The organism is Kitasatospora gansuensis, from assembly GCF_014203705.1.
Classification (GTDB): Bacteria; Actinomycetota; Actinomycetes; order Streptomycetales; family Streptomycetaceae; genus Kitasatospora; species Kitasatospora gansuensis.
The window spans coordinates 1,648,387-1,763,729 of record NZ_JACHJR010000001.1; the positions used below are offsets into that span (position 1 = coordinate 1,648,387).

87 protein-coding genes and 2 pseudogenes (1 of these 89 running past the window's edge) are annotated in these 115,343 nt (G+C 71.1%); 47 read left to right on the plus strand and 42 right to left on the minus strand.

Annotation, left to right across the window (positions count from 1 at the left end):
- Positions 1-20: 20 nt before the first annotated feature.
- From F4556_RS07545 to F4556_RS07555, 3 genes are all read right to left on the minus strand, one after another.
- A complete protein-coding gene (locus tag F4556_RS07545; protein WP_246512047.1) occupies positions 21-911 on the minus strand; it encodes a peptidoglycan-binding protein in 891 nt (296 codons plus the stop codon).
- A gap of 256 nt (positions 912-1,167) precedes the next feature.
- On the minus strand, positions 1,168-1,602 hold the full coding sequence (locus F4556_RS07550) for a hypothetical protein (protein ID WP_184912741.1): 435 nt from the start codon (positions 1,600-1,602) through the stop codon (positions 1,168-1,170).
- Positions 1,603-1,887: 285 nt separating this feature from the next.
- Complete coding sequence (locus F4556_RS07555; RefSeq protein WP_184912742.1) at positions 1,888-2,157, minus strand: hypothetical protein; 270 nt, start codon at positions 2,155-2,157, stop codon at positions 1,888-1,890.
- Positions 2,158-3,015: 858 nt separating this feature from the next.
- Here F4556_RS07555 and F4556_RS07560 point away from each other — a divergent pair.
- The 5 genes from F4556_RS07560 (at position 3,016) to F4556_RS07580 (ending at position 7,252) form a co-directional block, all read left to right on the plus strand.
- Positions 3,016-3,990, plus strand: a complete 975-nt coding sequence (locus F4556_RS07560; RefSeq protein ID WP_184912744.1) for a helix-turn-helix domain-containing protein — start codon at positions 3,016-3,018, stop codon at positions 3,988-3,990.
- Positions 3,991-4,212: 222 nt separating this feature from the next.
- Complete coding sequence (locus F4556_RS07565) at positions 4,213-4,674, plus strand: hypothetical protein (protein ID WP_184912746.1); 462 nt, start codon at positions 4,213-4,215, stop codon at positions 4,672-4,674.
- Positions 4,675-5,276: 602 nt separating this feature from the next.
- A complete protein-coding gene (locus tag F4556_RS07570; RefSeq protein WP_184912748.1) occupies positions 5,277-5,693 on the plus strand; it encodes a spore-associated protein A in 417 nt (138 codons plus the stop codon).
- Positions 5,694-5,789: 96 nt separating this feature from the next.
- Positions 5,790-6,233 (plus strand): peptidase inhibitor family I36 protein, encoded by a 444-nt coding sequence (locus tag F4556_RS07575; protein WP_184912750.1) that lies wholly within the window; start codon positions 5,790-5,792, stop codon positions 6,231-6,233.
- Between the two features lie 266 nt (positions 6,234-6,499).
- Positions 6,500-7,252: a hypothetical protein gene (locus tag F4556_RS07580; protein WP_184912751.1), complete on the plus strand. Its 753-nt coding sequence runs from the start codon at positions 6,500-6,502 to the stop codon at positions 7,250-7,252.
- Between the two features lie 38 nt (positions 7,253-7,290).
- Here F4556_RS07580 and F4556_RS07585 read toward each other — a convergent pair whose 3' ends face one another.
- The 3 genes from F4556_RS07585 to F4556_RS07595 all read right to left on the minus strand — a co-directional run bounded on the left by F4556_RS07585 (position 7,291) and on the right by F4556_RS07595 (position 9,966).
- Complete coding sequence (locus tag F4556_RS07585; RefSeq protein WP_184912753.1) at positions 7,291-8,256, minus strand: hypothetical protein; 966 nt, start codon at positions 8,254-8,256, stop codon at positions 7,291-7,293.
- 121 nt (positions 8,257-8,377) lie between these two features.
- The gene (locus F4556_RS07590; RefSeq protein ID WP_221503549.1) at positions 8,378-8,794 is read right to left on the minus strand and encodes a hypothetical protein; all 417 of its coding nucleotides are present in this window, start codon (positions 8,792-8,794) and stop codon (positions 8,378-8,380) included.
- 86 nt (positions 8,795-8,880) lie between these two features.
- On the minus strand, positions 8,881-9,966 hold the full coding sequence (locus F4556_RS07595) for a polyprenyl synthetase family protein (protein ID WP_184912755.1): 1,086 nt from the start codon (positions 9,964-9,966) through the stop codon (positions 8,881-8,883).
- A 220-nt stretch (positions 9,967-10,186) separates the two neighbouring features.
- On the opposite strand from F4556_RS07595, the gene F4556_RS07600 reads away from it, so the two are divergent.
- From F4556_RS07600 to F4556_RS07610, 3 genes are all read left to right on the plus strand, one after another.
- Positions 10,187-10,693, plus strand: a complete 507-nt coding sequence (locus tag F4556_RS07600) for a hypothetical protein (RefSeq protein WP_184912757.1) — start codon at positions 10,187-10,189, stop codon at positions 10,691-10,693.
- A gap of 273 nt (positions 10,694-10,966) precedes the next feature.
- Positions 10,967-12,223: a helix-turn-helix domain-containing protein gene (locus tag F4556_RS07605; protein WP_184912759.1), complete on the plus strand. Its 1,257-nt coding sequence runs from the start codon at positions 10,967-10,969 to the stop codon at positions 12,221-12,223.
- Between the two features lie 216 nt (positions 12,224-12,439).
- Positions 12,440-14,389, plus strand: coding sequence for an AfsR/SARP family transcriptional regulator (locus F4556_RS07610; protein WP_184912761.1), 1,950 nt, complete (start codon positions 12,440-12,442; stop codon positions 14,387-14,389).
- Positions 14,390-14,401: 12 nt separating this feature from the next.
- Here the strand turns inward: F4556_RS07610 and F4556_RS07615 are convergent, their stop codons facing one another.
- From F4556_RS07615 to F4556_RS07625, 3 genes are all read right to left on the minus strand, one after another.
- Positions 14,402-14,890 carry a hypothetical protein gene (locus F4556_RS07615; RefSeq protein WP_184912763.1) on the minus strand — a complete coding sequence of 163 codons (489 nt, stop codon included), beginning with the start codon at positions 14,888-14,890 and terminating at the stop codon, positions 14,402-14,404.
- Between the two features lie 75 nt (positions 14,891-14,965).
- The gene (locus F4556_RS07620; protein WP_184912765.1) at positions 14,966-15,355 is read right to left on the minus strand and encodes a peptidase inhibitor family I36 protein; all 390 of its coding nucleotides are present in this window, start codon (positions 15,353-15,355) and stop codon (positions 14,966-14,968) included.
- 108 nt (positions 15,356-15,463) lie between these two features.
- Entirely contained in the window at positions 15,464-16,168 is a 705-nt protein-coding gene (locus F4556_RS07625; protein ID WP_184912767.1) for a hypothetical protein, read from the minus strand.
- Between the two features lie 497 nt (positions 16,169-16,665).
- Between F4556_RS07625 and F4556_RS07630 the strand changes: the two genes are divergently transcribed.
- Complete coding sequence (locus F4556_RS07630) at positions 16,666-17,619, plus strand: DUF5133 domain-containing protein (protein WP_184912769.1); 954 nt, start codon at positions 16,666-16,668, stop codon at positions 17,617-17,619.
- Positions 17,620-17,644: 25 nt separating this feature from the next.
- On the opposite strand, the gene F4556_RS07635 is transcribed toward F4556_RS07630, so the two are convergent.
- Positions 17,645-19,798: a bifunctional polysaccharide deacetylase/glycosyltransferase family 2 protein gene (locus F4556_RS07635; protein WP_184912770.1), complete on the minus strand. Its 2,154-nt coding sequence runs from the start codon at positions 19,796-19,798 to the stop codon at positions 17,645-17,647.
- A gap of 31 nt (positions 19,799-19,829) precedes the next feature.
- Positions 19,830-20,219 (minus strand): hypothetical protein, encoded by a 390-nt coding sequence (locus tag F4556_RS07640; RefSeq protein WP_184912772.1) that lies wholly within the window; start codon positions 20,217-20,219, stop codon positions 19,830-19,832.
- A gap of 357 nt (positions 20,220-20,576) precedes the next feature.
- On the opposite strand from F4556_RS07640, the gene F4556_RS07645 reads away from it, so the two are divergent.
- A complete protein-coding gene (locus tag F4556_RS07645; protein ID WP_184912774.1) occupies positions 20,577-21,551 on the plus strand; it encodes a glycoside hydrolase family 16 protein in 975 nt (324 codons plus the stop codon).
- 16 nt (positions 21,552-21,567) lie between these two features.
- On the opposite strand, the gene F4556_RS07650 is transcribed toward F4556_RS07645, so the two are convergent.
- Positions 21,568-22,461 carry a carbon-nitrogen hydrolase family protein gene (locus F4556_RS07650; protein ID WP_184912776.1) on the minus strand — a complete coding sequence of 298 codons (894 nt, stop codon included), beginning with the start codon at positions 22,459-22,461 and terminating at the stop codon, positions 21,568-21,570.
- Between the two features lie 102 nt (positions 22,462-22,563).
- Between F4556_RS07650 and F4556_RS07655 the strand changes: the two genes are divergently transcribed.
- The 11 genes and pseudogenes from F4556_RS07655 (at position 22,564) to F4556_RS07700 (ending at position 32,136) form a co-directional block, all read left to right on the plus strand.
- Positions 22,564-23,178 carry a TetR/AcrR family transcriptional regulator gene (locus F4556_RS07655; RefSeq protein WP_221503550.1) on the plus strand — a complete coding sequence of 205 codons (615 nt, stop codon included), beginning with the start codon at positions 22,564-22,566 and terminating at the stop codon, positions 23,176-23,178.
- Between the two features lies 1 nt (position 23,179).
- On the plus strand, positions 23,180-23,623 hold the full coding sequence (locus tag F4556_RS39390; RefSeq protein ID WP_184912778.1) for a hypothetical protein: 444 nt from the start codon (positions 23,180-23,182) through the stop codon (positions 23,621-23,623).
- Entirely contained in the window at positions 23,620-23,934 is a 315-nt protein-coding gene (locus F4556_RS39395; protein WP_184912779.1) for a hypothetical protein, read from the plus strand. The genes F4556_RS39390 and F4556_RS39395 overlap by 4 nt, the downstream gene beginning before the upstream one ends.
- 168 nt (positions 23,935-24,102) lie before the next feature.
- Positions 24,103-25,673, plus strand: a pseudogene (locus tag F4556_RS07670) (circularly permuted type 2 ATP-grasp protein).
- 14 nt (positions 25,674-25,687) lie between these two features.
- Positions 25,688-25,981, plus strand: a pseudogene (locus F4556_RS39000) (alpha-E domain-containing protein); the annotation flags it as partial.
- Between the two features lie 127 nt (positions 25,982-26,108).
- Positions 26,109-26,633 (plus strand): alpha-E domain-containing protein, encoded by a 525-nt coding sequence (locus tag F4556_RS39005; RefSeq protein ID WP_281403722.1) that lies wholly within the window; start codon positions 26,109-26,111, stop codon positions 26,631-26,633.
- Positions 26,634-26,638: 5 nt separating this feature from the next.
- Positions 26,639-27,481 carry a transglutaminase family protein gene (locus F4556_RS07680; RefSeq protein ID WP_184912781.1) on the plus strand — a complete coding sequence of 281 codons (843 nt, stop codon included), beginning with the start codon at positions 26,639-26,641 and terminating at the stop codon, positions 27,479-27,481.
- Between the two features lie 216 nt (positions 27,482-27,697).
- Complete coding sequence (locus tag F4556_RS07685) at positions 27,698-28,792, plus strand: sugar ABC transporter substrate-binding protein (protein ID WP_184912783.1); 1,095 nt, start codon at positions 27,698-27,700, stop codon at positions 28,790-28,792.
- 93 nt (positions 28,793-28,885) lie between these two features.
- Positions 28,886-29,665 (plus strand): ATP-binding cassette domain-containing protein, encoded by a 780-nt coding sequence (locus F4556_RS07690; RefSeq protein WP_184912784.1) that lies wholly within the window; start codon positions 28,886-28,888, stop codon positions 29,663-29,665.
- On the plus strand, positions 29,662-30,921 hold the full coding sequence (locus F4556_RS07695) for a sugar ABC transporter permease (protein WP_184912786.1): 1,260 nt from the start codon (positions 29,662-29,664) through the stop codon (positions 30,919-30,921). The genes F4556_RS07690 and F4556_RS07695 overlap by 4 nt, the downstream gene beginning before the upstream one ends.
- A 12-nt stretch (positions 30,922-30,933) precedes the next feature.
- A complete protein-coding gene (locus tag F4556_RS07700) occupies positions 30,934-32,136 on the plus strand; it encodes an ROK family transcriptional regulator (protein WP_184912788.1) in 1,203 nt (400 codons plus the stop codon).
- 56 nt (positions 32,137-32,192) lie between these two features.
- Here the strand turns inward: F4556_RS07700 and F4556_RS07705 are convergent, their stop codons facing one another.
- Both F4556_RS07705 and F4556_RS07710 read right to left on the minus strand, forming a co-directional pair.
- Positions 32,193-34,604 carry a ricin-type beta-trefoil lectin domain protein gene (locus F4556_RS07705; protein ID WP_184912789.1) on the minus strand — a complete coding sequence of 804 codons (2,412 nt, stop codon included), beginning with the start codon at positions 34,602-34,604 and terminating at the stop codon, positions 32,193-32,195.
- 521 nt (positions 34,605-35,125) lie between these two features.
- Positions 35,126-35,452 carry a rhodanese-like domain-containing protein gene (locus F4556_RS07710; RefSeq protein ID WP_184912791.1) on the minus strand — a complete coding sequence of 109 codons (327 nt, stop codon included), beginning with the start codon at positions 35,450-35,452 and terminating at the stop codon, positions 35,126-35,128.
- 37 nt (positions 35,453-35,489) lie between these two features.
- Between F4556_RS07710 and F4556_RS07715 the strand changes: the two genes are divergently transcribed.
- Positions 35,490-36,104: a TetR/AcrR family transcriptional regulator gene (locus F4556_RS07715; RefSeq protein ID WP_184912793.1), complete on the plus strand. Its 615-nt coding sequence runs from the start codon at positions 35,490-35,492 to the stop codon at positions 36,102-36,104.
- 14 nt (positions 36,105-36,118) lie between these two features.
- Here F4556_RS07715 and F4556_RS07720 read toward each other — a convergent pair whose 3' ends face one another.
- The 3 genes from F4556_RS07720 to F4556_RS07730 all read right to left on the minus strand — a co-directional run bounded on the left by F4556_RS07720 (position 36,119) and on the right by F4556_RS07730 (position 42,785).
- Complete coding sequence (locus F4556_RS07720) at positions 36,119-37,078, minus strand: phosphatase PAP2 family protein (RefSeq protein ID WP_184912795.1); 960 nt, start codon at positions 37,076-37,078, stop codon at positions 36,119-36,121.
- Positions 37,079-37,245: 167 nt separating this feature from the next.
- The gene (locus tag F4556_RS07725) at positions 37,246-40,101 is read right to left on the minus strand and encodes a glycosyl hydrolase family 95 catalytic domain-containing protein (RefSeq protein WP_221503551.1); all 2,856 of its coding nucleotides are present in this window, start codon (positions 40,099-40,101) and stop codon (positions 37,246-37,248) included.
- Between the two features lie 215 nt (positions 40,102-40,316).
- Positions 40,317-42,785, minus strand: a complete 2,469-nt coding sequence (locus F4556_RS07730) for an RICIN domain-containing protein (protein ID WP_184912797.1) — start codon at positions 42,783-42,785, stop codon at positions 40,317-40,319.
- 342 nt (positions 42,786-43,127) lie between these two features.
- Here F4556_RS07730 and F4556_RS07735 point away from each other — a divergent pair, with 342 nt between their 5' ends.
- Positions 43,128-43,850: an LURP-one-related family protein gene (locus F4556_RS07735; protein ID WP_184912798.1), complete on the plus strand. Its 723-nt coding sequence runs from the start codon at positions 43,128-43,130 to the stop codon at positions 43,848-43,850.
- Positions 43,851-43,997: 147 nt separating this feature from the next.
- Positions 43,998-44,831 (plus strand): PIG-L family deacetylase, encoded by an 834-nt coding sequence (locus F4556_RS07740; RefSeq protein WP_184912800.1) that lies wholly within the window; start codon positions 43,998-44,000, stop codon positions 44,829-44,831.
- Positions 44,832-44,861: 30 nt separating this feature from the next.
- Here the strand turns inward: F4556_RS07740 and F4556_RS07745 are convergent, their stop codons facing one another.
- The 5 genes from F4556_RS07745 to F4556_RS07765 all read right to left on the minus strand — a co-directional run bounded on the left by F4556_RS07745 (position 44,862) and on the right by F4556_RS07765 (position 62,094).
- Entirely contained in the window at positions 44,862-46,514 is a 1,653-nt protein-coding gene (locus F4556_RS07745) for a serine/threonine-protein kinase (protein ID WP_184912802.1), read from the minus strand.
- A gap of 86 nt (positions 46,515-46,600) precedes the next feature.
- Positions 46,601-47,797: a L,D-transpeptidase gene (locus F4556_RS07750; protein ID WP_184912804.1), complete on the minus strand. Its 1,197-nt coding sequence runs from the start codon at positions 47,795-47,797 to the stop codon at positions 46,601-46,603.
- Between the two features lie 53 nt (positions 47,798-47,850).
- Positions 47,851-49,101 (minus strand): MFS transporter, encoded by a 1,251-nt coding sequence (locus F4556_RS07755; protein ID WP_221503552.1) that lies wholly within the window; start codon positions 49,099-49,101, stop codon positions 47,851-47,853.
- 17 nt (positions 49,102-49,118) lie between these two features.
- Positions 49,119-49,658, minus strand: a complete 540-nt coding sequence (locus F4556_RS07760) for an ArsR/SmtB family transcription factor (RefSeq protein ID WP_184912808.1) — start codon at positions 49,656-49,658, stop codon at positions 49,119-49,121.
- 235 nt (positions 49,659-49,893) lie between these two features.
- Complete coding sequence (locus tag F4556_RS07765; protein WP_184912809.1) at positions 49,894-62,094, minus strand: isopeptide-forming domain-containing fimbrial protein; 12,201 nt, start codon at positions 62,092-62,094, stop codon at positions 49,894-49,896.
- 176 nt (positions 62,095-62,270) lie between these two features.
- Here F4556_RS07765 and F4556_RS07770 point away from each other — a divergent pair, with 176 nt between their 5' ends.
- On the plus strand, positions 62,271-62,900 hold the full coding sequence (locus F4556_RS07770) for a DUF11 domain-containing protein (RefSeq protein WP_184912811.1): 630 nt from the start codon (positions 62,271-62,273) through the stop codon (positions 62,898-62,900).
- Between the two features lie 47 nt (positions 62,901-62,947).
- Here F4556_RS07770 and F4556_RS07775 read toward each other — a convergent pair whose 3' ends face one another.
- Positions 62,948-64,399, minus strand: a complete 1,452-nt coding sequence (locus tag F4556_RS07775) for an amidase (RefSeq protein WP_184924381.1) — start codon at positions 64,397-64,399, stop codon at positions 62,948-62,950.
- Positions 64,400-64,572: 173 nt separating this feature from the next.
- Between F4556_RS07775 and F4556_RS07780 the strand changes: the two genes are divergently transcribed.
- Complete coding sequence (locus F4556_RS07780; protein WP_184912814.1) at positions 64,573-64,782, plus strand: hypothetical protein; 210 nt, start codon at positions 64,573-64,575, stop codon at positions 64,780-64,782.
- Here F4556_RS07780 and F4556_RS07785 read toward each other — a convergent pair.
- Positions 64,760-65,728 (minus strand): poly-gamma-glutamate hydrolase family protein, encoded by a 969-nt coding sequence (locus F4556_RS07785; RefSeq protein ID WP_313068202.1) that lies wholly within the window; start codon positions 65,726-65,728, stop codon positions 64,760-64,762. The genes F4556_RS07780 and F4556_RS07785 overlap by 23 nt on opposite strands.
- Positions 65,729-65,888: 160 nt before the next feature.
- Here F4556_RS07785 and F4556_RS07790 point away from each other — a divergent pair, with 160 nt between their 5' ends.
- The 9 genes from F4556_RS07790 (at position 65,889) to F4556_RS07830 (ending at position 77,595) form a co-directional block, all read left to right on the plus strand.
- On the plus strand, positions 65,889-66,713 hold the full coding sequence (locus tag F4556_RS07790) for an FAD binding domain-containing protein (protein WP_184912816.1): 825 nt from the start codon (positions 65,889-65,891) through the stop codon (positions 66,711-66,713).
- The gene (locus F4556_RS07795) at positions 66,710-69,460 is read left to right on the plus strand and encodes a molybdopterin-dependent oxidoreductase (protein WP_184912818.1); all 2,751 of its coding nucleotides are present in this window, start codon (positions 66,710-66,712) and stop codon (positions 69,458-69,460) included. Before F4556_RS07790 ends, F4556_RS07795 begins: the two co-directional genes overlap by 4 nt.
- Before the next feature lie 165 nt (positions 69,461-69,625).
- Positions 69,626-71,098 (plus strand): PucR family transcriptional regulator, encoded by a 1,473-nt coding sequence (locus tag F4556_RS07800; protein ID WP_184912819.1) that lies wholly within the window; start codon positions 69,626-69,628, stop codon positions 71,096-71,098.
- Between the two features lie 155 nt (positions 71,099-71,253).
- On the plus strand, positions 71,254-72,333 hold the full coding sequence (locus F4556_RS07805) for a hypothetical protein (protein WP_184912821.1): 1,080 nt from the start codon (positions 71,254-71,256) through the stop codon (positions 72,331-72,333).
- Between the two features lie 81 nt (positions 72,334-72,414).
- Positions 72,415-74,076 carry an Ig-like domain-containing protein gene (locus tag F4556_RS07810; protein ID WP_184912822.1) on the plus strand — a complete coding sequence of 554 codons (1,662 nt, stop codon included), beginning with the start codon at positions 72,415-72,417 and terminating at the stop codon, positions 74,074-74,076.
- A gap of 104 nt (positions 74,077-74,180) precedes the next feature.
- Positions 74,181-74,480, plus strand: a complete 300-nt coding sequence (locus F4556_RS07815) for a hypothetical protein (RefSeq protein ID WP_184912824.1) — start codon at positions 74,181-74,183, stop codon at positions 74,478-74,480.
- A 125-nt stretch (positions 74,481-74,605) separates the two neighbouring features.
- A complete protein-coding gene (locus F4556_RS07820) occupies positions 74,606-75,757 on the plus strand; it encodes an acyl-CoA dehydrogenase family protein (protein WP_184912826.1) in 1,152 nt (383 codons plus the stop codon).
- Between the two features lie 39 nt (positions 75,758-75,796).
- Positions 75,797-76,582 (plus strand): electron transfer flavoprotein subunit beta/FixA family protein, encoded by a 786-nt coding sequence (locus F4556_RS07825; protein ID WP_184912828.1) that lies wholly within the window; start codon positions 75,797-75,799, stop codon positions 76,580-76,582.
- Between the two features lie 47 nt (positions 76,583-76,629).
- Positions 76,630-77,595: an electron transfer flavoprotein subunit alpha/FixB family protein gene (locus tag F4556_RS07830; protein ID WP_184912830.1), complete on the plus strand. Its 966-nt coding sequence runs from the start codon at positions 76,630-76,632 to the stop codon at positions 77,593-77,595.
- A 63-nt stretch (positions 77,596-77,658) separates the two neighbouring features.
- Here the strand turns inward: F4556_RS07830 and F4556_RS07835 are convergent, their stop codons facing one another.
- The 11 genes from F4556_RS07835 to F4556_RS07885 form a co-directional block, all read right to left on the minus strand.
- Positions 77,659-78,387 carry a TetR family transcriptional regulator gene (locus F4556_RS07835; RefSeq protein ID WP_376775668.1) on the minus strand — a complete coding sequence of 243 codons (729 nt, stop codon included), beginning with the start codon at positions 78,385-78,387 and terminating at the stop codon, positions 77,659-77,661.
- Positions 78,388-78,607: 220 nt separating this feature from the next.
- Positions 78,608-78,856 (minus strand): hypothetical protein, encoded by a 249-nt coding sequence (locus tag F4556_RS07840; RefSeq protein ID WP_184912831.1) that lies wholly within the window; start codon positions 78,854-78,856, stop codon positions 78,608-78,610.
- 202 nt (positions 78,857-79,058) lie between these two features.
- Complete coding sequence (locus F4556_RS07845) at positions 79,059-79,271, minus strand: SigE family RNA polymerase sigma factor (RefSeq protein WP_184912834.1); 213 nt, start codon at positions 79,269-79,271, stop codon at positions 79,059-79,061.
- Positions 79,272-79,362: 91 nt separating this feature from the next.
- Positions 79,363-79,527 (minus strand): hypothetical protein, encoded by a 165-nt coding sequence (locus F4556_RS07850; RefSeq protein ID WP_184912835.1) that lies wholly within the window; start codon positions 79,525-79,527, stop codon positions 79,363-79,365.
- Entirely contained in the window at positions 79,524-82,058 is a 2,535-nt protein-coding gene (locus F4556_RS07855) for an ATP-binding protein (protein WP_184912838.1), read from the minus strand. Before F4556_RS07855 ends, F4556_RS07850 begins: the two co-directional genes overlap by 4 nt.
- Before the next feature lie 89 nt (positions 82,059-82,147).
- Positions 82,148-82,777: a potassium-transporting ATPase subunit KdpC gene (kdpC, locus tag F4556_RS07860; RefSeq protein WP_184912840.1), complete on the minus strand. Its 630-nt coding sequence runs from the start codon at positions 82,775-82,777 to the stop codon at positions 82,148-82,150.
- Between the two features lie 16 nt (positions 82,778-82,793).
- On the minus strand, positions 82,794-84,914 hold the full coding sequence (gene kdpB, locus F4556_RS07865; RefSeq protein ID WP_184912842.1) for a potassium-transporting ATPase subunit KdpB: 2,121 nt from the start codon (positions 84,912-84,914) through the stop codon (positions 82,794-82,796).
- The gene (gene kdpA, locus F4556_RS07870) at positions 84,914-86,575 is read right to left on the minus strand and encodes a potassium-transporting ATPase subunit KdpA (RefSeq protein WP_184912844.1); all 1,662 of its coding nucleotides are present in this window, start codon (positions 86,573-86,575) and stop codon (positions 84,914-84,916) included. The genes kdpB and kdpA overlap by 1 nt, the downstream gene beginning before the upstream one ends.
- A gap of 2 nt (positions 86,576-86,577) precedes the next feature.
- Entirely contained in the window at positions 86,578-86,667 is a 90-nt protein-coding gene (kdpF, locus tag F4556_RS39010) for a K(+)-transporting ATPase subunit F (protein WP_141633550.1), read from the minus strand.
- A 323-nt stretch (positions 86,668-86,990) separates the two neighbouring features.
- On the minus strand, positions 86,991-88,964 hold the full coding sequence (locus F4556_RS07880) for an APC family permease (RefSeq protein WP_184924387.1): 1,974 nt from the start codon (positions 88,962-88,964) through the stop codon (positions 86,991-86,993).
- A gap of 225 nt (positions 88,965-89,189) precedes the next feature.
- Positions 89,190-91,055, minus strand: coding sequence for an APC family permease (locus F4556_RS07885; protein WP_184912846.1), 1,866 nt, complete (start codon positions 91,053-91,055; stop codon positions 89,190-89,192).
- 195 nt (positions 91,056-91,250) lie between these two features.
- On the opposite strand from F4556_RS07885, the gene F4556_RS07890 reads away from it, so the two are divergent.
- On the plus strand, positions 91,251-92,066 hold the full coding sequence (locus F4556_RS07890; RefSeq protein ID WP_184912848.1) for an alpha/beta fold hydrolase: 816 nt from the start codon (positions 91,251-91,253) through the stop codon (positions 92,064-92,066).
- Positions 92,067-92,100: 34 nt separating this feature from the next.
- Here the strand turns inward: F4556_RS07890 and F4556_RS07895 are convergent, their stop codons facing one another.
- A complete protein-coding gene (locus tag F4556_RS07895; RefSeq protein ID WP_184912849.1) occupies positions 92,101-93,696 on the minus strand; it encodes a DUF4153 domain-containing protein in 1,596 nt (531 codons plus the stop codon).
- A 329-nt stretch (positions 93,697-94,025) separates the two neighbouring features.
- Here F4556_RS07895 and F4556_RS07900 point away from each other — a divergent pair, with 329 nt between their 5' ends.
- Positions 94,026-95,495: an FAD-binding oxidoreductase gene (locus F4556_RS07900; RefSeq protein ID WP_246510981.1), complete on the plus strand. Its 1,470-nt coding sequence runs from the start codon at positions 94,026-94,028 to the stop codon at positions 95,493-95,495.
- Positions 95,496-95,724: 229 nt separating this feature from the next.
- Positions 95,725-96,909, plus strand: a complete 1,185-nt coding sequence (locus tag F4556_RS07905; RefSeq protein ID WP_184912853.1) for an acyl-CoA dehydrogenase family protein — start codon at positions 95,725-95,727, stop codon at positions 96,907-96,909.
- A 62-nt stretch (positions 96,910-96,971) separates the two neighbouring features.
- On the opposite strand, the gene F4556_RS07910 is transcribed toward F4556_RS07905, so the two are convergent.
- Positions 96,972-98,138 (minus strand): epoxide hydrolase family protein, encoded by a 1,167-nt coding sequence (locus tag F4556_RS07910; protein ID WP_184912855.1) that lies wholly within the window; start codon positions 98,136-98,138, stop codon positions 96,972-96,974.
- A 370-nt stretch (positions 98,139-98,508) separates the two neighbouring features.
- Here F4556_RS07910 and F4556_RS07915 point away from each other — a divergent pair, with 370 nt between their 5' ends.
- Positions 98,509-98,925 carry a DUF3052 domain-containing protein gene (locus F4556_RS07915; protein WP_184912857.1) on the plus strand — a complete coding sequence of 139 codons (417 nt, stop codon included), beginning with the start codon at positions 98,509-98,511 and terminating at the stop codon, positions 98,923-98,925.
- A gap of 99 nt (positions 98,926-99,024) precedes the next feature.
- Here F4556_RS07915 and F4556_RS07920 read toward each other — a convergent pair whose 3' ends face one another.
- Positions 99,025-99,660, minus strand: coding sequence for a TetR/AcrR family transcriptional regulator (locus tag F4556_RS07920; protein WP_184912859.1), 636 nt, complete (start codon positions 99,658-99,660; stop codon positions 99,025-99,027).
- A gap of 140 nt (positions 99,661-99,800) precedes the next feature.
- On the opposite strand from F4556_RS07920, the gene F4556_RS07925 reads away from it, so the two are divergent.
- Entirely contained in the window at positions 99,801-101,093 is a 1,293-nt protein-coding gene (locus F4556_RS07925; protein WP_221503555.1) for a YncE family protein, read from the plus strand.
- A gap of 28 nt (positions 101,094-101,121) precedes the next feature.
- Here F4556_RS07925 and F4556_RS07930 read toward each other — a convergent pair whose 3' ends face one another.
- Positions 101,122-102,051 carry an NAD-dependent epimerase/dehydratase family protein gene (locus F4556_RS07930; protein ID WP_184912861.1) on the minus strand — a complete coding sequence of 310 codons (930 nt, stop codon included), beginning with the start codon at positions 102,049-102,051 and terminating at the stop codon, positions 101,122-101,124.
- 105 nt (positions 102,052-102,156) lie between these two features.
- Here F4556_RS07930 and F4556_RS07935 point away from each other — a divergent pair, with 105 nt between their 5' ends.
- Entirely contained in the window at positions 102,157-103,272 is a 1,116-nt protein-coding gene (locus F4556_RS07935) for a GlxA family transcriptional regulator (RefSeq protein WP_184912863.1), read from the plus strand.
- Here F4556_RS07935 and F4556_RS07940 read toward each other — a convergent pair.
- Both F4556_RS07940 and F4556_RS07945 read right to left on the minus strand, forming a co-directional pair.
- Entirely contained in the window at positions 103,167-104,165 is a 999-nt protein-coding gene (locus F4556_RS07940) for a hypothetical protein (RefSeq protein WP_184912865.1), read from the minus strand. The genes F4556_RS07935 and F4556_RS07940 overlap by 106 nt on opposite strands.
- Positions 104,162-104,509, minus strand: a complete 348-nt coding sequence (locus F4556_RS07945) for a PadR family transcriptional regulator (RefSeq protein WP_184912867.1) — start codon at positions 104,507-104,509, stop codon at positions 104,162-104,164. The genes F4556_RS07940 and F4556_RS07945 overlap by 4 nt, the downstream gene beginning before the upstream one ends.
- Positions 104,510-104,644: 135 nt before the next feature.
- Between F4556_RS07945 and F4556_RS07950 the strand changes: the two genes are divergently transcribed.
- Together F4556_RS07950 and F4556_RS07955 are read left to right on the plus strand one after the other, a co-directional pair.
- Entirely contained in the window at positions 104,645-105,469 is an 825-nt protein-coding gene (locus F4556_RS07950; protein WP_313068203.1) for an ATP-binding cassette domain-containing protein, read from the plus strand.
- A complete protein-coding gene (locus tag F4556_RS07955; RefSeq protein ID WP_184912869.1) occupies positions 105,466-106,122 on the plus strand; it encodes a hypothetical protein in 657 nt (218 codons plus the stop codon). The genes F4556_RS07950 and F4556_RS07955 overlap by 4 nt, the downstream gene beginning before the upstream one ends.
- Here F4556_RS07955 and F4556_RS07960 read toward each other — a convergent pair.
- Positions 106,091-107,509 carry an MFS transporter gene (locus tag F4556_RS07960; protein ID WP_184912871.1) on the minus strand — a complete coding sequence of 473 codons (1,419 nt, stop codon included), beginning with the start codon at positions 107,507-107,509 and terminating at the stop codon, positions 106,091-106,093. The two genes, F4556_RS07955 and F4556_RS07960, sit on opposite strands and share 32 nt — an antisense overlap.
- 171 nt (positions 107,510-107,680) lie before the next feature.
- On the opposite strand from F4556_RS07960, the gene F4556_RS07965 reads away from it, so the two are divergent.
- The 4 genes from F4556_RS07965 to F4556_RS07980 all read left to right on the plus strand — a co-directional run.
- Positions 107,681-110,179, plus strand: coding sequence for a helix-turn-helix transcriptional regulator (locus F4556_RS07965; protein WP_184912872.1), 2,499 nt, complete (start codon positions 107,681-107,683; stop codon positions 110,177-110,179).
- A gap of 253 nt (positions 110,180-110,432) precedes the next feature.
- Positions 110,433-111,416: an AfsA-related hotdog domain-containing protein gene (locus F4556_RS07970; protein ID WP_184912874.1), complete on the plus strand. Its 984-nt coding sequence runs from the start codon at positions 110,433-110,435 to the stop codon at positions 111,414-111,416.
- Positions 111,417-111,588: 172 nt separating this feature from the next.
- The gene (locus tag F4556_RS07975) at positions 111,589-114,246 is read left to right on the plus strand and encodes an AfsR/SARP family transcriptional regulator (RefSeq protein WP_184912876.1); all 2,658 of its coding nucleotides are present in this window, start codon (positions 111,589-111,591) and stop codon (positions 114,244-114,246) included.
- 68 nt (positions 114,247-114,314) lie between these two features.
- Positions 114,315-115,343, plus strand: partial view of an ATP-binding protein gene (locus tag F4556_RS07980; RefSeq protein WP_246510982.1) — the 5' portion only. It continues 1,200 nt past the right edge of the window; 1,029 of the gene's 2,229 nt are visible here — the first part of the coding sequence; its start codon is at positions 114,315-114,317; its stop codon lies beyond the right edge, outside the window.

Genomic DNA, 115,343 nt, shown 5'->3' on the forward strand with positions numbered 1-115,343 from the left:
CGAGGTGGAGCCGAGCGCGGTCAGTGGGTGCGCTGGTACTCCTCCCAGGTCTGGATGGGGATGCGCGGGCCGTCGTCGGCGCCGTGGTTGGCCAGGCCGTTGAAGCCGAGGTAGTAGTCACCGGTCTGGTTCTGGGCCTGGGTGGCCAGGTCGGTGTCGCTGATCGCTGCGGCGTGGATGTGCCACGGCCAGTTGCCCTGGGTGGGGCTGCGGACCCAGGCGGCGAATCCGACCTGGCGCAGTGCCTTGGCGACGGCGGTGCGGGTGGTGCTGGACATGCCGTCGACGTTGATGTCCACGACGCCACCGCCGTCGTGGGTGCCGGCCGAGGTGGGGTCGCCGCCCGGGTTGTACGAGCCCTGGTCCAGGGTCAGGTGGATGCCGGCGAGGCGTTCGGCCTCGGTGAGCATGTTCTGGGTGCGGGTGTCGACGGTGTATCCGTCGCGCTGCACCTTGGCGCCGGCTCCGATCGTGCGGGTGAGGGTGAACCGGCCCTGCCCGAGTGCGGTGAGGGAGGTGACACCGGGCAGTCCGTTGGCGTCCAGGCCGGTGTAGCCGAGGGAGCGCTGGAAGGCGGCGTAGGCGGTGACGGTGGTGGTGCCGAAGTACCCGTCCACCCGGCTGGCGTCGAGGAGGCCGCGGGCCTGCAGGGCCTGCTCGACGGCCAGGACCGAGTCATGGGCCCCCGGGGTCTGCGTGCTGTCGGCGCGGCGGGGATCGATCTGGGCGGCCAGGACGGTGGCTTCCATGTTCACCACGGGCAGCGCGGTGGCGACGGCCGCCGGCGCCTCGGCGGGGAGCGGCGAGGTCGCCGCCTGGGCCTGTGCGGCGCTCAGCACCAGGCCGCTCAGGACGGCGACAGCCGTGAGCAGTCGGGTGGCGGTGGTGCGGGTCTTGATGGCGGATGCCATGGGGTGGTTCCTTACTGGTTCGGTGGAGGATCGGCCCTGACCTGGTCCCGGTGTCGGGCACTGGCGGGCGAGAGGTCTGGTGGAGGCGCCCGGCTGGGCAGCGCTCAGCGGCACCGCTGGTGGGTGCGGCCGTGGGTGACGTGGTTGCCGCGTTGCCGCGGAGAAGGCGGCGTCCGCGCAGGCGCACTTGTCGCTGACGAGTCGTCAACTGCCCTTGCGGGAAACGGTGTTACGGCGTTCTACGTGGGATGAAGGGTCAGCAGCGGACGTCGGTCTTGACGGCGACCTCGCCGGAGTACGGAATGGGGCCGGTCCCGTTCCAACCCAGGGCCTGGGTGCACTCCGAGAGGGTGTCGGCGCCGAAGGACCAGATCTCCACGTCGTTGTGACCGCACCGGGGGTCCTGAACGTGCGAGCCACCGGTGACGATGGCCGCGCACACGTCCCAACTGCTGTGGGCGGAGCGGTAACCCTGCCACACGTACACGTAGGAGTAGTTCTTGCCGCAGCCCTTGTACTGCTTCACCGACGCCATCGTCTCCCCGCCGACGTTGAGGTAGGCGGTGCTGCCGATCTGCGTGACGCTGGAACAACCGGAGGGCGTGGCGGCGGCCTGGGCGGTACCGGGAACCGCGATGAGCGCCGGAACGGCAAGGGCAGCGACGGCGGCGATCTTGGTCAGGATACGCATGGCGGAACAACCTTCTTTCAGGGAAAGGGATTTGAGGAGATGCCTTCGGGCCGCCGAACGCAGCCGGCCAGGGACCTCAGGGCGCGCGGACAGCGGCGGATGAGGCGGAAGAATGTGTGGTGACGCCCGCTGCGCCGGCGGTCTCAGGCGCGTTGATTTCTGAGCGGGCGTCAGATACCCGGCCGACCCTGGGTGTTCGGGCGGAGGCGGGCAAGTGGTTCTCAAGTTCCCGGTGCGGCTGTGCTCATGTGGCCGGGAGAGCCGTGGGCTCGGTTCGTGGAGGTCCTACGTCGGGACGAGGCGCCAGCCGCGCAGGGCCGGCGTGTGCCGCAGGGCGCGTTCGCAGACGCGGCGCAGGTTCGCGATTGCCGCATCCGGAGTGGCTGCGATGATCGCGGCGGCGATGTGAAAGCGATTGAGGTCGACGCGGGAGCGGATGTGTTCCACCCGGTCTTCAGGTTGGCTGTGGAGCCAGATCAGATCGGTGACCGCTTCGGCCGTCAGCTGCGATGGCGCCGGATCGGGACAGATGAGCGTCACCGCGACCAACTGCACGGAAGCCGGTCAACTCTGTGCGGGTGGTGCGGGGCGAGGGCTGTCCCAGTCGAAACCCGAGGCGGTGACGGTGCCTTGGCCGGCCGAGCGATCTGCGACGACGTCGCTTACGACGGTGACACCCAGGCCGACGGTGAACGCCACGACCATGGCAGCGCATACAACGCGTATCGAGTGACCCACGACTGTTCTCCCCTGTTTCGTAACCAACTGCTGTGCAAGTGAATGGTTCGCGGAACTCGCCCCGGTTTCTTGTGGCGCTTTCCGCTGCTGAGAAAGATCTTGCCGTCCACGCAGGGCGGTGTCACGACTACAGGGCTGGCACCAAGTCGCCTGGCAACTAGGTGCAAGATCATTTAGAGGCCGTCTCCTTCGGCGCGCCGAGTGAGTGGACGGCGTATCCGGCACGACCTGGGCCCAACTACCGTCCCGCTTCGGCCAGTTGGACCACATCGCACACCGGCGGGCCACCGAGTGGGGCAAGGCCAGGGACGACGCCGGCCGGGCAGGCTCCACGGCGTCGAGGTCTACGACCATCGCTTCATCCGCACCATCCTGAGACGGCGTCAGATCCCGGCCCGCATCGCCCGCTGCCGCATCGACTCCTCCCACCGCCTCGGTCGGCACCGCCGGGTGATCGAGCGCACCGCCGCCCAACCGGACCGCCACCGTCGCCCAACCGGACCGCTACCGCCGGCTCAACCACCGCCGCGAACGCAAAGCCGACCACTTCGCCGCAATCCTCATCTGCACCCGCAAAACCCCCAAATGCGATGAATTCTCAGTCCACAGAAAAGCATTGCGTCTCCGGCCACCATGCATCGATGATGATCATCATCGACATCGAGAGGGGGCGCGGTGCTGCAAGCACTCGGGCTGAGCGCACTGACGGAGAACGTCTACCGGACCCTGCTGGCCGAGCCGGACTGGGGGGTCGACCGGATCGCCACCCACCTGCACCTGTCGGAAGCAGAGACACGTGAAGCACTCGACGAACTGCTGGAACTGACGCTGCTTCGGCCCGCGACCGACTCCCATGCACTGCGGACCGTCAGCCCGGAGGTCGGACTGACCAGGCTGCTCGCCCAGAACCAGAACCAACTGCTCCTTCGCCAGCAGCAACTGGAGAGCACCCGGACCGCGATCGCCGCCCTGTCCGCCGAGCACATCGACCGACGACCCGATGACGAGATGGTCGTGCGGCTGGACTCCCTCGACGCCGTCCGTGACCGCCTCGAGGAACTCGCGGCGACCGCTACCCAGGAATGCCTGTCCCTGATGCGAGGGGGAGCCGTTCGCCCCGATTCCATCCAAGCCGGCAAACACCCCAACCAGCTGGCGCTGGAGCGCGGAGTGGTCATCCGCAGCATCTTCCAGGACAGCTTCCGCAACGACCCCGAAACCCTCCGCTATGCCCGGTGGTTGGCCGATCTGGGCGGTTTGACGCGCACCGTGCCGTTACTGCCGATACGACTGGTCATCGTCGACCGCAGCATCGCCCTGGTCCCGACCGACCCCAGTGACGGCCGCCGCGGCGCACTGGAACTGCACGGCGAGGCCCTCATCCAGCCCCTGTGCGCACTCTTCGATGAACTGTGGCGCAGCGGAGCCGACTTCGGTCAGCCCGCCCCCCGTGACGATCAGGACCTCACCGGGTCCGAGCGCGCTCTGCTGCAGCTGCTGGGCCATGGCCACACGGACCAGTCCGCCAGCCGCAAGCTGGGCCTGTCCCTGCGGACAGTGCGTCGGATGATGCAAGACCTGATGAACCGTCTGGGCGCCGAAAGCCGCTTCCAGGCAGGGGCCGAAGCCGCGCGGAAGGACTGGCTGTGACCCCGAAGCACCGACACCGAGGGGCACGTCGAGGGCTTGCCGCCTCCGTCGACCGACGGCGAGCTTGCGCCCCCTGACCCCGCTCGCCGTGTGCGGGTCTTGTGACCATGCGTCAAAAGGCCATGGTTCGAGACGGTTTAGCCGATTGCCATGTGCACGCAAGCATCGGTACGTTCACCCAGCATCAAGATCGACATTGCCGAACGATCCTGGGAGACAGTCATGCGCAAGGCCATATCCGTACTCACCGCCGCACTCGCCCTGATCATCAGCGGCTTCACCTTTGCCCCCGCGGCCAGCGCCGGCACCTACGGCTGCGGAGGCAGCCTCGTCGACACCTACGACGTCCGGACCAGCGGCGGCACCAAGTACGGCCAGGTGAACCTCTACTACAGCACCGCCGACGGCGGCACCAACTGCGCTGTCACCATCGACACTTACTTCGGCTCCGGCGTCTCCAAGGACATGAATGTCGTCGTCGTCAAGTGCGTCGCGGGCAGCGCCCAGGGGTCCATGTGCGACGTTGGCGACAGCCGCATCGACCGCGGGTACTACAGCTGGTACGCCGGCCCCGTCGCGGTGACGGGCACCGCCTCTCGCTGCGTCCGCGTCCTCGGATACATCGCGAACCCGTCCGACTCGTCGGCGTACGCCAGTGTGGCCACCAGCGCGGCTCACTGCTGACAGCACCTCGCCCCATCCGGTCGTGCCCCCGCCTGAACTCGGCGGGGGCACGACTCGTTTGCGGGGACGGTACTCACCTTTCGAAGCCTGCGTGAAGTCCGCCGCCCGGATCCCGAGTTGCTGTTCTCGGCCATGCGAGGAAGTGGCGCGCCGGCACATTGTCAGCCTGTGCGGTCGCGCGCGAAGTGCCTGGCCAGGGGCTGGATGGCCGGGGACACAACGGGCCGATTCAAGCCGCCCGGTCGTGTCGATTTCCCGCCATTCGGGGACGGCGTCGCAATGCCGTTTGACCTGAATGCCGGAATCACGGCACCAAGGGGCGAACACCAGCCGCCCGTCCGACAGTGATCCACATCATGCTTGAGGTCGAAGTGACCGAGGGGCAGGGCCTTTTCCCATTCCCCAGCAGCAGTCGGTGCGAGATCCGACTGTTTTCCACATGCTCTCTACACATGCGAGTCAAATGCCTCGACCGCTTGTGCAATTGGCGAAAAAGCGCCGCCATGGACCCGCCGAGCTCTCATACGATCATGATCATGAAACACAGGGTCGACAGGTCCACCGAAACCGGTCGGCAATCGACCCGACTACGCGGAGGAATCATGAAGGAGAGCTTCAAGCGAGTCGCCACTCGCGCCGGGGCGATGGCCGCAGCTGTGGCCGTCACCACCCTGGCCGTGCCGACAGCAGCTCACGCCGCGTCCTACAACGGCAAATGCGGAGCCGGCTACAACGTGATCGACTCGATGTCGATCACGACCCTCGGCACCGTGTATCTGACGTACAACAGCGCGACCACTCAGAACTGTGTGGTGACCATACGCAACAATCCGGGCACCTACATGTACATGAACGCCGCGGTGCAACTGACCGGGCTGGACTGGACCCGACAGTACGACCCGGGTCAGTACAGCACCTTCGCCGGTCCCGTGTACCTGTACGCGTCGGGCAAGTGCATCGACTGGGGCGGCGAGATCGGGAGCGTGTACGCCCAGCAGATCAACGTCCACTGCGGCTGACCGGCGACGGTACGCCTGGGCCACCCGAAAATAATCAAGAACATGAGGGATTCAATGCTCTTTGCCCGTAAGGCACTTGTCACTGCGTCGATAGCGATGTCAGCCGTTGTCGGCGCCCTCGCCACCGCCTCTCCGGCGAGCGCGTCGATCTCGACCGGCTCGTACGGCGTCGAGGACTGTGACGCCCAGTGCGTGGTCCTCTACTTCAACACCGGCTACGGCGGCTCGCACACGGTGATTCACTCCGACACCCCCACCGGCGGCGAGGGCATCCGCGACCTGGCCGGTTACACCTTCCAGAGCGGCGGCGCCGGGCAGGGGCAGAGCCTGAAGAACAACGCGGCCTCGGCGAAGGCCCGGGTCTGGGGTATCGACGCCAGCGTGACGGTTTACTTCAACAGCGGCTACGCCGGCCCCTGCGACAAGTTCCACCACACCGAGTACCCGTCCGCCTGGCAGCTCTCGAACACGTACAACGAGAACGCCTCGGTGTACTTCCGGAACGTTCCGATCAACCAGGGCTGCGTCAACTTCGGTTGAGTTGAGTCGTGAATTCGTGGCGGCCGCGTTCCCACGCGGCCGCCATATTCCTTGTGGAGAGGTGGATGACTGTGGGAAGACAGGGATTGCCGACCGGGGCATCACGCGCTCTTGTGATGGTCGCGGCCGCGCTCATGGCGACGGCCTCCTGTTCGGCAAGCGACGGGGGCCGCACCGGCGGTGAGCCCGGCAGTCAGGGCGCGGACGTTCGCACCTCGGCAGCGCATTCGCCAGCACCTTCGGCAGCGCCCTCGGGCCGGGTTTCCATGCCCATCGAGAGGTTCGCTCTCACCGCCGAGGAATCCCGCGCGGTTGATCGGGCCAAGGTCCTCCTGGCCAACGAGTGCCTGGGAGGGTTCGGTCTCGACTACCGCATTCCGGAGCACCCGCCGCTGGCTGCCGAATCCTCCAGGCGCTACGGAATATCGGACCGCGAGGTCGCCCGCGACCACGGGTACCACCTCCCTCCCCCGGCCGGCGGGACAGACGTCCCCAAGCGGCCCACCGAGGCGCAGGAAGCGATCCTGTTCGGAGCGACTCGTGCGGGAGACCCGCAGTCGACGAGTCCCGACGGCCGCCCGATTCCACCCGGCGGCTGCTACGGGGCTGCCGAGGCCAGGCTGGACGGCGGACCTCGCCCTGAGTCCGACATCGCCGCCGCGTCGGTCATCGACACGGAGAGCTTCAAGCGCTCCCTGGAGGACACGACGCTCGGACAGGTCTTCCGCGCGTGGTCGACCTGCATGGAACGCCACGGCTACCGGTACCAGAACCCCCTTGCCTCCGTGGGCGATCGGGCGTTCGACACCCCCGAGCCGACGCAGCAGGAGAAGGCCGTGGCTCTGACGGACATGGACTGCAAGACCGAGACGGATCTGCTGAAGACCTGGGGTGCGGTCGAGGCGGAGATCCAGACGCGCATGATCGAGGAGAAGTCCGCAGCCCTGAACAGGCTGAGCTCCTTCCAGAAGCGCAAGGTCGGCCTCACCCATGAGGTGATCGAACGTCTCGGCCACTGATCAGGTGGCGGGCCGAGGGCCGCGGGTCGCCCGGGCCGTCACGCGATCAACACCCGCTTCGCCGCGGCCACTTGAGCCTCGACGCTCGCCTTCGCCTTCGCCATGGCCGCGGCGTTGTCCTTGATCGCCTGCTCCTGGTAGGCGAAGTCGACCGCGTACCAGACACCCACCACGTTGTGCTTCGTCCGGCACGCCGCGTCCGCCGTCGCCACCTGCAGCTCCCGCTGCGAGGGCAGCGGCGCGTTCCGCCACTCCGGGTCGCCGATCGCCGCCAGCGGATCCGGGTAGTCGTGGCCGCTGTCCTTCATGCACTGCGACCACTTGGCGAACACCGACCTGGTCCGCTCGTCCTCCTGGGACTTGCGCAACGTCGTGAACTTGATGTCGATGGCGATCTGCGCATCGCCCATCCAGCCGTCCACCGCGCCGGTCAACTGCTTCCTCACCTCGCCGATGCAGCCGTGCTCCGGCACCGTCCGGCCGTTGACGACCTGCCCGCCGGGACCGAATCTCTGCTTCGGGTCGGAGGTACCCCGCTCGACGACGACCATCTCCGGTGAGGTCGGCCGGCCGCCTGCGGCCGACCCGGCCGCAGGTGCCGGGAGGCCACCCTCCGAGTGGTAGCCCCACTTCGCCATCAACACGGCGCTCTGGCTCCCGTAGCGGCCGTCCACCCGGGTGGTGGGGGCATCGCTGTCCCGGTGGGGTTCGGACGAGGCCGGCGGTGCGTAGATCAGCCCGAAGCCCTGCATGCAGCGGGACATGAGCTCCTGTTGCGCCCTGGTGGACGTGGACACCTGATCCGGGTTCAGCAGATAGGCGTCGAGCGGCAGCGGCTGGTCGTTCGCCGACTCGAGCGTCGGTATCGCGGACACCGGCGGCGGCGCCTCCGGCCCGCCCCGCCGGTCGCTGCCGGAGCTCGGGGCCGCGGTGCCCGCACAGCCGGCCAGGAGAAGCGGCAGGACGATCAGAAAGGCGGCAGAGCGGCGCGGGAGACTGGGCACGGGGATGTCTTCTTCTGGATCGGCGGGACGGGCTGGACGAGCAGGTGAACCGCGTCGGTCTCCGTCCGGGTGCCAGGACGGAGACCGACGCGAACGCTTGGGCGGCGTCAGCTCAGGGTCATCACGCCGAGCCCGACGCGTTGTTGTTCTTCAGCGACGCGTTCAGGTCCACGGTGGTGTACGGAGCGATGGTCTGGCACGCGACGCGGCAGTCGTAGTTGCTGTTGTAGTAGACGACGAAGTAGAGGTCCATCCAACTGTCCACCGCCGCCGCGTGGTTCTTCACCTCGACGCCGGCGCCGCTGCTGCCGTTCTTGCCGGCCTTGAAGTAGGAACCCGTGTAGTTCCCGATCGGCGATTCCTGCATGAAGTAGGCGCCGTACCCGTAGCTGCTGGAGTTGTAGTACAGGCACACCTGGCCGGTGGTGCAGTCGTAGGCCGGGGCGGGTGCGGCCGACGCGGGTGCGCCCGTGGCCAGACCGGTGGCCAGGACGCTGCCGGCCACCGCGGCCGCCGCTATGAGCTTCTTGACGCGCATGACGTTCCTTCCTTCGACGCCGGAAATGTTTCATGATCACTGTTCATGACCGCCGTATCACCGCCGTAACGCCTCCACGGCGGGAGTCAGTGGTCGCGGGCCGCGGTCCAGGCCGGCATGTGCTCGAAGAAGGTCACGGCGTCCGCGCGCCAGCGGGTACGCCAGGCGCCTGCGACGGTGGACGCCTCACGCGCGTAGCGGTCGGCGTCGGCCTGCACCGAGCGGTCGACGCCGTGCCGCCGCGCGATGGCGCGCACGCGGTCGAGCGTGTCGTCGTCGCACTGCGGGTCGCCCAGGGCCGCGTCCAGGACCTTGCGCTCGGACCCGTCGGTGTCGGCGGCCAGCAAGGCGCGGACGGCGTAGCTGCGGCGGCCGGAACGGAGGTCGGAGCCGAGGGACTTGCCGACCACGGCAGGGTCGCCGAACAGGTCGAGCCAGTCGTCGCGGAGCATGTTGGCGATCCCCAACGCGGTGGCGTAGCGGCGCAGTTCGCGGTCGTACGGTGCCGGGTCGACGTCCGCGGCGAGCAGCCCGAGGCGCAGCGGGGCCAGGATGGAGTAGCGGGTGGTCTTGAACTCGGTGACCGCGTGCAGGAAGTCGAGGTCGGGGACAGGGCCGAAGTCGCGTTCCAGGTCGAGGAACTGGCCGATGACGGTGGTGGCGCCGACGTCGGCCTGCTCGGCGGCCATGGCCGCGGCGCGGCCGGGTGGCAGGTCGGAGGTGAGCAGGACCCGCAGCGACAGGAAGGCGGCCAGGTCACCCGCGAGGACGGCCAGGCCCAGGGCGGTGTCGGGCCGGTCCGGGTACTCGTCGCGGTAGGCGTACGGCACTGACGGTGCGCCACGGCGCACGGCCGAGCCGTCGATGATGTCGTCGTGGATCAGGCCGTGGGTCTGCAGCAGTTCGATGCTGATGGCGGCTTCCTCCAGACCCGGCACCGGTTGGTCGGTGACCAGCGCGGCGGCCTCGTGGAGGACCGTGACGCGGAGGCGCTTGCCGCCGCGCAGCGACATGTCGCGCAGCAGGTCGAGCGCACGCGCGGGAAACCTTCCGTGCTGCGGCCCGTCGAGGGCTCCGCCCGCAGGGTCGGTCAGGGTGTCGAAGTACGCCGCGAAGCGGGCGTCGAACCGGCGCTGGTGCTCGGCCGCGCGCCGCAGGGCGGCAGTGATCATGTGGTCCACCGGCCCAGACTTCCACCCACCCCGCCACGAGCGCCAACTCCCGGGCCACCTGCGCCGGACGAAGCCCTGCCGGGCCCCGTGGTGGTGTGACAGCGGGGTTATCCGGCTGATACGCGCCCTTCCTAGGGTGCTCCCGAAGTGGACCGGTCCTGCCGGTTCCGTACCTCCGCCGCGCCGCATCGTCGCGCGGCCGCCTTTCGGAAGGACCCTCGTGATCACCAGCAAGTCCGGTCGCTCCACGGCCCGCAGGCGCCTCCTGCGCACCGCCATCGTCGGCACGGCGATCGCCGGCGCGATCGGTCTGACCGCCACCACCGCGTCGGCCACCGCGTACGTCGCGAGCTTCACCCTCGCCCAGGCCGACTGGACCGCCGGTGACAGCGTGGGGGCGGACAACGGCATGTCGCAGTTGGTGCTCCAGTCCGACGGCAACCTGGTGCTCTACAAGTTCACCGGAGCGGACAGCTACCCGGTCTGGGCTTCGGGGACCAGGGGCGACGGCGTCGTGCGGGTCGACTGGTCGCGGTCCGGATACGTCAAGCTCCTCAACTCCTCCGGTGGCATCGTCTGCACCATGGGCGCGCTCAACCCGGCGCCCGGCGGCCACGCCGAGCTCCGGAACGACGGCAACCTCGTCTTCCTCAACAGCAGCGGCAATGCCACCTGGAGCACCGGCACCTCCAGCGGGACCGGCAACCTCAACTACTGCTGGACCTGATCGGCCTGTTCGCCGGACACCTCCGCGACACGCACAGGGCGCTGCCCCGGGACCCCTCCGGTCCCGGGGCAGCGCCCTGTGCGTCCCCGGTCAAGTGCGCCCGCCCCCTGTGCAACAATCTGATGATCAGTCATCTGGGTGCGCATATTGCCGCAGGTCAGCAGTAGGGCCGGCGGGTTCGTGGCAGCTTGACCGGTCACGGGCTGACGGCAACAGAACTGAGGGGGAGTCCGGGGATGTCCGAACCGACCGTGGGCGGCGAAGGGGTGTCCGTTGGCCCGTAGGCCGAGACCGCTCGACCCCGATGGCGGCCCACTGCAGGCGTTCGCCTACGAGCTGCGGTGCCTGCGGCAAGCTGCCGGGAACCCGACCTACCGGGCACTCGCAGCGACCGCGGGCTTCAGCGCCACCACCCTGAGCGATGCCGCCGGCGGCGTGCGCAGGCCCACCCTGGACGTGACGCTGGCGTACGTCGGCGCCTGCGGTGGCGATGCCAAGCTCTGGGAGAAGCGCTGGTACGCGCTCGACCGCCGGCTCGCCGGCAGCACCGGAGCCGACGCGCGGGTCCGGCCGGCGAGTGTCCAGGCCGCACTGACCGTCTCGGAGGTGATCGAGCCGACGGAGGCGGACGCCGAGCACGGCACCCCAGTGGTGGACGCGTTGCCGAAGCAGAGCTTCGAGCCCGAGCCGGTCGACGGCGAGGGTCCGGGGGCACCGCATCGGCGCCGGTGGCGGTCGCAGGCGTGGCTACCCGCCACGGCGGTCGTCCTGGTGCTGCTGCTGACCGGCCTGGTCGTGGACCTCAAGCGCGGGTCCGACGATACGCACCCGGTCTCCGGATCCGGCTGTCCGGTCGGCCCGGCCGGCAAGGGGCTCTTCCAGGGCACGACCTACGCCGGGAGCACCCGGGTCCGCAGCAGCGCCAGCCGCAGCGCACCGGCGATCGCCCAGATCCCGCCCGGGTGCGTGCTCCAGTTCGTCGGCTTCTGCATCGGTGACGCCGAGCAGGACCTGACGGCCGAAACACCCGATGTGCGCTGGTTCAAGCTGAGCGGCGGCGGGCTGGTCTCGTCGGCCGTGGTGCACGGCAACCCGCCGTGGAGGTCGAAGCCGGACCGCTGCCCGGGTGAGTTCCCGGCTCCCTCGTCGATCTCCTTGGCGGTCTCGCCGCGGCCCGCCGAACCCGGAACCGTGGACCTGCGCGCCAGCGGTACCTACCTCGGCGTCGTGGGGTTCGCCGGGTACTTCTCCGACAGCGGCCAGGCGGTACCGGTGCCGCGCTGGCACCAGCTCGGCCTGATCGGCGTCGGCGCCGACGGATTCGTGCTCCCCTGGCGGATCGCCAAGCCGACGGCCGATCAGGGCCCGGTCCAGCTGGTCGCGGTGGCCTGCCTGGGTGGGGACGGCCCCACCGACGTACTGGACGCGCTGACCCTGCCCCCTGCGGCTCCCGCCCAGGCGCAGCCGCTGTCACTGAGCGCGGAGGACCGGAACGCGGCCGCACGGGCCGCCTGCCACTACCCCGGGTAGGGGCTGACCTCACGTCGGTTGTCCGGTTGTCCAACGGTCCGTCAGGACGTTGTCAGGACGGCGGAACGCCGTGCGCTTGTCCGGGATTGACCGTCCATCACCGGTTCGACGGTCCCTGACAACCAACCGTCGCGTTGGATCTTGTCCGTCAGCACGGTGCGCCCGGGAAACCCGCGCGCACCGTTCGGAACACCGACGGCGCAGGAGAACTGGCGAGTGGAATTCGGAATCCTGGGGCCCCTTGTGGTCTGTGACGGAGTGCAGACCCGCACCGTCCCCGGCGGCAGGCAGCGGGCGCTGCTCGCGGCGCTCCTGGTCCGGCACGGGCAACCGACGTCGGCGCAGTTCCTGGCGGAGGCCATCTGGGACGGGCACCCGCCCAGGAGTGCCTCCGCCGCCCTGCGCAACTACGTGATGCGGCTGCGCAAGGCGCTCGGCGCGGCGGGTGAGCGGATCGAGACCACCACCGGTGGCTACCGGATCAACGTCGACGCGCAGGAGTTCGACCTCCGGAGGTTCACCGTCCTGCGCGACGAGGGCGTCGCCGCGCTGCGCCGACAGGACTTCGCACGTGCTGCCACCCGGCTGGACTCCGCCCTCCAGCTGTGGCGCGGGCCCGCGCTGGCCGACATCCCCTCGGACGCGCTGCTCCGCAAGGAGGCCGGGTGGCTGGCCGAAGCCCGCCTGGACGCCGTGGAGGCGAGGCTGGAGGCACAGCTGCGGCTTGGCGCCGACGTCCGGGCACTCACCGCCGAGCTGCAGGCACTCACCACCGAGCACCCGGAGCGGGAGCTGCTCTGGGCCCAGCTCATGACGGTGCTGTACCGCGGCGGGCGCCAGTGCGAGGCACTGGCCGTCTACCAGCGGGTGCGGCAGACGTTGATCGAGGAGATCGGCGTCGAGCCCGGCAGTGAACTGCGCGAGGTCCACCAGCGTGTCCTGCGCGGTGACCCCGACCTCGACGGGCCGACCCGGCCCCGCCCCGAGCCGGTCGGCATCGACTCCCCGAGCGCGGGAGCAGCAGCAGGCGCCGCGGCGGCCGGGCAGCCGGCACCCGACGGCACCGCACACGGTCGGCCGGCCTTCGCCGTGACGCCGTGTCAGCTCCCTTCGGCCCTGCCCGACTTCACCGGCCGGACGTGGGAGATGTCCCTGCTCGCCGGCCGGCTGACCGCCGTGGACCGCACGGCACCGTTCACCGCCGTGGTCTCGGGCCAGCCCGGCGTCGGCAAGAGCGCGCTGGTCGGCCAGGTCGCGCACGCCACCCGGGCCGCGTTCCCGGACGGCACGCTGTACGCCGAACTCCGCGGGACGGACGGCAGCCCGACCCCTCCCGCCGCCGTGCTCCGGACCTTCCTGATCGCGCTCGGCGTTCCCGCCGACCTGGTGCCGGCCGGACCGGAGGACCGGCTCTCGCTCTACCGCTCGCTGCTGACCGGCCGTCGCGTCCTGGTGGTGCTGGACGATGCCCGGGACAGCGCCCAGGTCCGCTCGCTGCTGCCCACCGACCCCGGCTGCGCGGCGCTGGTCACCAGCCGCCACCGACTCGCGGACCTGGTCGGGGCGTTGCCGCTCGCGCTGGACGTGCTGTCAGCGGCGGAGGCCGAGCTGCTCCTGCGACGGCTGGTCGGAACCGCACGGGTGGTGGCCGATCCGCAGGCAGCCGCCCAGGTGGCCACCGCCTGCGGGCGGCTTCCGCTGGCGCTGCGGATCTGCGCCGCCCGGCTGGCCGCGCGGCCCGGCTGGAGCATGCGGCACCTCGCGGACCGGCTGGCCGACCAACTGCTGCTGCTGAACGAACTGCGGGTGGGCAGCCTGGACGTCAGGGCCAGCGTCACGCCCAGCTACCTGGCACTCGACCCCGCCACCGCCCGGGCCTTCCGGCTGCTCGCCACGGCCACCGAGGGCTCCCTCTCGACCCTGCAGGCCGCCCGGGCACTGGACCTCGCGCTGCCGTCCGCAGAGCACCTGCTCGAACGGCTCGTCGACGCACACCTGTTGGTCACCGACCTGCCCGGCCGGTACCGCTACCCGGTCCTGTTGCGGGCCTTCGCCCGCGAGCAGGGCGGCCTGCGGCCCGGGACGGTACCGGCCCAGCAGGACCGGCGTGCCGCCACCGAGCGGCCGGTCGCGCTCACCGGCCCCTGGTGCGCGATCGGCCACTGACGTCCGCTCGGCTCAGCAGTGGAACATCGGGCTGCGGTACTCGGCCCTGGTGCCGTCGGTGTCGTAGGTGATGCCGGTCACCATGATGCAGTGCCCCGAGCCGTTCACGGAGACCGGACCGGCGTAGGAGCTGTAGTAGATGTCGGACCGGGACGGATCCATCGGGTACTCGATGGCCGTGCACTGGCTGGCACTGCCACCCACCGGGCCGTCCTGGCGACAGGCGAGCAGCGCGATCTGGGTCAGGGTCGGCGTGCCGGAGAGGCGGCCGGCCTTGACGTTGACGGCACAGTTCCGCCCCGTGGAGCCGTTCCAGTAGAGGTGCACGTAGCTGTACACGTCACCGTCGCCGGTGGTCACGGCGTACGGCGAGTCGCTCACCTCGGTTCCCGAGCAGCCCCAGCCGGCCGCACTGGCGGGAGCGGCGGGGAGGGTGATGCCACCGGCCACCGAGAGCACCATCGCTGCTCCGACGGCGAGTCGGCGCGCTGTTCCACGCATGGTTCGGATCCTTTCAGGAGGGGGCCGGGAGATTCCCGGCCCCGGCTTAAGTCCAGAACTGAAGGTGGGTCAGGCTCAGCAGTCGTGAGCGAACTTCACCGAGGCGTTCTCGTTGTACGTCTCGATCAGGTTCTCCTCGTTGCGGTAGTTGAACATGTCGTACGGGCCGGCGTAGTTCGAGTTGAAGTGCACCCAGACCGTCACGCACGTGTTGGAGACAACCGATGCGGCGTTGTTCTTGACGCGCTGCCCCTGGCCGCGGCCGGGGCTGGTGAAGGTGTATCCGGCGAGGTCGGGAATGCTCGTCGGCACCACCATGTGGGAGCCCTGCTGGTCCGAGTTGTAGAAGAGGCAGAATTCGCCGTCCCGGCAGTCGCTGGCGTCGGCCTGCGCGGTGCTGGCGAGGGCGGGAACGAGCAGGGCAGCGCCCAGGGCGACTGCGGCGAGCTTGAGGGTACGCTTCATTTTTTTGGGTCCTCTGTTCGTGGATGTTCCAGGCGTGTGTGCAATCCCCTTGCTCTGCCTGGGGATTGGTGGGCGCGCCCGGACGTGAAAAGGTGTCAGCCCACTACTTCACTGATCGCGCAGCACGGCGTCGGCCTTGGCGAGTTGCTCGGTCTTCGCCGCGAGGGCCGCCGTGAAATCGGCTTGCTGCCGTGCGATCAATTCCTTCTGCAAGGAAGTCTCGACCGCGAACCAGGTGTCGATCAGGTTCACTTGCTGTTTGCAGGTCACGTCGGCCGTCGCCACCTGGAGCTCCGGCGGCGTGGGCGAGTCCCCCAGGAAGCGGCTGTCGCCGATGGCGTCCATCGGATTGGGGTAGGAGTAGCCCTTGTCCTTCATGCAGCCGGACCACGCTTCGAATGCCTGGGTGACCTGCGGCACCGACAGACTGGCCTTGAAGGTCTGGAAGTTGGCCTGCCGGGCCACGGCGCTCGAGCCCAGCTCCCCCGGGCCGGCCAAGGCCCGCTTCGCCTCGTCGTAGCAGCCCCCGAGTGGTACCGGAACACCGTTGACCTGGAGCGCGCTGTCGTCCGCACCGGTCTTTCCCGGGAGACGTCCGGTGAGCACTTGCTGCTGCTCGGCGGAGAACTGCGGCGGGTGGACCGGGTGGGTGCGCGGGTCGCGGTCGCCGAGGTGGTAGCCGTTGGCCGCCGCCTCGGCCTGGTCCGTCAAGCCGTACCGGCGATCCAGGAACGTGCGCGGTCCGGTCGGCGGGTCCGCGGGCCTGATGGCGTAGTCGAGGCCGAACCGCTGCAGACACTTCTTGCGCAGCACGGCCCCCGCCCTGGTCAGCTTCTCCGTGTCCGCCTCGGAGAAGAGGTACGCCTCCACTGGCAGATGCGGATCGGCACTCGCCGGGAGCGCGGACGGAGACCGCGTGCCCGGCACCGCCTCGGCGGCCGGCCGCCCGGACGACGAACAACCGGCCAGGGCAAGGCACATGAGCCCGGCCAGCCCTATCCCCGCACTTCTGATCCGCATCTCGTCCTACGTCCTCTTCCGGCCGTCGGCAGTGGGCCGCCGGATGAGCCCCCGCTCTGGACGCCATCGTGGTGCGCGGGCGTATCGCGGTGGTCTCATCCCCGTAATGCCCGGAGAGGCGCTGTGGATCGTGCAGCGTAAGAGGCTTTCGGTGTAGGCGAGTTGGTGAACGTGGCCGAGGACGTCCTCAGGGCGCGGCGGGCGTCGCCGAGGCCGTGCCGTCAGGCCCCCGCGCCACTCCCGTGGGCGGGTTCCGCCTCGCACGGGGCCGCGACCACTACCGTGAGCGAATGAACGGTGACACCACGCTGCCGGCCTGCGGTCCCTCGCACCCGCTGGTCAACCTCGGCGTGCTGCGCAACCTGCTGCGCGAGTACGAGATCCTGTCCCGCACGGGCGGCGCCGACACCCGACAACGTCTCACCGATCTCGCCTACACCCTCGGTGTCTACACCGGCTGCTCCGAACCCGACGAGGCGCTCCGCCGGGCCCGCGGACTCCTCGCCGACCGGCCCGGCCGTACCGCCGCCGCCCTCACCGGGAAGGACGAGGGCATCTCCACCACCACGCTGCGCGACCTGCTGGCCGGACTGGTCCACACCGCCACCGCCGAGGTCCGGGTCGAACGCGGCGTCGAGGAGGTGCTGGCCACCGCCAACGCGACCATCCCGCACTGCGTCGGCACCGGCAGCATCCACTGGCGCCCGGACGGCACCGTGATCAGCGCCGCCGCGAGCACCCGGACCGCCCTGCTGCTCGACCGGACCCAGATCCGCTTCCAGGAAGGCCCCTGCCCCGCCCTCACCGGAGCCGCTCCGCAGCGCCACTCCCCCAACCTCTGCCGCGAACCCGACTGGCCCGAACTCGCCTCCCGCGCAGCCACCCTGGCCGTCACCGGAGCCCTCGCGGTCGCCCTGCCCGCCCTGCCGGGCAGCACGGCCGCCTTCACCGCCTACCTCACCGGCACCGAGCCGCCCACCCCCGAGACCCTGCGCATCGCGGCGGTCCACGCCGCCCAGACCGCGACCGCGCTCGCCGCCGCCCACCTCGCCGCCGCCCTCGCCGCCGTGCTGGACCGCCGCCAGACGGTCGGCTGCGCGACCGGCATGCTCATGGAGCACTACGGCCTGACGCCCCGTCAGTCCTTCGACGTCCTGTCCCGCGCGGCCCGCGCGCTCGACAGCACCCTGGACCGCCTCGCCGGCCACCTGGCACGGCACGGGCTCCCCGGGGCCCGGCGGTAGCCGCGAGGACGGACAGCCGGCGCGGTCAGGCCTCCACCGGTACGGAGACCTCGCCGGTGCGCCGGAGCTTCTGCCAGCGCAGTCGGCCACCGGTCAGCGCGGTGATCGCGGACTGCAGCAGGACGATGTACATCAGCTGACGGTAGACCAGCTGCTGGGTCGGCAGACTGATCAGGTGCCAGGGCTTCTCGTGGTCGAGCCGGAAGGCGTACCAGGACAGCACGGCCTGGATCGCCAGGAAGCCACCGAAGCTGGTGAGGGTCAGCCCGGCATCCGCGAACAGCACGCCGTAGATCAGGAAGACGTCGACCAGCGGCGCCAGCAGCGGGGCGATCACGCCGAACAGTACGACGAGCGGCAGCCCCCGGCGGCCGAAGCGCCCGGCCGGGCCGCTGGCGAAGACGGCGCGGCGGTGCTTCCACATCGCCTGCATCGAGCCGTAGCTCCAGCGGTACCGCTGGGACCAGAGCTGCTGGAGGCTGGCGGGGGCCTCCGTCCAGGCGCGGGCGCGCTCGGCGTAGACGATCCGCCAGCCTTCGCAGAGCACCGCCATGGTGATGTCGGTGTCCTCGGCGAGGGTGTCGTCGCTCATCCCGCCGACCGCGTCCAGGGCCTCCTTGCGGAAGGCGCCGACCGCGCCGGGGATGGTCGGGATGATGCCGAGCATGTCGTACATCCGGCGGTCCAGGTTGTGGCCGAGGACGTACTCGATGTGCTGCCAGGCCCCGATCAGGGTGTCGCGGTTGCCGACCTTGGCGTTGCCCGAGACCGCGCCGATCCCGGGGTCGCCGAAGGGCTGGACCAGTTCACGCACGGTGGACGGCTCGAAGACGGTGTCGCCGTCCATCATCACGACGATGTCGTGCGAGGCGGCCGCGATACCGGCGTTGAGGGCGCTGGACTTGCCGCCGTTGACCTTGCGGATCAGCCGGACGAACGGCAGATCCATCTCCTCGACGATGTCCGCGGTGCCGTCCGAGGAGCCGTCGTCGATGACGATGACCTCGATCGGATAGTCACTGGCGGCCAGCGAGTTGAGAGTGTTGGCGATGCACTCGCGCTCGTTGTAGGCCGGCACGAGCACGGTGACCGGCTCGGTGACCGGCTCGCCCCAGGCGTCCTGCCGCCTGGCGCGGCGGGCGTGGATCGGCGCGAGGACCAGCATCAGCGCGAACCGGCCGAAGTTCAGGAAGCCGACCACGGCCAGCAGCCCGATCAGCACCGGCAGGGTGTGCAGGGCCAGCTGGGTGGCCCAGATGTAGCCCTTGCCCGCCCACAGCCGGAAGCCGTGCACCGGCGTGGTGGCGCTGCCGGCGCCGAGTGCCTCGGAGATGGTGGTGAAGCGGTAGCCGTCGGCCTGCAGCTTGTCGATCAGCACGCCGAGCGCCTCGACGGTCTGGGAACGGTCGCCACCGGCGTCGTGCAGCAGGATCAGCTCACCCGCGCCGGGGGTGGTCGGCAACGCCTCCTGGACGATGGCTTCCACGCCCGGACGCTTCCAGTCGTCGGTGTCGTGGTCGATGAAGGCGGTGACGTAGCCGCGGGCACCCAGGTACTTGATCACCGGGTAGCTCCAGTCGTCCAGGGCGGCCGCGTTGGAGGAGTACGGCGGGCGGAACAGCGAGCTGTGCACCCCCGCGACGCCGGCCAGCGCCAGCTGGGTCTGGGCCATCTCCCAGCTGATCCGGGCGTGCGACTGGAAGGCCAGGTCGGGGTGGGTGAAGCTGTGCAGGCCGATCTCGTGGCCGTCCGCCACGATCCGCCGGATCAGGTCAGGGTTGCGGGCGGTCGAGGCGCCGGTCACGAAGAAGTCCGCGCGGACCTTGCGGGCCTCGAGGATCTCCAGGATCTTCGGGGTCCACTCCGCCGAGGGGCCGTCGTCGAAGCTCAGGACCACGGTCTTGTCCGGGATGCGGTAGCTCACCGGATCGTCGTTCTTTTCGCCGCGCGCGTCGATGACCGGGCCGCCCGTGAGCAGGTTCTCCGGCACGGTCGTCTTGTCGGCCGAGTCGGCGATCTGGGTGTCGTGGAACACCTCGTTGGTGGCCAGGCCGCGCAGGACCATGAGCGCGAGCAGGCACGCCAGCAGCGACAGCGGCATGAAGAAGCGCAACGGCGGCGCGGCCAGTCGGCGCGGCCTGCGCGGGGACTGCCGGCGGCGCGGGTGGCGGCGGGACATCGGTGCTCCTGGAGATGGGTGGTGCGGCGGTTCAGGGCTGCTTGGTCGGCTGACCCGAGGACTTCGCGCCACGCGGTGTGGTCGTCGTCGGCTTCGGCGTGGTCTTCGTCGAGGGGGTCGCGGAGCGCGAAGGCGTCCCGTGCGACGACGGCGACGGCGACGCGGTGGGCGACGGGGTCGGTGCCGGGGTGGGTGACGGCGGCGTCACGGGTGTGGGCGGCTGGGCGGACGGCTGCACGGGTATCCCCATCGCCGGAGCGTCCGCCTGCATGCCGACCAGGCTGCTGGCCATGACGACCGCCAGGAGCGCGCCGACCACCGAGACCGGCCAGCCGAAGCCCCGCAGCAGCCGGCCGCGCCGACCGGACTCGGAGACGAACACCGGTGCGGGAGCGGCCTCTTCAAGATTTGATTCGTACACGTCAAACTGTGGCGGGTGGGCTGATCCGCGTTCAGTGGAGGTGGTGACTGGGCGCACCTTGCGAAGCCTTTCAGTGCAGGGTACGTAGACCGCGGGAGCGTAGAGCGAACGCTAGTGCACCGCCTGAATCGAATTGGCTTCGATGGGTGGATTTGGCCCGATCCGGCGAGGGGTTGTAATCGGATCGGAATACCGGTCGGCTTGTACCGGAAAGTAGACATGCTCACGCCGTTGACCTCGGACTCCATCCTTCCGGATCCGAACGGACGCGCACCGGAGGGGCCTTCGGGCCCCGTTAGGATGACCCTCTCATCCGATCAGCACGCACGTGCGATCGGTACGCCCCAAGGAGCCCGCGTGAGTCAGCCCCGCCGCACCCGTCCTCACCGCGCGTGGACCGTGCTCACCCTCCCGGTCCTGTTGGGCGTGCTCACCGCCTGTTCGAGCGGTCCGGCGGCCGGTGGCGGCGAGGGCGCCGCCACCACGGCGGCAGCGAAGGGCGGGTCCGCGACCAGCGCCTCGCCGTCTCCGACCGGCCCGCCGGGGACCCTCTTCGACAGCTTCCACTACACCGGTCCCACCGACCCCGCGCTCACCGCCCACGGCTGGGAGATCCGCACCGGCGAGGGCGGCCCCGGGATCAAGGACACCTGGTCCGACACCAGCGCGAGCTTCCCCGCCGACACCACCGCCCAGGGCGGCCGGACCCTTCAGCTGCAGGCGTCCACCGACGGCACCCAGAAGGGCACCAAGCAGGTCGAGATCCAGACCACCGGCACCAAGCTCCTCAACGGCACCTTCGCCGCCCGGGTCTACCTCAGCGACAAGCCGGCCGCCGGCAAGAACGGCGACCACGTCGTCCAGTCCTACTTCCCGATCTCCCCCTCGGACGATTCGGCGAACTACAGCGAGCTCGACTACGAGTACATGCCGAACGGCGGTTGGGGCACGCCCGGTCCGCAGCTCGACACCACCAGCTGGTTCAAGGCCGACCCGGCGGACCGGGTCACCAAGCCGCACAAGCAGCGCTTCGAGGGCTGGCACATCATGATGGTCACCGCCGTGGACGGGAAGGCCACCTACTCCATGGACGGCAAGGAGCTGTTCACCAGCACCGGCAAGTACGTGCCGCGCGAGAAGATGAACGTCCACTTCAGCAACTGGTTCATCGACCTGCTGCCGTCCCTCGGCGGACAGCGCAGCTGGAACATGAAGATCAACTGGTTCTACTACAAGGACGCCGCGGCCGTCTCCTACGCGGACGTCCAGAAGACGGTGGACGGCTTCTACGGCGCCGGCACCGACTTCGTGGACACCCTGCCGAAGTCCTGACCCCGGCCGCCGCTTCCTAGCAGTCCCCGCGTACGGACCCGGTCTCCTCGATCCAGTCGGGGGTGCGGAACGTGCCGCCGTAGGCGGGGAGTTCGATGGTCGAGCCGTAGCGGGCGAGCTGCGCCCAGGGGCGGTTGATGCCCGCCGAGCCGTAGCGGCGGACCCGGGTGACGGTGTCCAGGTCGAGGACGTCGACCAGGATCTCCTGGCCGGGGCCGGCCTGCTGGCGGACGATGCCTTCGGGGTCGACGATCGCGCTCTGGCCGACGCCGGCCGGGTCGGCGGCGTTGACGTTGACGACGTAGACCTGGTTGGTCCAGGCGTTGGCGCGGGCGCAGACCAGTTCCATCTCGCGGTCCCGGGTGGTGGTCAGGGTCGGCTGGATGATCACCTCGGCTCCGAGCCAGGCGAGTTGGCGCGCGGTCTCGGGGAACGATCCGTCGTAGCAGATGGCCAGGCCCACCCGGCCGACGTCCGGGATCTCGAAGACGGTGAAGCCGGTGCCCGGCGTGGCCTCCTCGTAGGGCTGCCAGGGGAAGACCTTGCGGTAGCGGGCGGCGATCTCGCCCTCCGGTGAGATCGCCAGCGCGGTGTTGTGGATCGTGCCGTCGGCGGTGCGCTCGAAGACGCTGCCGGGGACCAGCCACAGGCCGGTCTCCCGGGCGAGGGCGCAGAGCCGGTCGGTGAGCGGTCCGGGGACGGGGACGGCGGCCTGCTCCATCCAGTTCTCCGGCCGCTCACCGAACAGCGGGCCCTCGGCGGCCAGGAAGAGTTCGGGCACGACGACCAGCTGCACGTGCGGGAAGAGCGCGCGGACGGTGTGCACCTGGTCGGCGAAGCGCAGCCAGCTGGCTTCCGGGTCGTACGGCACGGGGGCGGTCTGCACGGCGGCGATCGCAAGGGTACGCATGGGTGGGTGCCAGCTCTCGTGGTCGGTGCCATTTCTTAAATAGAGATTTAAGAACTAGCCATCTCGTGCGTCAAGAGCTGGCTGGATACGATTGAACTCACTATGAGTGAAGGGTGGGGCACGGTGGCCGGGAAGAAGGGCAAGGAGGCCCGCAGGGCGGAGCTGAGCGCTGCGGTGGAGCGGGCGCTGCTGGTCCGCGGCCTGGAGGGGCTGCGACTGCGGGACATCGCCGACGAGGTCGGGGTGACTCCTGCGGCCGTGCTCTACTACGGCGACCTCGACGCCCTCGTCTACGAGACCTACCACCGGGCCATCGAGCGCTACAGCCAGGAGCGGGAGCAGGCGGCCGAGCAGCACTCCGACGCCCGTGACCAACTCCGCGCCTGCATCGACGGCGGCCCGGCCACCGGGCCGGACGACGCGCTGACCCGGCTGCTCTACGAGTACTGGCCGCGCTGCCTGCGCGACCCCAAGGCCGCCGCCCTCGACAGTGCGCTGACCGAGCGTCAGATCGCGGTCTACCACGGCGTGTTGGTGCTGGGTCAGGCGCAGGGGCACTTCGTCCTCCAGGACCCGGCCAGGCTCCTCGCGGCGAACTTCGTCGCCATGGAGGACGGCTACCAGATGGAGATCCTCGCCGGGCGCCGCACTCGCACCGACGTCATCACCGCTCTGCGGTCTTACGCCCGCGCAGTCACCGGCCACGACCTGGGCTGACGTGCGCCGGCCGGCGCCGTCGCTCCCGCCGCGGCGGCCCCCGGGACAGCCCTCGCGCACCCCGGGCTGCCGCACAGTCAGGCGGACCTGGACCGGATCGCCGCGAAGGTCAGCGCCGGCGCCCAGCCGTACCTGGCCGGCTGGCAGCGGCGGGCCGCAGAACATCGCGACCCTCTTCAACGACGTCCACGCCGCCTACCAGAACGCCCTGCGCTGGCGGATCAGCGGCGACCGGGCCCACGGCGACGCCGCCCGGGACATCCTCAACGCCTGGGCGGGGACGCTGAAGGAGGTCACCGGCAGCGCCGACCGGTTCCTGGCCGCCGGCCTCCAGGGCTACCAGTTCGCCAACGCGGCCGAACTGATGCGGGGTTACCCCGGGTTCGACCTCGACCGGTTCAAGACCATGATGCTGCAGGTCATCTGCGGCCGATCTGGGCGATGATCCAGAACCACTACGTCAACCGCCGTGGCCTGGCCGCCCCGTACAGCAGCGCCATGGCGGCGAAGCTCGGGGCCGAGGGCGGCGGTGGCGACTACGGACCCAACAGCGGCGGCTTCGACCAACTCGGCTTCGGCACCCTGGCGTTCACCCGCGAGAAGGCCGCCACTCCCGTGCCGCCGCCCGCGCCGGCGGCCGGCGGCGGCACCTCCGCGCAGGCTTCGGCGAGCCCGGCCGGGGATCTCGCCGCCACCGGCGGTGGTGTGCTGGCCCTCCGCGCCCGGGGCCGCCGCAAGGGCGCGCACCGCGCGTGATCCGGCACCCCGGGCCGGACCGACGGGCCGTCAACTCCCCTGTGGCACCGCACGCCACCAGCTCCTGACGGCCCGTCTGACCGGGCCCGGCCGGCCTGAGCTGGGATGTGCTGCCATCGGTAGTACAGCCGCCACACGACCGAAATCGAGCAGCCATAGCGTCTCGTCATGGCCGACATTTTCGACTCGTACACGACAGCGGAGGCATGGGACGAGATGTTCGAGCGTCCCGGGGTGGTGCGACCGGCCTACGAAGCCGTGTTCGCCGCCTTGAACCCGCTGGACTCCCTCGAACTCCGGTACCGCACCGACCAGATGGCCCGTGCCTTCACGGACCGCGGTGTGACCTACTCCTACGGTGGCGAGGAACGTCCCTTCCCGCTCGACCTGGTGCCGCGCCTGCTCGACGCCGTCGAATGGGACCGGCTGAGCCGGGGTGTCCGGCAACGGGTGCTCGCCCTGGAGGCCTTTCTCGCCGACGTCTACGGCAGACAGCGGGTCTTCAAGGACGGCGTGGTGCCCTACCGACTGCTGTACTCCTCACCGCACTTCCACCGGGCGGCGCACGGGATAGAACCGCCGAACGGGGTCCGCATCCACGTCTCCGGGATCGACCTGGTCCGGGACGAGGAGGGCCGGTTCCGGGTGCTGGAGGACAACGTCCGGGTGCCGTCCGGCGTTTCGTACGTGATCGAGAACCGCCGGGTGATGACCCGGACCTTCCCGGCCCTCTTCGCCGAGCAGCCGGTGCGCCCGGTGGACGAGTACCCGCAGCGCCTGCTGGCCGCTCTCCGGGCCTGCGCCCCCGAGGGCGTGACCGACCCGGTCGTGACCGTCCTCACGCCGGGTGTGGCCAACGCCGCGTACTTCGAACACGCCCTGCTGGCACGGCTGATGGGCGTTCAGCTGGTCGAGGGCCGCGACCTGGTCTGCTCCGGCAACCGGGTCCGGATGCGCACCACCCGGGGGAGACCCCGGTCCACGTGATCTACCGGCGGCTCGACGACGACTTCCTCGACCCGCTGCACTTCCGCCCGGACTCGCTGATCGGCGTGCCGGGCCTGATGGCCGCCGCGCACGCCGGAAACGTCACGCTGGCCAACGCGGTGGGCAACGGCATCGCCGACGACAAGCTGCTCTACACCTACGTCCCCGACCTGATCCGCTACTACCTGGCGGAGGAGCCGCTGCTGCCGAACGTGGAGACCATCCGGCCGGAGGAACCGGGCCGGCTGGCGGAGGTGCTGGACCAGCTGGACCGGCTGGTGCTGAAGCCGGTCGACGGCGCCGGGGGCAAGGGCATCGTGATCGGCCCACGGGCGGAGCGGGACGTACTGGACCGCCTCGCCAAGGAGGTGGCGGCGGACCCGCGCGGCTGGATCGCCCAGCGTCCGGTGGCGCTGTCCACCTCGCCGACCCTGAGCCACCGTGCCGACGGCCAGGACGGTCTGGCGCCCCGTCACATCGACCTGCGGCCGTTCGCCGTCCACGACGGCGAGGACGTGTGGCTGCTCCCGGGCGGGCTGACCCGGGTGGCCCTCGGCGAGGGCAACCTGATCGTCAACTCCAGCCAGGGCGGCGGCTCCAAGGACACCTGGGTGCTGGCTCCCAGCGCCCCGTCGAACCCACCGGTCGGTGAACACTCCACCGCCGTCAGCGAAGTGATCCCGCGTCAGTTCGGCCCCGGCACCGGGAGCACGCCCGGCGGCCCGGCCCAGGAGGAGGGACACCAGCAGTGATCACCACCGACACCATGCTCTCCCGGATCGCCGAATCCCTGTTCTGGGTCGGCCGTTACGTGGAGCGCGCCGACGACACCGCCCGCATCCTGGACGCCTATCTGCACCGGCTGCTCGAGGACCCGTGGAGCGACGAGGACGCCGCCTGCCGCTCGCTGCACGCCATCCTCGGCGTGGCCGTCCCGACCGAGCAGCACTGCGACATGGACTCGGTCCTGTCCCGGCTCGCCTTCGACGCGGTCAGCCCCGGCTCCATCGAGGGCGCGCTCCGGGCGGCCCGGCAGAACGCGCTGACCGCACGCGACGTGGTCTCCACCGAGATGTGGGAGACCCTCAACTCCACCTGGCACCAGCTCGCCGAGCAGCGCCGCGCGCCGCACCGGACCGCACGCCTACCTCGAACTCGTCCGCCGCCGCGCCGCCCTCTTCTTCGGGCTGGCCGACTCCACTATGAGCCGGGACGACGGCTGGCGCTTCGTCGTCCTCGGGCGGAGCCTGGAGCGGGTCGACATGATCGCCCGGCTGCTCGCCGTCCGGGTGCTGGCGGCCGTCCACGCACCCGACTGGCCCACGCTGCTCAGCGCGAGCGGCGCCGAGGAGGCGTTCGTCCGGGCCCGTGGCGCCGGCAGCGACCCGGGCGAGGTGGCGGCCTTCCTGCTGCTCGACCGGGGATTCCCGCGCTCGGTCCTGCACGCGCTGAGCACCGCCGAGGAGTGCCTGGCCCAACTCGGCGGCGGCACACCGGCCTTGCGGCCGCCCGAACCCGCGCGGCTGGCCGTCGGCCGGATGCGCACCAGGCTGGAGTACCTCGACTCCGCCGAGCTGGAGCAGCTGCCCGCGCTGCTCAGCGAACTCCAACTGGCCTGCGGTGCGGCCACCCGGGCCGTGGCCGAACGCTATTTCCCGTACGACGGACCGATCGAGTGGTCCCACCAGTCCGTGACGCGAGAGGGAGTGTGATCGGGATGGCCGGCCGACTGCGGATCCGCCACGAGACCCGGGTGGGCTACCCGAGCCCGGCCGGTTCCTCGTACAACGAGGTACGGATGAGCCCGCTCACCCTGCCGACCCAGACCGTCCTGGACGCGCGGGTGGCCGTCGCCCCGGCCACCTCGCTGTGGACGTACTGGGACTACTGGGGCACCCAGGTCACCGTGTTCGACCTGGCCGAGTCGCACACCAGCCTCTCGCTGACGGCGACCAGCCTGGTCGAGACCGCCCCGCCGACCCCGCTGCCCACACCGCTCGGCCGGACCGAGATCGCCGCCCGGGCGGCCGACTCCCGACTGACGGAGTATCTGGCCGCGACCTCACGCACCGCGGTGAGCCCGGACCTTGCCGCCCGGGCCCGGGCGGTCGCCGCCGGCCTGGACGCCCACCAGGCCGCGGCGGCGCTCACCGACCTGGTCAGGGAGCGGGTCGCCTACACCCAGGGGACCACCGGCGTGCACAGCGGCGCGCAGGACGCCTGGGACCAACAGGCGGGCGTCTGCCAGGACTTCGCCCACCTCACCGCGGCCCTGCTGCGCGCGGCCGGTCTGCCGGCCCGGTACGTGTCCGGCTATCTGCACCCCTCCCCCGACGCCGAGCTGGAGCGTCCGGTGGCCGGCGAGAGCCATGCCTGGGTCGAGTACTGGGCGGGCGAGTGGGTCGGCCACGACCCGACCAACGGCACCCATCCCGGCGAGTCCCACGTGATCGTCGCGCGCGGGCGGGAGTACGGCGACGTGCCCCCGCACAAGGGGGTCTACCGCGGTGCGCCGGGCGAACTGCCCCAGGTGAGGGTGGAGTTCACCCGGCTCGCCTGAGACCGGCCGGCCGTTGACGGGCGGCGTCGCGGTAACTCGATCGTTACCCACGCGGGTTGGTGCAAAGGCTTGGCGGGGCACAGCACAGGCCATATGTTGTCGCAGGCAACAAACAGGGGGCCAGCCGCGCCCCCTCCTCGTGCTCGTGCGTCCCCACCCCCCGTCAGCCCATGCACGTCCGGCACAGGTCGGACACGCCTCGAAAGGACCCTGCCCATGCGCAAGGGATTCCTGTTCGCCACCGCTGCCCTGTCAGCGGCCCTGCTCTCCACGGTCACCGCCTGCTCCTCCTCGGGCTCCGGTACCGGCTCGGGGAGCGCCAAGAAGCCGAAGATCGGCGTGATCCTGCCGGACAGCAAGTCGTCCGTCCGCTGGGAGACCGCGGACCGGCCGTACCTCGCGGCGGCCTTCAAGGCCGCCGGTGTGGACTACGACATCCAGAACGCCGAGGGCGACAAGCAGACGTTCCAGACCATCGCCGACCAGATGATCACCAGCGGCGTGAACGTGCTGATCATCGTCAACCTCGACAGCGGCACCGGCAAGGCCGTCCTCGACAAGGCCAAGTCCCAGGGCGTGGCCACCATCGACTACGACCGGCTCACCCTCGGCGGCTCCGCCCAGTACTACGTCAGCTTCGACAACACCCAGGTCGGCAAGCTCCAGGGACAGGGCCTGACGAAGTGTCTGGGCGAGATGGGCGCCAAGAACCCCGTCGTCGCCGAGCTGAACGGATCCCCCACTGACAACAACGCCACCTTGTTCGCCAACGGCTACAACAGCGTGCTGGACCCGCTGTACGCCTCCGGGGAGCTGACCAAGGGCCCCAACCAGTCGGTGCCCGACTGGGACAACGCCCAGGCGCAGACCATCTTCGAGCAGATGTACACCAGCCAGCCGAACATCGCCGGGGTGCTCGCGGCCAACGACGGCCTGGCCAACTCGGCCATCGCCGTGCTGCGCAAGAACCACCGCAACGGGCAGGTGCCGATCACCGGTCAGGACGCCACCGTGCAGGGCCTGCAGAGCATCCTGGCGGGCGACCAGTGCATGACCGTCTACAAGGCCGTGAAGAAGGAGGCCGACGCGGCGTCGGCCCTCGCGGTATCCCTGGCCAACGGCAAGAAGGGCGACACCAGCGCCACCGTCCACGACCCGACGGGCAACCGTGACGTCCCGTCGGCGCTGCTGACTCCCCAGGCCATCTTCAAGAGCAACGTCCAGGACGTCGTCACCGACGGCTACGTGACCAAGGCGCAGCTGTGCACCGCCGAGTACGAGGCGCTGTGCACCAAGGCCGGCATCAAGTAGCGCTCGCCCGGCCGTACCAGTGGGCCCCGGCCGCCGGTGGCGCGGGGCCCACTCCGCCAAGGAGACAGCCCCCAATTCCCAGGAGCCCCACCCATGACAGAGACACCGACTCTCGAGTTGCGAGGGATCGACAAGAGTTTCGGGGCCGTCCAGGTCCTGCACGACGTCGCGCTCAGCGCCTACGCGGGAGAGGTCACCGCACTCGTCGGTGACAACGGCGCGGGCAAGTCGACACTGGTCAAGTGCATCGGCGGCATCCACTCCAGCGACGCCGGTGACTACCTCTTCGACGGCCGGCCGGTCCAGGTGCACAGCCCGCGCGACGCCGCCGAGCTCGGTGTGGAGATCGTCTACCAGGACCTCGCGCTGTGCGACAACCTCGACATCGTGCAGAACATGTTCCTGGGGCGGGAGAAGCGCCGCGGGCTGGTGCTCGACGACTCGACCATGGAGGAGATGGCCGCCGCGACGCTCCGGGGACTCTCGGTGCGTACGGTCAAGTCCCTTCGCCAGAAGGTCTCCAGCCTCTCCGGCGGCCAGCGCCAGACCGTCGCCATCGCCAAGGCCGTGCTGTGGAACAGCAAGCTCGTGGTCCTCGACGAGCCCACCGCGGCCCTCGGCGTCGCGCAGACCGCGCAGGTCCTGGAACTGGTGCGCCGGCTGGCCGACAACGGCCTGGCCGTCGTGCTCATCTCGCACAACATGAACGACGTCTTCGCGGTCTCCGACCGGATCGCCGCGCTCTACCTCGGGCGGATGGCCGCCCAGGTCAAGGCCTCCGACGTGACGCACGCTCAGGTCGTCGAACTGATCACCTCGGGCCGCAGCGGCAACCTGGGCCCGCAGACCACCCCCAACGGAGCCGCCGTATGACCGCCGCCGTCGCCCCCCAGAAGCCCGAGCGGCCCACCGACTCCGCAGCAGGCTCCCCCGGCCTGGCGGACGTCGGCCGCGGCTACCTCGAGAAGGTGCGCGCGGGCGAGCTCGGCGCCCTTCCCGCCGTCGCCGGCCTGGTCGTCCTGTGCGTGTTCTTCGCCCTGCTGCGCCCGGTCTTCCTGTCCAACCTGAACTTCGCCAACCTGCTCACCCAGAGCGCCGGCAGCATCGCCATCGCCATGGGCCTGGTCTTCGTCCTGCTGCTCGGCGAGATCGACCTGTCGGCCGGCTACGCCAGCGGGGTCTGCGCCGCGGTGCTGGCCATCCTGCTGACCGACCACGGCTGGCCCTGGTACGCCGCGGTGGCCGCCGCCATGCTGACCGGCGCGGTCATCGGCCTGCTCCTCGGCACGCTCGTCGCGAAAGTCGGCATCCCCTCCTTCGTGGTGACGCTGGCCGCGTTCCTCGGCTTCCAGGGCGTCGTGCTGATCCTGCTGAAGGAGGGCACGAACGTCTCGGTCAAGGACCCGACCATCCTGGCCGTCGCGAACGACAACCTCAGCCCCGTCCTCGGCTGGGTCCTGCTGGCCGGCTGCGTGGTCGGCTACGCCGCCCTGCAACTGCGCCGCAGCCGCGACCGGCTCGGCCGGGGCCTGGCCGGAACTCCGGTGGCACTGCTCGCCCTTCGGACCGGCGCCGTCGTCCTGCTCGGCGGCGCGGCCGTGTACCTGCTCAACCAGGAGCGCAGCCGCAACGTCATCGTCAGCTCGCTCAAGGGCGTGCCGATCGTGGTGCCGGTGATCGGGGCGCTGCTCCTGCTCGGGACGTTCGCCCTGCAGCGGACCGGTTTCGGCCTGCACATCTACGCCGTGGGCGGCAGCGCCGAAGCCGCCCGCCGGGCCGGGATCAACGTCGCCTTCATCCGCACCGCCGCCTTCGTGATCTGCTCCTGCCTGGCAGCCGTCGGCGGCATCATCGCCGCCTCCCGGGGCAACTCCGTGGACCCCAACACCGGTGGCAGCAACGTCCTGCTGCTCGCCGTGGGCAGCGCCGTCATCGGCGGCACGAGCCTGTTCGGCGGTCGCGGCCGGGAGGTCGACGCCGTGCTGGGCGGCCTGGTCGTCGCGGTGATCCAGAACGGCATGGGACTGATGGGCTACTCATCGGGTGTCAAGTACGCTGTCACGGGATCGGTACTGCTGGTGGCCGCCGGCGTGGACGCCATGTCCCGCCGCCGCTCAGCCCAACGATGAGGGTCGCCAGCCATGAAAGCCGGTCCTTCCCAGGACGAGGTCCGCCAGCAGAACCTGGGTGCCCTGCTGCGCCACGTCCACTTCGACGGGCCCACCTCACGAGCCGTCCTGGCCACCCGGCTCGGTCTCAACCGCAGCACCATCCTGGGCCTGGTCGGCGATCTGACGGCCGCGGGCCTGGTCCGCGAGGAGTTGCCGCAGGAGACCGGCCGGGCCGGGCGGCCCTCACTGGTCGTCAGACCGGAGTCCACCCGCGTGCACGTCCTGGCGGTGGACCTGGGCGTGGAGCGCCTGGCGACCGCCCTGATCGGACTCGGCGGCGTGTTCCTGGACCGGCGCGAGTGCCCCTGGCCCGACGGCCACCCGCAGGATCCCGCCCAAGTGGCCGCCATCCTGGCGGGGTTCGCCCAGGAGATGCTGGCCCGCGCACCGGACGGCAGCTCGTGCGTCGGTGTCGCCGTGGCGGTCCGCGGCATCGTCCGCCACCCCGACGGGCTGGTCAGCCTGACCCCCAACATGGGCTGGAAGGGCGTCGACTTCGCCGGTGCGTTCGCCGCCCGGCTCCCCCTCGACGTCCCGGTCCTGGTCGCGAACGAGGCCAACCTCGGCGCGCTCGCCGAACACCGGCGCGGCATCGGCCGCGGCAGCCAGAACCTGGTCTACCTGCACGGCGAGATCGGGATCGGCGCCGGAGTAATCACCGATGGTGAACTCCTGCGCGGCGAACGCGGATACGCCGGCGAGATCGGCCACATGAACGTCAACCCGTACCAGGGACGGCCGTGCGGCTGCGGCGCCCACGGCTGCCTGGAGGCTGAGGCGGGTGAGCGCGCCCTGCTGGAAGCCGCCGGCCGGGACGGCCGCCTCACCGGGGCCGACGCCGTGCGGTCGGTGGTCACCGCCGCCGACCGCGGAGACGTCAGCGCGCGGGCGGCTCTGCACCGCGTCGGGGACTGGCTCGGCATCGGTATCGCGAACCTCGTCAACCTCTTCGATCCGGACCTGGTCATCCTCGGTGGCACCCTCCGGGACGTCTTCCTCGGCTCCGCCGCGCAGGTGCGCAGCCGGATCAACACCAACGCGCTGGCCGCGGTGCGGGAGCACCTGCGGTTGCGGGTCAGCGAACTCGGCGACGACACCGTCCTGATCGGCGCCGCCGAGCTGGCGTTCTCCGAGCTGCTCACCCGGCCGCTGGAGACGCTCACCCGGTCCTGAGGACGAGGCGTCGGCGCACCGGGACAAAGCCCCGGTGCGCCGACGGAGTTCACCCCTCAGGAGAGGTACCACTGCTGGTTGGACTGGCCGCTGCAGCCCCACAGTTGGACCAGCGCGCCGTTGTTGGTCGCGACACCGGTCACGTCCAGGCAGAGTCCGGACTGGACTCCGGTGATGCTGCCGTTGGAGTTGAAGGTCCACTGCTGGTTGCTCTGGCCGTTGCAGGTCCAGACGGCGACCTTGGTGCCGTTGCTGGTGCCCTTGGCGAAGGCGTCCAGGCAGAGCCGGTTGGTGCCGTCGTAGACCGTCAACTCACCGGCCGGGGTGCGGGTGAAGGTCTGGTTGGCCGCGCCGTTGCAGTCCCAGATCTGGGTCTGGGTGCCGAGGGTGGTCGACGCGTTCGGTACGTCCAGGCACCTGGCCGCGCCCACGGCGTGCACCGCTCCGGTGCTGCCGCCGCCGGCCCGTACGCCCGCCTGGGCGATCACCTGCTGCGCCTCGGACGGCCAGTTGGTGCCGCTGACCTGGACGTTGCCGGTGAGCACGTTGTTGTGCGGAGCACCGGTGGCGACCTGGGTGACACCCGCGTTGTACCAGTTGCCGGCGAAGGTGCTGTCGTTGGTGTTGTTGCTGCCGCCCGCGTTGGTGAAGGCCCACACACCCGAGTCCTGGACCACGTTGTTGCTCAGGGTCTCGTAGCGGGAGCCCTCGTCGAGGTAGAGGCCGACGGTGTTCCTGTTGTCGTAGACGTGGTTGTGGTCGATGCTCGTGCCGGGGTTGGCCGACAGCGAGTAGATGCTGCCGCCGTCGTGGAACACCTTCTTGGTGCCGTGCACCTTGTTGTAGCTGACGACGGTGTTCTTCAGGGTCGTCGCCGTGGTGTAGACGGGCTGGTAGTTGTAGAGGCCGCGGTTCCGGTAGTCCTGGCTGCCGCCGGCGTCGTTGGCCCCCCAGCCCCAGCCGACGTCGATGCCGTCGTAGGCGAGGTTCGAGACCTCGTTGTGGGTGATGACGGCGTGCGTGACGTAGGTCGAGAGGATCCCGGCCATGTCCTTGTAGTCCTTGGCGACATCACTGATCCGGTTGTCCTGGATGGTGATGTTCTGGTTCGTCATCGCGGCGTTGGACGGGTGGTGGGCGTCGGGCCGCACACCGCCGACCACGATGCCCGCCCCGGAATCGTCGGTGAACGTGTTGCCCGAGACCATGATGTCCGAGGCGCCCAGGCCGACGCCGGAGGCGTGGGCGTTGGCGTCGTTGCCGATGCCGAGGGCCACCTGACCCAGGTGGGAGAACGAGTTCCCGGAGAAGGTGAGGGAGGCGGCCGCCGAGACCTGGACCGCCGCCGGCACCTGGTTCCAGCTGTTGCGGGCCCCCTCGAACAGCTGGCATCCCGACTGACAGGACGTCATGAAGTCCCCGGGCTGGGCGAAGGTGCCGGTCAGGAACGCCCCGCTCTGCTGGGCGGCGTAGCCCGCGCTGGTGCCGGGCTGCAGCCAGGTGGTGTGCTGGAAGCCGATGCCCTGGAAGGTGAGGTCGTGCACGGGGTTGGTGTAGCTGCCGCTGATCTGCAACAGGGAGGTCAGCCGGGGCAGTTCGATGTCGTGGGCGGTGGCCTGCCAGCCCGCCGGGGCCTTGTAGTACAGCTGGCCCGCCTGCGGGTCCAGGTACCACTGCCCGGTGGACTTCAGGAACGCGTAGGAGTTCTGCAGCTGCAGCGCCCCGCCGGCGAAGGGCTTGGCCAGGGTGTCGTAGCCCCAGTTGTTGTTGTTCCAGGCCGGCTGCTGCATGGTGACGGTGTTTCCGCTGATGGACTGCACCGGGGCGAAGCGGTCGGTGAAGGAGTTCTGGCTCTCCAGCTCGATCCGGTTCTGCTGCGGCAGTGAAGCCAGGTAGTTCAGCGCCGAGTTGACGATGGTCATCCCGGTGGCGGTGATGTTCACGTCGCTGCGCGAGATCGGGATCGACGCCCGCGGCGCCAGTGTCCCGTCGACGAACAGCTGCCGCGAGTCGACACCGGTCGGGACCGACGCCGCGTAGATGTTGTTCGCGGAGTCCTTCAGGGTCCAGCCGGTCACCTGCTGCCCACCCGACAGCACCGGACTCGCGCCTGGGGCGGCCTGCCAGATCACCTTGTGGCCGTTGTTGCCCGAGTCCGCGCTGCCGAGCGTCAGCGGCGCGGTCAACCGGTAGGTACCGCCCGCGAGTTGCACCGCGATGTCACCGGTCATGCTCCCATTGACGGCCTGCACGGAGGTCTTCGCCTGGGTCAGGGAACAGGGGGCGGCGGCAGAACAGGCGGTTCCGCTGCCGGTCGGCGAGACGTACAGGGTGGTCATCGTCGCCGCGTGCGAGACCGTGGCGGGCGCGACCACGACGGAGCCGAGGGCCAGGGCCGCGACCAGGGCCCCTCGCGTGCGGCTTCTCGGGTGGCTGGATGCCGGGAGTCGGGGGTGGGTGGGCTTCATCGGATTGCTCTCTCCTCGCAGGGTGGTGGACCGGGAGGGGGCGGTGGGAACACCGCCCTCATGGAGCCGTCCCCGGCCGGTGCCGGCCGGGGACGCGTTCGGGTGGGGCGCGAGATCGGGATTGGTACGACACTCTCGGAGCAATGGATCGGTCTCATCCGCGGGCGATGACCGCTTCGCACGGCACCCGGAGGTCTCACGATGGGATGCGGCGACGGCCGCGCGTACCCCGACCGGCAGGATGGAGCGGTCATTCGGCCAGCTCGGAGCCGTTCCCTGGATTACAGGGCGCTCTCGAGCGGAGAAGCGGCAGCTCCATCACTGTGAGCGCTCACAATGAGTGCTGTCGTTTGAAACACCCGGTTGCGGCGAAATGAGACTGACACATATGGCGCTGGTACTTCAAGAGCTGTGCAACACAATCCACCGGCGCCCCACGGGAGTTCGATCACCGGCCAGACGCCGAGAGCCGCCCGCACCGGGCTTACCGGTGCGGGCGGCTCTCCGACTGCGGAGCGCGGTCAGGCGGTCTCGGTGGGGAGGCCCGCCTCGACCCAGTCCTGGATGCCCTCACGGTACTTGCGGACGTCGGTGTAGCCGATCGCAGTGAGCCGGTCGGCGACCTGTCCGCTGTTGGGGCACGCCGGATTGGAGCAGTAGGTGACGATGGGCGCGTCGCGGTCGGGGAGCACAGTGGCTGCCTGGGCGTCGACGTCGGCAAGCACCAGCGCCAGGGCGCCGGACAGGTGCTGCCGGGCGTAGTACTCGCCGCCGAGCGCGTCGACGACGGTCACCGCGCCGGCCTCGATCGCGGCCGCCAGTTCGTCGCGGGTGATGAGTGTGGTCATGCCGGTGCCTCCCAGAGAATCGGACTACAGTCCTGTTATGGCTCACGACAATAACGGACTGCGGTCCGGTTCGGCAATGCCGTTGGAACTCCTGCGGACACCGCCGCCCAAGGAACGCGCGGACGCGGCCCGCAACCGGGCCGCGGTGCTGGAGGCGGCCGCCAGGCTGTTCGCCGAGCACGGCGTCGAGGCGGTGTCGATGGATCAGGTGGCGGCGGCGGCCGGCGTCGGCAAGGGCACCCTGTTCCGCCGGTTCGGCGACAAGTCGGGGCTGGCCGTCGCACTGCTGGACGCCCGCGAGCGGGTGCTGCAGGAGGCGGTCCTGCACGGGCCGCCCCCGCTCGGCCCCGGTGCTCCGGCCGGCGAGCGCCTGGCCGCGTTCCTCGACGCCTACTTCGACTACCTGCTGGAGCACCTGGCGCTGGTCCGGATGTCCGAGACCGCCACCCCCGGCGCCCGGTACCGGATCGGGGCCTACCGGTTCTGGCACCGCCACGTGGCGATCCTGCTGACCACCGCCCCCGACCCGGACCACACCGCCCACGCCCTGCTCGCCGCCCTGGCCGCCGACCACGTCGCCGCACTCCTGCCGGAGCTCGGCGAACAGCGGATGCGCAGCGGCCTGCGCCACCTCGCCCAGGCCGCGATGTGACGGTCCCTCACCCCTCAGCGCGCTGCCGCGGCCGCCCGACGCTCGACGAAGCGGGTGACCAGGCGGACGATGACGAAGGCGTAGGCCCAGCCGACCAGGATGTCGATGACGAAGTGCTCCGCGCCGTACACCAGGGTGAAGGCCATCGCGGCCGGGTACGCGGCCAGCAGCACGCGGACCCGGCGGGTGGCGGTCGGCCAGAAGAACAGCGCGATGAGCATCGGGTAGGCGGCGTGCAGCGAGGGCATCGCGGCGACGTCGTTGGCGAACCGGCTGCCGTCCTCGAACACGGACGCGGCACGGGGCAGTTCGACCTGGCCCAGCACGTCGGCGACGATCCTGGTCACGGCGGGGGTGGCGCCCCGCTCCCCCGCCATCCACGGCGGCACCGCCGGATAGAGCACGTAGGTGAGGAACCCCGCGTAGGTCAGACCGACGTAGCAGCCGAGCAGATGCCGGAACCGCGCGTGGTTGCGCCGCCAGAGCACCGCGAGCAGCACGAAGACGACGAAGAAGTGCGACATGTAGACCGTCACGGCGGCGTAGTCGTACCAGTGCGCCGTGCCGGGGGTGTAGAGCGCGTGCTGCAGGCGGACCGACCACGTCTCGCCGAAGCCGAGCGCCGTGTCGAACGCCAACTGCGGGCGCAGGTGCGGCGCCCAGGGGGTGTGCGCGCCGTAGCCGCGCAGCAGTGAGTACGTCCACACCACCGCCATCACCGGGACCCAGTCCCGCAGCACCGACAGGGTCCGGCGCCACCCCTCGCCGCCGTGGACGGCGGCCGCCAGCAGGGCGCCGATCAGCCAGAGGAACACCAGGTCGTCCGTGTAGGGCAGGCCGTTCACGTACGTCCACCGGGCCAGCAGGACGAAGTAGAGCGGCCAGGCCGCCCAGCGGACGAGGCGCCAACGGTGCGGGGAGGCGGACGGCGCGGGGGCGGCGGCTGGTGCTGCGGCCTGGTGCAGATCGGTCACAGGCGCGTCTCCTCGGGTCACGGACGAGCGTGGGGCGCGCTCGCGCCGAGGAAGCCTGTCATGCACGGATGAGCCGAACCTGGGAGTTTGCTGATGATCGGTTAAGGCCATCGGACGTACAAGGACAGACCCGGCGCCCGCTCGGGCAGGGGCGCCGGGTCGTCCGGTCAGCTCACCTGGCCGAACCGCCACTTCTGGTTGGCAGCGGTGGCACTGCAGGTCCACTGGATCAGCTGGACGTCATCGGCCGTCGAGGCACCAGGGACGTCGAGGCACTTGCCGCTCGCCACCGACACCAGCCGGTAGAGGTCCGTCCCGGCGGGCTCGAGCCGCCACTTCTGGTTGGCGGCGGCGCTCCCGCACCCCCACTGCTGGATCGGCGCACCCTCGGTTCCGATCTTGGCGCTCGGTACTTCCAGGCACTTGCCGCTGTGCGCGGCGGTCAGCGTGAACGTACCGCTCCCGGCGTCGGCCGGCCGCCACTGCTGGTTGCCACCGGTGCCCGGCGCGTACTGGATCACCGCCGCGCCGTCGGCGGTGGAGCCGCCCCGCACGTCGGCCCGCTTGCCGCTGGACAGGCTGGTCAGCGTGTACGTCCGGCCGCTCTGCGGGCCCGTTGCGAGGGCGCCGGTGGCCCGGTAGGTGTGGCCGGCCACCCCGGCGAAGGTGATCCGGTCTCCACTGAGGGCGGCCGTCACCGGCTGCCCGGTGGTGGTGTCCAGCAGACCGTACGCACCGGTGAACATCGGGCTGCGGACGGCGAGTTGGCCGTCGTTGCGCGGGGTCAGGGTGAAGGTCGCGGTGTGATCGGCCTGCCAGTCGGCGCCGACGGTCACATCGCCCCGGGCCTTCAGGCCGCTGACCGACCCGGTGGACCAGGTGGCGGGCAGTGCGGGCAGCATCCGGATGTCCCCGGTCTGACTCTGCACCAGCATCTCGGTGATCCCGGAGGTGGCACCGAAGTTGCCGTCGATCTGGAACGGCGCGTGGGTGTCGAACAGGTTGGGCAGCGTGCTGCTCCTGAGCTGCTCGGTGAGCATCTTCTCCGCGTGGTCGCCGTCCAGCAGCCGGGCCCAGAAGTTGATCTTCCAGGCCTTCGACCAGCCGGTGCCACCGTCACCCCGGGCGTTCAGCGAGACCTTGGCCGCCTCGGTGAACTGCGGGGCGGTGTCGGGCGAGATCTGGTGGCCGGGGTGCAGCGCGTACAGGTGCGAGACGTGCCGGTGGTCGTCGGTCCGGCTGTCCAAGTCAGCTTTCCACTCCTGGAGTTGGCCCCAGGAGCCGACCCGCAGGCCGGGGTCGAGCTTGCCGAGCGCGGTGCTGAGCCGGCTCTGCAGGTCGGTGTCGGTGTTCAGCTGCTGCGCTGCCGCGAGGGTGTCGCCGAGCAGCCCGAGGACGATCTGCTCCGCCATCGAGCCGCCCGAGGTGAAGTCGCCGTGCTCGGGCGAGTAGCTCGGGGTGACGACGAGCCTGCCGTCGCGCGGGTCGGTGCGCAGGTTGGCCAGCCAGAACTCGGCCGCCCCCTTGAGCAACGGATAGGCGTGGTCGCGCAGGAAGGTCCGGTCCTGGTTGAACCGGTACAGGTCGTAGACCTGGGAGGCGAGCCAGCCGTTGGCCTCGGGGAACCAGAACGCGGTGGCCCAGTCGTGGACGCCGGTGAAGCCGAAGGGGTTGGTCTCGTTCTGGACCACCCAGCCCGGGGAGCCGAACATCCGGGTCGCACTCACCGTGCCCGCCGCCTTGAGGTTCTCGACGAAGGCGGTGAACGGCTCGGCGGTCTCGGCCAGGTTGGCCTGGGCGGCGGGCCAGTAGTTCATCTGGACGTTGATGTTGGTGTGGTAGTCGGCGCTCCACGGCGGCGCGGTGGAGTTGTTCCACACCCCCTGGAGGTTCGCCGGCAGGGAGCCGGGCCGCGAGGAGGCGATCAGCAGGTAGCGGCCGTACTGGTAGAACAGCGACTCCAGTGCCCGGTCGTCGTTCGAGCTGCCGCCGGTGTAGGCGGTCAGCAGCTGATCGGTCGGCTTGTCCGGCATCACACCGCCCAGATCGAGCTTCACCCGGTCGAACAGCGCACGGTGGTCGGCGATGTGACCGGCCCTCAGATCGGCGTACGGGCGGGCGGCGGCCGCGTCCACGGCCGCCGTCACCTTCGCGTGCGGGTCCGCGCCCCGGTAGGTCGGGTAGGACTGGGCGTAGTCGGTGCCCGCGCTCATCACCAGGGTGGCGCTGTTCGCGCCGACGACCTTGACCTGGCCACCGGTGCTGGTGACGGTGCCGCCGTCGGTGGTGATCTGGACCTGGCTCTCGAACTTCATGCCGTTGTCGGCGAGCGTGCCGCGCACGGTCAGCCGTCCGCCGCTCGCCGTGGGGGTGAAGTCGGCGCGCGGGGAGGTGTAGCGCAGGGTGAAGGAGATCTTCCCGGCCTGACTGGCGGTCAGCCGCCCCGCGACCACGTTGCCGGGGTTGGCGGCGAAGTACTCGCGGTCGTAGCCGACCCCGGCGCTGGTGTAGGACACCTTCGCGAGGGCGTTGGCGATGTCCAGCGAGCGCCGGTAGCCGGTGTACGAGGGGTTGGCGTCCGCCAGGTCCAGCCGCAGGTCGCCGAAGGTCTGGTTGGCCCCGAAGCCGGACCGGGCCTGGCCGAGCTTGCTCGCCACCCAGTTGGGGTCGGCCTTGCCGGTGGCGTCGATCGCGTCGACGACCTCCTGGACGGCGGTCGGCCGGGGTGAGGTCCAGTTGCCGTAGGTGTAGCCGGACGAGCCGGGGCCGCCGGTCCACAGGGTCTTCTCGTTGAACTGCAGCTGCTCGGAGCCCACGCCGCCGAAGACCATGGCGCCCAGGGCGCCGTTGCCGATCGGCAGGGCGTTGGTCTCCCAGTTCGCGGCGGGCTGCGCGTACCAGAGGGTGTTCGGGTCGGCTGCCGTGGCGGCCGGCGCCGCGGGGGCGACGGGTACCAGCAGTGCGGCGGTCAGCGCGCCCAGCAGCATGCCGGACCTCGCCGTTCTCCACCGGGGTGCTCGCATCTTTCGGTCCTCCTCCTGGCGGGAGCGCGGCTGTCGGGTGGGGCTCCCTGCCAGTACCGGAGTGTGTGATAGATCCGACCTATTGGGCAATACTTTGCGCATTATCGAGTCAGATTGAGACAGAGTCCGATATTCATCGGATCTCATGGACGCCCGAGAGGCCGCACGCTCTGCTGAGCGGGCGGCCTCCCTTCACCGGTTCAGTGGCGTGCGTGTCAGCTGACGGTCCATCGCTGCAGGGCGGAGCCGGTGTCCGGCTGCTGGGTGACGAGGGATCCGTTCGAGGTGGTGGCGGTGGTCAGCAGGAGTCCGCTCTTCTGGGAGGCGATCTTGTAGCCACCACCGCTCGCGGGGGTGACCAGCCAGCGCTGGTTGCTGCCGCCGGTGCAGGCCCACTGGATCACCTGGGCGCCCGCCGACGTCGAGCCACCGCTGACGTCCATGCACAGCTGCGACAGGCCGTTGACGATCTGGTACGAGCCGTCGGTCTGCTGCGTGAAGACCCAGTTCTGGTTCGCGCCGCCGTTGGGGCTCCAGGTGACGAACTGGGTGCCCTGGCTGGTGGAGTGGTCGGGGTCGTCGAGCGCCTTGCCCGAGGTCAGCACGGTGTGGGTGCCGCTGAGCGCCGGGTTGACCGTCCAGCTGAAGGACAGCGTGCCGGTCGCGGTGCCCGAGGTCGCGGTGACGGTGACCGTGGACGCCCCGGGGGTGGTGGGCGTTCCGGAGACCAGGCCGGCGGAGCTGATCGACAGCCCGGCCGGCAGGCCCGTGGCGGAGTAGGTCAGCGGCTTCCCGGCGGAGTCGGTCGCACCGAGCTGGAGCGAGACGGCCGTGTTGACCTTGGTGGACTGGTCACCGGGGTTGGCGATCACGACCGTCTCGGGTGCCGAACCGGTCTGAGTGAGGGTCAGGGTCTGCTCGCCCGCGGCACGCGTCCCGCCGACGGCGTTGCCGGTGGCGTTGTTCCAGCTGCGGGTGGGCGTGGTCTCGGCGAGCCGGCTGCTGTCCGAGGACATCCCGATCACCAGGCCGCTGTAGCGGTTGACCAGCCGGTACGTACCGGTCGGCGCGTTGCCCGCGGTGGTGCCGGGGATGATGAACCACTGCTGTCCGACGCTCGAACCCGCCGCGGTGACGGTGGGCTTGGCACCCCAGGCACGGCCGGCGGTGGAGGCGGAGTTGACGCCCAGCAGCTGCCCGGTCGAGGCGTTGGCGATCCGGTACGAGCCGTCACCGTTGGAGCTGAACATCCAGGACTCCAGCGCGGAACCGGTGGCGCTCGCCACCGAGGTGGTCGCCGAGCCGCCGGAGACCTGGGCCAGGACCCGGCCGTTGCCGCTGGAGATCCGGTACGCCTTGGTCGGGTCGACCGGGGGTGCGGCGGGTGCCGAGGAGCCGATGGTGACGTTCACGTACTGCCCCGACGCGCCGCCCGAGCAGCCGAACGAGCAGTACGAGCGGAAGGTCTTGCCGACGATCGTGGAGCTGGTGCGGTTCGCGCCGTCGAGGAACCAGCGGTACCAGGAGGCGGTGTGGTAGCTGCCGGAGTCGCCGATCGGGAACCACTTCTGGGTGGAGAGGTCGTCGGTGGCGTAGTACTGCTGCGGCGCGTTGCCGCTCTGGTCGACGGCCTGCGGCTCGGCGATGTACAGACCCAGGTAGGCGTTGTAGGTGACGTCCATGACGAACAGCGGCGAGGTCGGGGGCATCTTCCCGGCCGCGATCTGCTGGTCGGCGGTGCCGGTGTTCGCCGGGTCGTACTCGCCGGCCACCGGGGTGTAGCCGGTGGTGTTGGACGCACCGACGGGCACCATGTTGCTCTCCCGGCCGCCGGTACCGGCCTCGGACCAGGAGCCGTCGTACCACTTCTGCCAGGAGCCCGGGGCCATCTTGGACGCGATCGGGGCGCGAGCCACGTGCGCGTGGAAGGCCTTCCAGCTGCCGTTCTTGTCGACCACCCGGGAGCCGTAGAAGACGTAGAAGTACCCGGAGGCGGTGTCGACCAGCAGCCGCTGGTCGCCGTCGCCGTAGTCGTACGTCTGGTTCGGGAAGGCGGCGGTGTCACCCCGGGCGGTGCTGTACGGCGAGGTGATCACGTGGTCCTTGATGGTCCAGGTCTTGCCCTGGTCGGTCGAGACCGCGTAGTCGATCGCGTCGAAGTGCAGGCCGTCGCCGAACGGCTGCGGGGTGAACTCGTTGTGGACCAGGCCGTACCAGTCACCGGTGTCCGGATCGACCCACAGCCCCGACAGGTCGCAGTAGTTCTTCTGCGCGTAGCCCGAGCCGCTCGGCGCGAAGGTGGCCTGCAGACCGGTCGGGCTGTTGTTGCAGCGCCAAGTGGTGTCGTTGTTCCGGTCGTTGGAGTTGGCCGGGTTGACGGCGTTGCTGATCGCCGTCGAGCGGGTGGCGGTGTCGAAGTCGGTGCCGGTGAAGAAGTCCCAGTACCGGGGGTCGGTCTTGCCGTAGAGCGCCGCGGACTGCTGGAAGTAGAAGGTGCCGTCCTTGTCGATGTACGGCACGGCCGGGGTGTCCGTCGGGTGCGTGTACTGCACCGGCGCGGAGACGGTGACCGTGTACGTGGCGGCGGGGGGTGCGGCCTGCGCGGGCCCGGCCGTCGTACCGGCCAGCGAGAGCAGGGTGGCGCCGAGTGCGACGGCAATTCTTCTGCGGGGTGGGGAGTACACGGGTTCTCCTTCGGTGACAGCGCGGGGCTGTGAGGGGGAGCGCTGGACCGGGTCGGCTCGGGCGGCGACCACGGTGCCTGAAGTTGCTCAAATGGGTGGCTTGGCAAGCAACTTCGCTCAAACCGTGGCAGCGGATACGGGGCCTGTCAAGGACCCCACCGCCATCGGCCCGGCAGCCCGCGCAGCGCGCCGAAAAGTCCAAGTGCGCCCCTACAAAGGTCCTTTGACCGGGAGGTTCCGACTGAGCAGAATTGCCCGACGAGCAGCAACAGCCGCACCCCTCGAACCCGGGCAGTAAAATGATCTAGCTACGTTCGGAGGATTGGGCCTAGGCTGCCCGCCATGTCCCAGAACACGAACACCCCGGATATCGCCGGGCAGCCGACCGCCCCGGCCGGCGACTCCGCCAAGGTCCAGCGTCAGGTGCAGCGGCAGGCGGGCGTAGCACCGGTCACCGGTGGCGGCGGCACTCTTTTCTCCGAGCCGGTCCTGGTGGTGAACCAGAAGGCCAAGCTGATCGAGCTGACCAACGAGTACGCGGTCTTCGACCAGCAGGGCGCCACGCTGGGCTCGGTGGTCCAGGTCGGCCAGAGCGGTCTGCGCAAGATCGTGCGACTGCTCTTCTCCATCGACCAGTACCTGACCCACAAGCTGGAGATCCGCGACGCCCAGGGCGCCCCGGCGCTGCTGCTGACCCGCCCGGCGAAGTTCATCAAGTCGCGGGTGATCGTGCAGCGTCCGGACGGCCAGGAGGTCGGCCAGATCGTCCAGCAGAACGCCATCGGGAAGATCAACTTCGCGCTGGAGGTCGGCGGCCGGAAGGTCGGCGCCGTCAAGGCGGAGAACTGGCGGGCCTGGAACTTCTCCATCGTCGACGAGACGGACACCGAGATCGCCCGGATCACCAAGACCTGGGAAGGCCTGGCGAAGACGATGTTCACCACGGCCGACAACTACGTGCTCCAGATCCACCGCCCGCTCGCCGAGCCGCTGATCAGCCTGGTCGTGGCGACCGCGCTGACCGTGGACACCGCGCTGAAGCAGGACGCCCGCGGTCTCGGTTAGGCACCGACCGTGCGCTGTGCCGAGCCCCGCCTCCGACGATCGGGAGGCGGGGCTCGGCCGGTTCCGGTACTCCCCGGAAATCGGACGCGGTCGGCCGCCCGGATGCCGCAGACTCGGACTGATCACTTTTCGAACCGGAGGATGTTCATGGTTGACCGGCCCTTGACACTGATGGCAGTGCACGCCCACCCCGACGACGAGGCCACGGGGACGGGCGGTGTCCTGGCGCGCTACGCCGCCGAGGGCATCCGCACGGTCCTCGTCACGTGTACCGACGGCGGTTGCGGTGACGGGCCGGGAGGCGTGAAGCCCGGGGACCCCGGGCACGATCCGGCGGCCGTCGCGGCGATACGCCGTCAGGAACTCGAGGCGAGCTGTGAGGTGCTGAAGATCAGTCACCTGGAGCTGCTGGAGTACGCCGACTCCGGAATGATGGGCTGGCCGACCAACGACGCGCCCGGTTCGTTCTGGCAGGCCCCGGTGGCGGAGGGTGCCGCCCGTCTCGCCGCACTGCTGCGGCAGTACCGGCCCGACGTGGTCGTGACCTACGACGAGAACGGCTTCTACGGCCACCCCGACCACATCCAGGCGAACCGCATCACCATGGCGGCGCTGGAGCTGACCGACCTGACGCCGAAGGTGTACTGGACCACGGTGCCGTTCTCGACGATGCGGCGGTTCGGCGAGGCCATGCGCGAGCTCGGCGGGGACGAGGAGCAGCCGGAGTCGGAGGAGGCCGTCGACTTCTCCGACATCGGGCTCCCCGACGAGGAGATCAGCACCTGGGTGGACACCGCCGCGTTCGCCGGCCAGAAGTTCGACGCCCTGGCCGCACACGCCAGCCAGGGCGAGAACATCTTCTTCCTGAAGATGGGCCTGGAGCGGTTCACCGACCTGATGGGCGTGGAGACCTTCGTCCGGGTCCGGGACACCACCGACGCGGCGCTGCCCGAGGACGACCTCTTCGCCGGACTGCGCTGACCCCCCGCTGACCGCCTCCTACGGGGGCGGTCAGCCGGACTTGACCACCTTGAGCACCTTGCCGGTGGCGCCCGCGGTGAGGTAACCGCCGCCGTAGTCGTCCGAGAGGTAGTACCGGATGGTGATCTCGTCGGCGAACCAGCCGTAAGTGATGATCAGGTAGCGCGACTTGGGGTTGGCGACACCGAGCTCGGTCTGGGCCTTGGGCAGCACCGTCGGGAGCTGGTTCCAGTCGATCTTGGTGAGGTCCACCGTCTTGGTGCTGTCGACGGAGCCGCCGGGCTTGCTGGTGGCCTTGCCGTTGCGGTAGTCGACGGTGTCGTAGTGCTTGGGGTTGTCCTTGTTCACCACCTTGGCGCTGGCGTAGTCCGGATAGACCGTCAGATCGGTGATCGTGGTGCTGCCGGTGGCCGCGCGGATCGCGTCGACCAGGGCGCGGGCGCCGTTCGGGGTGAGCAGGTCCTTGGCGGCGGCGACGGAGGGCGCGGCCTTGGGGGTGGTGCTGGTGGTGGCGGGGGTCAAGGCAGGGGCGGTGCCGGTGACTTGGGGGGAAGAGCCGGTGGCGTCGGGGTTGCCGAACTTCAGCGTCCCCTGGCTGAGCGACCAACCCAGCAGGCCGACCACTGCCACGCCGGCCACCGCCGCCAAGACCGGGCCGGTGCGCCGGCGGGTGGTCGGGCGCTGCTCCGGCTGGTGCCCGCCGGTGTCGTACCCGGGCGGCACCTTGTCAGCGGGGCCGGCGGGTTGGGGCACCGTGCCGGTGAGCTGGGTCGGCGTGTACGGGACGCTGTCGCTCGACTGGGTGGGCGAGAAGACCGACCCGCCGCCGACGGTCCCGTCGATGCCCTGCTCGGCCGCGGCGAGCAGGCGGTCGAGCTGGGAGGCGTCGGGCCGGACGGCCGGGTCGCGGGCCAGCAGCGCCATCAGCGTGGGGCCGAGCGGGCCCGAGCGCACCGGCGGCGGGAGCGGCTCGTCCAGGACGGCGGCCAGGGTCGCGAAGCTGGTGGCGCGGCGCAGCGGGTGGTGGCCCTCCACGGCGACGTACAGCATCATGCCGAGCGACCAGAGGTCGGAGGAGGGATTGCCCTCGTGGCCGCGGATCCGCTCCGGGGCGATGTACTCGGGCGAGCCGATCAGCGAGCCGGTCGCGGTCAGGCTGGTCGTCTCGCTCAGCGCGGCGATGCCGAAGTCGGTCAGCACCGGGGTGCCGTCGGTGCGCATCAGCACGTTGGCGGGCTTGACGTCGCGGTGCTGGATGCCGGCGGCGTGGGCGGCGCGCAGCGCGGAGAGCACGCCGCGGCCGACCCGGGCGGCCTGCTGGGGCGAGAGTGCGCCCTGGTTGATCCGGTCGTGCAGCGAGCCGCCGGTCACCAGCTCCATCACCAGCCAGGGGTGGGCGAGTTCGGCGGTGTCCACGATGTGATAGATGATCACCACATTGGGGTGCTGGAGCCTGGCCAGCGCCTGGGCCTCGCGCAGCACCCGCTCGCGCAGCTCGAAGGCCGCGGCCGGGTCGGCGGCGAGCATCGCCGGGTCCTGCGGGCGGACCTCCTTGAGCGCGACCTCACGCTGCAGCACGATGTCCCGGGCCCGCCAGACCAGACCCATGCCGCCGCCACCGAGCCGCTCGAGCAACTCGAACCGGCCGTCGACGAGCTGGGCGCCCGGCCCCCCTGTAGTCATGGCCGTCATCGTAGGGGCTCGGGCGGACAGCTTTCGAACGAGGTGCGGCGGCACCACCGGCGTACGTGGGCCGGTGGCCGGAGCCGCTACCACTTGCTCCAGGGGACGTTCCAACCGCTGTAGCCGTTCGAGGGATTGACCGGTTCGCCGACGGAGTTCTTGATCGTCACGACGTCCCCGACGATGGAGTCGGCGAAGAACTTGCCGGCCGGTGAGTCCGGACTCCCCTTGTCGCCCACGGTGTCCTGCAGGCCGACGCAGCCGTGGCTGACGTTCTCGCGGCCGAACACGCTGGCGTCGGACCAGTTGTTGCCGTGCACGTACGTGCCCGAGGTGGTCAGGCGCAGCGAGTGCGGGACGGGGTGCTTGTAGTCGCTGCCCTCCAGGCCGGGAACGGTGGAGGAGTCCATCACCTCCGACTCCTTCCGCTCCATGACGGCCATGGTGCCGTTGTAGGCGTTCCACGACTTCGGGGAGCTGGCGCCGGTGCTGATCGGGATGGTCTCGACGACGCGGCCGTCCTTCTCCACGGTCATCTGGTGCGTGGCGGCATCGACGGTGCTGCGCTTGTCGCGGCCCACCGTGAAGGTCTGGTCGCTGTCGATGCCTCCGTAGACGCCGGGTGCGACCTCGATGCTCTTCAGCCGGTAGTGGACGGTGACCTTGCTGCCGGACTTCCAGAACGTCTCGGGCCGGAAGTCGACCCAGCGGTTGTTGAACCAGTGGCCCTTGACCGGAGCGCCGTCCGAGGTCTCGAAGGTGACGGCCTTCTCGACGGCGGCCTTGTCCTTGACGTCCTCCTTGAACTCCAGCCGAACGATCATGCCGACGCCGTAGGTGGAGCCGTCGACGATGTTGTCGTGCGGACCGGCCTCCTTGGCGGGGGTGAGCGTGGCGAAGGAGCTGTCGGTGCTGGTCGCCGTGCCCTTGGCGTCGGCCGCCTCGACGTGCACCGTGTACCGGGAGGCGACCGCCAGGCCCGCCGACGGGGCCCAGCCGCTGTTGTCCGGCAGCAGTGCGCCGGGCACCTGCTTGCCGGTCTGGTCCGTGACGGTGACCTTGGTCAGCTTGCCTTCCGCCACCGAAACCTTCAGCCCACTGCCCGGTTTGACGTCCGTGGCGCCGTTGGCCGGCTCCACGCTGATCTTGGCGGCGGACACCGCGGCCTTCGCCGACGCACCGTCAGCCGACCCGCCGTCACCGCCACTGCCGCTGCATGCCGCCGTGCACATCAGCACGCCGACACCGATCCCGGCCATGACGGCCTTGCCCAGCCTGTTCATCTCGTCCCCTCCGCGCTCCTGGTTGTTTACACGCCCAAACCGGCGAAAAGGTTTCACGATGCGACGAACTCGGCGCCGACCGCTGCCGGGTGTGCGTCCGCTCCGGATCGCAGCGCTGCCTCGACCCGGCGGTTGCTGGTCATGGTCGCGGTGACGGCGGTCATCGCGAGGAGGAGGCCGGCGGCGGTGTAGAGCGGGGTGCGTACGTCGTAGGTCGTGGCCAGCCAGCCGCCGAGGAAGGCGCCGAACGGGGCGGCGCACATGCCGAGCATCCGGGAGGTGGAGGCGACCCGGCCCATCAGGTGGGCGGGGACGATCGCCTGCCGCAGGGACGGGCCGAGCACCATCGTGGCGCCCATGCCCGCGCCGCAGACGGCGAGCGCGAGGCCGGCCACGTACGGGTTCGGGGCGGCGGCCAGGCCCAGGATGGCGAGCCCTTCGACCGCGGCCGTGCAGGTCAGCGCGGTGCCGGTGCCGAGTCGTCGGCCGAGGAAGGAGGCGATGCCCGCGCCGAGCAGGCCACCGGTGGCCTCCGCGGTGAGCAGCAGGCCGAAGCCGAAGCTGCCGACACCGAGCCGGTCGTGCGCGAAGAGGGCGAGCACCGTCTCCACGGCGAGGAAGGCGATGTTCCCGACCGCCGGACGCAGCGCGAGCCCGAGCAGCAACTGATCCCGGAACACGTACGAGGCACCGGCCCGCGCCTGCCGCAGCAGCGACTCACGGGCCTCCGGTACGGGCCTGGGCGCGGCCGGCAGCGACCGTACGAGCAGTGCGGAGAGCGCGAACGAGACCGCGTCGGCGAGCAGCGGGACCGCCCGCCCGAGCGCGAGCAGGGCGCTGCCTGCGGGCGGCCCGGCGAAGCCGGACGCGGCGGTCTGGGCGCTGCGCAGGCGGGAGTTGGCGCGCTCCAGGAGCGCGGGGTCGCGGCCGAGCAGGTCCGGCAGATAGGCCGTGGCGGCCGTGTCGAAGAAGATCCCGCCGAGGCCGAGCAGGAACGCGACGGCCGCCAGCAGCGGAATGCTCAGCGCGTCGAGCGCGGCGGCGGCCGCCGGTATCGCGAGCAGCACCGCGCGGGCCGCGTCCGTGACCCACATCGTGCGCCGACGGTCCCAGCGGTCCACCAGCGCACCACCGAGGACCCCGAACAGCAGCCACGGCAGCGTCCCGGCGGCCGTGACGACGGCGAGCGCCATCGGATCCCGCGTCAACGTCAGCGCGAGCAGCGGCAGTGCGGCATGTGACACCCCGTCACCGAGCGAGGACACCGTCTGCGCCGTCCACAGCCGTCCGAACCCGGTCGGCAACTTCGTTGTCCCTGAGCTCACTTGGAGTCCCCCTCAACCTGCCGGCGCGGTGCCGGGTGGAACAGTGCGAAGACCAGCGAGGCGTCCGGCAGTGCCGGATCGGACAACTCCCGGTACTCGTCCGTCAGCGCCTGCAGCCGCGCCCCCAGCTCCGCGAACTGCTCCTCGGTGAGCCGCAGGTGCGCCATCCGCACGTGCCGCTCGCCGTCCACCGGCGATGCCTCCAGGTCGGCCACCGCGTGCCGCATCAGCACATCAGGCCCGCCCTCGCCCGGATCCGGCAGCACAATCGACCGCGCGGCCATGGCGTAGTACCGCTCGGTGACCCCCCGGACCTTCCGCGTCCGCACCACCTTGACCAGGCCGGCCCGCTCCAGCAGCCGTACGTGGTAGCTGGAACTCCCCTTCGCCAGGCCCACCCGCTCGGCGATCTGAGTGATCGTCGCAGGCTCGAAGCGGAGCACGGCCATGATCCGGTGGCGCGTGAGATTGGAGACGGCGCGTAGCTGCTCGTCGGTGGAGACGTGGAACGCCTCGGGAAGATCATCGGTGGGCATGGGTCCAATGGTCAACACTTCTTGACCATTTGGCAAGGGGGTTTGTTCGACTTCCGGAATCCCGCCCTCGGCTGGTGCAGCCGGATCCGCTCGACGAAGCTCCGGTGAGCGCGATGTCCTGACGGGGCGGCAGGTCGGCCGTCCAGGCGACCGTTGGGTGGGCGGTTCGCGCGGGTACGGCAGCGGGCCCGGAACGGTGGTGCCGTTCCGGGCCCGCTTGAGGGTGCGTCAGGAGTTACGCCCGGCCGCGCCGCCTGCGCCGGTTGGCGAGGACGAGGCAGCCGAGTCCGGCCGGGAGCAGGATCGCTGCGGCTGCGGCGATGAGCGTCACGGCGGTGCCGGTGTACGGGAGGGGCTTCGGTGCGGGCTTCGGCTGGGCCTTGCCGGTGTGGAGCGGGCCGCCGTCGGGGCCGTTGGTGCCGGCCTTGTTGCTGTTGTTGGAACGGTCGGGGTCGGGGGTGTCGGAGGCGGCGGTGGCGATGTTGTCGACGTCCTTGCCGTTGCCGGCGTAGGCGGGGTCGAGCTTGACGAGGATGCGGTGGACCGTCTGGTCGCCGGGTGCGAGTCGTGCGACGGGTCCGCAGGTGACGGTCCGTCCGTTCGCGGTGCAGCCGTCCGGGGAGGAGACGAACGACAGCGCGGTCGGCAGCGGGTCGGTGACCTCGGCGTTCACCGCGGTGGACGGGCCGTGGTTGGTGGTGGTGAGGGTGTAGGTGAACGTGTCGCCGGGGTCGACCCGGGTCTTGCCGGCCGGGTAGGCGGCGGACTTGGTCAGTGCGAGGTCGGCGGCGGGTGTGCCGATCCGCAGCGTGTAGGTGTCCTCGTCGTTGTCGGGGCGCCGGTCGGCCGGGTCGCTGACCCGGATCTTCTCGGTGAGGGTCTGGCCGCCCACCGCGTCCGGGGACACGCGCACGGCGAACGAGGTGTCCACGTAGCCGTCCTGCGCGGCGCGGTTTCCGGTACGGGACCGCGGCAGGATCCCTGCGGGGAGCTTGCAGGTCGCCCGCTGCGGGGTGTCGACGGTGCAGTGGCCCGGCAGGTCCCGGGCGAAGGAGAGCTGGGCGGGCAGGGTCACCGAGAAGGTGGCCTCGCCGTGGTGGGTGGACGGTCCGTGGTTGCTGATCCGGCCGGTCAGGTTCACCGTCTCGCCGGGCACCGCGGTTTCCTTGGAGAGGATGGCCTGCGCGGCCATGTCGCGCTTGTGCGGTGCGGGTCGGCCCTCGTCGGGCAGGGGAGCGGTGTCGGTGTCGTTGGCGGGGTTGGGGTCGGTGGTGTCGGCGTCGACCACGGCGCGGTTGACGATGTCGCTGCCGTCACCGGTGTAGGAGGAGTCCAGACGGGTGGTGAGCACGTAGGTGAACTTCTCACCGACCTTCAGCCGGCCCTTGGCCGGGCAGGTGACCGTCCGGCCCGCGGCATCCACGGTGCAGCCGGCCGGCTGGGAGGACACGTACGTCAACGGCTTCGGCAGCTGGTCGGTGAGGACCACCTGGTAACTGTCCGACGAGGGGCCGTTGTTGGTGACGGTGATCGTGTAGTCGACGTTCTCCCCGGGAGCGATCGCGGGGCCGTTCGACGACTTGTCGATCGCGAGGTCGGCTTCACCCCGGGCGGGCTTGCCACCGGGCAACCCGGCGGCAGCGGAGGAGTTGTTCGACAGGTCCGGGTCGGCGGTCGCGGTCGAGACCTTCGCGATGTTGCGGATGTCCGAACCGTTCCCCTCGTAGTCCTGGTCCAGTCGGACGGTGAAGGTGAAAGTCCTCGACCCGTTGGCTGCCAGTGCCGCCTGGGCCGGGCAGGTCACGTCCTGACCGGTCGCGGTGCATCCGTCTACCGAGGAGACGAATGCCAGCGGCGCGGGAAGCGCGTCGGTCGTCTTCACGTCCAGCGCCTGCGCCGGACCGGCGTTGGTGACGGTGACCGTGTAGTCGAACGTCCCGCCCGGAGGCACCGGTGTGGTGGAGGCCGGCTTCTTGGTCACCGACACGTCCGCCTTGGCCGGGGCCGGCGGGTTCGGGCCGGGACCCGGGCCCGGCAGACCGCCGGTGGCGGCGTCGGAGGTGTTGTTGCTCAGGTCGGGGTCGGCGCTGTCGGTGGCGACCTTCGCCTGGTTGCGCACGTCCGTACCATCGCCGGTGTAGGCCGGGTCGAGCTGCACCTTGATGGTGTAGGTCTTGGACGCCTTGACCGCCAGGGTGCCCAGCTTGGGGCAGGTCACGCTCTGGCCGACGGCCGTGCAACTGTCGCTCGCCGAAACGAACTTCAGCGTCGAAGGCAGCTCGTCCGACACCACCAGGCCCGAGGCCTGGGAGGGGCCGTTGTTGGTGACGGTGACGGTGTAGTCGAACGTCTCACCAGGACCCACGGGCGTGGTGCTCGCCGGCTTCTTGGTGATCGCCACATCAGCCTTGACCGGAGCGGGCGGATTCGGACCGGGCCCGGGCAGGGTGCCGGTGGCTCCGTCGGAGGTGTTGTTGCTCGGGTCGGGGTCGGCAGTGTCCGTGGCGACCTTCGCCTGGTTGCGCACGTCCGTACCATCGCCGGTGTAGGCCGGGTCGAGCTGGACGGTGATCGTGTACGACTTCGAAGCACCCACCGCCAAGGACACCAGCTTCGGACAGGAGACCTCCTGGCCGGCCGCAGTGCAACTGTCGCTCGCCGAAACGAACTTCAGCACCGACGGCAGCGCATCCGTGACCACCAGGCCGGACGCCTGCGAGGGCCCGTTGTTGGTGACGGTGACGGTGTAGTCGAACGTCTCGCCCGGAGCCACCGGCGTGGTGCTCGCCGGCTTCTTGGTGATCGTCACGTCCGCCTTGGCCGGGGCCGGCGGGTTCGGGCCGGGGCCCGGACCGGGAAGACCGCCGGTGGAGGCGTCGGAGGTGTTGTTGCTCTGATCCGGGTCCGGGCTGTCGGTGACGACCTTCGCCTGATTGCGCACGTCCTTGCCGTCACCGGCGTACGCCGGGTCCAGCTGCACCGTGATCGTGTAGGTCCTGGACGCCTTCGCCGCGAGGACGGGAACCTTGGGGCAGGTCACGTCCTGGCCGTTGGCGGTGCAACTGTCGCTCGCCGAAACGAACTTCAGCATCACCGGCAGCGCATCCGACACCACCAGACCACTGGCGTCCGACGGCCCGTTGTTCGTCACCGCAATCTCATAGGTAAAGATCTCGCCCGGCGCGACGGGGGTGGTGCTCGTGGCCTTCTTGGTGATCGCCACGTCCGCCTTCACCGGGGCCGGCGGATTCGGACCAGGGCCCGGGCCGGGGAGACCACCCGTGGAGGCGTCCGAGGTGTTGTTGCTCTGATCCGGGTCCGGGCTGTCGGTGACGACCTTCGCCTGGTTACGCACATCCGTACCGTCACCGGCGTACGCCGGGTCCAGCTGCACCGTGATCGTGTACGACTTCGAAGCACCCACCGCCAGGGACGCGAGCTTCGGACAGGTCACACTCCGCCCAGCAGCAGTACAACCATCGCTCGCGGACACGAAGTTGAACACCGATGGCAGCTCGTCCGACACCACGAGACCGGCAGCCTGCGAGGGGCCGTTATCGGTGACGGTGATCGTGTAGTCGAACGTCTCACCCGGCGCGACCGGGGTGGTGCTCGTGGCCTTCTTGGTGATCGCCACGTCCGCCTTCACCGGAGCCGGCGGATTCGGACCAGGGCCCGGGCCGGGGAGACCACCCGTGGAGGCATCCGAGGTGTTGTTGCTCTGATCCGGGTCCGGGCTGTCGGTAGCGACCTTCGCCTGGTTACGCACGTCCGTACCGTCACCGGCGTACGCCGGATCGAGCTGCACCGTGATCGTGTAGGTCTTGGACGCCTTCACCGCCAGGGTGCCCAGCTTCGAGCACGTCACGTTCTGGCCTGTCGCCGTGCAACTGTCGCTCGCCGAGACGAACTTCAGCATCGAAGGCAGCTCGTCGGTCACGGCCAGGCCCTTGGCGTCCGAGGGGCCGTTGTTGGTGACGGTGACGGTGTAGTCGAACGTCTCGCCCGGCGCGACCGGGGTGGTACTCGCGGCCTTCTTGACGATCGCCACATCCGCCTTCACCGGAGCCGGCGGATTCGGACCAGGGCCCGGGCCGGGGAGACCACCCGTGGAGGCGTCCGAGGTGTTGTTGCTCTGATCCGGGTCCGGGCTGTCGGTGACGACCTTCGCCTGGTTACGCACGTCCTTGCCGTCACCGGCGTACGCCGGGTCCAGCTGCACCTTGATCGTGTAGGTCCTGGACGCCTTCGCCGCGAGGACGGGGACCTTGGGGCAGGTCACGTCCTGGCCGTTGGCGGTGCAACTGTCGCTCGCCGAAACAAACTTCAGCATCGACGGCAGCGCATCCGACACCACCAGGCCCGAGGCCTGCGAAGGACCGTTGTTCGTCACCGCGATCGTGTAGTCGAACGACTCACCCGCAGCCACCAGCGTGCTGCTCGCGGCCTTCTTGACGATCGCCACATCCGCCTTCACCGGAGCCGGCGGATTCGGACCAGGACCCGGACCCGGCAGACCACCAGTCGACGCGTCCGACGTGTTGTTGCTCAGGTCGGGGTCGGCGCTGTCCGTGGCCGCCTTCGCCTGGTTCTTCACGTCCTTGCCGTCACCCGCATACCCCGGATCGAGCTGCACCGTGATCGTGTAGGACTTCGACGCCTTCGCCGCCAACGTGGCCAGCTTCGGACACGTCACATCCTGCCCGGCAGCAGTGCAACTGTCGCTCGCCGAAACAAACTTCAGCATCGACGGCAGCGCATCCGTCACCACCACACCTGAAGCGTCCGAGGGCCCCTTGTTGATGACCGTGATCGTGTAGTCGAACGACTCACCCGCAGCCACCAACGTGGTGCTCGCGGCCTTCTTGACGATCGCGACATCCGCCTTCACCGGAGCCGGCGGATTCGGACCGGGTCCGGGCAGAGTGCCGGTGGCGCCATCGGAAGTGTTGTTGCTCAGGTCCGGGTCGGCGCTGTCGGTCGCGGCCTTCGCCTGGTTGCGCACGTCCGAGCCGTCACCGGTGTAGGCCGGGTCGAGCTGAACGGTGATCGTGTACGTCTTCGACGCCTTCGCAGCCAGCGTGGCCAGCTTGGGGCACGTCACGTCCTGCCCGGCAGCGGTGCAACTGTCGCTTGCGGAGACGAACTTCAGCACGGCGGGCAACGCGTCCGTGACCACCAGGCCCTTCGCGTCCGAAGGCCCGTTGTTGGTGACGGTCACCGTGTAGTCGAACGACTCCCCCGGAGCGACCGGTGCGGCCGACGCGGGCTTCTTGGTGATCGCGACGTCGGCCTTCACCGGCGCCGGGGGGTTCGGGCCCGGGCCCGGGCCGGGCAGGCCACCGGTGTTGGCGTCGGAGGTGTTGTTGCTCAGGTCCGGGTCGGCGCTGTCCGTGGCCGCCTTCGCCTGGTTCTTCACGTCCTTGCCGTCACCGGCGTAGGCCGGGTCGAGCTGCACGGTGATCGTGTAGGACTTCGACGCCTTCGCCGCCAACGTGGCCAGCTTCGGACACGTCACGTCCTGCCCGGCAGCAGTGCAACTGTCGCTCGCCGAAAGAAACTTCAGCACCGACGGCAGCGCATCCGTCACCACCACACCTGAAGCGTCCGAGGGCCCGTTGTTGATGACCGTGACCGTGTAGTCGAACATCTCACCAGGGGCGACCAACGTGGACGACGAAGCCTTCTTCGTGATCGCGACGTCTGCCTTCACCGGTGCCGGCGGGTACGGACCCGGGTCCGGACCCGGCAGCGTGCCGGTCGACGCATCCGAGGTGTTGTTGCTCAGGTCCGGGTCGGCGCTGTCGGTCGCGGCCTTCGCCTGGTTGCGGACGTCCGAGCCGTCACCGGCATACGCCGGATCCAACTGCACCTTGATCGTGTAGGACCTCGCCGCCTTGGCCGCCAGCGTGGCCAGCTTCGGACAGGTCACATCCCGGCCGGCGGCAGTGCAACTGTCAGGCGACGAGATGAACTTCAGCATCGACGGCAGCGCGTCGGTGACTACGAGGCCGGAAGCCTGCGAGGGTCCGTTGTTCGTCACGGTGATCGTGTAGTCGAACGTCTCACCCGGAGCCACCGGGGTCGGGGACGCGGGCTTCTTGGCGATGGCGACGTCGGCCTTCACCGGTGCCGGCGGGTTGGGCATCGGGCCCGGGCCGGGCAGGCCGCCGGTCGAAGCGTCCGAGGTGTTGTTCGAGGTGTCCGGGTCAGCGGTGTCGGACTTGACGGAGGCCTGGTTGCGAATGTCCTTCCCGTCGCCGGCGTAGGCCGGATCGAGCCGCACCGTGATCTTGTAGACCTGGGTCTTGCCCGGGTCCAGGGTTGCCGGTCCGGTGCAGGTGATGTCCTGACCGGCGGCGCTGCAGCCGGGAGCTGCGGACACGAACGCCAGCTGCGCCGGCAGTGCGTCCGTCACCACGAGGCTCTTCGCCTGCGAGGGGCCGTTGTTGGTGACCGTGATCTCGTAGTCGTAGGTGCCGCCGGGCGGGACCGGTGCGGTTCCCAGGGGCTTCTTGGTGATGGCGAGGTCGGCGTTGGCCGGGGCCGGGGGGTTGGGCTGGGGGCCGGGGCCGGGCAGGCCGCCGGTCGACGCGTCCGAGGTGTTGTTCGAGGTGTCCGGGTCAACGGTGTCGGACTTGACCGTTCCCTGGTTTCGGATGTCCTTGCCGTCGCCGGAGTAGGCCGGGTCCAGTTGCACGGTGATCTTGTAGACCTGGGTCTTGCCCGAGTCCAGTGTCGCGGGGCCGGCGCAGGTCACCTGCTGGCCCGTGGCGGTACAGCCGGTGTCGGCCGAGACGAAGTTGAGCACCGTGGGCAGGTTGTCGGCCGTGGTCAGGTTCTTCGCCTGGGAGGGGCCGTTGTTGGTGACCGTCAAGTTGTAGCTGAAGGTCTGACCCGGCGAGACCAGCGCCGCGCCTTCGGCCTGCTTGACGATGGCGAGGTCGGCGGACGCGGGGGCCGGCGGATTGGGATCAGGTCCCGGGCCGGGCAGACCCCCGGTCGAAGCGTCCGAGGTGTTGTTCGAGGTGTCCGGGTCAACGGTGTCGGACTTGACGGAGGCTTGGTTGCGAATGTCCTTCCCGTCACCGGCGTACGCCTGGTCGAGCCGCACCGTGATCTTGTAGGTGCGTGTGGCCTTGGCATCCAGTGCAGCCGGGCCGGTGCAGGTCACCGTCTGGCCGGAGGCCGTGCAGCCGGTGTCGGCAGAGACGAAGCGCACCTGTACTGGCAGTGCGTCGGTGACCGTGACGTTCTTCGCTTGTGAGAGGCCCTTGTTGGTGACCGTGATCTCGTAGTCGAACGTGGTGCCCGGTGTGACGAGCGTGGTGCCGAACGGCTTCTTGGTGATGGCGAGGTCGGCAGTGGCCGGCGCCGGCGGGTTGGGGCCCGGGCCGGGGCCGGGCAGGCCGCCGGTCGACGCGTCGGAGGTGTTGTTCGAGGTGTCCGGGTCAGCGGTGTCGGACTTGACGGAGGCTTGGTTGCGGATGTCCTTGCCGTCACCGGTGTAGGCCTGGTCGAGCCGCACCGTGATCTTGTAGACCTGGGTCTTACCGGGGTCCAGGGTCACCGGGCCGGTGCAGGTCACTGCCTGGCCCGAGGCGGTGCAGCCGGTGTCGGCGGAGACGAAGTGCAGTTCCGCCTGGAGCTGGTCCGTGACGGTGATGTTCCGTGCTTGGGAGGGGCCGTTGTTGGTGACGGCGATCTCGTAGTCGAACGTGCCGCCGGACGGGACCAGGGCCGAGCCGAGGGGCTTCTTGGTAATCGCCAGGTCGGCCTTCGCCGGCGCCGGAGGATTCGGGGACGGACCAGGACCCGGCAGACCACCGGTCGCAGCGTCCGAAGTGTTGTTCGACGAGTCGGGGTCAGCCGTGTCCGACTTCACCGACGCCTGATTCCGGATGTCCTTCCCATCACCCGCATAGGCAGGGTCCAGCCGAACCTTGACCGTGTAGACCTTGCTCCCCGCAGGAGCCAGTACCGCCGGGCCGTTGCACGTCACCGTCTGCCCGGCCGCCGAGCAACCGGTGTCACCCGAGACGAACGTCAACTCCTTCTGCAGCGTGTCCGTCACCACCACGTTCGCCGCCTGCGACGGACCCTTGTTCGTCACCGTCAGCTGATACTCGAAGGACTCACCCGGAGCCACCGACGTAGTGCCCACCGGCTTCTTCGTGACCGTCAGATCCGCCGAACCCGGCTTGGGCGGGTTCGGCGACGGACCAGGACCCGGCAGACCACCGGTCGCCGCGTCCGAGGTGTTGTTCGACGAGTCGGGGTCGGCCGTGTCCGACTTCACCGACGCCTGATTCTTGATGTCCTTCCCGTCGCCGCTGTACGCGGGATCGAGCATCACCTTGACCGTGTAGACCTTGCTCCCCGCAGGAGCCAGTACCGCCGGGCCGTTGCACGTCACCGTCTGCCCGGCCGCCGAGCAACCGGTGTCACCCGAGACGAACGTCAACTCCTTCTGCAGCGTGTCCGTCACCACCACGTTCGCCGCCTGCGACGGACCCTTGTTCGTCACCGTCAGCTGATACTCGAAGGACTCACCCGGAGCCACCGACGCCGTACCGACCGGCTTCTTCGTGATCGCCAGATCGGCGCTCGGCTTGGCCGGCGGATACGGCCCCGGATCCGGGCCAGGACCGGGAAGGTGACCGGTCGAGGCATCCGAGGTGTTGTTCGACAGATCCGGATCCGTCGCGTCCGAGGACACCGACGCCTGGTTCTTGATGTCCGTACCGTCACCGGTATAGGCCGGGTCGAGCTTCACCGTGATCTTGACGACCTTCGACGCACCGGCACCCAACGCAGTACCCAGCGTGCACGTGACCTTCTGCCCTGAAGCCGTACACCCAGAATCTGACGAGACGAAAGTCAGCGGGCTCTGGAGGGTGTCGGTCACGACCACGTTCGTCGCCTGCGACGGGCCCTTGTTCGTCACCGTCAGCTGGTACTCGAACGTCTCACCCGGAGCCACCGCCTTCGACCCCACCGGCGCCTTGGTGATCGCCAGGTCGGCCGTCGCCTTCGCCGTGGTCTTCAGTGTGAAGTCCGCCGAGTTGTTCGTGGCGACGCCGTCCTCGGTATTCGCCACGGCGGCCTTGCCACCCGACAGCGTGGTGTCCAGCGGCGCGTCCTGGTCGATCGCCACAGCGACCGGGAACGAGGTCGAGGCGCCGGCCTTCAGACCGGCCGCGATGGTGCAGGTCACCGTCTTGCGGTCGGCCGCCGCGGTGCAGCCGGCCGGCTGCGTCGCGGCGGCCTTGGTGTTGGCCGGCATGGTGACCGTCACGGTCGAGGCGGAGGTGGTGTCCGACGGGCCGAGGTTCTTGACCGTCGCCGTGACGGTCGCCACGGTGCCCGGGGTCTGGGCGTCGGTCGGAGCCGACACCGCCATCGACAGGTCGTTGGACGCCTTGGCCGTCGTGGACAGCGCCACAGCCGCCGTGTTGTTCGCGGTGTTCGGATCGTCCGGGGAGGCCACCACCGCCGATCCGCCCGACAGGGCGGTCGCGAGCGGGGCGTTCGAGTCGACGACCAGCGGGATCTCGAAAGTGCTCGTGCCGTCCTTGGCCAGGCCGGCGGCGACGGTGCAGGTGACCGACTTGCCGTCAGTAGCCGCCGTGCAGCCGGACGGGAGCGGCGAACCGAGCGTGGTGCGCTGCGGCAGGGTGAACGTCACGGTCGCCACGGATTCCGTCGCCAGCGGCCCCTTGTTGGTGACCGTCAGGGTCGCCGTGGACTTGCCGCCGGGTGCCACCGGGTTCGGAGAGGCCGCCGCGGTCATCGCCAAGTCGCTGGACCGCACCGAGACCTTGGCGTTCGGGCAGGTGGCCGGCTTCGAAGCATCCGTACACAGCGTGTTGGTGTCGAACGTGTCCGAGGTCAGCGCCGTCACGGCGTTGAGGAACTCACCCTCCTTGGTGCCCTTCACCGTGATCTTCAGTGTCGCGGTCGCGTCCTTGGCCAGGGCGCCGACCGTCCACTTGCCGGTGGCCTTGTCGTACTTGCCCCCCGAGTCGTCCGACACGTAGGTGAGGCCCGACGGCAGCTGGTCGGTGAGTACGACGTTGACCGCCGCGTTCGGGCCCTCGTTCTTCACGGCGACGGTGAACACCGCCTGACCGCCGATCAGCACCGACGACTTGTCCACGGTCTTGGTCACGGCCAGCGCCGCCGGCGGCGCGATCGATACCGGCGCCACCTTCGACAGGGTCGTCAGGGCATCCCCGGCGAAGTCGTTGGTGGCGGTGCCCATTGGCGCCGCGCTCTTCACCTTCGCCTGGAAGGTGAACGAGTACGATTTGCCGGCGGCCACCGTGAACAGGCCGGCCCAGGCCACTTTGGAGCCGGTGACGGTCGGTTCGTCCAGGCCCGTTCCCTCGCTCGAGCCGGCGACGTAGTCCAGCCGGCTGTCCAGCGTGTCGGTGAAGCCGAAGGTGGTCGCCGAATAGGAATTCGGGTTGGTGAACTTCACCGTGTAGGTGACGGTTTCGCCCGGCTGCACCTTACTCGGCGACACCGTCTTCTCCGACACCATCGGCTTCACGTCCGCCGGGCGGAAGTAGGTGAAGAAGCTGTAGGTCTTGGACTCACCCGCCGCCAGCGAGTACGGCCACGAAATAGCCATGCCACTGTCGACGCTGTTCGTGCAATCACAGGTGCTGGGCAGCGCCTTGCCACTCTGGACCTGGCTCCTGACCGTGCCGTAGTTCCCCTCCGAGTACGAGCTGCCGGGAGTCAGCGGCACAAACATCATCGCCTGGCCGGTGCCGTCGGAGTTCTTCACGCACGCGATGCCGTTGCCCACCCCCGGGGCCCGCGGCAGCACCACGCCATAACTGCTGTCACTGCCCTGCAGGTAGCAGTCGCCGGCCCGGTACAGGTTGCCGGTCTGCTTCTTGCTGTCATTGTTCGTGACCGTGATGTCGACCCGGAACCCGTGCTCGCCGTTGACGTACGTCTCCGTCTGGGACAGGCTCATCACCGAGGCGGCCGTGAAATCCGTCGTCATGGTGAACGGGTCGGCCGAGGTGCCCGCGCCGGTGGTCGGCGTCTGATTGACGGCCTGGGTCCGATAGGACGAGCCGCTCGACACGTAGTCCACAGCGCCGTAGACGTTGCTCCCCACACTGATGCCGGTACCGCAGCTGTCGCTGAAGAACTGCTTCGTGTCGTTGTAGTACGCGTAACACCCACCGGTCGTCGTCGTCTGGATCGAGGTCACCGGCTTGCCTGTGATGGTGCCGCTGCTGGACACGATGACCCCGACAGTGTCGGTGAGGGCCTGTGCCCCGGTCGCCGTCTGGGTCGCGGTATACGTCACCTTGCTGCTGCTCGTGCTCTGCCCGGCGGCGATGATCGACCAGGTCCCGTCAGCCGCGACGGTCGCCGAGCCGACGGTCGACGAGCCGCGGGTGAGCGTCACCTTTGCCCCCGGCATGCCGGTGCCCGTGAACTCGGTGGTGGTCCCGACGGTCTCACCCTCCGTCGGCGACGTGATCTTCACAGCCGGGATCTGCCACTCGACCACGACCGCGCCGGCGGTCTGCGGGTTGCCGTACTTGTCGCTGTCGTAGAACGCGTCGTCCGTACCGCCGGGCGTCTTGCCCGAGCCCGCGGTAGTGGTGCCGCCCGGGACCTTCGCGGTGTCCACATAGCCGCTGCCGCCGCCACCACCGGCGGCGCTCTGGCTCACCAGACCACCGTCACCGCCCGCGCCACCGGCGTAGCCGGAACCACCGGCGCCGCCGCCGTTGCTGCCGCCGGTCCCTGCCGCACCGCCCGCGCCGCCTGCCCCGAGCGGCCCGTCACCGCCCGCCTTGCCCGCACGGGTGCCGCTGACCTTCCCCGCGGCGCCTCCGGTCTTACCGACCGCGCCGTTGCCGCCCTTGGCGTCCGAAGTGCCGCCGGCGTCACCGCCGTTCGCGCCATCCGTGCCACCGCCGGCCCCACCGCTACCCCCCGAGGCTCCCCGGCCACCGCCGCCACCACCGCCGGCGACCAACAGCAGGGTGCCGGAGTTGTCCTTCACCCAGACCGCACCGCCACCGGTGCCCGCACCGGAGCTGGTGGACGCCGCTGAAGGGATGGAGATCGAGTACGACGTCGCCAGCGGCGCCGAGATGTTCCCGAGGGTGTAACCGCCGCCACCGCCGGAACCGGCGCCCTTGGTGTCGTCCGAGTTGCCGCCGCCACCACCCCACAGGTGGAAACGCACCGCAGTCGCCCCGGCCGGCGGCGTGAACGTCTGCGTGGAGCTGCTGCTTCGGAAGACCTGGCACTGGTTGTAGCCCGAGGTCTTCGCGGTACACGCCCCCGCCGCGGCCCGCGGCTGCGGCGCTCCGGAGCCGGCCCCGACCGGGATCGCGATGGACGGCATGCCCAGGACCGTCGCCCAGGCCAGTGTGGCCGCGAACAGTCGTCTCATCCCGCTGACCATTGCGTTCCCATCGAAGCAGTTGCCGGATCAAATCTGCCCAAGCGGCTATAAAAGGGTGTATAGGTCGCGAGTGATGGCGTCACGTACAAAACCTATAAACAGTCATCAGATCAACCCGATCAGCGCACTACCGTGCGCATATGACCATCCGTTAGGACGAAGTCATGCCTCTGGTGTCGGCGATCCTCGTACTCGCAATGAGCCTGCCGAACAGCGCGTCAGCTACCGACCACACCAACCCGCCGGCCCCGGAGGCCGCCCCACTCAGCGTCACGGTCCACCGCGACGCCGCCACCGTGGCCGAAGGCGACAAGGTCACCTACCGGATCGAGGTCGACAACCGCTCCTCGACCGACTACCCGGCGGCTTCGCTCACCCAGCTGATGCCGAGCGGCATGCGGCCGCTCGCCATCGACGAGAACGGTGTGGCCGCGAACGGCGGGGTCGAATGGACCGCGCACCTGGCCCCGCACTCCGTGATCCAGCGCACCCTCACCGTCGAGGTCGGCAACAGGCAGCAGGTCGAGCACGCGCAGATCGTCCACGTCGTCCAGCCCAGCCGGGCCCCGAAGTCGGACGGTGCGCGGTTCACCACGACGGCGTGCATCCGGCCCGAGGCCGCCGCCGCGCTGACCTGCGGATCCGACGTCGCGGCCTGGAAGAGCCCCGACCACGGGCACGGGCTGCTGTGGGGCGGCACGGCAGCCGCCCTGCTCAGCGCCTGCGCCGGCTTCCTGGCCTGGCGCAGGTGGGGACGCAAGCGCACCGGACCGGCGATCAGGACCGGCAACTGAAGGGTGCCCGCGTCGAGGTCCTCGACGCGGGCACCCGGCGGTACGCCCTACTCCGGCGCCTGGAAGCCGCCGATCCGCTGCTCGAGCAGTTCGGCCAGCCGCAGCGGGGTGCGGTCCTCGAACATCGGGCCGATGAGCTGCACGCCCACCGGCAGACCCTCCGGGGACCGGCCGGCCGGTACGGCGGTGGCTGGCAGGCCGGGCATGGTGGCCAGACCGGCCCAGACGAGCTGGTCGAAGTACGGGTACGTGACACCGTCGACGTCGATCAGGCGTTCCATCGGACTGGGACGGTGGTCGTGCGGGAACGCCGGAGTGGGGGTGACGGGGCACACCACGACGTCGAACTCGGCGAAGAGCTGCCGCCAGCCGTGGCGGTGGAGCTCGCGACGGCCGTTCACCTCAACCCAGTCGCTGTGGCTGAGCACCATGCCGCGCAGCCGCGCCGCGTCGAGACTCCGGTCGTCCTCGCTCAGCTCGGCCACCCGTGACTGCACCTGCTCGCGCGCTTCGACGGGAAAGCGTGCGACGGAGCCCGACACGAGCAACTGCATGTAGAGCCTCGCGGCTTCGCTCAGGTCGGGGAGCAGCGCGCTGTACCGTTCGACGCGCGCTCCGCCGTCGGCCAGCGCGTCGGCCACACGGTTGACGCCCGCCCGCACGGCGGATCCGGTCGCGATGAGCGGATGGTCCTCGATGACCAGGACCCTGAAGTCGCGGAGCTCCTCGTGACGCGCGGGCGGCAGCCGCAGGTCGTAGGCCACACCGTGCGTCAGCGGGTCGGGTCCGGCCATGACGTCGAGCAGGAGCGCGAGGTCGCGGGCGCTGCGCGCCATCGGACCGACGACGGCGAGGTCGAGGTCGGTCGGCAGCACCGGCGCGAGCGGTGCGACCATGCCGCGACTCGCCACCAGCCCGAGGGTCGGTTTGTGTGCGTAGACCCCGCAGAAATGTGCGGGGGTGCGCAGCGAGCCGGCGAGGTCGGAGCCGATGGACAGCGCACCGAATCCGGACGCCAGGGCCGCCGCCGACCCGCCGGAGGATCCACCCGACGTGCGAGCGTGGTCCCACGGGTTGTTGGTGGTGCCGTAGATCTCGTTGAAGGTCTGCACGTCCTGCAGTCCCAGGGGCACGTTGGTCTTGCCGAGCACCACCGCGCCCGCGGCCTTGAGTCGCGACACCTGCACCGCGTCCTCGGCGGGCAGGTGGTTCCGGTGCAGCGGTATGCCCCAAGTCGTGGGCAGCCCGGCGATGTTGTACGACTCCTTGACCGTCACCGGAATGCCGAGCAGCGGCCGGTCCTCACCACGGGCACGCGCCCGGTCGGCATCGCGCGCGGCGGCCCGGGCACGGTCGAAGTCCGGTACGCAGATCGCGTTGATCGCCTTGTCGTCCCGCTCGATACCGGCGATCGCCGCGTCGGTCAGTTCCGCCGAGGTCACCTCACCGGCACGCAGAGCAGCGGCGAGGGTTTCGGCTGTTTGAAAGTTCCACTCCATGAATCCGACCGTAGCGACCCCTCGAAAGAGCCACGAAATGCCGCTTCGTGCAAGGGGAACCGAACGCCGTCCGGCTGCGTGCAGTGAGTGGGCTTGCCCGGTGCGGGGGCCCACTCACCGTTCTGGGAGCACGCTTTGAAGACTCGTCACCTGACCGTCGCGACCGTCCTGGCGTGTGCGGCGCGCCGGCCTGCGGCGGCTCCGAGCGCGAGAGCGACATCACCGGTGAGCTGACCGAGCTGGACAAGAGCGCCGCTCCCCGGTGGTCCGGCGTCATCAAGCTCACCAACGTCTCGAAGCACGCCTGCAAGCTGTACGGGCCCGTTGCAGACCCTCACCACCAAGTAGCGGGGCCCGGGGTCAGCCGCCGTACGGCACGGTGACCACGGCCCAGTCGAGGCCGCGTTCGTGGCGGTCGATCGCGGCCCGGACGCCGTTGACGAAGCCGTTCCAGTAGTACGAGGCGACGACGCCCTGGCCGGCGGTGCCCACGCGCTTCGCCGCGGTGCTCCAGTCACCGAACATCATCCTGCGCAGCTCGGTGGAGATCTCCAGCTGGGCACCCGCGCCGGTGTAGGTGCGGTTGACGATGTTGGTGGGCTCGTCGCCGTTGATCTTCGTACCCTCGGCCGCGATGGTGACGTTGACGGGGGCGAGGTCCGGGCTGGTGAACCGGCTCTCCAGCACGCCCCGGATGTTGCGTATCAGCCGCTGGTCGCGGCCGCCGATCAGGACCTGCACGGCCCCGCCGATCGGCTTCCCGCTCGCGTCCTTGTCGGGCGAGAAACCGTGCAGCGAGACCGCGTACCTGCTGCCACCGGTGACCGCCAGGGCGGCCGGGTCGTCGCAGTGGGTCGAGGTCACGTGCAGCGGGTTGCCTTCGATGTCGGCCAGCGCCTCGAACAGCCAGTAGTCCCGCACCGGTACGCCGTTGCCGACCGGCTGCGGCAGCGGCGGGTTCGGCTCCGCCTCGGTGACGATCCCGGGAAGGATCGGCTGGTACCCGGCGATCGCCAGGCAGAGCTCGCTGGTGCCCCGCTCGATGACGCCGCCGTGCGGGGCGACGACCGAGGTGAGCGACATCTCCGGGCTGCTCGCCTTGAGGTTGTCCACCGCCTCGTGGCGACGGTAGCGGCGCACCCAGTGCTGGCCTTCCAGGTGCTCCGTGGAGGCGTAGAGGTCGGTGTTGGAGCTGTACCGCTCCGGCAAGCCGCTGACGACGGAGCCCTCCGCGGCGGCTCGACTGCCGTGCCCGGCGAGGTCGTTGAGCAGCGGCAGACCGGCGGCGGCCGCTGCGAGGCTGGTGAGAACAGCGCGTCTGGTGGTCACGCGCACGATCATGGCCGATGAACTGACGATCTGTCACCGGTGTTCTGCCGCTGGTCGATCGTCCAGTCCGAGAGTGGATCACTGGTGTGCCACCCCACTCGTTCCCGTGGTCGGGCGTTGCTTCAATCGCCCTATCGAGCCGGTGAGGACGGTGGACAACGTGGATCTGAACACGGTGCTTGAGGTGCGCGACGCCCGTCGGGGCGGCGCGTGGCGGCCCGGGGACGCCTGGCTGGGCGGCGGTACGTACCTCTTCTCCGAACCGCAGCCCCACCTCCGCCGGCTGGTCGACCTGAGCCGGATGGGCTGGGAGCCGCTGACGGTGACCCCCGACGGGGGTCTGGAGATCGCCGCGACCTGCACGATCGCCCAGCTCTCCCGCTTCCCCAAGCCCGCCGGGTGGGCGGCCGCGCCGCTGTTCGAGCAGTGCTGCCGGGCCTTCCTCGCCTCGTGGAAGATCTGGAACATGGCGACCGTCGGCGGCAACCTGTGCAACTCGCTGCCCGCCGGCCCGATGATCTCGCTGGCCGCCGCCCTGGACGGCGTCTGCCTGCTGCGTTCCCAATCGGGCGCCCTACGCAGGGTCCCGGTCACGGACTTCGTCACCGGTGCCGGACGCAACGTGCTGCAGCGAGGCGAGCTGCTGCGCTCGGTGACCCTGCCGGCCCGGACGCTGGCAGGACGGACGGCGTTCCGGCAGGCCTCGCTGTACGGACTGGGCCGCTCCGGCGTCCTGGTGATCGGCGCGCTCGACCCGATCGACGGCGAGTTGACGCTCACCGTCACCGCCTCGACCGTGCGGCCGGTCCAGCTGCGGTTCGCCCTGCCACCGAACGCCGAGGCGCTGCGCGAGGCGGTCGAGTACGCGATCGGGCCGGACGAGTACTTCGACGACATCCACGGACTGCCCGCCTGGCGACGGCACTTGACGTTCCGTATCGCCGAGGGGATCCGCCGCGAACTGGCCGAGGAGACGCACCGATGAGCTTCGGGATCCGGATCAACGACGAGCCCTTCGACGCCGAGCCGAGGCCCGGGCAGTGCCTGCGCACCTACCTGCGGGAGCGCGGCTGGTTCGGGGTGAAGAAGGGCTGCGACGCCGGGGACTGCGGGGCGTGCACCGTACACGTGGACGGGGAGCCGGTGCACAGCTGCCTCTACCCGGCGGTCCGGGCCGAGGGCCGCTCGGTGACGACCGTCGAGGGGCTCGCCGAGGACGGTGAACTCCACCCGGTGCAGCAGCGGTTCCTGGACGCGCAGGGCTTCCAGTGCGGCTTCTGCACGGCCGGCCTCCTGATGACCGCGGCCAAGCTCGACGAGGATCAACTCCAGGATCTGCCAAGGGCCTTGAAGGGAAACCTGTGCCGCTGCACCGGCTACCGGGCGATCGAGGACGCCGTCCGCGGGGTCAGGCACACCGAGGAGCCGTGCGCCGGACAGGCCGTCGGCCGGAACCTCGGGGCGCCGGCCGGCCCGAAGGTGGTCACCGGCACCGCCCGGTACACCTTCGACCTCGAGGTCGAAGGGCTGCTGCACATGAAGCTGCTGCGCTCGCCGCACCCGCACGCCCGGATCGTCTCGATCGACACCTCGGCCGCGCTCCGAGTACCGGGCGTGCAGGCCGTGTTCACCCACCACGACGCGCCCGAGCGGCTGTACTCCTCCGCCCGGCACGAGCACCCCACCGAGGACCCCGACGACACCCGGCTGCTGGACGACGTGGTGCGGTTCGCCGGGCAGCGGGTCGCGGCGGTGGTCGCCGACAGCGAGGCGGCGGCCGAGGAGGGGTGCCGCCGGGTCGTGGTGGAGTACGAGGTGCTGCCGTTCGTCCTCGACCCCGAACCGGCTATGGCGCCGGGCGCCCCGGTGCTCCACCCCAAGGGCTCCGAGTCGCGGATCGCCCGGGCGGAGCACAATGTCTGCGGTGAGGTGCACGGCGAGGTCGGCAGCGTCGAACAGGGCTTCGCCGAGGCTGACTTGGTCTTCGAGGAGACCTTCCGGACGCAGCGGGTCCAGCACGCCAGCCTGGAGACCCACGGCTGCGTCGCCTACTTCGAGGAGAACGAGGAGACCGGCCGGGAGCGGATCGTGGTCCGCTCCTCCACCCAGGTCCCGTTCCTGACCCGGCGTGCGATCTGCGCGCTGTTCGACCTGCCGCCCGACGACGTCCGGGTGGTCGCGGGCCGGGTCGGCGGCGGGTTCGGCGGCAAGCAGGAGATGCTCACCGAGGACATCGTCGTGCTGGCCGCGCTGCGGCTGCGCCGGCCGGTGAAGCTGGAGTTCACCCGCGCCGAGCAGTTCTACGGCGCCACCACCCGGCACCCGTTCACCGTCACGGTCAAGGCGGGCGCGAAGGCCGACGGCACGCTGACCGCGCTGCAGTTCCGGGTCGTCGCCAACACTGGCGCGTACGGCAACCACGGCCCGGCGGTGATGTTCCACAGCGTGGGCGAGTCGATGGGCGTGTACCGGGTGCCCAACAAGAAGGTGAACGCCTACTCCGTCTACACCAACTGCGTTCCCGCCGGGGCGTTCCGGGGCTACGGGCTGGGGCAGGTGACGTTCGCCGTGGAGTCGGTGCTGGACGAGCTGGCCCGGCGGCTCGGTGTCGATCCGCTGGTGTTCCGGGAGAAGAACGTCATCGGCCCCGGCGAGCACCTGATCAGCCCCGGCGGCGAGGAGGAGGACCTGCACATCGCCAGCTACGGCCTCGACCAGTGCCTCCAGGTGGTCCGCGACGCCCTCGCCGAGGACCGCAGTGCCCGGGACGCACCGGCGGGCTGGCTGGTCGGGCAGGGCTTCGCGATGTCGATGATCGCCACCGGCCCGCCCGGCGGGCACTTCGCCGACGCCACGGTGCAGCTGTTGGAGGACGGCACGTACGACCTCGCGGTCGGCACCGCCGAGTTCGGCAACGGGACCACCACCGTGCACCAGCAGATCACCGCCGGGGCCCTGGGCACCACGGCGGACCGGATCGCGGTCCGGCAGTCCGACACCGACGTCGTCCGGCACGACACCGGAGCGTTCGGCTCGACCGGCACGGTGGTGGCGGGCAAGGCGGTGATGAAGGCCGCCAACGCGCTGGCCGAGCGGATCCTGTCCTTCGCCGCGGAGTACGCCCGGACGCCCCGGAGCCTGCTCCGGCTGACCGCGGACGCGGTGGAGTGCGGCGGACGGCTGGTGTCGCTCAAGGAGCTGTTCGAAGCCGCTCAGGGCAAAGGAGTTGAGCTCGCGGGCGTCGGCCACTGGGGCGGCTCGCCGCGCTCGGTGGCCTTCAACGCCCACTGGTTCCGCCTCGCCGTCGATGGGGACACCGGCGAGATCAGGATCCTGCGCAGCGTGCACGCCGCGGACGCGGGGCGGGTGATGAACCCGATGCAGTGCCGCGGTCAGGTCGAGGGCGGCGTCGTCCAGGCACTCGGCGCGACCCTGTTCGAGCAGGTGCTCGTCGACGACGCCGGTCAGGTCAGCACCGCCGCGTTCCGCCGCTACCGGCTGCCGGCCTTCGCCGACGTACCGCGGACCGAGGTCCACTTCATGGAAACCTCCGACGCCATCGGCCCGTTGGGCGCCAAGTCGATGAGCGAGAGCCCCTTCAACCCGGTGGCGCCCGCCTTCGCCAACGCCCTGCGCGACGCCACCGGCATCCGCTTCACCGAGACCCCGTTCCTCCGCGACCGGGTCTGGCAGGCCATCGCCGAGCACCGCGCGGCGGCGCGCGGGCGGTAGGGCAACTGTGCGGACGACCGGGGCCCGACCGCGCGCGAAACCCCGTCTCTGGGTGATCAAACAAGAGGATGATCCGTGGATTGACCTGCATTTACTATGCCTGCACGCACATTTCCCTCGCTGATGCGATGAGCAGGAGCCGGTGCGGAGCACAAGGAGCAAGACATGATCGTCGGGGACCTGCTGGAGCTGGACGACCTGCACATCGAGGTGGCCTGGGCGACCCGCGAGCTGCTGGACCGCGAGGTCACCGGGGTCACCTCCACCGACCTCCACGATCCGGCGCGCTATCTGCAGGCGGGCGAACTGGTCCTCACCGGGCTGGTCTGGTGGCATCCCGAGGACGCCTCGGCCTCGCTGCGGTTCGCCAACTCCCTGCGCAGCGCCGAGGTGTCCGCCCTGCTCGCGGGCGAGGGCACCCACGGAGCCGTCCCCGCCGAGCTGATCGACGCCTGCCGTCGGCACGGGATAGCCCTGCTGTCGGTGCCGGCCGGGACCAGCTTCCGGGCCGTCACCGACCGGGTGTACCTGCGGCTTTGGGGCGATCTCCAGGCGCGCTCGGAAGGCGTCGCGGCCGTTCCGGCCGCGATCCGGCGGGAGTTGGCCGGCCTGCTGCACGCGGGCGCGGCACCGGCCGACATCCTCGCCCGCGCGGTGGCCGGCCTCGGCCTGCCGGACTGCTCCCTGGTCACGGCCGGCGGGCGGGTCCTGGGCTCCTCGGCTCCCGGGCTCGGGCTCGGGCTCGGCAGCGCGGTGCCGGTCGGACCGCCGGGCACCTCGCCGTTCGACGGCTGGCTGCTGCGCCCGCACGCGACGCCCACACCCACCGCCACCACCGTGCTGCACGGGCTGGCGGAACTGCTCGCCCCGCTCGCCACCCGCGCCCGGGCGACGGCCGCGGCGCAGCGTCAAGCAGCCGTACGGGTGGTGGAGTTGCTCCACCGGGGCGGCGGGCTGGGCCTCGACGAGGCGCTGGCCGCCTGCGGCCTGCCCGGGCGGCAGCCCCTCACGCCGATCGTCGTACGGATCGAGAACGGCCCCGAAGCCTGGGCCGCCGCAGCCCTCGCCGAGGCCCTGCACCGGCTCGACGCGCCGTTCGTCGCCGCCCCCGACGGTCGGGGCGGTGCGACCGGGCTGTCGGCGGCCGGTGAAGCCGAGGTCGGCGCCGCCCTCCGGGCCACCTGGCCGACGCTGAACGGCAGACTGACGGAGCGTCAGCAGCTGCGCGCGGGCGTCGGCCCCACCGCCGCGGCCACCCTGCCGGAGTTGCGGGGCGCGCTGGTGCAGGCCGGCTACGCGCTGGACTCGCAGGCGGCCGGCGCCGTCGGCAGCAGCCTCGAACTCGGCTCGCTGGCAGCCCTGTTGCGCGGTGTACCGGCCGAGGTCAAGGCATCGTTCCGCAGCAGGCTGCTGGCGCCGCTGGCCGAGCACGACCGGACCAACACCGTCTCGCTGCTCGCCACGCTCGACTCCTTCCTGAGCCACGACGCCTCCTGGTCCCGCACGGCGCAGGCCCTGCACATCCACGTGAACACCGTGCACTACCGGATCAAGCGCATCGAGGAACTCACCGGCCGCAGCCTGGTCCGGCTCGAGGACCGGCTCGACCTCCGGGCCGCCCTGATCTGCGGCGACTGACTCCACTCCGGCCACTGTGCCACCACACAGTGGGCCTTGCCCTCGCCTGTGCGATGGACCAGGAGACTCTGGGCTTGCAGCTGCGGCAGAGTGATCGCGGCTCCTCGACGCCCTTCGTCGATGGGCGCCACCTCCGATCAGCACAGGAGAGACCGATGAAGAAGAGACCTCTGCGGCACCTCGTCGCGGGCAAGGCCCTGGCCCTGGGAGCCGCACTCGCCATGGCCGTTGCCGGAACGGCGTACGCCAACTCCGTGGGCGTGACCGTGAAGACGCCCGGGGCCACCCTCGGGCCCGCGTCCACGTTCGCCGAGATCTCCACCCACGCGGACTGCAGCAGCGGCCTGATCTCCGGCGGCGGGATCAACCAGGCCATCGGCACCGGCACTTCGTCCAACGGCAACAAGGTGAACGGCAGCGCGCCCAGCCCCGACGGCAGCACCGAGTACACCGGCTCCACCGGCGTGGTCGGCACGGACGTCACGCACTGGCTCGGCATCGGCGGCAGCGGCGGCGCGGTCAACAGCGACTTCTCCAGCACTCCGTACGCGGTGTGCTTCACCAGCAGCCTGGTCAACCACACCCAGGTGGTCATGAACAAGCTCGCCGGTCCCACCACCAGCGGGACGGTCGGCCTGGTCGTGGCGACCTGCCCGGCCAACACGCGGCTGCTCGGCGGCGGGGCCCGGATCACCCCGGCGAGCGTCGGCAGCCTCAAGCCGATCGCGAGCTTCCCCACCTACAACAACTCCGCTCACAGCTACGGCCAGATCGCCGCCGCCGACGGGGAGACCAACCCCGACTCCTGGGCGGCGGTCGGCTGGAACGGCGGTGGCGGCAACAGCAACAACACCACCTACGCATACGCGATCTGCAGCGGGAACAACATCAACGTCAGCGGCGCCACCGTGAAGGTCCGCCACAGCGAGGTGAGCGGACCGACCGCGGCGACCTCCGGGCAGACCGCGACGGTCGGCTGCGGCGGCGGGGACGGGAAGCTGGTCAGCGGGGGTGCCGCCATCAGCGGCGGCAGCGTGACCAGCACCGCCTTCACCGGCCCCGGTTCGGTCGGCGACCACCTGAACGGGAGCTTCCCCAGCGACTCCGGCGGCAGCCCGGTCGGTGACGGCAGCACCACGGCGGCGTACTGGACCGCGTACACCCACACCGGGGGCGGCAGTTCGCCGAGCACGTACACCGACGCCTGGGTGCTCTGCGCCGACGACGGCGTCTGAGCAGGCGACCGCCCCGACCCGCGGACTACACCCGCCCCACCCCGGCCGCTCACCACCGGCCCTGAAAGATGGTCAACTCCCGTGCACTTTCGTCCGATTGCCCGTCCCCGTACGCTCCGATCCAGGCTGCTGATCGCCGGCGCGGCCGGTCTGCTGACCGCCACGGTGACACCGTTCACCGCGACCGCCGACCCGGCTACCCCCTGCGGAACGGGCGGCGTGCTGACCACGTCACCGTTCACCTGCGACTACACCGCCGTGGGCACCGACACCTTCACCGTTCCCGACGGGGTGACCGCGGTGAGCATCGACCTGTTCGGCGCCGAAGGCGGCAGCGCGGCCGGGTTCGTCGCGCCCAACCCGCCGAACGCGGGTGCACCCGGCGGGCTCGGCGGTGAGACCCGGGCGACGCTGGCCGTCCGCGCGGGGCAGGTCCTCCGGATCACGCTGGGCGCAGCCGGAAGTTCCGGCACCTCCCGGCACGGCGAGTACGCCCGGCCGGGCGGCGTCGGCCACGGAGCCGGTGGGGGCGGTGCGCACGGCGGGGGCGGCTCCGGCGGCGGTGGCTCCGACGTGCGGGTCGACGGCCTCGACGGATCGGATCGGGTGCTGGTGGCGGGCGGCGGCGGAGGGGCAGGCAACGGCGGACCCCAGCTGCGCGGCGGGGACGGCGGCGGCCCGGCCGGCGGAACCGGCGGCCAGAGCGGCGTCGAGGGGGCCGGCCTGGCCGGCGCCGGCGGAACCGGGACCGCACCCGGGGCGGGCAGCCCCAACTCCCGCCTCGGCGGCCCCGGCGTGGCCGGCAGCGACATCGACCCCGACACCGGTCTGCCCAACCCCGGCAGCGGCGGCCCCGGGGGCAACGGCGGTCGCGGCGGCAACGGCGGCGGCGGGGGTGGCGGCGGCTACTTCGGCGGCGCGGGCGGCTCCGGCGGCGGAAACCCGGGCAACCTCCCAGGCGCGGGCGGCGGCGGGGGCAGCAGCTTCGCCGCCCCGACCGCGACCGGGGTCGCCCTCCTCCCGGGCGTCAACCACGGCAACGGCAGGGCGGTCGTCTCGTTCCGGTACGGCACCTTGGTCTCGCTCACCCCCGACACGTCCACCCCGCTGTTCGGGCACTCGGTGACCGTCACCGCCACCGTCGCCTCGGCTGTGGGCGCCCCGAACGGTACGGTCACCTTCTCGGACGGGACGACGCCACTGGCCACCGTCCCGCTGACTGCCGGTCAGGCTGCCTTCAGCACCGGCGGGTTCCAGCCCGGGGCCCACGCGATCACCGCCCACTACGACGGGGACGCCGGCTTCGTACCGAGCGCCACGACCACCGATCTCGTGGTCGGCTTCAGCCGGCCGTGCCTCACGACGGCCCACCACGGTCCCCTGACCGTGGCCGCCGACGAGGCGCTCTGCATCGCCGCCGGCGGCACCCAGAACGGACCGGTCACGGTCCGTCCCGGCGGATCCCTGGCCATTGCGGACGCCGCCGTCACCGGTCCCCTGACCTCCGACGGCGCCCTCGCCCTCACGATCTGCCGCTCGACCCTCACCGGTCCGGTCAGCGTCGGGCGGACCAGCGGCCACGTCCTGCTCGGCTCGGATCCCGCCCACCCGACGGCCTGCGGCGGAAACACCATCCGGGGCCCGCTGACCCTGAACGCCAACACCGGCTGCGTCCAGACCCTCGACACCACGGTCACCGGGCCGGTCCGGGTCACCGGCCCGCGGTCGGGGTCGTGCGACTGACGACTGCATCCCGCCCTGCCCGTCCCCTCAGGAGGAATGAGACCTGAGGGGACGGGCAGGCGCGTCGTACGGCCGAGAAGCGAACCGGACAGGAGGCGGTCACCATGAACGCCGACGAACCCACCGTGCCGACGAGCAGGGACCAGACCCTCCTCCTCGAACAGGCCCACCTCTACGGCTGGAAGCCGCAGTGGCAGCTCCCCGAACACGAGCGCGCCACCGAACGCCTGCTGCTGACCCTCGAGGACACCTCACTGACCGCGGTGTTCTCCCACGACGGCACCCTGAGCTTCGCCCGCCTCACCGAGCTCGGCACCGCGACCACCGAACTCGACCTGCCCGCGGCACTGGCCGCGATGCGGGAACGCGCCGGGGCACCGGCCGGCGGCAGCGGTAGTCGGTAACGGGACCCAGCAGGGCACGGAGTTCACCCGGCCGAAGGCACTCAGTGCCGAAGGGCTGGCCGAGATGGCACAGAGTGTGGTCTATTAGGGGAACTTGGTTCCCTATCGCTCTGGAGCGCCGCGCCATGGACAAGGTGTTCGATCTCTTCCGGCTTTCCGAGGAGCACGAGATGCTCCGGGAGGCGGTGCGGTCGCTGGCGGAGGCGAAGATCGCCCCGTTCGCGGCGGAGGTGGACGAGCAGGGCCGGTTCCCGCAGGAGGCGCTGGACGCGTTGCAGGCCAATGAGCTGCACGCGGTGCATGTGCCGGAGGAGTACGGCGGTGCGGGTGCGGACGCGCTGGCGACGGTGATCGTGATCGAGGAGATCGCGCGGGTGTGCGCTTCGTCCTCGCTGATCCCGGCGGTCAACAAGCTGGGTTCGCTGCCGGTGCAGCTGTCGGGCTCGGAGGAGCTGAAGGCGAAGTACCTGGGTGCGCTGGCCCGGGGCGAGGGTATGTTCTCGTACTGCCTCTCGGAGCCGGACGCGGGTTCGGACGCGGCGGGGATGAAGACCCGCGCGGTGCGCGACGGCGACTTCTGGGTGCTCAACGGTGTGAAGCGCTGGATCACCAACGCGGGTGTCTCGGAGTTCTACACGGTGCTCGCCGTGACCGACCCGGAGCTGCGCACGAAGGGCATCTCGGCGTTCGTGGTGGAGAAGGGCGACGCGGGTGTGTCGTTCGGCGCGCCGGAGAAGAAGCTCGGGATCAAGGGCTCGCCGACCCGCGAGGTCTACTTCGACAACGTGCGGATCCCGGCGGACCGGATGATCGGCGCCGAGGGCACCGGTTTCGCGACCGCGATGAAGACCCTGGACCACACCCGGGTGACCATCGCCGCGCAGGCGGTGGGCATCGCGCAGGGCGCGCTGGACTACGCCAAGGGCTACGTGCGGGAGCGCAAGCAGTTCGGCAAGCCGATCGGTGACTTCCAGGGCGTGCAGTTCATGCTGGCCGACATGGCGATGAAGCTGGAGGCCGCCCGGCAGCTCACCTACGCGGCCGCCGCGAAGTCCCAGCGGGTCGACGCCGACCTGACGTTCTTCGGCGCGGCCGCCAAGTGCTTCGCCTCGGACGCCGCGATGGAGATCACCGTCGACGCCGTCCAGCTGCTCGGCGGTTACGGGTACACCCGTGACTACCCGCTGGAGCGGATGATGCGCGACGCCAAGATCACCCAGATCTACGAGGGCACCAACCAGATCCAGCGGATCGTCATGTCCCGCAACCTCCCGTAGTTCTTCCCACACATACACCGTCAGAAAGGAGCAGACGCCGTGAGCTTGAGGATCGTTGTCTGTGTGAAGTACGTGCCCGACGCGACCGGTGACCGTCGCTTCGCGGACGACACCACCACCGACCGGGACGCCGTGGACGGCCTCCTGTCGGAGCTGGACGAGTACGGCGTGGAGCAGGCCCTGCGCATCGCCGAAACCCACGGCGACGCCGAGGTCACCGTCCTGACGGTGGGCCCCGACGACGCCAAGGACGCCCTGCGCAAGGCCCTGTCCATGGGCGCCGACAAGGCCGTCCACGTCAACGACGACGACATCCACGGCACCGACGTGATCGGCACCTCCGCCATCATCGCCAAGGCCCTGGAGACCACCGGCTACGACCTCGTCGTGTGCGGCATGGCCTCCACCGACGGCACCATGGGCGTCCTCCCGGCCCTGCTCGCCGAACGCCTCGGCGTCCCCCAGGCCACCCTGCTCTCCGAGGTCACCCTCGACGGCACCACCGTGACCGGCCGCCGCGACGGCGACGCCGCCACCGAGCAGATCTCCGCCACCCTGCCCGCCGTCATCTCCGTCACCGACCAGTCCGGCGAAGCCCGCTACCCCTCCTTCAAGGGCATCATGGCCGCCAAGAAGAAGCCGGTCACCTCCCTCGACCTCGACGACCTCGGCATCGACACCGACACCGTCGGCCTCACCGGTGCCTGGACCGCCGTCGAGACGATCACCGCCCGCCCCGCCCGCACCGCCGGCACCATCGTCAAGGACGAGGGCGAGGGCGGCAAGGCCCTGGCCGCCTACCTCGTCGAGCAGAAGTTCATCTAACCCCACACGCGTTAGCGCATCCAACGATCGATCAGGAGCAAGAAATCATGGCTGAGATCCTGGTTCTCGTGGACCACGCCGACGGTGTGGTCCGCAAGCCGGCCCTCGAACTGCTCACCCTGGCCCGCCGCATCGGCGAGCCCTCGGCGGTCGTCCTGGGCGCCGGCCCGGCCGCCACCGACATCGCCGCCAAGGCCGCCGAATACGGCGCCGCCAAGGTCTACACCGCCGACGGCGCCGAGTTCACCGACCAGCTCGTCGTCCCCAAGGTCGACGCGCTGACCCAGATCGCCACCGCCGCCAACGCCGGCGCGGTGCTCGTCACCTCCTCCGGCGAGGGCAAGGAGATCGCCGCCCGCGTCGCCCTGCGCCTTGGCTCCGGCATCATCACCGACGCCGTCGACCTCGAAGCCGGCACCGACGGCAGCCCCGTCGCCACCCAGTCGGTGTTCGCCGCCTCCTTCCAGGTCAAGTCCAAGGTCTCGCACGGCACCCCGGTCATCACCGTCAAGCCGAACTCCACCACCCCGGAGGCCGCCCCGGCCGCCGGCACCGTCGAGACCGCGAGCGTGGAGTTCACCGGCAACGCCGCCACCGTCACCGCCCGCACCCCCCGCGTCTCCTCGGGGCGCCCCGAGCTCACCGAAGCCGCCATCGTCGTCTCCGGTGGCCGCGGCGTCGGCGCAGCCGAAGGCTTCGCCGTCGTCGAGGACCTCGCGGACGCGCTCGGCGCGGCCGTCGGCGCCTCCCGCGCCGCCGTCGACGCCGGCTGGTACCCCCACACCAACCAGGTCGGCCAGACCGGCAAGCAGGTCTCCCCCCAGCTCTACGTCGCGGCCGGCATCTCCGGCGCCATCCAGCACCGCGCCGGCATGCAGACCTCCAAGACCATCGTCGCCATCAACAAGGACCCCGAAGCCCCCATCTTCGAACTCGTCGACTACGGCGTCGTCGGAGACCTCTTCACCGTCCTCCCCCAGCTCACCACCGAGGTCAAGACCCGCAAGGGCTGAGCCTCAACAGCACGAAGCCGGACGGCAGTTGCTGCCGTCCGGCTTCGTGCTGTCCGCGCGTGATCAGCCCCGGCCGAGGCCCGCTTCGACGTCCCTGACGACCCGCCACATCGGGGTGGAGCGCTTGGTGATGACGATGACCACCTCGTCCTCCTCCGCCGCCCCGTCGGCCGGGGACCGCTCGGGCGTCCAGGCCCGGGCGACGTAGTCCAGGGCGTGGTCCACCGCCGCCGACGCGTCGCCCTCGCCCCCGGCCCGGAGCCAGGCGCGCAGGGCGTGGTTGTGCGCGGTGACCACGGCCGAGGCGATCACGTCGGCCCGCAGCGTGCCGTCCCGGCGGGCCGAGAACCGGGCCCGCAGGTACTCGGCGAGCGTGCGCTCGTAGCGCCAGACCACCGAGAGTTCGTACGTGCGCAGGCCCGGCACCTTCTTGGTCAGCTGGTAGCGCTGGACCGAGAAGACCGGGTTCTCGGCGTACATCCGCAACACCAGCCGGGCGGCGTCACAGACCCGGGCCACCGGGTCGTCCCCGTCCTCGCTGGCCTCCAGCAGGGCGGTCATGTCCGCCAGGCACTGTTCGTGGTCGGGGAAGACCACGTCCTCCTTGGAGGGGAAGTAGCGGAAGAACGACCGGCGGCCGACCCCGGCCAGCGTCACGATGTCGTCGATCGTGGTCTGCTCGTACCCGCGCTCCAGGAACAGCTGGAAGGCCGCCGCGACCAGGGCGTCCCGCATGGCGGGCTTCGCCGGGGTGGCGGAGGTCTCGGAGCTGGTGTCCCGTGCGGCGGTCATGGCGTGAATTTAGCATTTTCGGCCCCGGATGGCACTTGATGCGCGTGATCGACAGCACTGAGTGCCAACGGGTGTCCGTGCACGTCGCAGCCGGGCCCTGGCTGCGACGGGTCAGCGCCGGGTCAGGAGAGCCAGCTCGTGTTGGTGCCGAGCAGCTGTCCGCCGGTGCCGTACACCGTGATGGACCGGGCCTTGGTGCCCGGACGCTCGGCCACGCCGATCAGGCGGACCGGCCGTCCGGCCCGGTCGGCTCGGGCAGGTCGGAGCCCACCGCGTGCTGCTCCTGCCAGATCAACCTGGCCTGCTCGAGGGACTGCTCCCTGCTCGCCAGCGGCCAGAGCGCGGCCCAGGCCTTCCACTCCTTGCCGTCCACGACGCCCTGCGCGACCACGGCCCGGACCGGTGCGAGCGGGTCACGGGCGGCGGACGAAGCACTCGCGGACGACCTCGCCGTCGGGCCAGACGCCACAGCACCCCACCGCCGACCACCGCGGCGGTCACCAGGGCCACCGATCCGGTCAGCACCGCCCGCCGTCGCCGCAGCCGCCTGCGGCCACCGGCCGTCAGAGCGGCGATGGGGGCCGGGCCGATCTCCACCGTGTCCACCAGACCGGCCAGGACGATCCCCACCTGTACCGCCAACTCCTCATGCCCGGGCTGTCGTTCGCCGGTCATGCCGCACCGCGGCGTACGTACGCATCCCGGTCGTCGGCCCGGCGCACCTTCCCCCAGGCCGCGTAGGCCCGCTCCAGGGTCGACCGGACCAGGTCCTCGCCCGCGTGCTGGTCCCCGGCGAGCAGGAACGCGGTACGCAGCAGTCGCGGCCAGGCGACGACGGTGAACGCCTGGAGCTCGCTGTCCCGGTCGGTCTTCGGTTCTCCCATGAGCACCTCCTCACCCTCCCAGAGCCCGGAACGGCCCCCGACCGTTGCCTCGGCGGCGGGAACAGTTCCGTCGGCGCTCCGCAACCGGCGGTCAGCGGTACTCGCGCAGCCGGGGCCGGACCCCGAGCACGGTCAGTTCGTGGATCCTCCGGTCGTCCCGCAGGGCCGGGCGGCGCAGCACCGCCCGTAACCGGGCCAGCATCTTCAGCGCGCGCAGGAGCTGCGGCTCGTCGTCTACCACCAGGATCCGGCTCACGGCGCCACCTCGACAGGGCCGGGACCGGCGGCCGGCAGGGTGAGCAGCATGGTGGTGCCGCCACCCGGGGTGTCCTCGACCTCGAGGGAGCCGTTCATGGCTTCGGCCAGGCCCCGGGAGAGTGCGAGGCCGAGGCCGACGCCGGTGGTGTTGTCGGTGTCGCCGAGGCGTTGGAACGGGAGGAAGACCTGTTCCCGGTCCTCCGGTGGGATGCCGGGGCCGCGGTCGATGACGCGGATCTCCACCCGGTCCAGGTGGGCGCTGGCGGCGACCAGGACAGGAGCGCCGGGGGCGTTGTGCCGCAGGGCGTTGGTGATGACGTTGGCCAGCACCCGTTCCAGCAGTGGCGGGTCGGCGAGTACGGGCGGTGCTTCGGCGAGGCCGAGCGGCTGGATCGGGGCGTCCGGGTCGGCGAGCGAGTCGACGGCGCGTGGGAGGACGTCCTCCAGGTGGGTCGGCATCAGATGGAGGGTCAGGGCACCCGCTTGGAGGCGGCTCATGTCGAGCAGGTTGTCGACCAGGCGGTTGAGCTTGAGCAGGGATTCGTCGGCGGTAGCCAGGAGTTCGGCCTGGTCCTCCTCGGAGAACTCCACGTCGGGGCTGCGCAGCGAACCGACCGAGGCGAGCGCGGCGGCCAGCGGGGTGCGCAGGTCGTGGCTGACCGCGGCGAGCAGGGCGGTGCGCATCCGGTCAGCGGCCTTGATCGGTTCGACCTCGGCGGCGACCGTGGCGAGCCGGTCCCGTTCCAGGGCGGCGGCGACGTGGGCGGCGAACGCGGTCAGCACCCGCTGGTCGGCGGCGGGCAGCCGCCGCCCGGCCAGGATCAGCAAAGCATCGGAACCGACCGGGACTTCGGTGACTTCGCGGTCGGCGGCGGGCGCTCCGGCGGCGTCGCTCCGGGCCAGCACCTCACCGCCGGTGCGGTCCAGCAGCGCGACGGAGTCCATGCCGAAGGCGGTCCGGGACTTCTCCAGCAGAGCGGGCAGCGCGTCGGCGCCGCGCAGCACGCTGCCCGCCAGGGTGGACAGGGTCTCCGCCTCGGCGGTGGCGCGAGCGGCCCGGGTGGTGAGGCGGCCGGCATGGTCAACCACGGTGGAGACGGTGAGCGCGACGACGGCGAACACCGCCAGCGCGATGATGTTGTTCGGCTCGGTGATGGTGAAGGTGTGGACCGGCGGGATGAAGTAGTAGTTGAGGAGCAGTGAGGCGGTCACCGAGGCGAGCAGGGCGGAGGTCGCACCGCCGAGCAACGCGACGGCCACCACGCCGAGTTGGAAGATGAGCGCGTCGGTGGTGAGGTTGAGGGTGGTGTGCGACAGCAGCAGCGTGAGCAGCACGGGCAGCACCAGTCCGGCGGCGTACCCGGCGAGGGTGCGCCTGGGTGAGTGCCGGCGGCCGAGCGCGGGCAGCCGGCCGCGGCCGGTGAACTCGTGGGTGACCATGTGGACGTCGATGTCCTCGGAGCCGTCCACGGTGGTCTCGCCGATGCCGGGGCCGGTGAGGAACCGGGCGATCCGGCCGCGCCGGCTGGTGCCCAGCACCAGCTGGGTGGCGTCGTGCGCGCGGGCGAAGGTCAGCAGCGAGTCCGGGATGTCGTCGCCGACCACCACGTGGTAGCTGCCGCCCAGGGTCTCCACCAACTGCCGTTGCTCGGCCAGGTTTCCGGGTGAGGCGCCGGCCAGGCCGTCGCTGCGGGTGATGTGCACGGCGAGCAGTTCGCCGCCCGCCGTACGGTCCGCGATCCTGGCCGCGCGGCGGATCAGCGTCTCGCCCTCGGGGCCGCCGGTGAGGGCGACCACGACGCGTTCCCGAGTCTCCCAGACCCGGTCGATGTTGTGGGTGGCACGGTAGTCCCGCAGGCCCTCGTCGACCCGGCCGGCCACCCAGAGCAGGGCGAGTTCCCGAAGGGCCGTCAGGTTGCCGACCCGGAAGTAGTTGGAGAGCGCGGCGTCCACCTTCTCGGCCTTGTAGACGTTGCCATGGGCCATCCGGCGGCGCAGCGCCTGCGGGGCCATGTCGACCAGTTCGAGCTGGTCGGCCCGGCGGACCACCTCGTCGGGGACGGTCTCCCGCTGCGGGATGCCGGTGATCTTCTGCACCACGTCGTTGAGCGACTCCAGGTGCTGGATGTTGACGGTGGTGATCACGTCGACCCCGGCCGCCAGCAGCTCCTCGACGTCCTGCCAGCGCTTCGCGTTCCGCCCGCCGGGGACGTTGGTGTGGGCGAGCTCGTCCACCAGCGCCACGGCCGGGCGGCGGGCCAGCACCGCGTCGAGGTCCATCTCGGTGAACTCGGTTCCCCGATAAGTCCGTTGGGCTCGGGGAATGACGTCCAGACCCTGCAGCATGTGCTCGGTGTGCCGGCGGCCGTGGCACTCGATGTAGCCGACCACCACGTCCGCGCCGCGTTCCTGTCTGCGGCGGGCCTCGTCCAGCATCCGGTAGGTCTTGCCGACGCCGGGGGCGGAACCGAGGTAGACCCTCAGCCGGCCGCGGCGGTGCGCGGTGCCGGGGGTGAGGTCGCGAGACATGGGCGCGGCATCTTTCGGTGCGAGGGCGGATACGGCGGACCGACCCTGCCCAGGGGGGCAGGGTCGGACCGTTCAGTCAGCGATCGATGTCACTTGAGCTCGCTGAGTGCCTTGTTGAGCAGGACGACGTTGACGCCGTCCTGGCCGAGGAAGCCGAGCGTGCGCCCCACGGTGTACTTGTCGACCAGTCGGTTCACCGCGTCGGCCGACAGCTTGCGCTCCTTGGCGACCCGGGCGACCTGCTCCTCGGCGTACGCGACCGAGATCTCCGGGTCGAGACCGGAGCCGGAGGCGGTGACCGCGTCGGCGGGGACGGCGGCCGGGTCGACACCGTCGAAGGCGGCGATCGCGGCCCGGCGCTCCCCCACCGCCTTGAGCAGGTCCTCGCTGTTGGGGCCGAGGTTGGAGGCACCGGAGGCCTTCGGGTCGTAGCTCCCGGCGGAGAACCGGGGTTGGAACCACTTCGGGTCCGGCTGGGCCGCCTCGTCCGGGTCATCCGGGTTCTTCTTGGGGAGATTGAAGTTCTGGCCGAGCAGGCTCGAACCCACCTCCTTTCCCTCGGACTTGACGATCGATCCGTTCGCCTTGGAGGCGAACGCGACCTGGCTCAGGCCGGTCACCAGCAGCGGGTAGGCGAGACCGAGGATCACGGTCATCACCAGCAGCATCCGCAGCGCGGTCAGGTGGTTGCGCACGGCGTTGGGCAGTGGCTTGGACACTGTTCCGACGCTCCTTTCAGCTCAGGCCGGGGATGAACTGGACGATCAGGTCGATCGCCTTGATCCCGATGAAGGGGACGACCAGACCACCCAGGCCGTACACCCCGATGTTCCGGCGCAGCAGCGAACTGGCATCGGACGGACGGTACTTGACGCCGCGCAGGGCGAGCGGGATGAGACCGATGATGACCAGGGCGTTGAAGATGATCGCCGAGGTGATCGCGGACTCGGGGCTGTGCAGCTGCATGATGTTCAGCTTGTCCAGGCCCGGGTAGACGGTGGCGAACATCGCCGGGATGATCGCGAAGTACTTGGCGACGTCGTTGGCGATCGAGAAGGTGGTCAACGCCCCACGGGTGATCAGGAGTTGCTTGCCGATCTCGACGATCTCGATCAGCTTGGTGGGGTTGGAGTCCAGGTCCACCATGTTGCCGGCCTCCTTGGCCGCCATGGTGCCCGTGTTCATCGCCACGCCGACGTCGGCCTGGGCCAGGGCAGGGGCGTCGTTGGTGCCGTCGCCGGTCATCGCGACCAGCTTGCCACCCGCCTGCTCCTTCTTGATCAGGGCCATCTTGTCCTCGGGGGTGGCCTCGGCGAGGAAGTCGTCCACGCCCGCCTCCTCTGCGATCGCCTTGGCGGTCAGCGGGTTGTCGCCGGTGATCATGACGGTCCGGATGCCCATCCGGCGGAGCTCGTCGAACCGCTCCTTCATGCCCTCCTTGACCACGTCCTTGAGGTAGATGACACCCAGGGCACGAGCGGGGGCCGAGCCGATCTTCGAAGCCACCAGGAGCGGGGTGCCACCGGCTGCCGAGATCTGCTGGACGAGGTCGGTGACGTCGGTGCCGACCGTGCCGCCGTTGTCGGTCACCCACTGGGCGACCGAGCCGGAGGCGCCCTTGCGGACCGCGTGGACGCCGTCGGCCTCGTCCAGGTCGACACCGGACATCCGGGTCTGCGCGGTGAACGGGACCCAGGTGGCGTGCGTCAACTCGCCCTGGGCGCGGGCCCGCAGGCCGTAGCCGGTCTTGGCGAGCACCACGATGGAGCGGCCCTCGGGGGTCTCGTCCGCGAGCGAGGAGAGCTGGGCGGCGTCCGCCAGTTCCTCGACCGTGACGCCGGCGGCGGGCTGGAACTCGGCCGCCTGACGGTTGCCCAGGGTGATGGTGCCGGTCTTGTCCAGCAGCAGGGTGTTGACGTCACCGGCGGCCTCGACCGCCCGGCCCGACATGGCGAGTACGTTGCGCTGGACCAGGCGGTCCATGCCCGCGATACCGATCGCGGAGAGCAGCGCGCCGATGGTGGTGGGGATCAGCGCGACCACCAGGGCCACCAGCACGATCATCGACTGCGGGGCGCCCGCGTACGTCGCCATCGGCTGGAGGGTGCAGACCGCGATCAGGAAGACGATGGTGAGCGAGGCGAGCAGGATGTTCAGCGCGATCTCGTTCGGCGTCTTCTGCCGGGCGGCGCCCTCGACCAGGGCGATCATCCGGTCGATGAAGGTCTTGCCGGGCTCGGAGGAGATCTTCACCACGATCCGGTCGGAGAGCACCTTGGTGCCGCCGGTGACGGCCGAGCGGTCGCCGCCGGACTCGCGGATGACGGGGGCGGACTCGCCGGTGATCGCGGACTCGTCGACCGAGGCGACCCCCTCGACCACGTCGCCGTCCCCGGGGATGGTCTGGCCGGCCTCGACCACCACGTGGTCGCCGAGCCGCAGCGCGGTGCCGGAGACCTCCTCCTCGTCGCCCGAGGCGGGCCAGTTGACGAGGCGTCGGGCCACCGCGTCGGTCTTGGTCCGGCGCAGGGTCTCGGCCTGCGCCTTGCCGCGCCCCTCGGCGACGGCCTCGGCCAGGTTGGCGAAGACCGTGGTGAGCCAGAGCCAGAGGGTGATCGCCCAGGCGAACACGGACGGGTCGGCGATCGCGGCGACGGTGGTGACCACCGAGCCGACCTCGACCACGAACATCACCGGGTTCTTGACCATCACCCGGGGGTCGAGCTTCTTCACCGCGTCGGGCAGCGAGGCGACGATCAGCTTCGGGTCCAGCAGGCCGCCACCGGAGACTCTGTGCGGGGCCTGCGGCTGGTCCGCCGGAGCGGAAGCGGACGTGGGGGTAAGGGTGGACGACATCAGTGCAGACCTTCCGCGATCGGCCCGAGTGCCAGGGCCGGGAAGTAGGTGAGGCCGACGACGATCAGGATCACTCCCGACAGCAGGCCCACGAACAGCGGTTTGTGGGTGGGCAGGGTGCCCGGGGTGGCGGGGACGGGCTGCTGCTTGGCGAGCGCACCGGCCAGCGCCAGCACGAACACCATCGGCAGGAACCGTCCGAGCACCATGGCCAGGCCGAGCGCGGTGTCGTACCACTCGGTGTTGACGGTGATGCCACCGAACGCGGAGCCGTTGTTGTTGGCGGCGGAGGTGAACGCGTACAGCACCTCGGAGAAGCCGTGCGCACCGGAGTTGAGCATCCCGGCCCGCTCGCCCGGCAGCGCCATCGCGATCCCGGTGCCGACCAGCACCAGCGTCGGCGTGGTGAGGATGTAGAGCGAGGCGAACTTCATCTCCCGGCCGCCGAGCTTCTTGCCCAGGTACTCGGGCGTCCGGCCGACCATCAGACCGGCCACGAAGACCGCGACGATCGCCAGGATCAGCATCCCGTACAGGCCGGAACCGGTGCCGCCGGGCGCGATCTCACCGAGCATCATGTTGAAGATCGCCAGACCGCCGCCGAACGGCGAGTACGAGTCGTGGAACGAGTTCACCGCACCCGTCGAGGTCAGCGTGGTGGAGGCGGCGAACAGACTCGACGCCGCGATGCCGAAGCGCTGCTCCTTGCCCTCCATCGCGGCGCCGGCCGCCTGGGCGGCGGTGCCGGAGTGCTGGAACTCGAAGAAGGTGACCAGCGCGGCCGAGGCGACCCAGAACAGGGCCATCACCGAGACGATCGCGTACCCCTGGCGGTGGTCACCGATCATCCTGCCGAAGGTGCGCGGCAGGGCGAACGGGATCAGCAGCAGCAGGAAGATCTCCAGCAGGTTGGTGAAGCCGTTCGGGTTCGAGAAGGGGTGGGCGGAGTTGGCGTTGTAGAAACCGCCGCCGTTGGTGCCCAGCTCCTTGATGACCTCCTGCGAGGCGGCCGGCCCGCCCGGGATCGACTGCGGGTCGCCGGCCAGGGAGGTCAGCTCGTGGAAGCCGTGGAAGTTCTGCACCACACCGTTCGCCACCAGCACGAGCGCGAACACGATCGAGAGCGGCAGCAGCAGGCGCAGCACGATCCGGGTCAGATCGACCCAGAAGTTGCCGACCCGGTCGGTGCGGTTGCGGGTGAAGCCCCGGATCAGGGTCGCCAGGACGGCTATGCCGACGGCGGCCGAGACGAAGTTCTGCACGGCCAGGCCGGCCATCTGCACCAGGTGGCCCATCGCGGCTTCGCCGCTGTAGGACTGCCAGTTGGTGTTGGCGGTGAACGAGATCGCGGTGTTCCAGGCCTGGTGGGCCGGCATCTCGGGGACCCCGAGACTGAGCAGCAGGTGGTTCTGGAGGCGAATCAGGCCGTAGAGGAAGAGCACGGAGACGGCCGAGAAGGCCAGCACCGAGCGGAGGTAGACCGGCCAGCGCTGGTCGGCGTCCGGGTCGACGCCGACCACCTTGTAGAGGCCGCGTTCGACTCTCAGGTGCTTGGCGGTGGTGAGGAGCTTGGCGATGTGGTCGCCAAGCGGGCGGTAGCACAGGGCCAGGGCGCCCACCAGGGCGAGGGCCTGCAGCCAGCCCGCGAGTGTGGAGCTCATGGTCAGAACTTCTCCGGGTAGATCAACGCCACGACGAGGTAGCCGACGAGCGCGACGGCGACGATGAGACCTGCGAGGTTCTCGGCGCTCACAGCTTCTCCACCCCTCGCGCGATCAGGGCGATGACGGCGAACACGGCGACCGTGATCCCGACGAAGACGATGTCGGACATGGGCTCCACCAGAGTGGTTCAGAGGCCTGGCCGCGCTTCGCCTTCGGGGCTCAGCACGGCGCCGGCGGCAGACCGGCTCCGCCAGCAAATCAGCTGGTCAGGGCCGTAAAGCCGTTCCTGACGCCCTCCATACGGCCGGGCCGGGAACCTTGACGCGGTCTTGATGCCGCCCCGGAACCCGCCCGCCCGGGAACGGCTCGGGGCCCCCGGGCGGCAGTGCCGTCCAGGGGCCCCGACGGTGCGTCAGACCTGTACCTTCTTGGCCGTACGGGCCGGTTCGCCACGCCGCACCGAGCCCGGCGCCCGGCGGGCCGGACGGTCCGCCCGGGGGGCGGAGGAGAGCTGCCACGGCACGCTGATCACCATCACGCCCGGGGTGAACAGCAGTCGGCTCTTCAGCCAGAGGGCGGACTGGTTGTGCAGCAGGTTCTCCCACCAGTGCCCGACCACGTACTCCGGGATGAACACCGCGACCACGTCACGGGGACTCCCCCGCCGGACACTCCGGACGTACCCGACCACCGGCTTGGTGATCTCCCGGAACGGCGAGTCCAGCACCTTCAGCGGCACCTGGACGTCGAACTCGTCCCACTGCGCCCGGAGTTCGGCCGTGGACTCCTTCTCCACCTCGACCGTCAGCGCCTCCAGGGTGTCCGGTTTGAACGCCTGCGCGTAGCCGAGCGCCCGCAGGGTCGGCTTGTGCAGCTTGGAGACCAGCACGATGCCGTGCACGTTCGACGGCCGGGCGGACTCCTCGTGCGGGTCCTCCACCGTCAACTCCTCGGCCACCCGGTCGTAGTGGCGCCGGATACCGCGCATCATCACCCACAGCACCACCGCCGCCAGCACGGCCAGCCAGGCACCCTGGACGAACTTGGTGGCCAGCACGATCACCAACACCAGCCCGGTGACGACCGCGCCCAACGCGTTGATGATCCGGGCCCGTTGGGCGGTGCCCCGGACCGTGGCGTCCGTCTCGGTGGCCAGGGTGCGGTTCCAGTGCCGGACCATGCCGATCTGGGACAGCGTGAAGGAGGTGAAGACGCCCAGGATGTAGAGGTGGATCAGGTTCGTCACGTCGGCGTCGTACAGCCAGAGCAGCCCGCCGGCCACCACGGCCAGCGCGATGATGCCGTTGGAGAACGCGAGCCGGTCGCCTCGGGTGTGCATCTGCCGTGGCAGGTACCGGTGTTCGGCCAGGATCGAGGCCAGCAGCGGGAAGCCGTTGAACGCGGTGTTCGCCGCCAGGATCAGCACCAGCGCGGTCGCGGCCTGGATCACGTAGAACAGGATGCTGTCGCTGCCGCCGAAGATCGCCGCCGCCAGCTGGGCGATCACGGTCTGCTGCGGCACGGTGGCGCAGTCCGGGTAGCCGGTCAACTGGCAGGCGTTCTCGGTGATGTGGACGTCGGCGATCAGCGCGAGGGCGGTGATGCCGGTGAACATCACGATCGCGGTGATGCCCATCACGGCCATCGTGCTCGCGGCGTTCTTCGACTTCGGCGCCCGGAAGGCGGGCACGCCGTTGGAGATCGCCTCGACGCCGGTCAGCGCGGTGCAGCCGGAGGCGAAGGCCCGCAGGCCGAGCATCAGCAGCGCGACCCCGGCCAGCGCGTCCTTGCCATGCTCGGGCATGACCCCGTACCGGGCGCTCTCGGCGACCGGGGCGTCCCCGAGCGCCAGCCGGACCAGGCCGGTGACGATCATCAGCAGGATGGCGCCGATGAAGAGGTAGGTCGGCGCGGCGAAGGCGTTGCCGGACTCCCGTACGCCACGCAGGTTCATCGCCGTCAGGACGGCCACGAAGCCGACCGCCAGCATCACCCGGTGATCGGCCAGGCTCGGCAGCGCGGAGATGATGTTCGCCACCCCGGAGGCGACCGACACCGCCACCGTCATCACGTAGTCGACCAGCAGCGAGGCGGCGACCACCAGGCCGGCGTTCGGCCCGAGGTTCTTCGAGGCCACCTCGTAGGAGCCGCCACCGCTGGGGTAGGCGTGCACCACCTGACGGTACGACAGCACCACGACCACCATCAGCGCGACGACCGCCAGCGCGATCCACGGGGTCAGGTAGAGGAAGGCGGTCCCGCCGACGGTGAGCACCAGCAGGATCTCCTGGGTGGCGTAGGCCACCGAGGAGAGCGGGTCGGAAGCGAAGATCGGCAGCGCCAGCCGCTTGGGGAGCAGGGTCTCGCCCAGCTCCTCGCTGCGCATGGCCTTGCCGATCACGAGGCGCTTGAGCGCCTGGGGCAGATTGAACACACGGGCGAGCGTAGGGCGCGGGGGGGATCTGCCGCAGCGCGCCGCAAACCCCGTCCAACCTGCTGTTTGCGCAGGTCGGACGGGGTCCGTGCGTCTGTCAAGGGCCCGTTGGGACAAGCGTTAAGGGATCGTCAAGATATTCGGAGCGAATGACTTGATAAGGGTCATATCAGCCGATTACATCCGCAGCCGGAGACGGCAGACCACCGCATCCGTGTGGCGGCGCAGCGCGCGGTCGATCAGGGCCCCGCGCTGGTTCTGCAGGACCCGCTCCCACAGGCGGGCCGGCTCGACCTCGGGGATCAGGACGGTGATCCGGCCGTACGCGTGCTCGGAGCCGAGCTCGTTGACGAAGCCGACCAGCGGGCGGCCGAGCCGTCGGTGGGCGTCGGGGACCTCCACCAGCGGGACGCCCGGGTGCCAGAGCTCCCAGTCCCGGCGAAGCGCGTCGGCGTTCTCCCGGTCCTCGGTGTCCGGCACGATGTGGACCACGGTGACGGCCAGCACCTCGTCGCCGAGCGAGACGGCGGCGCTCAGCGCGTCGCGGGTCAGCCGGGTGATGGCGTGCACCGGGACGACCACCAGCGAGCGCTGCCGGGTGACCGGGCCGGGGATCCGGCCGAGCTCCAGCCGGGTGCCGATCCTGGCGTAGCTGCGGTGGATCGCTTCGAACAGCAGCACCAGCAGCGGCAGCGCCAGGCAGATGCCCCAGGCGCCCTCGGTGAACTTGGTGCCGGTGACCACCACGGCCGCGACCCCGGTGAGCAGCGCGCCGAAACCGTTCAGCAGCGCCTTGCCGCGCCAGCCCTGACGCTGCTCCCGGTACCAGTGCCTGACCATGCCGACCTGACAGATCGTGAAGCCGACGAAGACCCCGATCGCGAACAGCGGCACCAGGCTGTTGACGTCACCGCCCGAGCCGACCAGCAGCCCGGCCGAGACCACGGCCAGGAACAGCACGCCGTGCCGGTGCACCTGGTGGTCGGCGCGCAGCGCGAAGACGTGCGGCAGGTGGTTGTCGCGGGCCAGCAGGCGCATCAGCACCGGCAGGCCGCCGAACGAGGTGTTGGCCGCCAGACCGAGCAGGACCACGGTGGCGAACTGCACCACGTAGAAGCCGAAGCCATGGCCGAGCGAGGCGTCCGCCAGCTGGGCCAGCACGGTGACCCCCTCCACCGGCTGGAGCTGGAACCGGCCGATCAGCACGGCCAGCCCGATCAGCATCACACCGAGCAGCGCGCCGAGCGCGACCTCGGTGTGCTGGGCGCGCCGGGCGCGCGGGGCCCGGAAGGAGGGGACGGCGTTGGCCACCGCCTCCACGCCGGTCAGCGCCGAGCAGCCGGCCGCGAAAGCCTTGAGCAGCAGCAGGGCACCGACCGCGGTGGCGTTGCCCGCCAGCGCGGAGGCGTGTCCGGCGGCCGCCTCAGTGCTCACCGGGGCGTCGCGGAACAGGCCGACCACGACGATCGCCAGGATCGAGACGACGAACACGGCGGTCGGTGCCATGAACCAGCGGGCCGACTCGGCGATCCCGCGCAGGTTGACGGCCGTCACCAGCGCCAGCACCCCCAGGCAGAGCCACACCCGCTGGTCGTAGAGGGAGGGGAAGGCCGAGGTCAGCGCGGCCACCCCGGCGGTGACCGAGACCGCCACGTTCAGGATGTAGTCGATCACCAGCGAGGCCGCCGCCGTCAGCGCGGTCCGCCGGCCGAGGTGCGCCTTGGCCACCGCGTACGAGCCGCCACCGTCCGGGAACGCCGCGATCACCTGGCGGTAGGAGGCGACCAGCACGGCGAGCAGCACCGCGATGGCGACCGTCACCGGGAGGGTGAAGCCGAGCCCGTACGATCCGGCGGCGGCCAGCACCAGCACGATCGACTCGGGCCCGTACGCCACCGAGGCCATCGCGTCGAGCGAGAGCGCGGACAGACCGCCGAGTGCGGTCAGCTTGTCGCGCTGCGGCTCGGGCTGTGGCTCCGGCTGCCCGCCGGTATCAGGGGGCTCCGCCACGGCCGACTGCTGCGTCACGGTGACACCGGACATCGAACTGGACCTCCTGCTGGGAACGGACTCCCCGATCCTCGCTGTGCCCGGCGCCTGGTCCACCGTTCCGTACGCATCCTTGACGCCGCCCGCCCACTCCCTGACGGAGCGTTGACGGCCGAGCGGGGTCGCCGACACACCGCGTCCGGAGCAGGGTGATTGCCCGGTTCGGACGGGAGTCGCAGGCTGGGACACATGAGCACGGAGAGCGGGCGCGCGGGCTGGGACATCCGGAAGGCCGGTCCGGAGGATGCCGGGCACCGGGTGCTGCTGCTCCCGGGCGGCCTGTGCACGACGGAGTTCTACGCGGACGTGATGGCCGAGCCCGCGCCGGCGGCGGCCGGGCTCGGCCTGGTGGCGGTGACGCTGCCGGGGTTCGGGCGTACCCCGCCGCCGGAGGATCTGACGATCGAGAACTACGCGGCCCTGCTCGGGGAGTTCGCCGCCGAGGCGGGGTGCGACGTGCTGGTGGGGCACAGCCTGGGGGCGAACGTGGCGATCGAGATGGCGGCGGCCGGGGTGTTCCGGGGGCCGGTGGTGCTGCTGTCGCCGACGTTCTCCCGCGGGGACGAGGCGAAGTTCCTCGGAGTGCTGGACCGCGTGGGCCGGGTGCCCGGCCTGGGCGCGCTGGCCTGGGCGGCGATGCTGAAGGTCCTGCCGAGGGCGATGAAGCGCGAGCTGCCGCCCCAGCGCGCGGAGGTGCTGGCGGCGGACCTCGGCAGGAACGATCCGGGATTCTGCCGCCGGAGCGTGCGGCACTACTACGAATACCTGGACCGGCACGGGTCCCTGGTCGCCCGGCTGTGCGACTCGGGGGTGCCGGTGTGGGTGGTGCGGGGCGACCGCGACGAGATCGGGCTGACGGAGGAGGAGCGGCAAGGACTGCTGGCCTGCCCCCGGGTCACCCTGGTCACGGTGCCGGACGCGGGGCACATGGCGCTGGTGGAGCAGCCCGCCCGGATCGCCGAGGTGATCGTCGAGGCGGCGGGGGCGGGTGCGGGGCGGCGGTGACCGTCCGTCAGCCGCCCCGCCCGTGGTGCGGGCCTCAGTACCGGTATCCCGAGGAGAACCCGATCCGGTCGCACGCCCCGATCGCGCTCGCCGGGTCGGCCAGCACGTCGCGGGCCCGGGACTCGGCGAGGCTGGTGGCGTACCACGGGCGGACGTGGTCGGGGAGGTTGCCGGCGACCAGTGAGAGAGCGCAGGCCCGCTGGTCGCCGGGCAGCCGGTCCAGGGCGGGGACCGCGTCCACGGAGAGGCCGACGATGTTGCGCAGGTCGATCCGGGAGGTGCGCTCGAAGCGGGCCACGTTCTGCTCGGCGACCATCGCGTCCGGGCCCATCAGGCCGTAGACGGCGGCGGTGGCCATGGCGCTGAGCACCACGGCGCGCGGCAGCCAGGCGGAGCTGCGAAGCGCGCCCGCCACGATCACCAGCAGGAACACCACCCCGAACCAGATCTCCACCACCAGGACCCAGAGCCGCAGTTGGGTCAGCCCGGAGGCGTCGACGTAGTACCACATCCGGCCGAGCGCGGAGGCGACCACGACCAGCGTGAGGACGCAGAGCGCGCCGAGCAGGAGCCTCGCGAGCCGGCGGTCGGAGTCGGTGCTGCGCGGGGCCCAACGCTGGGCGACGGCGACCACGGCCAGGGTCAGCACGGTGATCACCATCAGCTGCCAGAAGCCCTGCCGGGCGTACTCGGAGCGGCTCATCCCGGTGTTCGCCATGATCGAGTCGCGGCCGCCGAGCACCACGACCGCCTGGACCACCGCGAAGGCGCCGAACAGCAGGTTGAGCGCGGCCAGCGGCAGCGCCCACTCCAGTCGGCCGCGCGCCCGGCCGGGCTTGACCGCCGTACGGTCCCAGCGGCGCGGGCCGGCCGCGATGTGGGCGAAGCCGAGGGTGACGACCAGGCCGAGGCAGAACAGGAAGAGGTGCTGCGGCAGGTCGCCCGGCTCCAGCTCGATGCTGGGGACCAGGCTCTCCAGCAGATCGGCCATCGCGGCGTCGGCGCTGACGAACAGCCAGCCGAAGACGGTCAGCAGCAGGGCCGCGACCACGACGGCCTTGACCACCGGCACCACCCTGCCCCGCCCGCCGGGGATCCGGAAGCCGCGCAGGCCGGTGCGGGCCCAGAGCAGTCCGGGCACCAGCTGCCAGACCAGGCCGGGCAGCGCGAGCAGCACGCCCGTCCAGCGCTTGCCGCCGTGCAGGGCGAGCGACGCCAGCCCCAGCGCGCAGGCGCCGGAGAGGACGACCGCCCAGTCGGCCTCGTGCAGGGCGGGCACGGCGAGCAGCGCGAGGGCGAGCACGCTCCAGACGACCGTCCAGGGCCGGATCGAACGGCCCGCCGCGCGGGCGGCGATGCCTGCCCCGACGGCCGCGACCAGGCCGCAGAGCAGCAGGTTGACGCCCAGTGCGTCGTCGAGCGTCCAGCTGGTCAGCAGCCCGGCGAGGACGGCGGCGCCGACCACCTTGCGGGTGGCGGGCGCCTTCCGGTCGGGGTCGCCGGCGCGCAGCCACTGGAACGGCTGGGGGGAGGGCGTCGGTGCCTGGTACGGCCACGGGTTCGCGGGCGCGCCGGGTGCCTGGCCCCAGGCCGGTGGACCGGGCGGCGGGACAGCGGCGGGAGTGGACATATCAGACATGAGTCCCCCTCAGTGATCGACGGGCATACGGACGCCACCCTGCGGGCGCGCCGCGCGAAGGCGCAGATCAGCGCCGCGACGGGGTCGACTCTAGAGCATTCTGAACAGGTTCAAATACACCTGGGCCCGGATTGGCCGCAGATTCGTAGGACCGCACGAACCCGCTCGCGGCCGCTGACCCGTCGTCAGTCCACGACCGGCCCAACCTCGCGCGCCACCGGCCGGTTCAGGGCCGGGCTTGGCGAGGATGGCCGCGAGGCGAGGCCGCGTGGTCGGCACGCGGTGCGCACCGTCACCGGGAGATGCGAGCGGACATGACGATGAATCGACGAGGTTTCCTGGCCGCCCTGGGGCTCGGCGGCACGATGATGCTGACGACGACCGGCGAGGCGCGGGCGGCGACGCACGGGCGTTCGGCGCCGGACTGGTCGGCGCTGAACGCCCGGCTCGACGGCCGGCTGCTGCTGCCGGAGGACCAGGGGTACGGGGTGGCCCGGCTCGGCTACAACATGCTGAACGACGGTCAGCTCCCGGCGGCGGTGGCCCGCTGCACCTCGGCGACGGACGTCCGCAGCTGCCTGGACGCGGCCCGCGGCCACGGGGTCCCGATCGCCGCGCGCAGCGGCGGGCACAGCTACCTCGGGTACAGCGTGCCGAACGGCGGTCTGGTGATGGACCTGCGGCCGATGGCGCAGGTCCAGGTGCAGCCCGACGGGACGGTACGGGTCGGCGCGGGGGCCCGGCTGATCGAGGTCTACGCCGCACTGGCCGGGGCCGGACGGCTGCTCCCGGCCGGCTCCTGCCCCACGGTCGGCGTCAGCGGACTCACGCTGGGCGGCGGGTTCGGCGTCCTGACCCGCAAGTACGGGCTGACCTGCGACCGGCTGGTCTCGGCGCAGGTGGTCACCGCCGACTCCCGACTGCTCACCGCCTCCGAGTCCTCCGAGCCCGACCTGTACTGGGCCCTGCGCGGCGGAGGCGGCGGCAACTTCGGCGTGGTCACCGAGTTCACCTTCAGCACCGAGCCCGCGCCCGAACTCACCGTCTTCTCGCTGCGCTTCCCCGCCGGCTCCGTCCCCTCAGTGGCGGGAGCCTGGCAGCAGTGGGTCGCCGACGCCCCGTCAGAACTGTGGTCCAACTGCGTGGTCTCCGGCGCCGCCTCGCCGACCTGCCGCGTCGGCGGCTGCTACGTCGGGCCCCGGAGTGAGCTGGACCCCCTGCTGGACCGGCTGGTCGCCGCGGCCGCGACGCAACCCACCACGCGCACCGCCCAGAGCAAGAACTACCTGGACGCGATGAAGTACATGGCGGGCTGCGCGAACGACACCATCGCGCAGTGCCACCCCGTCTCCGAGGGCGGACGGCTGCCCCGGGAGTCGTTCGTCGCCACCTCCCGGATCCTCGACACCGCCCTGGACCCGGACCGGCTCACCCAACTGATGACCGGTCACACCGGAGTCGACCTCCTCCTCGACTCCCTCGGCGGCGCGGTCTCCCGGCTCGCCCCCGACGCCACGGCCTTCCCGCACCGCTCCGCGCTCGCCTCCGCCCAGATCTACGCGAGCACCACACCCGCCGGCCAGGCCGCGGCCACCGCCACGGTGGACACCATCCGCGACGGGCTCGCGGCCCTCGGCGCGACGGGAGCGTACGTCAACTACATCGATGCGACCCTGCCGGACTGGGGCACCGCCTACTACGGCGGCAACCTGCCCCGGCTGAAGGCGGTGGCCCAGTGCTACGACCCGGACCGGGTGTTCGCATTCCCCCAGTCGGTGGCCTACGCCTGAGGTTCGGTGATACACCGCACACGGACGGGCAATTCGCCCGATGTCCGGCCGAACGGCGGGAGAGCATTCCGATTTGCCGGTAATTCATGCTTTCCAGAACTCGGCAACATGGGAGAAGTGCGCGAATGCGGCACCGTACCAGAGTGGTGGCGACTGGTGGTGAATAGGCGCCCAGCCGGGACAAGAACTACCCACTTTTCCTGTCCAGCCATCGTATTGAGGAGCACAGATGACGACCACCGAGGCGTCGACGAGCGCCGAGCTCGTCCGCCGGGCAACCGAGCTGGTCCCACTGATCCGGAAGCACGCCGCCTGGCAGGAGGAGAACCGGGTCCTGCACGAGGAGGTGCTCCAGGGCGTCGCCGACGCCGGCCTGATGAAGATGCGGGTCCCGGTCCGCTACGGCGGTTTCGAGTCCGACGTACGCACGGTCTGCGACGTGATCACCGAGCTCGCGCGGGGTGACGGCTCGGTCGGGTGGACCGTGAGCACGATGACGATCAGTTCCTGGCTGGCCGGACTGTTCCCGGACGAGGTGCAGGACGAGATCTTCGCCGACCCCGACGTCCGGATCGGGAGCAGCGTCAGCCCGAACGGCGTCGCCGTACCGGCCGAGGGCGGGGCGGTCCTGAACGGGAGGTGGGCGTTCAGCACCGGTGTGCTGCACAGCCAGTGGTTCATCCACTCGGCCGTGCTGGCCGGTGCGGACGGCGACTTCACCCCCGTGATGATCGCCGTGCCGACCTCGGACCTGACGGTCGTCGACGACTGGCACACCGTGGGCCTGCGCGGCACGGGCAGCGTGACGACCATCGCGAACGACCTGTTCGTCCCCGAGGGACGCATCCTGCCGATGCTCCCCCTGGTGCTGCAGAACCGGCACCGCTCCGAGCTGAACGCCGGTTCGCTGATGTGGCAGGCACCGTTCTCGCCGATCACGGCCGCCGGTGCCGCCGCCGTCCCGCTGGGCATGGCCAAGGCCGCACAGGAGGTCTTCTTCGAGCGACTGCCGAGCCGAAAGATCACGTACACGACGTACGAACGCCAGGCCGAGGCGCCCCTGACGCACCTTCAGGTGGCCGAGGCCGCGACCCGGATCGACGAGGCCGAGTTCCACGTACGCCGCGCGGCCGAGCGCGTGGACACCAAGGTCCGCAACGGCGAGACCTGGTCGCTGGAGGAGCGGGCCCTCGCGCGGATGGAGATGGGCGCGTCCACCCTGCGGGCCAAGGAGGCGGTGGACATCCTGAACACCGCCAGCGGCGGGTCGTCCATCTACTCGGACCAGCCGATGCAGCGCATCGAACGGGACGTCCAGACGATCAGCCTGCACGGCGTCCTGCACCCGAACACCAACCTCGAGCTGTACGGGCGGGTGCTGTGCGGGCTGGAGCCCAACACGCACCTGGTCTGAGACCGGGTCACACGCGAAACCGCCGCCGGCGTGCTGCCGGCGGCGGTTTCGTGTGTGACGGCTCAGTTCTTTTCGAGGGACCGGGCGAACGCCCGGACGTCCGCCACGAACAGGTCCGGCTCCTCCATCGCGGGGAAGTGGCCGCCGCGGTCGAACTCGGACCAGTGCGTGATCGTCGGCAGCACCTGGTCGGCGAACCGGCGCAGCGGGAGGGCGGCGTCGTGCGGGAACACCGCGACACCCGCCGGCATCGTCAGCTCCCACGGGCCGCCCAGGCGGGCGGCGATGTTCGGGTTGGTGCGGTCCAGCGACTCGTAGTACAGCTGGGCCGAGGAGGCCGCCGTCGCGGTCAGCCAGAAGACCGAGACGTTCGCCAGCATCAGGTCGCGGTCGATCGCGTCCTCGGGCACCTGGTCGGAGTCGGTCCACTCGCGGTACTTCTCCATGATCCACGCGAGCTGGCCGACCGGTGAGTCGGTGAGCCCGTACGCCACCGTCTGCGGGCGGGTGGCCAGCAGCTTGAGGTGCGCCGACAGCTCCAGGTCGAAGTGCATCAGCTTGCCCAGCCGCTGAATCTCCGCCTCACCGAGGTCGGCCAGCTCGGCCGGGTCCTGCGGCGGGAAGGTCACCAGCGAGTTCACGTGCACGCCGGCCACGTGCTCGGCGTCGGCCAGGCACAGCTCCAGCGACACCATCATTCCCCAGTCGCCGCCCTGCACCACGTACCGGTCGTAGCCCAGCCGGGCCATCAGCTCCTTCCACGCCCGCGCCACCCGGTAGTGGTCCCAGCCCGCTTCACGGACCGGCCCGGAGAAGCCGAAGCCGGGAATGGTCGGGATCACCAGGTGGAACGCGTCCGCCGGGTCGCCCCCGTGCGCGCGCGGATCGGTCAACGGGCCGACCACGTCCAGGAACTCGACGAAGGTGCTCGGCCAGCCGTGCGTGATCAGCAACGGCTTGGCGTCCGGCTCGGGCGAGGTGACGTGGAGGAAGTGGACGTTCGCGCCGTCGATCTCCGTGGTGAACTGCGGGAGCTCGTTGATCCGGGCTTCCATCGCCCGCCAGTCGAAACCGGTGCGCCAGTACTCCGCCAATTCCTTCAGGTAGCCGACGGGAACACCACGCGACCAACCGGAACCGGGCACTTCGTCCGGCCAGCGGGTGTTCTCCAGCCTCCGGTACAGGTCGTCGAGCTCGGCCTTCGGGATATCTATTCGGAAAGGTTGCACGGCCTGCTGCCTTTCATCGGGAATACCCCAGGCTACTGATCCTGACGACCGGCCGACAAGGGCGCTCGAATAACCCGGGCGGAACTGAGCAGCCTGGAAGAATCACCTTGCCACTGGGCATTCTCGAAGAAGTTTTCGCTCTGGATGGGGGCTATTCTGACCTCCGACCTTCATGCCGGGGTCGCCCGGACCTTCAACGCCCTGTTCGGGCAGCCGTACCACGTTCGGGTGATCTTGTCCTTGGCGTCATCGTTCTGCCGCGTCGGGAGCCGACCGGAGCGAGAACATGGCCGGCATGGCCGCTGCGGGACGAACGCAGGGCCGGAGGCGGCGGCCACCCGGTCGCCCACGACAAGCGAGGGAGTGCCGGATGACCAGCACGGTGAGCGTCTCGGACAGGCTCGGCATCGAACCGGGCATGGTGGTCCAGGAGTTGGGCTGGAGCGAGGACTGCGACGAAGACCTCCGGGCCTCGGTCGAGGAACGCTGCGGCTCGGCGCTCCTCGAGGAGGGGGCCGAGGAGATCGTCGATGTGGTCCTGCTGTGGTGGCGGGAGAACGACGGTGACCTGGTGGACAAGCTCACCGACGCGGTCGGCCCGCTGGCCGACACCGGGGTGATCTGGGTACTCACCCCCAAGCTCGGCCGCGACGGGTACGTCGAGCCCTCCGACATCGCCGAAGCCGTACCCACCGCCGGCCTGGCGCAGACCTCCTCCATCAGCGTCGGCGGCGACTGGGCCGGCGTCCGCCTCGTCACCCCCAAGTCGGCCAAGCACAAGCGCTGAAACCCACTCGTACAGGGCTCAGCGGCGAAGGCGGGCGGTCTGCCGCCGTGCGGGCCGGTGGAACAGGCCGGCGGAAGAGGCACGCCCAGCCACGACACGTCAGCCCCCCGGGCGGCGGACCGATCCCAGCAGCAGGGCCACCAGTTCGTCGACGACCTGGGCGAGGGTGGCGTCGAACTGGCCGGCGGTCCAGTCGTGCAGGAGGCCGTTGACCGCGCCGATGAAGGCGGTGGCGGCGATCCGGAAGTCCCGGGGGGCGATCTCGCCGCGGCCGACGGCGGCCTCGGCCTCGGCGACGATCAGCTGCACCCACAGTGCGCGTCGGGTGAGCCGTTGGCGTTCCAGCTCCTCGCTGACGCCGATGATCTCGACGAAGGCGATCCGCAGGCGGCGCCGGTCGTCGGTGGCGGCCGCGATGTAGGCGCGCAGCACGGCGCCGATCCGCTGCTCGAAGGTGAGGCCGGCGGTGTCGGTGAGGGCCCGCAGGACGGCCTGTTCGGTGCGGTCGTTGACCAGCAGGTGCAGTTGGGCGAGCACCTGCTCCAGGTTGCGGAACTCCTCGTAGAACTGACGGGTCGACAGTCCGGCTTCCTCGCAGAGCCCCGCGACCGAGGCCGCCCGGTAGCCGGGCCGGTCGCCGAACTGCTGCAGTGCGGCGGCCAGGAAGCGTTCCCGCCGTTCGGTCCGCCGCTCCTGCGCCGACCTGCCGCCGTACGTACCCGTGGCCTGTCCCACCGCCCCGCCTTTCGCAGTCCCCCGCCGATTGTCGCGTACCGGGGTCTTGCCAGGGGCTGCGCGCTCTCCTTACCGTCGGGTAGCGCCAATCTGACTATCCGTCGTTTCAGACTTCCGTGTGCACCGGCGAAGGAGCCGCGATGTCCCGCACCGAAATCAGGCGTTCCGGAACTCCCGGACGATTCCCGCACGTTCGAGCCCTCGGCGGGATCGCGGCCGCGCTCGGCCTGCTGGTCACCGGCACCGCCGCCGGCACCACGGCGAACGCCGAGCCGGGCGGCACCGCGCTGCGGGAGGTGATGTTCGTCGGCAACAACTGGGACGGCACCGCCGACGTGATCCGCTCCAGCGGTGACCTGGCCAGGATCGGCCGGGTGAACGTGGTTCCGGACAAGGAGCAGCGGCTGACCGAGATCTACCTCAACCCGGTGAAGCTGGCGTACTTCCTCGGCATCCGGCTGGGGCCCGGCGAGGGGCACGACCAGTTCGTCGACGACATGTACTCGACGCCGGACGGCTCCTCGGTGGTGGTCTCCCGGCCGAGCTTCGCCGACGTGGTGTCGATCGATCTGAGCACCGGACGGATCAACTGGCGCTTCCCGGTGTCGGGTTACCGCTCCGACCACATGGCGGTCTCGCCGGACGGCAGTCGGGTGGCCGTGTCCGCCTCCACCTCGAACACCGTGCACGTGCTGGACATCAGGACCGGCGCGCAGCTCGGTTCGTTCCGCACCGGCGACAAACCGCACGAGAACCTGTTCGCCGACGGCGGCACCCGGATCTGGAACATGTCGATCGGCGAGGTCAACACCGCGCTCGACGCCCCCTGGCTGGACTGGACGAAGGGCGACCGCCGGATCACCGTGGTCGACGCCGCGACCTACGCCCCGGTCAAGGTGATCGACATGCGCGAGCGGCTGGACGCGTTCGGGCGGCCCGACCTGTCCGACGCCGTCCGGCCGGCCGCCTTCGTGCCCGACGGGTCGGCGCTGTACTTCCAGGTCTCGTTCTTCAACGGCCTGGTGGAGTACGACGTCGCCGCCGACCGGGTCACCCGGGTGAAGACCCTGCCGAAGAACCCCGCGACCAGCGAGGACCGCACCACCTGGGTGAACGACTCCCGGCACCACGGGCTCTCGGTCAGCCCGGCCGGGGACAAGCTGTGCGTGGCGGGCACCATGGACGACTACGCGACCGTGGTCGACAGGGCCACCCTGCAGGAGGGGCCGTTGGTGCCCGCCTCGAAGCCGTACTGGGCGACCGTGAGCGGTGACGGCCGGTCCTGCGTGATCTCCGAGAGCGGCGCCGACCAGGTCACCGCGATCGACTTCGCGACCGGCCTGCGGACCGCCACCACCGCCGTCGGCGACCACCCGCAGCGGGTCCGCCTCGGCCACGTGCCGGCCGGCTGGACCGGTCCGGCGGCCGGCTGACCGTGCGTCGGCCGTCCTTGACGCGGGGTCAGGGACGGTCGGCGCTCAGGTCGTTAACGGTCGCTGCCAGCACCTCCGCCAAGGGGGTGGCCCGCAGGCCGAAGGTCCGCTCGGTGTGCGTGGAGTCCAGCACGGTGGCCTGGTGGGTGAGGTACCGCATCTCGGCCACCGCGCCCAGGACCGGGAATTTCAGGGCGAGTTCGGCCAGCTCCCGGTCGTCCATCGCGCTCAGCCGGGCCGCGGGCGCCCCGGCCGCCGCGGCCAGCGCGTCGCCCAGTGCCCGGGCGGAGAGCGTCGCGAACGCGGGTACGTGCCAGGGCAGGCCCCAGCTCTCCTCCGACCGGACGGCGGCGACCAGGGTGCGGGCCACATCCGCCGGATAGGCCCAGCTGTGCGGGGCGTCCAGGTCGGCGTAGTAACGGGCGGGCTCGCCGGTGACCAGCTGACGGCCCGCCAGGATCAGGAAGAGCGACTGGGCGCCGGGGCCGAAGTAACTGCCGGCCCGCACCTCGGTCACCCGCGCCCGGCCGGCCCGGTGGGCGGCCAGGGCGTCCGCCCACATCCGGGCCCTGACCTCGCCCTTGACGGTGCTCGGGGCCGGCGGCCGCTGCTCGGTGACCGGCCCGTCCAACGGCCCGTAGCCGTAGAGGTTGCCGAGCATCACGTACCGGGCGCCGGTGCGTTCGGCTGCGGTGAGCAGCGCCTCGGCCAAGGGCGGGAACTCCTGCTTCCACCGGTCGTACGGCGGCGCGGCGCAGTTGATCAGGGCCTCCGCGTCCTCGATGAGGGCGGTGAGCCGGTCGGGGTCGGTGACGTCGGCCGCGACGCGTTCGATCCCGGGGTGCTCGGGCCCCGACCCGCTGCGGGTCACCAGCCGGACGCTCTCGCCCTGTTCGGCGAGCAGGCGGGCGGTGGCGCTGCCGGTCGAGCCGGCACCGGTGACGACGAAACGGGGCATGGCGATCTCCAGGAGCTGGTACGGGAGTTGGTGAGGGCTCCACTCTGCGGCGGGCCGGCGGTGTGAAACAGTGATCACGCTGCCAAGCTTCCGGAGGTTCTGGCCATGCATCGGATCGCCGTGGTGGCCGTTCCGCCGGTCACCGCCTTCGACCTCGCCATCCCCGAACTGGTCTTCGGTGCGGCGGAGGTGAACGGCGGCCCGGGCTACCAGGTGCGGATCTGCACGCCCGAACCCGGGCCGGTCGACACCCTCGGCAGCCTCCAGGTGGTCGTCCCGCACGGGCTGGAGGCGCTGGAGCAGGCGGACACCGTCATGGTGACCGGCTCGGGCGCCCGCTTCGACGCCGACCCCCGGGTGCTGACGGCACTGCGGGCGGCCGCCGCCCGGGGCGCGCGGATCGCGTCGATCTGCACCGGCGCCTTCGTGCTGGCCCAGGCCGGGCTGCTGGACGGGCGCAGCGCCACCACGTACTGGGTGCAGGCGGGCGCGCTCGCCCACCGCTTTCCGGCGGTCCGGGTGCGGCCGGACGTCCTGTTCGTCGAGGACGGGCCGGTGCTGACCTCGGCCGGGCTGACCGCGGGCATCGACCTCTGCCTGCACATGGTCCGGGCCGACCACGGCGCGGCCGTGGCCAACGCGGTGGCCCGGCTGACGGTCATCTCGGCGGTCCGGCACGGCGGGCAGGAGCAGGTGGTCGGCGAGCCGGTGGCGGCCGCCGACGGAAGTTCGCTCGCGGCGACCCGGAGCTGGGCACTGGAGCGCCTGGCCGAACCGCTGTCGTTGGCGGAGCTGGCGGCGCACGCGAGGATCAGCGTCCGTACCCTCAACCGGCGGTTCCTGGCCGAGACCGGCCACAGTCCGCTGCAGTGGCTGGTGGCCCAGCGGGTCGAGCGGGCAAGGGAGTTGCTGGAGTCGACCACCCTGCCGATGGAGCTGGTGGCCCAGCGGAGCGGCCTGGGCGGTGCGGACTCGCTGCGCCGGCACCTGCTCCAGCGGGTGGGCATGACGCCGCGCGCCTACCGTGCGGCATTCGCGTCCTCGGTGGGGCGCGGCGCCCGGCCCACCCCCGGCAAGGGGGAGGGCCGGGCGTCGCAGCCTGAACCGACGCCCCGTCAGGCGGGGTCGGACGGTTCGGTCGCCCGGCCCCGGCGGACGAGGTGGACCACCCCGGCCAGTGCCACGGCCGCGCCGAGCGAGGCGAGGGAGGCTCCCAGATAGCCGAGCGCCATGCGCTGGTAGTCCGACTCGGCGAAGACCCCGACCACGAACCGCAGCAGCCAGGGCACGACCCCGAGCCCGACACCGAGCGCCAGGAGCCGGTCGGGCCGGCGGCCGGACAGCCGGGCCGCCAGGACTACCGCCGTCACCACGCTCAGCCACAGCGGCAGCAGGGCGAACACGCTCGTCGAGGTACCCACGAAGAGCCCGGCCCCGTACTGGCTCAACGCGATCATCGGGAGCCCGACTCCGAGCGCGAGGCCCGTCATCTCCCACCGGCCCCGCTGCGTGACGTCCACCAGACCGGCCGGTGCGAGCAGCATCAGGGCGCCGACCAGCGCCGTACCCGCCATCTCCCCCAGCACCCAAACGGATTGCGGCTCGAAGACGCTCGACACGCCGATGCTGAGCAGGGTCGACACCACAACCGTGATCCTGGCGGCCCGCCACCGCCCCAGCAGGGCGAGCCCGAGGGCGAGCAGCCACGGCGCGGTGGTGGTCACCAGGAAGACCGCGCTCACGATGGCGTAGCGGAGACCGAGATTGGGGAACGGGTACCTCAGCCGGTGGACCATCTCACGCAGCTCGGGCAGCAGGAAGTACAGCGCGAACCCGGCCGCGAGGGCGAGCGCGACCGGGGCGGCCCCGGCCAGCACCCGGCCGGCCGGGTCGGTCGGGCCGATCCGCAGGCGCAGGCGCAGGGCGTGCGTGGCCAGGTCGCGGCGCTCCCGGAGCACCGCGCGCCGGGGCTGTCCTTCGGTGGCGTCGGCGAAGACCGCGGCGATGTCCTCGCCGTGGGCGGCGCGGTAGCGGGCGGGGTAGAGGCCGAGCAGCAGGCGGCCCGGCTGCGGGGCGGCATGGCTCCCCGTCCAAGCGCTCGTCAGGTCGGTCATCCGGTCGCTCCGTTCAGGCGCAGCCGTGCGGCGGCGAGTCGGCGTTCGACCTCGGCGGCGGCGGTCCGGAGGCGGCCGGCCTCCTCGGCCAGCAGGTCCTGGCCCTGACCGGTGAGGGCGAAGGTACGGCGCAGCCGTCCGCTGACCACCTGCTCGCTCTCGATCCGGACCAGGCCCTGCTGCAGCAGCCGGTCGAGCGCGGTGTAGAGGGTGCCGGTGCTCAGGCGGCTCTGGCCGCCGGAGATGGCCAGCACCTCCTGGATGATCGCGTAGCCGTGCCGGGGGGCGTCGGCCAGTGCGGTGAGCACGAGCCGGGTCGGCTCCTGGAGTTGACGTTCGGTCATGCGGCGAGCATAGGACTACTGTCGCTATATGTCGATGGTCGGACGATACTCGGTCCTCATTCCGGTCCTACTCCCCGCCGCGTACGATCCCGCCTGATCCCGGCGGACGGCGCCGGAGCGAGGGGGAGTTGCGGCGTGCTGCGTCTGGCGGCGGTGGGCAAGGTGTACCGGGGCGGGCACCCGGTCCTGGTCGAGGCCGACCTCGAACTCCCGCCGGGTGAGGTGGTCTCGGTCGCCGGGGGCAACGGCTCCGGCAAGTCCACCCTGCTCAGGATCGTGGCCGGGCTGTCCCGGCCGAGCTCGGGCGCGGTGTCGGGGCGGCCCGAGGTGGTCGGCTGGGTGCCGGACCGCTTCCCGCCGCACGAGCGGCTCTCCGCCCTGAACTACCTTCGGCACCTGGGCCGGGTCCGGGGCCTGTCCGGCCGGGCCGCCACCGCCCGGGCCGGCGAACTGCTGGAGCGGCTGGCCCTGGTGGGCGGCAGCCGCACCGCGATCCGCGAGCTCTCCAAGGGGAACGCCCAGAAGGTCGCGGTCGCCCAGGCCCTGCTGGTACCGCCGGAGCTCCTGGTGCTCGACGAGCCGTGGTCCGGCCTGGACGCCGCCGCGCAGGGCACGCTGGTGACACTGATCGGCGAGGTGGCCGCAGCCGGTGGCGCGGTGCTCTTCACCGAGCACCGGGAAGCGCTGTCCTGGTCGGCCGCCTCGCGGGCGTACCGGATCGACTCGGGGCGGGTGGTGCCGATCCGGCTTCAAGTACAGCTGTGCGAAGTCGAGTTGACCGGCGGGGAGCAGCTTGTGGACTGGTCGGCGCTGGCGGGCGTACGGGAGGTGGTGCGGCAGAACGACCGGCTCACCCTGCTGGTGGCCGCTCCGGACTCCGACGCGCTGCTGCTGACCGCGCTGCGCCACGGCTGGACGGTCCTCGGGCTGCGGCGGCTCGGCGGGGGCGGTTCGCGATGACCGCGCTCTGCCGCTTCACGCTGGCCAGGCTGCTGCACTCCCAGCGGTATCTGCCGCCCGTGCTGCTGTTCCTCGCCCTGGTGACGGTGCTCACCAGCAGCGATTCCGGTCCACTGACCGCCGTGTACGGCGTCTGCGCGGGCTCGATGTTCCTGACGTCCTGTTGGCTGACGGTGAGTCTGGTCAATCTCGACGAGCCCCAAGGCCGGGCGATCGCCGTCGTCAGCAGCGGCAGCGCGCGTCGGCTGTTCGCCGCCGACGCGCTGGTGGCGCTGGGGATCTGCCTGCTGCTCACCCTCTTCGGCCTGGCCTACCCGCTGGTCGCGGGCCACCACACCGTCCAGGGCGTGCAGTTGCTGGTCGGGGCGGCCGCCCAGCTGACGGCCGCGGCCACCGGCATCGCCCTCGGCCTGGTCTGCTCCCGGCCGGTGGTCGGCCGCCCCGGGTACTCACTGCTGGCGGCACTCGGCTCGGCCCTGGTGCTGCCGCTGGTGCCCCGGCTGCCGCCGCTCAACCCGCTGCTGACCCTGCTGGCCGGGCGGCGCCCGGCCGCCGAACTGGTCTGGCCGGTCGGCGGACTGGCCGTGCTCGCGGCCGGGCTGGCCGTCGCCGCCGTCCTCGTCACCGACTTCGTCGCGGCGCGCCGGGAGTAGCCACCGGGTCGGTACGTCGGCGCAGGTGCAGGGCCAGCAGCCCCACGGTGGCCAGCGCCGGGAGCACGGTGACGCCGAGCAGCACGCCCAGCTCGGCACCGGCGGACTGGGCGGCGGCGTGGCCGGTGTCCGAGGAGACGTAGCCGAACAGCTGGAGCACCAGGCCGTAGGCGAACGAGCCCAGCGCGAGGCCGAGCACCTCCCCGGTGGCGAACACCCCCGAGAACACGCCCGCCTGTTGGCGGCCGGTGCGGGCGGTGTCCCGGGCGATGTACTCGGGGAGCATCGCGTACGCGCAGAGCAGCTGCCCGGCGTGGCCGGCGCCCGCCACTCCCCAGAGCAGCAGCGCGAGCGCGACCGGCAGGGCCGGTGCGGCCAGCAGGGTCAGGCAGCCGGCCAGGAACAGCAGGTTGGCGATGGTGTAGCCGGCCCGGTTGCCGAGCCGGGCGGCCAGCTTGGACCAGAGCCCGACCGCGAGCAGGTTGGGGGCCACGTACGCCGCCACCGCGACACCCGTGGCGGTCGGGTCGCCGATCACGTGCCGGGCGAAGTACGGGGCGCCGGCCAGGAAGCAGCCGGTCGCCAGGGTCTGCACCACCGCGCAGGCGAACAGCACCCGGAACGGGCCGTTGGCGCGGGCGACCGCGAGCTGGCGGCGCAGGCTGGGCTCGCTGGACAGCACCTGGTGGCTCCGGGCCCTGGCCGTGCCCAGGAAGGCCGCGAGGGCGCCGACCACCACCACCCCCGCCCCGAACAGACCGGCCCAGCGGTGCCCGGCGAGACCGCCGCCCGCCGCCTCCACCACGGCCGGACCGACCGCACCGGCCACCAGCGCGGCCAGGCCGATCACCGCCACCCGGCCGCCGACCAGCCGGATCCGGTCCTCGGTGCGGTGGGTGATGTCGGCCGGGATGGCCGCGTACGGGACCTGGAAGAAGCCGAACGCGGTTGCGGTGAGCAGGAATCCGGCCGCCGTCAGCCAGACCCCCGCCGTGCCGTCGGCCACCCCGGCGAAGGTCGAGGCCAGGAAGAGCGCCACCGCGAGACCGCCGAACAGCACGTACGGGCGGCGGGCACCCCAGCGTCCGGTGGTGCGGTCGGTGAGCCGTCCGGCCAGCGGGTTGAGCACGGCGCTCCACACCTTGGGGAGCAGCACGATCAGACCGGCCAGCGCCGCGCCGACCCCGAGGGTGTCGGTCAGGTAGGGCAGCAGAAGCAGTCCGGGCAGGGTGTTGAAGGTGCCGGTCACCAGGGAGCCGGCGGCGTAGCCCCAGCGCACCCGGCGGGAGCGCTCGGGGGCGTCTTCGGCAGCATGGACGGGTTCTGGGTACGGCTCGTTGGCCGTGCCCTGGACGGGAGGTGCGAGCTCCCCGGATTCGATGGCCATGACTCCCGAGGATGGCGGCCGGAAACGCCGGGGACCAGTCGGGGTTCTCCCCCACAGGGTGCGGCCGGGCTCCCGAACAGCACCGATCGCTCGGGTCACTTGCTGCCACACCGCTACCGGACAGCGTCGGACGCTTGGCGTGTCAGGGGCTTCCCGGACAGGCTTCCTGCCATGACAACCGAGCCGGACCGCGACGCCCTGGTGGGGCGACGGGGGGAACTGCAGCTGCTGGAACAGGCCCTGCGCCTCACCCGCTCCACGGGTGCGGACGGTCACGCGCGGATCGTCTCGGTCGGCGGGGAACCCTGGATCGGCAAGACCCGACTGCTGGCCGAACTGGCCGCGCTGGCCGGTACGGAGGGCTGGCGGGTGGCCGTCGGCCGGGCCGGGCGGACCGGGACCGCCACCCCGTTCGAGCTGGTGGTGGACGCGCTGGACGATCAACTGGCGCTGTCCGGGCTGGAGTTGCCGGACCGGCTGGCGGGCCGGCTGAGCCGGGTGTTCCCCGCGCTGGGCGGCGCCGGAGCCGAGGTCAGCGGAGGGGACGAGTACTGGTTGATCCGGGCGGTGCGCAGCGTACTGGAACTGCTGGCGGACGGGCCAGGGCTGCTGCTGGTGCTGGACGACGCCCACCGGGCCGACCCGCTGACGCTGGATCTGCTCGACCACCTGGCGCGGCACCCGCCCAGGGGCCGGCTGCTGACCGTACTGGCGCACCGGGACTCCCCCGCCGCGAACCGGCTCGCCACGCTGCGCGGCACCGGCGGCGGACAGCCTTGGCACCACCTGGAGTTGGGGCCGCTGGCGGCGCACGAGGCGGCCGCGCTGCTCGGGCCCGGGCTCGATCCGGTGGACCGTCAGGTGCTGCTGCGGGACGCGGCCGGGGTGCCCGGGCTGCTCCGGGCCTGCGCGAGGCCCGACCCCGAGCCGGTCGGCACGTTCGAGCTGGCGACCGCGCAGCCGACGCCGGGCGGCGGTCCGGTGGCGCTGGACTTCGGCCCGCTCTCCGGCGCCGCATGGCGCACCGCCTGGGCGGCGGCCACCCTCGGGGGCGCGGTCACCCCGCAGCCGGTGGCCGAGGTGGCCGGGCTGCCGCTGGCCCAAGTACTGCTCGCGATCGACGAGTTGCAGGCCGAGGCACTGCTCCGGCCGGAGCCGGACGGGCCCGGCTTCCGGTTCCGGCACCCGGCGGTGCGGGCGCTGCTGCTGCGCGGCGGCCGGGCCGGCTGGCAGTACGGGGCGGCGGGGCGGGCGGTCTCCGCACTACGCCGCACCGGCGCCCCCGCCGGGCTGCCGGCGGCCCACCTGGAGCGGGCGCCCTCGCTCGGGCCGACGGAGCGTCAGCTGCTGCTGGCCGGAGCGACCGCCGACCTGTACCGGGCCCCGGCGGCGGCGGTCCGACGGCTGCGCCGCTGGGCTGCCGAGACCGGCGAACCGGCGGCGATCGCAGCTCAGTTGGGCCAGGCGCTGACGCTGGCCGGGCGGGGCGAGGAGGCGCTGGCGGCGTACGCCGGGGCCAGGACGGCCGAGGACCGGCAGCTGACGGCCGAGGCGGAGTCCTCGGCGCTGCGCGGGCTGGGCCGCTGGGCGGCCGCCCGGGAGCTGCTGGCGAGCGCCGAGGGCGTCGAACTCGCCTGGGCCGCCCTGGCGTTGGAGGTCGGCGACCCGGTCGGCGGACGGACCGCCGCGCAGTGGGCCGAGCACGGGTACCTCCGGGCCGGCCGGCTGGGCGACGCCGCCGCGCAGGCCCACGCGCTGGCGCTGCTGGCCGCCGCGCACGCCGCCGACGAGCGGTTCGCCGAGGCGGCGGAGGTGGCGGGGGCGGCGGCCGAACGGCTGGCGGGGCGGGAACTCCCACTGCACCGGCTGGAGTCGGTGCGCTGGCTGACCGAGGCCGAGCTCTACCTCGGACGTCGGCACCGGGCCGAGGCGCTGCTCGGCCGGGCCTTCGAGGCGGTGCTCGACTCCGGCCAGTGGCAGCTGCTCGGCCGCACCGCGCTCGGGCTGTCCCGGGCCAGATGGGAGGCCGGGGACCTGGCCGGAGCGGCCGACCGGGCGGTACTGGCGGTGGCGGCCGGACGGCGGTTCCCCAGCCCGCCGCTGGCGGTGGACGCCCTGCTCTGGCACAGCCGGATCAGGCTCGCCGGGCGGGACGTCCCGGGCGCCCACCGGGCGGCGGCCGCCGCCGGGCGGGAGGCGGCTGGCCTGGGCCGGCTGTGGCAGCGCCGGGTCGAGGAGACGCTGCGCATCCTCGGCACCGTACCGGCCACGGCCGAGGCCGTCCCGGTCCGACGGCCGCCAGGGGCCGGGCTCACCGCGCTCACGGACGCGCAACTCCTGGACGCCGGGCTCGCGGACGTCGGGCTCGCGGACGCCGGTCCCGACCGGACGGAGCCGCCGGGGCTGGCCGGGCTCAGCAGACGTGAGGTGCAGGTCGCGCTGCTGGTCAGCGAGGGGTGCACCAACCAGCAGATCGCCGGCCGGATGGGCGTGAGCGCGAAGACCGTGGAGACGTACCTGAGCCGGATCTTCCGCAAGCTCGGCATCGTCTCCCGGGCGCAGGTCGCCCACCTGGTCGGCCTGGACGGACGGCTGCGCCGCCCTTCGGGACCGGGTGGCCCTGCTCCACGGATCGGGGGCAACCCGTGGAGCGGGCCAGGGGCCGTCTGACGAAGGGTCAGAGAGCCCGACGGGCGGGAGCGCCCCGGAGGGGGATCACCTGGCGCTGCCGACGGGTTCCACTCTGCGGGCCGTGCCCTGAGTACCGCTAAAGCATCACTGAGGCGCTGACCGGCAGTTCTGGCCAGTCAACTTGCTGCCACCGTGCCGTGCTGGCCCCGGCCGGTCCGGTGCGGCGACGCTGGCGGACGGGCGGTCGGCAGCCGACCCGGTCGATGCACGGCGCCGCAGCAGAGGAGGACGCATGAGAGGCGAGAGTGCCGCCACCGCGGAGTTGGGCACGGGCCACGACATCCGGCACCTGATCCACTGCCCGCCGTCCTGGGACCACTACCTGCTCGACGCGCCGAGCAACGGCGAGGAACGCTTCGTGCTGGCCGGGGAGATCCCGCTCCGGCACCCGCTGTTCAACGACGGTTCCGGACACTTCCACGACCACCAGCTGACCACCGAGGCGATCCGGGAGATCGGCGAGTTCGTCGGGCACCAGTACTTCGGGGTGCCCGCGCAACGGCGCGGCCTGTTCTACCGGTTCAGCCTGGAGCTGACCGATCTCGCGGCCTGGCGGGCGGAGTCCCGGCCGGCCCGGATGACCACCGACATCCGGGCCACCCCCGCCCACTCGGTGCACGGTGTGCCGCGCGGGCTCGACTTCCACCTGTCCGTCCAGATCGACGACGTGCCGTGCGGGACGGGCAGCGCGGGCCTGGTGTTCGTCCCGCCGGTGCTGCACCGCACCCATCAGGAGCACAGCAGTTGGGCGGTCCGCGCCACGCCCGAGCTGGCGGACGAGCCGGACGGCCCGACCTGGCCGGTGCCACCCACCTCGGTCGGCCGGGCGGCGCCGCAGAACGTGGTGATCAGCGAGCCGACCGAGAGCACCCGGGGGCAGCTCAGCACCTGGGTGCTGCCCCGCGCCGACCACCCGGTGCTGGGCGGCGGCGGACCGCACGTCTCCGGCACGCTGCTGCTCGAATCGCTGCGCCAGGCCTCGCTGTTGGCGGCGTCCCGGGCCTTCGGACTGGCGCCGGGACGGTCCACCCTGGTGGCCACCGACATCCACGTCAGCGGCTACGCCGAGACCGACCTGCCGTTGCGCTGCGCGGTGGTCCCCGGTCAGCTCGGCCGGGACGCGGCCGGACGGCCCGCCGTCCCGGTCACCCTGACCCTGACCCAGCACCGGCGGGCCGTGGCCGAGGCCAGGACCACCGTCGTCCAGGACTTCTGACGGACCAGAACGTCCGAGCGACCAGTACTTCTCCGACCTGCCTGGCCAGGCCGTCGGAGATTCCACCGACACAGGACCGGGCCACGGGGGCGGACGTGATCGAGCGCAACGAGCGGACCAACGGGAGAGCTGCGTCGTGCCGGGCACGCGCCGGGCGAAACGAGGCGTGGACATGAGCGGGTTGAGGTTCAGGATCCTGGGACCGCTGGAGATCGAGGGGGCGGCCGGGCCAGGTGTCTCGTACACCCCGGGCGCGGCGAAGGTCCGAGGGGTGCTCGGCGCGCTGCTGGTCAACGCGAACGGGACGGTCTCGGTCGACAGTCTGATCGACGAGCTCTGGCAGGACGACCCGCCGCGCACCGCGACCACCACGCTCCAGGTCTACGTCTCCCAGCTGCGCAAGATCTTCCGGCGGGCCGCTCCCGAGAACGGCGCCCCGGTGCTGCTCACCCAGCCCCGCGGCTACCGGATCCGGATCGACGCCGACCAGCTCGACCTGACCACCTTCGAGGGCCTCTACCAGCGCGGGCGGGAGGCACTGGAGGCGGGCGACCACGCCGCCGCCGCCGAGCTGCAGGGCCGGGCGCTCGCCCTCTGGCGCGGGCCGCTGCTCGGCGACACCCCGCACGGTCCGCTGCTGGACGCCGCGTCGGTCCGGCTGCTGGAGGCCAGGACGGCCGCGCTGGAGCAGCGCATCCTGGCCGACCTCCAGCTCGGCCGGCACCGCGACCTGATCCCCGAACTCCGCTCACTGGTCGAGGAGTTCCCGCTCCGGGAGGAGCTGCACGGCCAGCTGATGCTGGCCCTGTACCGGGCCGGCCGGCAGGCCGAGGCGCTCCGGGCGTACGGTGCGCTGCGCCGCACCCTGGTGAACGAGCTGGCGATCGAGCCGGGCGCACCCGTGCAGCTGCTGCACCAGCGCATCCTGGCCGGCGACCGGCAGCTCGCCACTCCCGAACCGATCGGCTCACCGGCGCTGGCCCTCGGCTCGGCCGCCGAGCCGCCGGTGGTGCACGGACTCCCGCCCGCCGACCCGGCGTTCACCGGCCGGGAGGACGAACTGGCCGAGATCGACCGGCTGTTGCGCGCCGCCCCGCCCGGGGCGTTCGTGGCGCTGGCCGGGCAGCCCGGCGTCGGCAAGACGGCGCTCGCGGTGGCCGCCGCCCACCACAGCGCCGACGCCTTCCCGCACGGTCAGCTCTTCCTCGACCTCCGGCCCGAGCCCGGTCGCCGGCTCGAACCGGCCGCCGCCATCTCGGCCCTGCTGCGCCGTGCGGGCGCCCCGGTTCCGGCCGGCGGCGACCCGGCCGATCTGCACGAGGCCCTACAGCAACTGCTGGCCGGGCGACGCCTGTTGCTGGTCCTGGACAACGTCAGCTCGGAGGCCCAGCTGCGCCCGCTGCTGCCCACCTCGGCGGGCAGCAGCGCGATCGTCACCGGCCGCCGGCTGCCGGCCGGTCTGGACGGGGTGCGGCCGCTGGTGCTGGACGTGCTCGGCCCGCGCGCGGCGCTGGCCGTGTTCGAGGCGGCCGCCGGACCGGCCAGGGCGGCCGAGCACCCGGCGGCGGTGGCCGAACTGCTGGAACTCTGCGGCGGGTTGCCACTGGCCATCCGGGTCGGCACGGCGCAGCTGAACGCCCGGCCGCACTGGTCCGCCGAGTCGCTGGCCGGCCGGCTGCGCGACCGGCGTTCCCGGCTGTCCGAGCTCCGGATCGGCGGACTGGACGTCCGGGAGCGACTGCTGTCCGCCTACCAGGACGCCGGCCGGACCGAGCAACGCACCTTCCGGCTGCTGGCCCTGCTGCCCGACCACTTCGAACCGTGGGCGGTCAGCGCGGTGCTCGGCCTCGACCCGCACGACCGGCGCACCCCGGTCGGCACCGCCCGACTGCTGGACGCGCTGGCCGACGACCACCTGCTGACCGCCGACCACGACGGCCCGCAACCCGGCCGCTACCGGCTGCCCGAGCTGCTCCGGCTGCTGGCCGCCGAGCGGCTGGCCGAGGAGGAGGGCGAGGACACCGTCCGGGCGGCCACCAGGCGGCTGTGCGACGCGTACGTCCGGGTCGCCGAGGAGGCGGACGCCGTCCTGAATCCGCGTCAGGCGGGCGTCCGGATGGCCCGGGACAACGGTGGTGACGCACCGTCCGAGTGGTTCGCCCGCGAGCTCGGGCCGCTCACCCAGGTGGTCCGACAGGCCTATCTGGCCGGGCTCTGGGAGCAGACCGTACGGCTGACCACCGCGCTGACCGGCCATCTGGAGTCGCACGCGCGGTGGCGGGCCTGGGAGCAGACCCACACCCTCGCGCTGGACGCCGCCCGGCAGCTCGGGGACCGCTCCGGCGAGGCGCGGCTGCTCGGCTCGCTGGGTGACCTGGCCTGGCAGCACCGGCGGACGGCCGAGGCGCGGGACCGCTACGAGGCGGCCCGGCGGGTGGCGGAGGACTGCGGCGACCAGGTCGCCCGGAGCCGGGCACTGGTCGGCCTGGCCGACCTCTGGCTGGACGGCGGCGAGGTCCCGGAGGCCGCCGCCCTGCTGACGGCCGCCCTCGCCGCACTGCCGCCCGGCCGGCCACGCGAGCGCTACCACGTGCTGCGGGCCATGGCGTTGACCGCCCTGCTGGCGGAGGGTCCGACGGCGGCGCGGTCCAGGTTCACCGAGTGCCTGGAGATCGCCCAGACCCTGCGGGACCGCCGTCTTGAGGCCCACGCCAGGCGCGCGCTGCGCCGCCTGCACGACCCGGACGACGACCCGGCCGGCTGCCTGGAGATCCGCCCCGGCGTCTGGCGCCTGCGCAGCCCGGCCCCGCTGACGCCGGCGCTGGTCTGACGGCGCTTTAGCGGGGCTTCAGCGGGTGCGGCCAGTCTGGAGGGTGGACTTCGGACAGGGGGCGAACGATGGCGGTCTCGCAGATGGCGGTCGGGACGTGGCAGGCCGTCGAGCTGGTCGGCCGTGAGTGGGAACGGCTCGCGCTGGTGGGGCGGTTGCGCGATCCCTCGGTCCGGCTGCTGACCCTCACCGGCCCCGGCGGGGTCGGCAAGAGCGGGCTGGTACGGGCCGTCCGGCCCGAGCTGGCCGAGCTGTTCGGCGAGCCGGGGTACGCGGACCTGAGCGAGGGCGGCCGGCCGGTGGACGGGGTGGTGGGACCCCAAGGCCCGGACGGCCGAAGGTTGCTGGTGCTGGACGGCTGTGATCACCACGGTGCCCCGCTCGGCACCGCCGTCGCCGAACTGCTGCGCCGGGACGACCGGTTGGTGGTGCTGGCGACCGGTCAGCAGCCGCTCCGGGTCTACGGCGAGCGGCTGTTCCCGGTGGCACCGCTGCCGGTACCGCCGCCGGGCGACGATCCCGAGGAGCTGCGGGAGGTGGCCTCGGTCGAGCTGTTCGTCCGCCGGGCCCGCGAGGCGGACCCGGCGTTCGCCCTCACTGCCGGGAACGGCCGGGCGGTCGCCGAACTCTGCGGATTGCTCGAAGGACTGCCGCTGGCCCTGGAACTGGCCGCCCGGCAGCTCCGGCTGCACACCCCGCACGACCTGCTGGACCGGCTGCGCCGCCGGGGCGTCGTCCTTGGCGGCGGCCCGTTCGACGCGCCCGAACGGCACCGCTCGCTGACCGCGCTGGCCGCCTGGAGCTGCCGCGGCCTGCCCCCGGAGTCGGCCGCGCTGCTCGAACAACTCGCCTGCTTTCCGGGCGGGTTCACCACCGCCACGGCCGAACGGCTCGGACCCGCCGACGGCGTCCTGGACGTGCTGCTTGACCGCGGCCTGGTGGTCCGGCAGCCGACCCTGCCCGGACACCCCAGGCTCGCCGTGCCGGAGCCGGTCCGCTCGTACGCCAGGACCGCGCTCGCCGCCTCCGCCGAGGGCAGCCGGGAGCAGGCCGCGCTGGACCGGCGGACGGCGGAGTGCCGGCGCCTGCTGGCCGCC

Excerpts from the sequence above, each read along its gene's own strand:
- F4556_RS07545 (WP_246512047.1), bottom strand. The coding sequence starts at position 911 with ATGGCATCCGCCATCAAGACCCGCACCACCGCCACCCGACTGCTCACG.
- F4556_RS07550 (WP_184912741.1), bottom strand. The coding sequence starts at position 1,602 with ATGCGTATCCTGACCAAGATCGCCGCCGTCGCTGCCCTTGCCGTTCCG.
- F4556_RS07565 (WP_184912746.1), top strand. The coding sequence starts at position 4,213 with ATGCGCAAGGCCATATCCGTACTCACCGCCGCACTCGCCCTGATCATC.
- F4556_RS07570 (WP_184912748.1), top strand. The coding sequence starts at position 5,277 with ATGAAGGAGAGCTTCAAGCGAGTCGCCACTCGCGCCGGGGCGATGGCC.
- F4556_RS07575 (WP_184912750.1), top strand. The coding sequence starts at position 5,790 with ATGTCAGCCGTTGTCGGCGCCCTCGCCACCGCCTCTCCGGCGAGCGCG.
- F4556_RS07580 (WP_184912751.1), top strand. The coding sequence starts at position 6,500 with ATGCCCATCGAGAGGTTCGCTCTCACCGCCGAGGAATCCCGCGCGGTT.
- F4556_RS07590 (WP_221503549.1), bottom strand. The coding sequence starts at position 8,794 with ATGCGCGTCAAGAAGCTCATAGCGGCGGCCGCGGTGGCCGGCAGCGTC.
- F4556_RS07595 (WP_184912755.1), bottom strand. The coding sequence starts at position 9,966 with ATGATCACTGCCGCCCTGCGGCGCGCGGCCGAGCACCAGCGCCGGTTC.
- F4556_RS07615 (WP_184912763.1), bottom strand. The coding sequence starts at position 14,890 with ATGCGTGGAACAGCGCGCCGACTCGCCGTCGGAGCAGCGATGGTGCTC.
- F4556_RS07620 (WP_184912765.1), bottom strand. The coding sequence starts at position 15,355 with ATGAAGCGTACCCTCAAGCTCGCCGCAGTCGCCCTGGGCGCTGCCCTG.
- F4556_RS07630 (WP_184912769.1), top strand. The coding sequence starts at position 16,666 with ATGAACGGTGACACCACGCTGCCGGCCTGCGGTCCCTCGCACCCGCTG.
- F4556_RS07635 (WP_184912770.1), bottom strand. The coding sequence starts at position 19,798 with ATGTCCCGCCGCCACCCGCGCCGCCGGCAGTCCCCGCGCAGGCCGCGC.
- F4556_RS07650 (WP_184912776.1), bottom strand. The coding sequence starts at position 22,461 with ATGCGTACCCTTGCGATCGCCGCCGTGCAGACCGCCCCCGTGCCGTAC.
- F4556_RS07655 (WP_221503550.1), top strand. The coding sequence starts at position 22,564 with ATGAGTGAAGGGTGGGGCACGGTGGCCGGGAAGAAGGGCAAGGAGGCC.
- F4556_RS39395 (WP_184912779.1), top strand. The coding sequence starts at position 23,620 with ATGATCCAGAACCACTACGTCAACCGCCGTGGCCTGGCCGCCCCGTAC.
- F4556_RS07680 (WP_184912781.1), top strand. The coding sequence starts at position 26,639 with ATGGCCGGCCGACTGCGGATCCGCCACGAGACCCGGGTGGGCTACCCG.
- F4556_RS07685 (WP_184912783.1), top strand. The coding sequence starts at position 27,698 with ATGCGCAAGGGATTCCTGTTCGCCACCGCTGCCCTGTCAGCGGCCCTG.
- F4556_RS07690 (WP_184912784.1), top strand. The coding sequence starts at position 28,886 with ATGACAGAGACACCGACTCTCGAGTTGCGAGGGATCGACAAGAGTTTC.
- F4556_RS07695 (WP_184912786.1), top strand. The coding sequence starts at position 29,662 with ATGACCGCCGCCGTCGCCCCCCAGAAGCCCGAGCGGCCCACCGACTCC.
- F4556_RS07700 (WP_184912788.1), top strand. The coding sequence starts at position 30,934 with ATGAAAGCCGGTCCTTCCCAGGACGAGGTCCGCCAGCAGAACCTGGGT.
- F4556_RS07705 (WP_184912789.1), bottom strand. The coding sequence starts at position 34,604 with ATGAAGCCCACCCACCCCCGACTCCCGGCATCCAGCCACCCGAGAAGC.
- F4556_RS07710 (WP_184912791.1), bottom strand. The coding sequence starts at position 35,452 with ATGACCACACTCATCACCCGCGACGAACTGGCGGCCGCGATCGAGGCC.
- F4556_RS07715 (WP_184912793.1), top strand. The coding sequence starts at position 35,490 with ATGGCTCACGACAATAACGGACTGCGGTCCGGTTCGGCAATGCCGTTG.
- F4556_RS07725 (WP_221503551.1), bottom strand. The coding sequence starts at position 40,101 with ATGCGAGCACCCCGGTGGAGAACGGCGAGGTCCGGCATGCTGCTGGGC.
- F4556_RS07735 (WP_184912798.1), top strand. The coding sequence starts at position 43,128 with ATGTCCCAGAACACGAACACCCCGGATATCGCCGGGCAGCCGACCGCC.
- F4556_RS07740 (WP_184912800.1), top strand. The coding sequence starts at position 43,998 with ATGGTTGACCGGCCCTTGACACTGATGGCAGTGCACGCCCACCCCGAC.
- F4556_RS07745 (WP_184912802.1), bottom strand. The coding sequence starts at position 46,514 with ATGACTACAGGGGGGCCGGGCGCCCAGCTCGTCGACGGCCGGTTCGAG.
- F4556_RS07750 (WP_184912804.1), bottom strand. The coding sequence starts at position 47,797 with ATGAACAGGCTGGGCAAGGCCGTCATGGCCGGGATCGGTGTCGGCGTG.
- F4556_RS07760 (WP_184912808.1), bottom strand. The coding sequence starts at position 49,658 with ATGCCCACCGATGATCTTCCCGAGGCGTTCCACGTCTCCACCGACGAG.
- F4556_RS07765 (WP_184912809.1), bottom strand. The coding sequence starts at position 62,094 with ATGAGACGACTGTTCGCGGCCACACTGGCCTGGGCGACGGTCCTGGGC.
- F4556_RS07770 (WP_184912811.1), top strand. The coding sequence starts at position 62,271 with ATGCCTCTGGTGTCGGCGATCCTCGTACTCGCAATGAGCCTGCCGAAC.
- F4556_RS07775 (WP_184924381.1), bottom strand. The coding sequence starts at position 64,399 with ATGGAGTGGAACTTTCAAACAGCCGAAACCCTCGCCGCTGCTCTGCGT.
- F4556_RS07795 (WP_184912818.1), top strand. The coding sequence starts at position 66,710 with ATGAGCTTCGGGATCCGGATCAACGACGAGCCCTTCGACGCCGAGCCG.
- F4556_RS07800 (WP_184912819.1), top strand. The coding sequence starts at position 69,626 with ATGATCGTCGGGGACCTGCTGGAGCTGGACGACCTGCACATCGAGGTG.
- F4556_RS07805 (WP_184912821.1), top strand. The coding sequence starts at position 71,254 with ATGAAGAAGAGACCTCTGCGGCACCTCGTCGCGGGCAAGGCCCTGGCC.
- F4556_RS07815 (WP_184912824.1), top strand. The coding sequence starts at position 74,181 with ATGAACGCCGACGAACCCACCGTGCCGACGAGCAGGGACCAGACCCTC.
- F4556_RS07820 (WP_184912826.1), top strand. The coding sequence starts at position 74,606 with ATGGACAAGGTGTTCGATCTCTTCCGGCTTTCCGAGGAGCACGAGATG.
- F4556_RS07830 (WP_184912830.1), top strand. The coding sequence starts at position 76,630 with ATGGCTGAGATCCTGGTTCTCGTGGACCACGCCGACGGTGTGGTCCGC.
- F4556_RS07835 (WP_376775668.1), bottom strand. The coding sequence starts at position 78,387 with ATGACCGCCGCACGGGACACCAGCTCCGAGACCTCCGCCACCCCGGCG.
- F4556_RS07845 (WP_184912834.1), bottom strand. The coding sequence starts at position 79,271 with ATGGGAGAACCGAAGACCGACCGGGACAGCGAGCTCCAGGCGTTCACC.
- F4556_RS07855 (WP_184912838.1), bottom strand. The coding sequence starts at position 82,058 with ATGTCTCGCGACCTCACCCCCGGCACCGCGCACCGCCGCGGCCGGCTG.
- kdpB (WP_184912842.1), bottom strand. The coding sequence starts at position 84,914 with ATGTCGTCCACCCTTACCCCCACGTCCGCTTCCGCTCCGGCGGACCAG.
- kdpA (WP_184912844.1), bottom strand. The coding sequence starts at position 86,575 with ATGAGCTCCACACTCGCGGGCTGGCTGCAGGCCCTCGCCCTGGTGGGC.
- F4556_RS07880 (WP_184924387.1), bottom strand. The coding sequence starts at position 88,964 with ATGCGCAGCGAGGAGCTGGGCGAGACCCTGCTCCCCAAGCGGCTGGCG.
- F4556_RS07885 (WP_184912846.1), bottom strand. The coding sequence starts at position 91,055 with ATGTCCGGTGTCACCGTGACGCAGCAGTCGGCCGTGGCGGAGCCCCCT.
- F4556_RS07890 (WP_184912848.1), top strand. The coding sequence starts at position 91,251 with ATGAGCACGGAGAGCGGGCGCGCGGGCTGGGACATCCGGAAGGCCGGT.
- F4556_RS07895 (WP_184912849.1), bottom strand. The coding sequence starts at position 93,696 with ATGTCCACTCCCGCCGCTGTCCCGCCGCCCGGTCCACCGGCCTGGGGC.
- F4556_RS07900 (WP_246510981.1), top strand. The coding sequence starts at position 94,026 with ATGAATCGACGAGGTTTCCTGGCCGCCCTGGGGCTCGGCGGCACGATG.
- F4556_RS07905 (WP_184912853.1), top strand. The coding sequence starts at position 95,725 with ATGACGACCACCGAGGCGTCGACGAGCGCCGAGCTCGTCCGCCGGGCA.
- F4556_RS07915 (WP_184912857.1), top strand. The coding sequence starts at position 98,509 with ATGACCAGCACGGTGAGCGTCTCGGACAGGCTCGGCATCGAACCGGGC.
- F4556_RS07925 (WP_221503555.1), top strand. The coding sequence starts at position 99,801 with ATGTCCCGCACCGAAATCAGGCGTTCCGGAACTCCCGGACGATTCCCG.
- F4556_RS07930 (WP_184912861.1), bottom strand. The coding sequence starts at position 102,051 with ATGCCCCGTTTCGTCGTCACCGGTGCCGGCTCGACCGGCAGCGCCACC.
- F4556_RS07935 (WP_184912863.1), top strand. The coding sequence starts at position 102,157 with ATGCATCGGATCGCCGTGGTGGCCGTTCCGCCGGTCACCGCCTTCGAC.
- F4556_RS07940 (WP_184912865.1), bottom strand. The coding sequence starts at position 104,165 with ATGACCGACCTGACGAGCGCTTGGACGGGGAGCCATGCCGCCCCGCAG.
- F4556_RS07945 (WP_184912867.1), bottom strand. The coding sequence starts at position 104,509 with ATGACCGAACGTCAACTCCAGGAGCCGACCCGGCTCGTGCTCACCGCA.
- F4556_RS07955 (WP_184912869.1), top strand. The coding sequence starts at position 105,466 with ATGACCGCGCTCTGCCGCTTCACGCTGGCCAGGCTGCTGCACTCCCAG.
- F4556_RS07960 (WP_184912871.1), bottom strand. The coding sequence starts at position 107,509 with ATGGCCATCGAATCCGGGGAGCTCGCACCTCCCGTCCAGGGCACGGCC.
- F4556_RS07965 (WP_184912872.1), top strand. The coding sequence starts at position 107,681 with ATGACAACCGAGCCGGACCGCGACGCCCTGGTGGGGCGACGGGGGGAA.
- F4556_RS07970 (WP_184912874.1), top strand. The coding sequence starts at position 110,433 with ATGAGAGGCGAGAGTGCCGCCACCGCGGAGTTGGGCACGGGCCACGAC.
- F4556_RS07975 (WP_184912876.1), top strand. The coding sequence starts at position 111,589 with ATGAGCGGGTTGAGGTTCAGGATCCTGGGACCGCTGGAGATCGAGGGG.